General features: G+C 73.7%; 100 protein-coding genes and 1 tRNA gene (2 of these 101 only partly in view). 38 read left to right on the forward strand and 63 right to left on the reverse strand.

Annotated features, from left to right (window positions below; all coding sequences use genetic code 11):
• On the reverse strand, positions 1–1,082 hold the 5' portion of the coding sequence (locus tag ACFYOJ_RS08090) for a hypothetical protein (protein ID WP_356551363.1). It extends 202 nt beyond the left edge of the window; 1,082 of the gene's 1,284 nt are visible here — the first part of the coding sequence; its start codon is at positions 1,080–1,082; its stop codon lies off the left edge, out of view.
• 348 nt (positions 1,083–1,430) lie between these two features.
• Between ACFYOJ_RS08090 and ACFYOJ_RS08095 the strand changes: the two genes are divergently transcribed.
• The 6 genes from ACFYOJ_RS08095 (at position 1,431) to ACFYOJ_RS08120 (ending at position 9,783) form a co-directional block, all read left to right on the forward strand.
• The gene (locus ACFYOJ_RS08095; protein ID WP_356551365.1) at positions 1,431–4,010 is read left to right on the forward strand and encodes a SulP family inorganic anion transporter; all 2,580 of its coding nucleotides are present in this window, start codon (positions 1,431–1,433) and stop codon (positions 4,008–4,010) included.
• Positions 4,011–4,251: 241 nt separating this feature from the next.
• On the forward strand, positions 4,252–6,207 hold the full coding sequence (gene acs, locus ACFYOJ_RS08100) for an acetate--CoA ligase (RefSeq protein WP_356551367.1): 1,956 nt from the start codon (positions 4,252–4,254) through the stop codon (positions 6,205–6,207).
• Positions 6,208–6,510: 303 nt separating this feature from the next.
• The gene (nhaA, locus tag ACFYOJ_RS08105; RefSeq protein ID WP_356551369.1) at positions 6,511–7,935 is read left to right on the forward strand and encodes a Na+/H+ antiporter NhaA; all 1,425 of its coding nucleotides are present in this window, start codon (positions 6,511–6,513) and stop codon (positions 7,933–7,935) included.
• A gap of 102 nt (positions 7,936–8,037) precedes the next feature.
• Entirely contained in the window at positions 8,038–8,526 is a 489-nt protein-coding gene (locus ACFYOJ_RS08110; RefSeq protein ID WP_356551370.1) for a phage holin family protein, read from the forward strand.
• Positions 8,523–9,473 carry an alpha/beta hydrolase gene (locus ACFYOJ_RS08115; RefSeq protein ID WP_356551372.1) on the forward strand — a complete coding sequence of 317 codons (951 nt, stop codon included), beginning with the start codon at positions 8,523–8,525 and terminating at the stop codon, positions 9,471–9,473. Before ACFYOJ_RS08110 ends, ACFYOJ_RS08115 begins: the two co-directional genes overlap by 4 nt.
• Before the next feature lie 127 nt (positions 9,474–9,600).
• The gene (locus tag ACFYOJ_RS08120) at positions 9,601–9,783 is read left to right on the forward strand and encodes a hypothetical protein (protein ID WP_356551374.1); all 183 of its coding nucleotides are present in this window, start codon (positions 9,601–9,603) and stop codon (positions 9,781–9,783) included.
• 39 nt (positions 9,784–9,822) lie between these two features.
• Here the strand turns inward: ACFYOJ_RS08120 and ACFYOJ_RS08125 are convergent, their stop codons facing one another.
• Genes ACFYOJ_RS08125 through nth form a run of 3 tightly spaced genes read right to left on the reverse strand, consistent with a single transcriptional unit; the run spans position 9,823 to position 12,975 of the window.
• Positions 9,823–11,022, reverse strand: coding sequence for a MarP family serine protease (locus ACFYOJ_RS08125; protein WP_356551376.1), 1,200 nt, complete (start codon positions 11,020–11,022; stop codon positions 9,823–9,825).
• A 47-nt stretch (positions 11,023–11,069) separates the two neighbouring features.
• Positions 11,070–11,777 carry a CoA pyrophosphatase gene (locus tag ACFYOJ_RS08130; RefSeq protein WP_356551378.1) on the reverse strand — a complete coding sequence of 236 codons (708 nt, stop codon included), beginning with the start codon at positions 11,775–11,777 and terminating at the stop codon, positions 11,070–11,072.
• A 52-nt stretch (positions 11,778–11,829) separates the two neighbouring features.
• Positions 11,830–12,975 (reverse strand): endonuclease III, encoded by a 1,146-nt coding sequence (gene nth, locus ACFYOJ_RS08135; protein WP_356551379.1) that lies wholly within the window; start codon positions 12,973–12,975, stop codon positions 11,830–11,832.
• Positions 12,976–13,344: 369 nt separating this feature from the next.
• Between nth and ACFYOJ_RS08140 the strand changes: the two genes are divergently transcribed.
• A complete protein-coding gene (locus ACFYOJ_RS08140) occupies positions 13,345–14,019 on the forward strand; it encodes a Crp/Fnr family transcriptional regulator (protein ID WP_356551380.1) in 675 nt (224 codons plus the stop codon).
• A 12-nt stretch (positions 14,020–14,031) separates the two neighbouring features.
• Here ACFYOJ_RS08140 and ACFYOJ_RS08145 read toward each other — a convergent pair whose 3' ends face one another.
• The 4 genes from ACFYOJ_RS08145 to ACFYOJ_RS08160 all read right to left on the reverse strand — a co-directional run bounded on the left by ACFYOJ_RS08145 (position 14,032) and on the right by ACFYOJ_RS08160 (position 16,535).
• Positions 14,032–14,874 carry an MBL fold metallo-hydrolase gene (locus ACFYOJ_RS08145; protein WP_356551382.1) on the reverse strand — a complete coding sequence of 281 codons (843 nt, stop codon included), beginning with the start codon at positions 14,872–14,874 and terminating at the stop codon, positions 14,032–14,034.
• The gene (locus ACFYOJ_RS08150; protein WP_356551383.1) at positions 14,871–15,794 is read right to left on the reverse strand and encodes an NUDIX hydrolase; all 924 of its coding nucleotides are present in this window, start codon (positions 15,792–15,794) and stop codon (positions 14,871–14,873) included. Before ACFYOJ_RS08150 ends, ACFYOJ_RS08145 begins: the two co-directional genes overlap by 4 nt.
• 115 nt (positions 15,795–15,909) lie before the next feature.
• Positions 15,910–16,377, reverse strand: a complete 468-nt coding sequence (locus tag ACFYOJ_RS08155) for a RidA family protein (RefSeq protein ID WP_356551385.1) — start codon at positions 16,375–16,377, stop codon at positions 15,910–15,912.
• The gene (locus ACFYOJ_RS08160; protein ID WP_003975360.1) at positions 16,374–16,535 is read right to left on the reverse strand and encodes a DUF4177 domain-containing protein; all 162 of its coding nucleotides are present in this window, start codon (positions 16,533–16,535) and stop codon (positions 16,374–16,376) included. The genes ACFYOJ_RS08155 and ACFYOJ_RS08160 overlap by 4 nt, the downstream gene beginning before the upstream one ends.
• A gap of 105 nt (positions 16,536–16,640) precedes the next feature.
• Between ACFYOJ_RS08160 and ACFYOJ_RS08165 the strand changes: the two genes are divergently transcribed.
• The gene (locus ACFYOJ_RS08165) at positions 16,641–17,618 is read left to right on the forward strand and encodes an ArsA-related P-loop ATPase (RefSeq protein WP_356551387.1); all 978 of its coding nucleotides are present in this window, start codon (positions 16,641–16,643) and stop codon (positions 17,616–17,618) included.
• On the forward strand, positions 17,615–19,093 hold the full coding sequence (locus ACFYOJ_RS08170) for an ArsA family ATPase (protein WP_356551389.1): 1,479 nt from the start codon (positions 17,615–17,617) through the stop codon (positions 19,091–19,093). Before ACFYOJ_RS08165 ends, ACFYOJ_RS08170 begins: the two co-directional genes overlap by 4 nt.
• A 120-nt stretch (positions 19,094–19,213) precedes the next feature.
• Here ACFYOJ_RS08170 and wblA read toward each other — a convergent pair whose 3' ends face one another.
• The gene (gene wblA / locus ACFYOJ_RS08175; protein ID WP_356551390.1) at positions 19,214–19,552 is read right to left on the reverse strand and encodes a transcriptional regulator WblA; all 339 of its coding nucleotides are present in this window, start codon (positions 19,550–19,552) and stop codon (positions 19,214–19,216) included.
• A gap of 459 nt (positions 19,553–20,011) precedes the next feature.
• On the opposite strand from wblA, the gene ACFYOJ_RS08180 reads away from it, so the two are divergent.
• Complete coding sequence (locus ACFYOJ_RS08180; RefSeq protein ID WP_356551392.1) at positions 20,012–22,300, forward strand: transglycosylase domain-containing protein; 2,289 nt, start codon at positions 20,012–20,014, stop codon at positions 22,298–22,300.
• A 92-nt stretch (positions 22,301–22,392) separates the two neighbouring features.
• On the opposite strand, the gene ACFYOJ_RS08185 is transcribed toward ACFYOJ_RS08180, so the two are convergent.
• The gene (locus tag ACFYOJ_RS08185; RefSeq protein WP_356551394.1) at positions 22,393–22,857 is read right to left on the reverse strand and encodes a GatB/YqeY domain-containing protein; all 465 of its coding nucleotides are present in this window, start codon (positions 22,855–22,857) and stop codon (positions 22,393–22,395) included.
• 107 nt (positions 22,858–22,964) lie between these two features.
• On the opposite strand from ACFYOJ_RS08185, the gene ACFYOJ_RS08190 reads away from it, so the two are divergent.
• Together ACFYOJ_RS08190 and ACFYOJ_RS08195 are read left to right on the forward strand one after the other, a co-directional pair.
• Complete coding sequence (locus ACFYOJ_RS08190; protein WP_356551396.1) at positions 22,965–23,900, forward strand: metallophosphoesterase; 936 nt, start codon at positions 22,965–22,967, stop codon at positions 23,898–23,900.
• A gap of 236 nt (positions 23,901–24,136) precedes the next feature.
• Positions 24,137–24,210, forward strand: a tRNA-Pro gene (locus ACFYOJ_RS08195).
• A gap of 102 nt (positions 24,211–24,312) precedes the next feature.
• Here the strand turns inward: ACFYOJ_RS08195 and ACFYOJ_RS08200 are convergent.
• Positions 24,313–25,080, reverse strand: a complete 768-nt coding sequence (locus tag ACFYOJ_RS08200) for a hypothetical protein (RefSeq protein WP_356551398.1) — start codon at positions 25,078–25,080, stop codon at positions 24,313–24,315.
• A gap of 176 nt (positions 25,081–25,256) precedes the next feature.
• Here ACFYOJ_RS08200 and ACFYOJ_RS08205 point away from each other — a divergent pair, with 176 nt between their 5' ends.
• Both ACFYOJ_RS08205 and ACFYOJ_RS08210 read left to right on the forward strand, forming a co-directional pair.
• A complete protein-coding gene (locus tag ACFYOJ_RS08205) occupies positions 25,257–26,255 on the forward strand; it encodes an ATP-binding cassette domain-containing protein (protein ID WP_356551399.1) in 999 nt (332 codons plus the stop codon).
• The gene (locus ACFYOJ_RS08210; RefSeq protein WP_356551401.1) at positions 26,252–27,040 is read left to right on the forward strand and encodes an ABC transporter permease; all 789 of its coding nucleotides are present in this window, start codon (positions 26,252–26,254) and stop codon (positions 27,038–27,040) included. The genes ACFYOJ_RS08205 and ACFYOJ_RS08210 overlap by 4 nt, the downstream gene beginning before the upstream one ends.
• Here the strand turns inward: ACFYOJ_RS08210 and ACFYOJ_RS08215 are convergent.
• Complete coding sequence (locus ACFYOJ_RS08215) at positions 27,021–30,278, reverse strand: BTAD domain-containing putative transcriptional regulator (protein WP_356551403.1); 3,258 nt, start codon at positions 30,276–30,278, stop codon at positions 27,021–27,023. The two genes, ACFYOJ_RS08210 and ACFYOJ_RS08215, sit on opposite strands and share 20 nt — an antisense overlap.
• A 157-nt stretch (positions 30,279–30,435) precedes the next feature.
• On the opposite strand from ACFYOJ_RS08215, the gene argG reads away from it, so the two are divergent.
• The 4 genes from argG (at position 30,436) to ACFYOJ_RS08235 (ending at position 35,671) form a co-directional block, all read left to right on the forward strand.
• Entirely contained in the window at positions 30,436–31,881 is a 1,446-nt protein-coding gene (argG, locus tag ACFYOJ_RS08220; protein ID WP_356551405.1) for an argininosuccinate synthase, read from the forward strand.
• A 223-nt stretch (positions 31,882–32,104) separates the two neighbouring features.
• Positions 32,105–32,395: a zinc-ribbon domain-containing protein gene (locus ACFYOJ_RS08225; protein ID WP_356551407.1), complete on the forward strand. Its 291-nt coding sequence runs from the start codon at positions 32,105–32,107 to the stop codon at positions 32,393–32,395.
• 136 nt (positions 32,396–32,531) lie between these two features.
• On the forward strand, positions 32,532–33,593 hold the full coding sequence (locus ACFYOJ_RS08230; RefSeq protein WP_356551409.1) for a helix-turn-helix domain-containing protein: 1,062 nt from the start codon (positions 32,532–32,534) through the stop codon (positions 33,591–33,593).
• Positions 33,594–33,790: 197 nt separating this feature from the next.
• Positions 33,791–35,671, forward strand: coding sequence for an NAD-binding protein (locus ACFYOJ_RS08235; RefSeq protein ID WP_356551558.1), 1,881 nt, complete (start codon positions 33,791–33,793; stop codon positions 35,669–35,671).
• A 47-nt stretch (positions 35,672–35,718) separates the two neighbouring features.
• Here the strand turns inward: ACFYOJ_RS08235 and ACFYOJ_RS08240 are convergent, their stop codons facing one another.
• Positions 35,719–37,578 (reverse strand): prolyl oligopeptidase family serine peptidase, encoded by a 1,860-nt coding sequence (locus ACFYOJ_RS08240; protein WP_356551411.1) that lies wholly within the window; start codon positions 37,576–37,578, stop codon positions 35,719–35,721.
• A gap of 120 nt (positions 37,579–37,698) precedes the next feature.
• Here ACFYOJ_RS08240 and ACFYOJ_RS08245 point away from each other — a divergent pair, with 120 nt between their 5' ends.
• Entirely contained in the window at positions 37,699–38,568 is an 870-nt protein-coding gene (locus tag ACFYOJ_RS08245; protein ID WP_356551413.1) for an SURF1 family protein, read from the forward strand.
• A 134-nt stretch (positions 38,569–38,702) separates the two neighbouring features.
• Here ACFYOJ_RS08245 and ACFYOJ_RS08250 read toward each other — a convergent pair whose 3' ends face one another.
• From ACFYOJ_RS08250 to ACFYOJ_RS08280, 7 genes are all read right to left on the reverse strand, one after another.
• Positions 38,703–39,860, reverse strand: coding sequence for a hypothetical protein (locus ACFYOJ_RS08250; protein ID WP_356551414.1), 1,158 nt, complete (start codon positions 39,858–39,860; stop codon positions 38,703–38,705).
• Entirely contained in the window at positions 39,857–40,432 is a 576-nt protein-coding gene (locus ACFYOJ_RS08255) for a SigE family RNA polymerase sigma factor (protein ID WP_356551560.1), read from the reverse strand. Before ACFYOJ_RS08255 ends, ACFYOJ_RS08250 begins: the two co-directional genes overlap by 4 nt.
• 475 nt (positions 40,433–40,907) lie before the next feature.
• The gene (locus ACFYOJ_RS08260; protein ID WP_356551416.1) at positions 40,908–41,984 is read right to left on the reverse strand and encodes an aspartate-semialdehyde dehydrogenase; all 1,077 of its coding nucleotides are present in this window, start codon (positions 41,982–41,984) and stop codon (positions 40,908–40,910) included.
• Entirely contained in the window at positions 41,984–43,261 is a 1,278-nt protein-coding gene (locus ACFYOJ_RS08265) for an aspartate kinase (RefSeq protein ID WP_356551418.1), read from the reverse strand. The genes ACFYOJ_RS08260 and ACFYOJ_RS08265 overlap by 1 nt, the downstream gene beginning before the upstream one ends.
• Before the next feature lie 214 nt (positions 43,262–43,475).
• Complete coding sequence (locus tag ACFYOJ_RS08270) at positions 43,476–44,498, reverse strand: hypothetical protein (protein ID WP_388596438.1); 1,023 nt, start codon at positions 44,496–44,498, stop codon at positions 43,476–43,478.
• Between the two features lie 284 nt (positions 44,499–44,782).
• The gene (locus ACFYOJ_RS08275; RefSeq protein ID WP_356551421.1) at positions 44,783–44,977 is read right to left on the reverse strand and encodes a DUF397 domain-containing protein; all 195 of its coding nucleotides are present in this window, start codon (positions 44,975–44,977) and stop codon (positions 44,783–44,785) included.
• Entirely contained in the window at positions 44,961–45,776 is an 816-nt protein-coding gene (locus ACFYOJ_RS08280; protein WP_356551423.1) for a helix-turn-helix transcriptional regulator, read from the reverse strand. Before ACFYOJ_RS08280 ends, ACFYOJ_RS08275 begins: the two co-directional genes overlap by 17 nt.
• A gap of 84 nt (positions 45,777–45,860) precedes the next feature.
• Here ACFYOJ_RS08280 and ACFYOJ_RS08285 point away from each other — a divergent pair, with 84 nt between their 5' ends.
• On the forward strand, positions 45,861–46,268 hold the full coding sequence (locus ACFYOJ_RS08285; RefSeq protein WP_388596343.1) for a hypothetical protein: 408 nt from the start codon (positions 45,861–45,863) through the stop codon (positions 46,266–46,268).
• Between the two features lie 47 nt (positions 46,269–46,315).
• Here ACFYOJ_RS08285 and ACFYOJ_RS08290 read toward each other — a convergent pair whose 3' ends face one another.
• From ACFYOJ_RS08290 to ACFYOJ_RS08305, 4 genes are all read right to left on the reverse strand, one after another.
• Positions 46,316–47,080: a hypothetical protein gene (locus tag ACFYOJ_RS08290; protein ID WP_356551426.1), complete on the reverse strand. Its 765-nt coding sequence runs from the start codon at positions 47,078–47,080 to the stop codon at positions 46,316–46,318.
• 1,029 nt (positions 47,081–48,109) lie between these two features.
• Positions 48,110–48,769: a DUF5063 domain-containing protein gene (locus ACFYOJ_RS08295; protein ID WP_356551428.1), complete on the reverse strand. Its 660-nt coding sequence runs from the start codon at positions 48,767–48,769 to the stop codon at positions 48,110–48,112.
• On the reverse strand, positions 48,762–49,361 hold the full coding sequence (gene recR, locus ACFYOJ_RS08300) for a recombination mediator RecR (protein ID WP_356551430.1): 600 nt from the start codon (positions 49,359–49,361) through the stop codon (positions 48,762–48,764). Before recR ends, ACFYOJ_RS08295 begins: the two co-directional genes overlap by 8 nt.
• A 59-nt stretch (positions 49,362–49,420) precedes the next feature.
• Positions 49,421–49,765, reverse strand: a complete 345-nt coding sequence (locus ACFYOJ_RS08305) for a YbaB/EbfC family nucleoid-associated protein (RefSeq protein ID WP_356551432.1) — start codon at positions 49,763–49,765, stop codon at positions 49,421–49,423.
• Positions 49,766–50,044: 279 nt separating this feature from the next.
• Here ACFYOJ_RS08305 and ACFYOJ_RS08310 point away from each other — a divergent pair, with 279 nt between their 5' ends.
• A complete protein-coding gene (locus tag ACFYOJ_RS08310) occupies positions 50,045–50,869 on the forward strand; it encodes an SLATT domain-containing protein (protein ID WP_356551434.1) in 825 nt (274 codons plus the stop codon).
• 179 nt (positions 50,870–51,048) lie between these two features.
• Here the strand turns inward: ACFYOJ_RS08310 and ACFYOJ_RS08315 are convergent, their stop codons facing one another.
• The 3 genes from ACFYOJ_RS08315 to ACFYOJ_RS08325 all read right to left on the reverse strand — a co-directional run bounded on the left by ACFYOJ_RS08315 (position 51,049) and on the right by ACFYOJ_RS08325 (position 54,135).
• Positions 51,049–52,947 carry a serine/threonine-protein kinase gene (locus ACFYOJ_RS08315; RefSeq protein WP_356551561.1) on the reverse strand — a complete coding sequence of 633 codons (1,899 nt, stop codon included), beginning with the start codon at positions 52,945–52,947 and terminating at the stop codon, positions 51,049–51,051.
• A 76-nt stretch (positions 52,948–53,023) separates the two neighbouring features.
• Positions 53,024–53,515, reverse strand: coding sequence for a MarR family winged helix-turn-helix transcriptional regulator (locus tag ACFYOJ_RS08320; protein WP_356551436.1), 492 nt, complete (start codon positions 53,513–53,515; stop codon positions 53,024–53,026).
• Positions 53,512–54,135, reverse strand: coding sequence for a DJ-1/PfpI family protein (locus tag ACFYOJ_RS08325; protein WP_356551438.1), 624 nt, complete (start codon positions 54,133–54,135; stop codon positions 53,512–53,514). The genes ACFYOJ_RS08320 and ACFYOJ_RS08325 overlap by 4 nt, the downstream gene beginning before the upstream one ends.
• A 231-nt stretch (positions 54,136–54,366) precedes the next feature.
• Here ACFYOJ_RS08325 and ACFYOJ_RS08330 point away from each other — a divergent pair, with 231 nt between their 5' ends.
• The 3 genes from ACFYOJ_RS08330 (at position 54,367) to ACFYOJ_RS08340 (ending at position 57,342) form a co-directional block, all read left to right on the forward strand.
• Complete coding sequence (locus tag ACFYOJ_RS08330) at positions 54,367–55,722, forward strand: aspartate aminotransferase family protein (protein WP_356551440.1); 1,356 nt, start codon at positions 54,367–54,369, stop codon at positions 55,720–55,722.
• 105 nt (positions 55,723–55,827) lie between these two features.
• Positions 55,828–56,547 carry a GntR family transcriptional regulator gene (locus ACFYOJ_RS08335; protein WP_356551442.1) on the forward strand — a complete coding sequence of 240 codons (720 nt, stop codon included), beginning with the start codon at positions 55,828–55,830 and terminating at the stop codon, positions 56,545–56,547.
• 144 nt (positions 56,548–56,691) lie between these two features.
• Complete coding sequence (locus ACFYOJ_RS08340; protein ID WP_356551444.1) at positions 56,692–57,342, forward strand: hypothetical protein; 651 nt, start codon at positions 56,692–56,694, stop codon at positions 57,340–57,342.
• An 18-nt stretch (positions 57,343–57,360) separates the two neighbouring features.
• On the opposite strand, the gene ACFYOJ_RS08345 is transcribed toward ACFYOJ_RS08340, so the two are convergent.
• From ACFYOJ_RS08345 to ACFYOJ_RS08355, 3 genes are all read right to left on the reverse strand, one after another.
• Entirely contained in the window at positions 57,361–57,648 is a 288-nt protein-coding gene (locus ACFYOJ_RS08345; protein ID WP_356551446.1) for a hypothetical protein, read from the reverse strand.
• 112 nt (positions 57,649–57,760) lie between these two features.
• Entirely contained in the window at positions 57,761–57,970 is a 210-nt protein-coding gene (locus tag ACFYOJ_RS08350; protein ID WP_356551448.1) for a hypothetical protein, read from the reverse strand.
• Positions 57,971–58,063: 93 nt separating this feature from the next.
• Positions 58,064–59,347: an adenylosuccinate synthase gene (locus tag ACFYOJ_RS08355; protein ID WP_356551450.1), complete on the reverse strand. Its 1,284-nt coding sequence runs from the start codon at positions 59,345–59,347 to the stop codon at positions 58,064–58,066.
• Positions 59,348–59,533: 186 nt separating this feature from the next.
• On the opposite strand from ACFYOJ_RS08355, the gene ACFYOJ_RS08360 reads away from it, so the two are divergent.
• The gene (locus ACFYOJ_RS08360; RefSeq protein WP_356551451.1) at positions 59,534–60,430 is read left to right on the forward strand and encodes a diacylglycerol kinase family protein; all 897 of its coding nucleotides are present in this window, start codon (positions 59,534–59,536) and stop codon (positions 60,428–60,430) included.
• Between the two features lie 196 nt (positions 60,431–60,626).
• On the opposite strand, the gene ACFYOJ_RS08365 is transcribed toward ACFYOJ_RS08360, so the two are convergent.
• Complete coding sequence (locus ACFYOJ_RS08365; protein WP_356551453.1) at positions 60,627–61,208, reverse strand: XRE family transcriptional regulator; 582 nt, start codon at positions 61,206–61,208, stop codon at positions 60,627–60,629.
• Between the two features lie 266 nt (positions 61,209–61,474).
• Here ACFYOJ_RS08365 and ACFYOJ_RS08370 point away from each other — a divergent pair, with 266 nt between their 5' ends.
• Entirely contained in the window at positions 61,475–62,122 is a 648-nt protein-coding gene (locus ACFYOJ_RS08370; RefSeq protein ID WP_356551455.1) for an FMN-binding negative transcriptional regulator, read from the forward strand.
• Positions 62,123–62,200: 78 nt separating this feature from the next.
• Entirely contained in the window at positions 62,201–62,908 is a 708-nt protein-coding gene (locus ACFYOJ_RS08375; RefSeq protein WP_356551457.1) for a phenylalanine--tRNA ligase beta subunit-related protein, read from the forward strand.
• Positions 62,909–62,994: 86 nt separating this feature from the next.
• On the opposite strand, the gene ACFYOJ_RS08380 is transcribed toward ACFYOJ_RS08375, so the two are convergent.
• The 10 genes from ACFYOJ_RS08380 to ACFYOJ_RS08425 all read right to left on the reverse strand — a co-directional run bounded on the left by ACFYOJ_RS08380 (position 62,995) and on the right by ACFYOJ_RS08425 (position 73,154).
• The gene (locus ACFYOJ_RS08380; RefSeq protein WP_356551459.1) at positions 62,995–63,669 is read right to left on the reverse strand and encodes a response regulator transcription factor; all 675 of its coding nucleotides are present in this window, start codon (positions 63,667–63,669) and stop codon (positions 62,995–62,997) included.
• On the reverse strand, positions 63,666–65,009 hold the full coding sequence (locus ACFYOJ_RS08385; RefSeq protein WP_356551461.1) for a histidine kinase: 1,344 nt from the start codon (positions 65,007–65,009) through the stop codon (positions 63,666–63,668). Before ACFYOJ_RS08385 ends, ACFYOJ_RS08380 begins: the two co-directional genes overlap by 4 nt.
• A 92-nt stretch (positions 65,010–65,101) precedes the next feature.
• On the reverse strand, positions 65,102–65,797 hold the full coding sequence (locus ACFYOJ_RS08390) for a response regulator transcription factor (protein ID WP_356551462.1): 696 nt from the start codon (positions 65,795–65,797) through the stop codon (positions 65,102–65,104).
• The gene (locus tag ACFYOJ_RS08395; RefSeq protein ID WP_356551464.1) at positions 65,794–67,140 is read right to left on the reverse strand and encodes a sensor histidine kinase; all 1,347 of its coding nucleotides are present in this window, start codon (positions 67,138–67,140) and stop codon (positions 65,794–65,796) included. Before ACFYOJ_RS08395 ends, ACFYOJ_RS08390 begins: the two co-directional genes overlap by 4 nt.
• Positions 67,141–67,168: 28 nt before the next feature.
• The gene (locus ACFYOJ_RS08400; protein ID WP_388596441.1) at positions 67,169–68,356 is read right to left on the reverse strand and encodes an acyltransferase; all 1,188 of its coding nucleotides are present in this window, start codon (positions 68,354–68,356) and stop codon (positions 67,169–67,171) included.
• Between the two features lie 127 nt (positions 68,357–68,483).
• The gene (locus ACFYOJ_RS08405) at positions 68,484–69,473 is read right to left on the reverse strand and encodes an alpha/beta hydrolase (RefSeq protein WP_356551466.1); all 990 of its coding nucleotides are present in this window, start codon (positions 69,471–69,473) and stop codon (positions 68,484–68,486) included.
• A gap of 156 nt (positions 69,474–69,629) precedes the next feature.
• Positions 69,630–70,511: an alpha/beta hydrolase gene (locus ACFYOJ_RS08410; protein ID WP_356551468.1), complete on the reverse strand. Its 882-nt coding sequence runs from the start codon at positions 70,509–70,511 to the stop codon at positions 69,630–69,632.
• Positions 70,512–70,616: 105 nt separating this feature from the next.
• Positions 70,617–71,009 (reverse strand): hypothetical protein, encoded by a 393-nt coding sequence (locus ACFYOJ_RS08415; protein ID WP_356551470.1) that lies wholly within the window; start codon positions 71,007–71,009, stop codon positions 70,617–70,619.
• Between the two features lie 63 nt (positions 71,010–71,072).
• The gene (gene kynU, locus ACFYOJ_RS08420) at positions 71,073–72,308 is read right to left on the reverse strand and encodes a kynureninase (protein ID WP_356551471.1); all 1,236 of its coding nucleotides are present in this window, start codon (positions 72,306–72,308) and stop codon (positions 71,073–71,075) included.
• Between the two features lie 30 nt (positions 72,309–72,338).
• Entirely contained in the window at positions 72,339–73,154 is an 816-nt protein-coding gene (locus ACFYOJ_RS08425) for a tryptophan 2,3-dioxygenase family protein (protein ID WP_356551473.1), read from the reverse strand.
• A gap of 173 nt (positions 73,155–73,327) precedes the next feature.
• On the opposite strand from ACFYOJ_RS08425, the gene ACFYOJ_RS08430 reads away from it, so the two are divergent.
• Complete coding sequence (locus ACFYOJ_RS08430; protein WP_356551474.1) at positions 73,328–73,747, forward strand: DUF3151 domain-containing protein; 420 nt, start codon at positions 73,328–73,330, stop codon at positions 73,745–73,747.
• Positions 73,748–73,820: 73 nt separating this feature from the next.
• Here the strand turns inward: ACFYOJ_RS08430 and fbaA are convergent, their stop codons facing one another.
• The 9 genes from fbaA to ACFYOJ_RS08475 form a co-directional block, all read right to left on the reverse strand.
• Positions 73,821–74,852 carry a class II fructose-bisphosphate aldolase gene (gene fbaA, locus ACFYOJ_RS08435; RefSeq protein ID WP_356551475.1) on the reverse strand — a complete coding sequence of 344 codons (1,032 nt, stop codon included), beginning with the start codon at positions 74,850–74,852 and terminating at the stop codon, positions 73,821–73,823.
• Between the two features lie 144 nt (positions 74,853–74,996).
• On the reverse strand, positions 74,997–75,548 hold the full coding sequence (gene pyrE, locus ACFYOJ_RS08440; RefSeq protein ID WP_356551477.1) for an orotate phosphoribosyltransferase: 552 nt from the start codon (positions 75,546–75,548) through the stop codon (positions 74,997–74,999).
• Between the two features lie 10 nt (positions 75,549–75,558).
• Positions 75,559–76,347, reverse strand: coding sequence for an aldose 1-epimerase (locus ACFYOJ_RS08445; RefSeq protein ID WP_356551479.1), 789 nt, complete (start codon positions 76,345–76,347; stop codon positions 75,559–75,561).
• 58 nt (positions 76,348–76,405) lie between these two features.
• Positions 76,406–77,335: an SRPBCC domain-containing protein gene (locus ACFYOJ_RS08450; protein ID WP_356551481.1), complete on the reverse strand. Its 930-nt coding sequence runs from the start codon at positions 77,333–77,335 to the stop codon at positions 76,406–76,408.
• 52 nt (positions 77,336–77,387) lie between these two features.
• A complete protein-coding gene (locus tag ACFYOJ_RS08455; RefSeq protein ID WP_356551564.1) occupies positions 77,388–78,062 on the reverse strand; it encodes a response regulator transcription factor in 675 nt (224 codons plus the stop codon).
• A 107-nt stretch (positions 78,063–78,169) separates the two neighbouring features.
• Positions 78,170–79,342, reverse strand: coding sequence for a sensor histidine kinase (locus ACFYOJ_RS08460; RefSeq protein WP_356551483.1), 1,173 nt, complete (start codon positions 79,340–79,342; stop codon positions 78,170–78,172).
• Between the two features lie 311 nt (positions 79,343–79,653).
• Positions 79,654–81,423 carry a polyamine aminopropyltransferase gene (locus tag ACFYOJ_RS08465; RefSeq protein WP_388596359.1) on the reverse strand — a complete coding sequence of 590 codons (1,770 nt, stop codon included), beginning with the start codon at positions 81,421–81,423 and terminating at the stop codon, positions 79,654–79,656.
• Between the two features lie 87 nt (positions 81,424–81,510).
• Positions 81,511–82,047, reverse strand: a complete 537-nt coding sequence (locus tag ACFYOJ_RS08470; RefSeq protein ID WP_356551485.1) for a DUF2617 family protein — start codon at positions 82,045–82,047, stop codon at positions 81,511–81,513.
• A gap of 409 nt (positions 82,048–82,456) precedes the next feature.
• Positions 82,457–82,714 carry a hypothetical protein gene (locus ACFYOJ_RS08475; RefSeq protein ID WP_356551487.1) on the reverse strand — a complete coding sequence of 86 codons (258 nt, stop codon included), beginning with the start codon at positions 82,712–82,714 and terminating at the stop codon, positions 82,457–82,459.
• 166 nt (positions 82,715–82,880) lie between these two features.
• Here ACFYOJ_RS08475 and ACFYOJ_RS08480 point away from each other — a divergent pair, with 166 nt between their 5' ends.
• Positions 82,881–84,062: a pyridoxal phosphate-dependent aminotransferase gene (locus ACFYOJ_RS08480; protein WP_356551489.1), complete on the forward strand. Its 1,182-nt coding sequence runs from the start codon at positions 82,881–82,883 to the stop codon at positions 84,060–84,062.
• A gap of 168 nt (positions 84,063–84,230) precedes the next feature.
• Here ACFYOJ_RS08480 and ACFYOJ_RS08485 read toward each other — a convergent pair whose 3' ends face one another.
• On the reverse strand, positions 84,231–85,049 hold the full coding sequence (locus ACFYOJ_RS08485) for an AfsR/SARP family transcriptional regulator (RefSeq protein ID WP_356551490.1): 819 nt from the start codon (positions 85,047–85,049) through the stop codon (positions 84,231–84,233).
• Positions 85,050–85,245: 196 nt separating this feature from the next.
• On the opposite strand from ACFYOJ_RS08485, the gene ACFYOJ_RS08490 reads away from it, so the two are divergent.
• The 4 genes from ACFYOJ_RS08490 to ACFYOJ_RS08505 all read left to right on the forward strand — a co-directional run bounded on the left by ACFYOJ_RS08490 (position 85,246) and on the right by ACFYOJ_RS08505 (position 90,093).
• Entirely contained in the window at positions 85,246–85,425 is a 180-nt protein-coding gene (locus ACFYOJ_RS08490; RefSeq protein ID WP_356551492.1) for a hypothetical protein, read from the forward strand.
• 62 nt (positions 85,426–85,487) lie between these two features.
• Positions 85,488–87,893: a TOMM precursor leader peptide-binding protein gene (locus tag ACFYOJ_RS08495; protein WP_356551493.1), complete on the forward strand. Its 2,406-nt coding sequence runs from the start codon at positions 85,488–85,490 to the stop codon at positions 87,891–87,893.
• Positions 87,894–88,240: 347 nt separating this feature from the next.
• Entirely contained in the window at positions 88,241–89,449 is a 1,209-nt protein-coding gene (locus tag ACFYOJ_RS08500) for a histidine kinase (RefSeq protein ID WP_356551494.1), read from the forward strand.
• Positions 89,450–89,484: 35 nt separating this feature from the next.
• Positions 89,485–90,093 (forward strand): response regulator transcription factor, encoded by a 609-nt coding sequence (locus ACFYOJ_RS08505; RefSeq protein ID WP_356551496.1) that lies wholly within the window; start codon positions 89,485–89,487, stop codon positions 90,091–90,093.
• Positions 90,094–90,111: 18 nt separating this feature from the next.
• Here ACFYOJ_RS08505 and ACFYOJ_RS08510 read toward each other — a convergent pair whose 3' ends face one another.
• Entirely contained in the window at positions 90,112–90,744 is a 633-nt protein-coding gene (locus tag ACFYOJ_RS08510; protein ID WP_356551497.1) for an NADH oxidase, read from the reverse strand.
• A gap of 135 nt (positions 90,745–90,879) precedes the next feature.
• On the opposite strand from ACFYOJ_RS08510, the gene ACFYOJ_RS08515 reads away from it, so the two are divergent.
• Positions 90,880–92,799 carry an AarF/UbiB family protein gene (locus ACFYOJ_RS08515; RefSeq protein ID WP_356551499.1) on the forward strand — a complete coding sequence of 640 codons (1,920 nt, stop codon included), beginning with the start codon at positions 90,880–90,882 and terminating at the stop codon, positions 92,797–92,799.
• Positions 92,800–92,806: 7 nt separating this feature from the next.
• On the opposite strand, the gene ACFYOJ_RS08520 is transcribed toward ACFYOJ_RS08515, so the two are convergent.
• The 7 genes from ACFYOJ_RS08520 to asnB all read right to left on the reverse strand — a co-directional run bounded on the left by ACFYOJ_RS08520 (position 92,807) and on the right by asnB (position 103,031).
• Entirely contained in the window at positions 92,807–94,297 is a 1,491-nt protein-coding gene (locus ACFYOJ_RS08520) for a peptide MFS transporter (protein ID WP_356551500.1), read from the reverse strand.
• Between the two features lie 22 nt (positions 94,298–94,319).
• Complete coding sequence (cydC, locus tag ACFYOJ_RS08525) at positions 94,320–96,101, reverse strand: thiol reductant ABC exporter subunit CydC (protein WP_356551502.1); 1,782 nt, start codon at positions 96,099–96,101, stop codon at positions 94,320–94,322.
• Positions 96,098–97,774: a thiol reductant ABC exporter subunit CydD gene (gene cydD, locus ACFYOJ_RS08530; RefSeq protein ID WP_356551503.1), complete on the reverse strand. Its 1,677-nt coding sequence runs from the start codon at positions 97,772–97,774 to the stop codon at positions 96,098–96,100. The genes cydC and cydD overlap by 4 nt, the downstream gene beginning before the upstream one ends.
• A 50-nt stretch (positions 97,775–97,824) precedes the next feature.
• Positions 97,825–98,844, reverse strand: coding sequence for a cytochrome d ubiquinol oxidase subunit II (gene cydB / locus ACFYOJ_RS08535; RefSeq protein ID WP_356551505.1), 1,020 nt, complete (start codon positions 98,842–98,844; stop codon positions 97,825–97,827).
• A gap of 136 nt (positions 98,845–98,980) precedes the next feature.
• Entirely contained in the window at positions 98,981–100,279 is a 1,299-nt protein-coding gene (locus tag ACFYOJ_RS08540) for a cytochrome ubiquinol oxidase subunit I (RefSeq protein ID WP_356551507.1), read from the reverse strand.
• Positions 100,280–100,320: 41 nt separating this feature from the next.
• Complete coding sequence (locus ACFYOJ_RS08545; protein ID WP_356551509.1) at positions 100,321–101,187, reverse strand: DUF6410 domain-containing protein; 867 nt, start codon at positions 101,185–101,187, stop codon at positions 100,321–100,323.
• Positions 101,184–103,031 carry an asparagine synthase (glutamine-hydrolyzing) gene (gene asnB, locus ACFYOJ_RS08550; RefSeq protein ID WP_356551511.1) on the reverse strand — a complete coding sequence of 616 codons (1,848 nt, stop codon included), beginning with the start codon at positions 103,029–103,031 and terminating at the stop codon, positions 101,184–101,186. Before asnB ends, ACFYOJ_RS08545 begins: the two co-directional genes overlap by 4 nt.
• A 277-nt stretch (positions 103,032–103,308) precedes the next feature.
• Between asnB and ACFYOJ_RS08555 the strand changes: the two genes are divergently transcribed.
• Positions 103,309–104,880 carry an FAD-dependent oxidoreductase gene (locus ACFYOJ_RS08555; RefSeq protein ID WP_356551513.1) on the forward strand — a complete coding sequence of 524 codons (1,572 nt, stop codon included), beginning with the start codon at positions 103,309–103,311 and terminating at the stop codon, positions 104,878–104,880.
• Positions 104,877–106,331, forward strand: coding sequence for an MFS transporter (locus tag ACFYOJ_RS08560; RefSeq protein ID WP_356551515.1), 1,455 nt, complete (start codon positions 104,877–104,879; stop codon positions 106,329–106,331). Before ACFYOJ_RS08555 ends, ACFYOJ_RS08560 begins: the two co-directional genes overlap by 4 nt.
• 79 nt (positions 106,332–106,410) lie before the next feature.
• Here ACFYOJ_RS08560 and ACFYOJ_RS08565 read toward each other — a convergent pair whose 3' ends face one another.
• On the reverse strand, positions 106,411–107,970 hold the full coding sequence (locus ACFYOJ_RS08565) for a multicopper oxidase domain-containing protein (RefSeq protein WP_356551517.1): 1,560 nt from the start codon (positions 107,968–107,970) through the stop codon (positions 106,411–106,413).
• 96 nt (positions 107,971–108,066) lie between these two features.
• A complete protein-coding gene (locus tag ACFYOJ_RS08570) occupies positions 108,067–109,266 on the reverse strand; it encodes a nucleotide disphospho-sugar-binding domain-containing protein (RefSeq protein WP_356551518.1) in 1,200 nt (399 codons plus the stop codon).
• Positions 109,267–109,413: 147 nt separating this feature from the next.
• On the opposite strand from ACFYOJ_RS08570, the gene ACFYOJ_RS08575 reads away from it, so the two are divergent.
• Positions 109,414–110,295, forward strand: coding sequence for an LLM class flavin-dependent oxidoreductase (locus ACFYOJ_RS08575; RefSeq protein ID WP_356551519.1), 882 nt, complete (start codon positions 109,414–109,416; stop codon positions 110,293–110,295).
• Positions 110,295–110,999 carry an SDR family NAD(P)-dependent oxidoreductase gene (locus ACFYOJ_RS08580; protein ID WP_356551520.1) on the forward strand — a complete coding sequence of 235 codons (705 nt, stop codon included), beginning with the start codon at positions 110,295–110,297 and terminating at the stop codon, positions 110,997–110,999. The genes ACFYOJ_RS08575 and ACFYOJ_RS08580 overlap by 1 nt, the downstream gene beginning before the upstream one ends.
• Positions 111,000–111,070: 71 nt before the next feature.
• On the opposite strand, the gene ACFYOJ_RS08585 is transcribed toward ACFYOJ_RS08580, so the two are convergent.
• Both ACFYOJ_RS08585 and ACFYOJ_RS08590 read right to left on the reverse strand, forming a co-directional pair.
• Positions 111,071–111,385, reverse strand: coding sequence for an antibiotic biosynthesis monooxygenase family protein (locus ACFYOJ_RS08585; protein ID WP_356551521.1), 315 nt, complete (start codon positions 111,383–111,385; stop codon positions 111,071–111,073).
• On the reverse strand, positions 111,382–112,555 hold the 3' portion of the coding sequence (locus ACFYOJ_RS08590; protein ID WP_356551522.1) for an FAD-dependent oxidoreductase. Its footprint extends 515 nt past the window's final position; 1,174 of the gene's 1,689 nt are visible here — the last part of the coding sequence; its start codon lies off the right edge, out of view; it ends in the stop codon at positions 111,382–111,384. Before ACFYOJ_RS08590 ends, ACFYOJ_RS08585 begins: the two co-directional genes overlap by 4 nt.

Raw genomic sequence — 112,555 nt, forward strand, 5'->3', positions numbered from 1 at the left:
TTCTCGACGACCTCCTCTACGGCCCGCATGTAGGTGCCGCCGTTCCAGGACTCGAAGTGGTTGCCGATGATCAACGGCGCCCGGTTGCCCTCATAGGCGCGCTCGAAGCCCTGGAGCAGGCTGTCGCGCATCTGGTCGCCCCAGAACTCGTGTTTGGCGGGATCACCCTGGGTGGTGGTCCCCGACTGGTTGACCATGTAGTTGTAGTCCATCGTGAGCTGCTCGTAGGTGTGCCCGGGGAAGGGCACGAGCTGCATCGACAGGTCCCACAGACCGTGCTTCTTCTTCGGCCAGACCTGGTCGTTCACGCCGCTGCTGTCGTAGCGGAAGCCCATCTGGCTCGCCGCCCTCATGAAGTTCTCCTGGCCCTCCAGGCACGGGGTGCGGGCGCCGATCAGCTCCTTGTCGTAGTCGAAGGGCAGCGGCGCGGTGTTCTTCAGCCCGGTGTTGGTCTTCCAGGTCTTCACGAACTGCTTGGCCTGGCGGATCTCGCTCTTCCACTCCTCGACCGACCACTCGCCGACCCCGCCCCCGGCACCGCAGAAGTGCCCGTTGAAGTGGGTGCCGATCTCGTTGCCCTCCAGCCACGCCTGGCGGAGCTGCCTGACGGTGGCGGTGATGCCCTCCGCGTCATTGAAGCCGATGTCGGAGCGGCCCGGAGAGTGCTGCGGCGGCTGGTACAGGTCCGCCTTCTCCTTCGGCAGCATGTACACGCCGCTCAGGAAGTACGTCATGGTGGCGTTGTTCTCCTTGGCCACCCTGCGGAAGTGGGAGAACAGCTTCTGGCTGTCCTCCCCCGCCCCGTCCCAGGAGAACACCACGAACTGCGGGGGTTTCTGTCCCGGCTTCAGGCGCTCGGGCCGGGGCAGGTGCGGCTGCGCGCCGGTGTACGCCGTCGACCCGTCGCCGATCAGCCGTACCGCGTTCTTGGGCGCCGGCGCCGCTTTTCCCTTCTCCTTCTCCGGGCCCTGTGTCCCTTCGCCGGAAGGGCTGCCGCTGGTTCCCATCGCGCAGCCGGCGAGCGACGCGGCGCAGACGGCGGCGATGACGGTGCGCGTGGCGATCCTGTGGGTGGCGGCCATGTTCCGCCCACCTTCTTCCTTCTCTCGGGCCAACGCCGACGAGGGCGATGTCGGGGTGCTGTACCGGGTCGTGCCGTCAGCGCCGACAAAGTGGCACGGGACCGAGAAGGAATTAATACGACAAGCCGATGAAAAGACCGATTCACTCGCTTGAGCAGCGCACTACTCCATTTGCGCGATAAGTCTATGCCACCCCTTTACTGCGAATTACCATCTCTTTACTGAGCGCATTCATCGGGCGCCGAGCATCCCGCCGCTGTACGCCGTGGCCCACGGCCGCGCCCGCACCCCCGCCACGGGGGCCCATTCCCTGACCGTGACCGCGCAGCCCCGAAGGAGACGGGAAACATGTCAGCCTGCGTCCCCGCCCGCGCCGATTCGGCCCGGCCCGAGCACGTCCATCCGGCCCACAGCCCGCCACCCGGGCGCCCCCGGCGTTTCCGCGTCGCGGGCGCCGACGTCTCGGCGTCGATCGCGGTCTTCCTGATCGCCCTGCCCCTCTCCCTGGGCATCGCCCTCGCCACCGGTGCCCCGCTCCAGGCCGGTCTCGTCGCCGCCGCCGTGGGCGGGATCGTCACCGGGTGGCTCGGCGGGTGCCCCCTCCAGGTCAGCGGTCCCGCCGCCGGACTCACGGTGGTCACCGCCGACCTCATCCAGCGCTACGGATGGCGTACGACCTGCGCCATCACCGTTCTCGCCGGGCTCGCCCAACTGGGCCTGGGCTGCCTGCGCGTGGCGCGCAACGCCCTCGCCGTCAGCCCGGCCATCGTGCACGGCATGCTCGCCGGCATCGGTGTCACCATCGCCGTCGCCCAGCTGCACATCGTCCTCGGCGGCACCCCGCAGAGCTCGGTCCCCGACAACCTGCGGGCGCTGCCCGCCCAGTTGGCGAATCTGCGCCCCGCCGACCTGGCGGTGAGCGTGCTGACCCTGACCCTGCTGCTGCTCTGGCCCCGCATCCCGGGCCGGGGCGGGCAGTTGCTGGGCAAGCTCCCCGCCGCCCTGATCGCCGTCGCCGGTGCCACCGCGGTCGCGGCCCTCGCCGGGTTGCGGCTGCCCAAGGTGGACCTGCCGTCCTGGAGCAGCCACGCCCTGGCCGCGCTGCCCGACGGACCGGTGCTCGGCCTCGTCGCCGCCGTCCTCACCACCACGCTCGTGTGCAGCGTGCAGTCCCTGCTCGGCGCGGTGGCGGTGGACAAGCTCGTCGCCGCCCGGCCGGGACCGGCAGCCCGCGTGGGACGTTCCGACCTGGACCGCGAACTGCTCGGCCAGGGCGCGGCCAACGTCGTCTCCGGTGCGCTCGGCGGCCTGCCCGTCGCCGGTGTGGCCGTGCGCAGTACGGCGAACGTGCACGCGGGCGCCGTCAGCAGGAACTCCACCATGCTGCACGGCGTTCTCGTGGTGATCGCCACCCTGCTGATGGTCCCGGCGCTGGAGCTCATCCCGCTCGCCTCGCTCGCCGCCCTGGTCATGGCCGTCGGCCTCAAGATGGTGTCCCTGAACCACATCCGTACGGTGACCCGCCACCGTGAGGTCCTGGTCTACGCGGTCACCACCTGCGGCGTGGTGTGCTTCGGGGTGCTGGAGGGTGTCGGGCTCGGCATCGCCGTGGCCGTCGGGGTGGCCCTGCGCCGGCTCACCCGCACCCGTTTCACCCACGTCGAGAGAGACGGGGTCCATCACGTACAGGTGCGGGGCCAGTTGACGTTCCTCGCGGTGCCGCGGCTCAGCAGGGTCCTGCACCAGGTGCCGCACGGGGCCGACGCCGTCGTGGAGCTGGACGGGTCGTTCATGGACCACGCGGCGTACGAGGCGCTGCAGGACTGGCAGAAGACGCACACCGCGCACGGTGGTTCGGTCGACGTCACCGGCCGCGGGCCTGACCTGCGTCTCTCCGAGCCGGCCGAGACGGCCGGTTGCCGCTGCCGCCCCTGGACCCCCTGGCGCAACCACCAGTGCGCACGCCCGCAGAGCGCGCCCGCCCCCTCACCGGGTAGCCACCGGCAGCCCGGTGACGACCGGCAGCCCGGCGCCCCGGCGGGCACGGCCGGCGGAACGCAGGGAGCCGGCAAAGAGCGCGGAGCCGACGGAGAGCACGGAGCCGACGGGCTCCTCGGGCCGGACGGGACGGGCGGCCGTACCGGAGCGACGGCCCCGGGCGGGTGCCTCGATGACGACGGCCCCCATGAGCACGGCGGAGCCGGTGATCCCGGGGAGCACCGCGGGTCCGCCGGCCCCGGCGGTGCGGCCGGGGCCGGCACGCGGGAGCTGGTGCGCGGCATCAGCGCGTTCCAGCGCAACACCGCCCCGTTGGTGCGCGACGAGCTGGCCCGGCTGGCGCGCGAGGGGCAGCGGCCCTCACAGCTGTTCCTCACCTGCGCCGACTCCCGGCTGGTCACCTCGATGATCACGTCCAGTGGCCCCGGTGACCTCTTCGTCGTGCGCAACGTGGGCAACCTCGTGCCGCCGCCCGGCGAGGAGAGCGGCGACGACTCGGTGGCCGCCGCTGTCGAGTACGCGGTGGACGTGCTGAAGGTGCGCTCCGTCACGGTGTGCGGCCACTCCGGCTGCGGCGCCGTGCAGGCGCTGCTCGACGCCGGAGCCGGCGGCACGCGGACGCCGCTGGAGCGGTGGCTGCGGCACGGCCTGCCCAGCCTGCGGCGTCTGCCGGCGGACGAGGACGAGGACACGGAGGCCGGACCCCGGCTGGCCGGACGCCGTCCCGCCGACGCGGCCGAGCGGCTCTGCCTGACCAACGTGGTCCAGCAGCTGGAGCACCTGCGTGCCCACGGCTCGGTGTCGCGGGCACTGCGCAGCGGGGAGCTGGAGCTGCACGGCATGTATTTCCACGTCGGCGAGGCCCAGGCCTACCTGCTCACCGGTGACGGGCTGTTCGAGCCGGTGCGGGAGGTGGACCTGACCGCCTGATTCACGGGGCGCCGGCAGGCGCGGAGTGTGAGGGGCGTTACACGCGCTGAACCCCGCGCCGCCGGCGCCCGTGGGTACGAGTGACCACGGACCACGAAGACGGTGAAAGCCAGTGGCCGACGGACGACGGACGACCCCAACAGGTCTAAACCAATTGCCCGTCGACCCTTGTCATCGGCCCCTTGGGTCTGATGAGGTGTGGCCTGGGACACATCGGACAACCCTGAGAAAGGGAGATGTCGTGAGCAATGACAGCTTGGCCAATCTTCTGAAGGAAGAGCGACGCTTCACGCCGCCCGCCGACCTGGCCGCCCACGCCAACGTCACGGCAGAGGCGTACGAACAGGCCAAGGCTGACAGGCTCGGCTTCTGGGCCGAGCAGGCCCGCCGACTGACCTGGGCGCAGGAGCCGACCGAGACCCTCGACTGGTCGAACCCGCCGTTCGCCAAGTGGTTCAAGGACGGCAAGCTCAACGTCGCCTACAACTGCGTCGACCGGCACGTGGAGGCCGGCCACGGCGACCGCGTCGCCATCCACTTCGAGGGCGAGCCCGGCGACAGCCGCGCCCTCACCTACGCCCAGCTCAAGGACGAGGTCTCCAGGGCCGCCAACGCCCTGCTGGAGCTGGGTGTGCGCAAGGGCGACCGGGTCGCCGTCTACATGCCGATGATCCCGGAGACGGCGATCGCCATGCTGGCCTGCGCCCGGATCGGTGCCGCCCACTCGGTCGTCTTCGGCGGCTTCTCCTCCGACGCGCTCGCGACCCGCATCCAGGACGCCGACGCCCGCGTCGTCATCACCGCCGACGGCGGCTACCGGCGCGGCAAGCCCTCCGCCCTCAAGCCCGCCGTCGACGAGGCGGTCGCGCGCGCCGGCAACGTCGAGCACGTCCTCGTCGTCCGCCGCACCGGACAGGACGTCGCCTGGGACGACTCCCGCGACAAGTGGTGGCACGAGACCGTCGACCGGCAGTCCGCCGAGCACGCGCCGGAGGCGTTCGACGCCGAGAACCCGCTGTTCATCCTGTACACGTCCGGTACGACGGGCAAGCCCAAGGGCATCCTGCACACCTCCGGCGGCTACCTCACGCAGACGGCGTACACGCACTGGGCGGTCTTCGACCTGAAGCCGGAGACCGACGTCTACTGGTGCACCGCCGACGTCGGCTGGGTCACCGGCCACTCGTACATCGTCTACGGCCCGCTCGCCAACGGCGCGACGCAGGTCATGTACGAGGGCACCCCGGACACCCCGCACCAGGGCCGCTTCTGGGAGATCGTGCAGAAGTACGGCGTGACGATCCTCTACACCGCGCCCACCGCGATCCGGACGTTCATGAAGTGGGGCGACGACATCCCCGCGAAGTTCGACCTGTCCTCCCTGCGCATCCTCGGCTCGGTGGGCGAGCCGATCAACCCCGAGGCGTGGATCTGGTACCGGAAGACCATCGGCGCGGACGCCACCCCCGTCGTCGACACCTGGTGGCAGACCGAGACCGGCGCGATGATGATCTCGCCGCTGCCCGGCGTCACCGCCGCCAAGCCGGGCTCCGCCCAGCGCCCGCTGCCCGGCATCAGCGCCACCGTCGTCGACGACGAGGCGAACGAGGTGCCGAACGGCGGTGGCGGCTACCTGGTCCTCACCGAGCCGTGGCCGTCGATGCTGCGCACCGTCTGGGGCGACGACCAGCGGTTCATCGACACGTACTGGTCGCGGTTCGAGGGCAAGTACTTCGCCGGGGACGGCGCCAAGAAGGACGACGACGGCGACATCTGGCTGCTCGGCCGCGTGGACGACGTGATGCTCGTGTCCGGGCACAACATCTCCACCACCGAGGTCGAGTCGGCCCTCGTCTCCCACCCGTCGGTCGCCGAGGCGGCCGTGGTCGGCGCGGCCGACGAGACGACCGGCCAGGCGATCGCGGCGTTCGTGATCCTGCGCGGCACTGCCACCGAGACCGACGACCTGGTCGCCGAGCTGCGCAACCACGTCGGCGCCACCCTCGGGCCGATCGCCAAGCCCAAGCGGATCCTGCCGGTGGCTGAGCTGCCCAAGACCCGCTCCGGCAAGATCATGCGCCGCCTGCTCCGCGACGTCGCGGAGAACCGCCGGCTCGGTGACGTGACGACCCTGACCGACTCCACGGTCATGGACCTCATCCAGGCCAAGCTCCCGTCCTCGTCGAGCGAGGACTGAACCCCACAGGACTGAAACCCCACAGGACTGAAGCAGCCGTCCGGAGGGCACCCGGCGAGAGATCCGCCGGGTGCCCTCCGGCACGGGGCGGCCCGGGTGCGGGCACCAGCCCGCTCGCACCGGAGCCACCCGTTAGATATGCTAAATAACGCGTCAGGGTCACAGAGCTCTCAGGTGTCACGGAGCTCAGAGACCCACCGAGCGACAAGCGACAAGCGACAAGCGACAACAAGATCCTCATAGGTGCGCCGGGAAGTCTGGTCGGCATGTGTTCCGTGCTGCCCATCGACCGGAGGTCCTCCCGTGTCCACGCCCCGTCCCCCCCGTAAGCTCTTCGGCCGGCTGTCCCTCCCTGAGCGGACGTATGTCGCCGACGCGCTGCGCACCGAGACGGTCGGCGGCGTCCTGCTGCTTCTCGCCGCGGTCGCCGCGCTGGCCTGGGCGAACATCCCGGCACTGCGCGACAGCTACGAGAGCGTCAGCCACTTCCACCTCGGCCCCGGCTCCCTCGGCCTGAACCTGTCCGTCGCGCACTGGGCGGCGGACGGACTGCTGGCCGTCTTCTTCTTCGTCGCCGGCATCGAGCTCAAGCGGGAGCTGGTCGCTGGCGACCTCAAGGACCCGAAGGCGGCCGCGCTGCCGGTGGTGGCGGCCCTGTGCGGCATGGCCGTACCGGCACTCGTCTACACGCTCACCAACACCGCGGGCGGCGGCTCCCTGGCCGGCTGGGCCGTGCCCACCGCCACCGACATCGCCTTCGCGCTCGCCGTGCTCGCCGTCATCGGCACGTCCCTGCCCAGCGCCCTGCGCGCCTTCCTGCTGACGCTCGCCGTCGTCGACGACCTGTTCGCGATCCTGATCATCGCCGTCTTCTTCACCGACAGCCTGAACTTCGCCGCGCTCGGCGGCGCGGCCGCCGGCCTCGGCGTCTTCTGGCTGCTGCTGCGCAAGGGCGTACGCGGCTGGTACGTGTACGTCCCGCTCGCCCTGGTCGTCTGGGGCCTGATGTACAACAGCGGCGTCCACGCCACCATCGCGGGCGTCGCCATGGGCCTGATGCTGCGCTGCCACACCCGCGAGGGCGAGCGGCACTCCCCGGGCGAGCACATCGAGCACCTCGTGCGCCCGCTGTCGGCCGGCCTCGCCGTGCCGCTGTTCGCCCTGTTCAGCGCGGGCGTGTCGCTCTCGGGCGGTGCGCTGGCCGACGTGTTCACCAGGCCGGAGACGCTCGGCGTCGTGCTCGGTCTCGTCGTCGGCAAGACGCTCGGCATCTTCGGCGGCACCTGGCTCACCGCCCGCTTCACCAGGGCCTCGCTCAGTGACGACCTGGCCTGGGCCGACGTGTTCGCCGTGGCGTCCCTGGCGGGCATCGGGTTCACCGTCTCGCTGCTCATCGGCGAGCTGGCCTTCGAGGGCGACGCGGCGCTGACCGGCGAGATCAAGGCCGCCGTACTGTCCGGTTCGCTGATCGCGGCGGTCCTGGCGACGGTGCTGCTGAAGCTCCGCAACGCCAAGTACCGCCGCATGAACGAGGCCGAGGAGCGCGACGAGGACCTCAGCGGCGTGCCGGACATCTACGAGGAGGACGACCCGGAGTACCACCTGCGCATGGCGGCCATCCACGAGCGGAAGGCCGCCGAGCACCGGCGGATCGCCGAGGAGAAGCGGGCGGCCCGGCTTGCGGAAGTGCCGGGCGGGGCAGGCGATCAGGGCGACGGTCCGGCATGATCTGACGAGACGGTACAAAAGACGGGACCGTTCGCAGTCGGACAGAAGACGACGACCGCCGCGGACCGTACGCAGAAGAGCCAGCAGAAGAGGGAGACCGCGATGAGCGCACCCGACGGCAGCCCGGTCGGCGCCGAACGCAGCATCGGCCAGCTGTTCGCCTCGGCGACCACCGAATTGTCGGCGCTGGTGCACGACGAGATCGCGCTGGCCAAGGCGCAGCTGCGGCAGGACGTCAAGCGCGGGGCGACCAGCGGCGGCGCCTTCTCGCTGGCGGGCCTGCTCCTGGTGTTCTCGCTGCCGATGCTGAACTTCGCCCTGGCCTACGGCATCCGTACCTGGAGCGGCTGGAACCTCGCGGTCTGCTTCCTGCTGTCCTTCGCGGCCAACGTCCTGATCGCCGGCCTCCTCGCCCTGATCGGCGTCAGCTTCGCCAAGAAGGCCAAGAAGGGCCGCGGCCCGCAGAAGGTCGCCGCCTCGGTGAAGCAGTCGGCCGGCGTCCTGCAGAACGCCAAGCCGCACCCGCGCGCGGAACTGCCCGCCGACCGGTCTCCCGGGGCCATCGAGGCTGTGGCACGCTCGTCCTCATGACGGACCCCGCCACTCCATCGGCGCAACCCACCTCGGTCGTACGGCTCGGTATCCCCGGCGGACGCGAAGTGATCCACCGGGACGTCGCCGCCAACGGCGCCCGCTTCCACATCGCCGAGCTCGGCGACGGACCACTGGTGCTGCTGCTGCACGGCTTCCCGCAGTTCTGGTGGACCTGGCGGCATCAGCTGACGGCGCTGGCCGACGCCGGTTTCCGGGCCGTCGCGATGGACCTGCGCGGTGTCGGCGGCAGCGACCGCACCCCGCGCGGCTACGACCCCGCGGGCCTCGCCCTGGACGTCACCGGCGTGATCCGCTCGCTCGGCGAGCCGGACGCCGCGCTGGTAGGCCACGACCTGGGCGGTTATCTGGCCTGGACGGCCGCGGCGATGCGGCCCAAGCTCGTGCGGCGGCTCGCGGTCTCGTCGATGCCGCACCCGAGGCGCTGGCGCTCGGCCATGCTCGGGGACGTCCGGCAGACGCGGGCGGGCTCGTACATCTGGGGTTTCCAGCGTCCCTGGATCCCGGAGCGGCAGCTGACCGCGGACGGCGGAGCGCTGGTCGGCCGGCTGATCCGCGACTGGTCGGGACCGCGGCCCGCGGACGAGGAGGCGGTGGAGGCCTACCGCCGGGCGATGTGCATCCCGTCCACGGCGCACTGCTCCGTCGAGCCGTACCGCTGGCTGGTCCGCTCGCTGGCCCGTCCCGACGGCGTCCAGTTCTACCGCCGCATGAAGCGGCCGGTGCGGGTGCCGACGCTGCATCTGCACGGTTCGCTGGACCCGGTGATGCGGACGCGGAGCGCGGCGGGATCCGGTCAGTACGTCGAAGCGCCCTACCGCTGGCGGCTGTTCGACGGGCTCGGCCACTTCCCGCACGAAGAGGATCCGGCCACGTTCTCCACCGAACTGATCAACTGGCTGAAGGATCCCGAACCCGATCGGTGACCGAACGGACGCACTCCGCACCCGAACCGGAACGCTTGTCCTATGAACGGCCACTTGCCCGGCGCATAGGCCAATTGGGGGCCCCGGAAGCGGTTATCGACCTTGGCGCGGGGGCACACGTCCGGGTATGGGCTGGACGCACGACTACAGTGACGTAGCACGCGACGGCCGCTCCACGAGCGGCGCGAGCACCCACCGCCGAGGCGGCGCCCCGCAACTGGCGGGCGCGGACCTACGCGTGGGCATTCCGCACATTCTGCGCCGCCGGGCCCGCTGGGTCTCCGTACGCCTGCGCCATCCACGCGGCTGAGCCCCGTACCCCACGGGCTCCGACCGCGCCGCCGGGCTTCTAGAGAGCGCAGCTGTCGCTGTCCACCTGCTGGTTCGCGGCGCGGCCCTCGGCGATGTCCTCGCGGATCTCGTCCACGGTGAGGGCGTAGCCGGTGTCCGGGTCGTCGAGGGACTTGGCGAAGACCACGCCGTAGACCTCGCCCTCGGGCGTCAGCAGCGGGCCGCCGGAGTTGCCCTGACGGACCGTGGCGAAGAGCGAGTAGACGTCGCGGCGGACGGTGTCGCGGTGGTAGATGTCCGGGCCGCTGGCCGTGATGCGCCCGCGCACGCGCGCGGCGCGCACGTCGTACGCCCCGTTCTCCGGGAAGCCGGCGACGATCGCGCCGTCGTCCCGGCTCGCGTCCTCGTCCGCGAACCGCAGGGCAGGCGCCCTCAGTTCGGGGACGTCGAGGACGGCGATGTCGCGCCGCCAGTCGTAGAGGACGACCGTGGCGTCGTACCTGCGGCCCTCACCGCCTATCTGGACGGTGGGCTCGTCGACGCCCCCCACGACGTGGGCGTTGGTCATCACGCGGCGCTCGGCGAAGACGAAGCCGGTGCCCTCCAGGACCTTGCCGCAACCGGTCGCCGTGCCCACCACCTTGACGATGGAACGCTTGGCGCGGGTGGCGACGGGGCTGCCCGCGAGGGCCGGGTCGGGCGGCTGGACGTTCGTGATCGGCTCGTTGGAGAACGGGCTGAAGACCTGCGGGAAGCCGTTCTGCGCGAGGACGGAGGAGAAGTCCGCGAACCAGTTGTCGGCCTGCACGGGCAGTGCCCGGGAGACGCCGAGCAGCACCTTGGAGCTGCGGACCTCCTTGCCGAGCGTCGGCAGTGTGGTGCCGGCGAGGGCCGAACCGATCAGCCAGGCGACCAGGAGCATGGCGACGACGTTGACCAGCGCGCCGCCGGTGGCGTCCAGGGCACGCGCCGGCGACCAGGTGATGTACCGGCGCAGCCTGTTGCCCAGGTGGGTGGTCAGGGCCTGGCCGACGGAGGCGCAGACGATGACGACGACGACCGCGACGACGGCGGCGGTCGTACTCACCTCCGCGTTGTCCGTCAGGGCGTCCCAGACGACCGGGAGCAGATAGACGGCGGCGAGGCCGCCGCCGAGGAAGCCGATCACGGACAGGATGCCGACCACGAAGCCCTGGCGGTAGCCGACGACCGCGAACCAGACGGCGGCGAGCAGCAGCAGGATGTCCAGCACGTTCACTGATTCAGGCCTCGCCTCGTCGTCCTACGCTCACACCGGTCACCCTGTCATGACCGCCAGTCCAGGGGGACCTGCTTCTCCCCGTCCCAGGGCCGCTCCCAGCCCGCGAAGTGCAGCAGCCGGTCGATGAGGCCGGCGGTGAAACCCCACACGAGGGTCGATCCGACCAGGAACGCCGGCCCCCGGTGACCGCGGGGGTGGACGGCGGTGACCCGGTTCGCCGGGTCCGCGAGGTCGGCCACGGGGACGGTGAAGACCCTCGCCGTCTCGTTCGGGTCGACGACGCCGACCGGGCTCGGTTCGCGCCACCAGCCCAGCACCGGCGTGACGACGAAGCCGCTGACCGGGATGTAGAGCTTGGGCAGGGTGCCGAAGAGCCGCACCCCGGCCGGGTCGAGCCCGGTCTCCTCCTCGGCCTCCCGCAGCGCGGCCCGCAGCGGCCCGTCGCCCTGCGGATCACCGTCCTCCGGGTCCAGGGCGCCGCCCGGGAAGGACGGCTGGCCGGCGTGGGACCGCAGGGAGCCGGCCCGCTCCATGAGCAGCAGCTCCGGCCCGCGGCCGCCCTCGCTCTCGGGTGTGCCCTCGCCGAAGAGGACCAGTACGGCGGACTGCCGCCCGGTGCCGTCCTCCGGCGGCAGGAAGCGGCTGAGCTGACCGGGCCGCACCGTCCGGACGGCCCGCGCCACCGGCTCGAGCCAGCCGGGCAGGCCCACGTCGCTGAGCACCACACCCTCGTCGTTGCCCGTGCGCGTCATCGCCACCCCCGTTCCGCCCTGTCCAACGCCCGGCGCCCCCGCGATCGTTCCGTCACCCGGCCCCCAGCGGCGGTGCCGGCCTGCCGCCCGCGTCCAGATAGGCCTGCGGTGGCTTGAGCCGCTGGCCGGGCAGCCCGCCCTTCTCGTACTTCAGCAGCTTCTTCGCCTTCTCCGGGTCCGTCTCGCCCTCGCCGTACGCCGGGCAGAGCGGGGCGATGGGGCAGGCCCCGCAGGCGGGCCTGCGGGCGTGGCAGATACGGCGGCCGTGCCAGATGACGTGGTGGGACAGGTCCGTCCAGGCGCTCTTCGGGAAGAGCGCTCCGACGGCGGCCTCGATCTTGTCCGGGTCGGTCTCCTCGGTCCACCGCCAGCGGCGCACCAGACGCTGGAAGTGCGTGTCCACGGTGATGCCGGGACGTCCGTAGGCGTTGCCGAGCACGACGAAGGCGGTCTTGCGGCCGACGCCGGGCAGCTTGACGAGGTCCTCGAGGCGCCCCGGAACCTCGCCGCCGAATTCCTCGGTGAGGACCTTGGACAGCCCGATGACCGATCTGGTCTTGGCCCGGAAGAAGCCGGTCGGGCGGAGGATCGCCTCGACCTTCTCGGGGTCGGCGGCGGCCAGGTCCTCGGGGGTGGGGTAGGCGGCGAAGAGGGCGGGCGTGGTCTGGTTGACGCGCAGGTCGGTGGTCTGGGCGGAGAGCACCGTGGCCACCAGGAGCTGGAACGGGTTCTCGAAGTCCAGCTCGGGGTGGGCGTAGGGATAGACCTCGGCGAGCTCGCGGTCGATGCGGCGGGCGCGGCGGACCAGCGCGGTGCGGGACTCGCCGCGCGGCGGCTTCGGGGCGACCGTCCTCTCCGGGCCCGCGGCCCCGGCCGCCGCGGTGGCCTTCTCGGGGACGACGGGGGGCTTCCTGGCGGGCGCCTGCCGCTCGACCGCGGCCTTCCCGGCGGCGGGCGCGGTCTTCTTGCCGGATGCCGCCTTCTTGCCGGGCGTCCGCTTCTCGGCGGGCGTCCGCTTCTCGGCGGGTGCCGTCTTCCTCGCGGTCGCCGCCTTCTTCTTCCCGTTCTCCCCGGGCTTCTTCTTCCCGTTCTCCCCGGGCGCGGTCTTCTCCGCGGCCCTGGCGTCCCCGGCGGCCGCCGTCTTCGCGGGCGCCGTCTCCCCGGCCGGGGCCGGACTCTTCTCGGACTTCTTCCGCACGGCACTCTCCTCCGCGGTCACCCGCTCGGCGGGCGCCGCCTTCTTCGCCGCTCCCGCCGTTCCCCTACCGCCATCGGGAGCCTGTTCGCCCACAGCGGAATCGCGACGTACAACCACCCGCGCAGCTCCCCAGGCCTGTGCTCTCACCGGCGATTTGGACACCCGGCCAGCCTACGGCCCGGCACCGACATCCGCCCCGGACCCCGAGGACCGGCGTCCGATTGGACCCCTGCCGCGTACCCCGGGACACCAGTACGGCATCCTTGTGACAGATCACACTGTTTGGATGGTCCGGCAAAATGGGCACCACGGACCCCTGGTACACCGGGGGAACAAGGTCCTCTGAGCCGGTCGACAAGGAGAGAACTCGTGGACGACGTTCTGCGGCGCAACCCGCTCTTCGCGGCGCTCGACGACGAGCAATCCGCGGAGCTCCGCGCCTCCATGAGTGAGGTGACCCTCGCCCGCGGCGACTCGCTCTTCCACGAGGGCGACCCCGGAGACCGCCTCTACGTGGTCACGGAGGGGAAGGTCAAGCTCCACCGCACCTCCCCCGACGGCCGCGAGAACATGCTGGCCGTGGTCGGGCCCAGCGAGCTGATCGGTGAGCTGTCGCTCTTCGACCCGGGCCCGCGCACGGCGACCGCCACCGCGCTGACCGAGGTCAAGCTGCTGGCCCTCGGCCACGGCGACCTCCAGCCCTGGCTGAACGTCCGCCCCGAGGTGGCCACCGCGCTGCTGCGCGCCGTCGCGCGCCGCCTGCGCAAGACCAACGACGCCATGTCGGACCTGGTCTTCTCGGACGTCCCCGGCCGCGTCGCCCGCGCCCTGCTGGACCTCTCCCGCCGCTTCGGCGTGCAGTCCGACGAGGGCATCCACGTCGTGCACGACCTGACGCAGGAGGAGCTGGCCCAGCTGGTCGGCGCGTCCCGCGAGACGGTCAACAAGGCCCTCGCCGACTTCGCCCAGCGCGGCTGGCTCCGCCTGGAGGCCCGCGCGGTGATCCTGCTGGACGTGGAGCGGCTGGCCAAGCGCTCCCGCTGAGCGCCCGGCCCCCTATTCGGGCAGCGGGATGAGCCCGTGCTCGCCCAGGTACTCCAGCTGCGCCCGCACCGACAGTTCCGCCGCCGGCCACAGGGAGCGGTCGACGTCCGCGTACACGTGGGCGACGACCTCCGCCGGCGTCCGGTAGCCGTCCTCCACCGCCGTCTCGACCTGGGCGAGGCGGTGGGCGCGGTGGGCGAGGTAGTACTCGACGGCGCCCTGGGCGTCGTCCAGGACGGGCCCGTGTCCCGGCAGGACCGTGTGCACGCCGTCGTCGGCCGTGAGCGACCTGAGCCTGCGCAGGGAGTCCAGGTAGTCGCCGAGACGGCCGTCGGGGTGGGCCACCATCGTCGTGCCGCGGCCCAGGATCGTGTCGCCCGTCAGGACCGCCCGGTCGGCGGGCAGATGGAAGCACAGGGAGTCCGCGGTGTGCCCCGGGGTCGGTACGACCCGCAGCTCCAGGCCGCCGACCGTGATCACATCGCCGGCGGCGAGCCCCTCGTCACCGAGCCGCAGCGCCGGGTCCAGGGCCCGTACGTTCGTACGCGTCAGCTCGGCGAAGCGCGCGGCGCCCTCGGCGTGGTCCGGGTGGCCGTGCGTCAGCAGGGTCAGGGCGACGCGTCTGCCCGCCCGCTCGGCCGTCTCGACGACGTTCCGCAGATGGGCGTCGTCCAGCGGACCCGGGTCGACGACGACGGCCAGGTCGGAGCCGGGCTCGGCGAGGATCCAGGTGTTGGTGCCGTCCAGGGTCATCGCGGAGGCGTTGGGCGCGAGGACGTTCACCGCGCGGGTGGTGGCGGGCCCCGTGAGGACCCCGCCGCGCGGCTGGCCGGGCAGTGCGGCTGCGTCCGTCATGACGGTGCTCCCCCGGTCGGGTCGGAAGGTGTCGCCGGTGCGGCGCCCGGCACGTGCTGGGTGAACTCCTCGTGCCCCGGCCAGGAGAGCACGACGCCGCCCTCGGCCAGCCGGGCCTCGGCCAGCACGGGCGTCATGTCGCGGCCCGCCGACGCCGCGAGCGCCTCGGCCGCCGTACGGTACCGCGCGAGCCCGCGCAGGGTGGCGACGGTCGGCGGCATCATCAGCAGCTCGCCCCTGTCGTACTCGGCCGTCGCCCGCGCCGGGGTGATCCACACCGTGCGGTCGGCCTCCGTGGAGGCGTTGCGGGTGCGCTGGCCCTCGGGCAGGGCGGCCACGAAGAACCACGTGTCGTAGCGCCGGGGCTCGAACTCCGGGGTGATCCAGCGGGCCCAGGCGCCCAGCAGGTCGGAGCGCAGGACGAGCCCTCTGCGGTCCAGGAACTCCGCGAAGGACAGCTCACGGGCGACCAGTGCGGCGCGGTCCGCCTCCCAGTCGTCCCCCGTGGTGTCGCCGACCACGGAATCGGGGTCCGGCCCGGCGAGCAGGACGCCCGCCTCCTCGTAGGTCTCCCGTACGGCCGCGCAGACGACGGCCTGGGCGCCCGCCTCGTCGACGCCGAGCCGGTCCGCCCACCACGCGCGCCCGGGGCCCGCCCAGCCGACGGCACGGTCGTCGTCGCGCGGGTCGACCCCGCCGCCCGGATAGGCGTACGCGCCCCCGGCGAAGGCCATGGAGGTACGGCGGCGCAGCATGTGGACGGCGGTGCCGGCGGCGGTGTCCCTGAGGAGCATCACGGTGGCCGCGCGTCTCGGGACGACCGGGGTGAGCGTCCCGGCCGCCAGCGCGCGGATCCGGTCCGGCCACTCCGGGGGGTACCACCGGCCGTTCGTCCGAGCCTTCGCCTGACCGTTCGCCATGGCCGGAGGCTATCCGGTGACGGGCGGATGTTCGAGTGGTCCCCGGGGCGGACGGTCCGGGCATGCTTCCTCGCCGTCCGCCGGGCGGTGTCCGCCGCGTACCGGCGGTGCCGGGTCAGTCCTGGACGAGCTCCACCTGGATCTCGACCTCCACCGGCGCGTCCAGCGGCAGCACCGCCACGCCGACCGCGCTGCGGGCGTGCACGCCCTTGTCGCCGAGGACCGCGCCGAGGAGCTCGCTGGCGCCGTTGATCACACCGGGCTGGCCGGTGAAGTCGGCCGCGGAGGCGACGAAGCCGACGACCTTCACGACGCGCGCGACGCGGTCGAGGTCACCGGCGACGGACTTGACCGCGGCCAGGGCGTTCAGCGCGCAGACGCGGGCCAGGTCCTTGGCCTCCTCCGGCGTGACCTCGCCGCCCACCTTGCCGGTGACGGCGAGCTTGCCGTCCACCATCGGCAGCTGGCCGGAGGTGTGGACGTACGGACCGGACTGCACGGCCGGCTGGTAGGCGGCCAGCGGCGGGACGACCTCGGGCAGGGTCAGACCGAGTTCGGCCAGCTTCTCCTCGACGGCGCTCACGCCTGCTTCTCCCGCTTCAGGTAGGCCACGAGCTGCTCGGGGTTGTTCGGCCCGGGCACGACCTGGACGAGCTCCCAGCCGTCCTCGCCCCAGGTGTCCAGGATCTGCTTCGTGGCGTGGACGAGCAGCGGCACGGTTGCGTATTCCCACTTGGTCATGCGGCCGACTCTAGCCGCTGGCCGGAGCCCTCCGGACGGCGACCGCGACCACGTTGTCCACAGCCTCGGGCGTACTCGGCGGCCGGACTGGTTACGCTCGAATACGTGAGCAGGCTCCAGGTCGTCAGTGGCAAGGGCGGAACCGGCAAGACCACGGTGGCCGCGGCCCTCGCGCTGGCCCTGGCCACCGAGGGGAAGCGCGCGCTTCTCGTCGAGGTCGAGGGCCGCCAGGGCATCGCGCAGCTCTTCGAGACGGAGGCGCTGCCTTATGAGGAGCGGAAGATCGCCGTCGCTCCCGGGGGCGGGGAGGTGTACGCCCTCGCCATCGACCCAGAACTGGCCCTTCTGGACTACCTCCAGATGTTCTACAAGCTGGGCGGCGCCGGACGGGCCCTGAAGAAGCTCGGCGCGATCGACTTCGCGACCACCATCGCGCCGGGGGTCAGGGACGTCCTGCTGACCGGCAAGGCCTGCGAGGCCGTCCGCCGCAAGGACAGGGACGGCCGGTTCGTCTACGACCACGTGGTCATGGACGCGCCCCCGACCGGGCGCATCACCCGCTTCCTCAACGTCAACGACGAGGTCGCCGGGCTCGCGAAGGTCGGCCCGATACACAATCAGGCGCAGGCCGTGATGCGGGTGCTGAAGTCGCGGGAGACGGCCGTGCACCTGGTGACGCTGCTGGAGGAGATGCCGGTCCAGGAGACCGCGGACGGCATCGCCGAGCTGCGGGCGGCCCGGCTCCCGGTGGGCCGGGTCGTCGTCAACATGGTCCGGCCCGCGCTGCTGGACGCGGCCGACCTGGAACTCGTACGGAGCACACCGCGTACGGCGCTCGCCCGCGCCCTGTCCGGGGCGGGGCTCGGCGGGGCGCGGCGGGGCGGGCTCGCCGAGCGGCTGGTGGACCCGCTGCTCGCGCAGGCCGAGGAGTACGCGGAGCGGTACGCGCTGGAGCAGGAGCAGCGGGCCGCCCTCGGCGCTCTGGACCTGCCGCTGCACGAACTCCCGCTGCTGGCCGAGGGGATGGACCTGGCGGGCCTGTACGAACTGGCCACCGAGCTGCGGAAGCAGGGGATCGCATGAGCCCGGATCCGGACCGGCACAAGGACGGCGGCGGGCGCCGGCTGTCCGCCGCACGCGTGCTGGAGGTCGATCCGCTGCTGGAGGACCCGGGGACGCGCATCGTGGTGTGCTGCGGCTCGGGCGGTGTCGGCAAGACGACCACCGCGGCGGCCCTGGGGCTGCGCGCGGCCGAGCGGGGCCGCAAGGTGGTCGTCCTGACCATCGACCCGGCGCGGCGGCTGGCCCAGTCCATGGGCATCGACTCGCTGGACAACACCCCGCGCCGGGTGAAGGGTGTGGACGACTCGGCGGGCGGTGAGCTGCACGCCATGATGCTCGACATGAAGCGCACCTTCGACGAGATCGTCGAGGCGCACGCGGATCCCGACCGGGCGGCGGCGATCCTGGGCAACCCCTTCTACCAGTCGCTCTCGGCGGGCTTCGCGGGCACGCAGGAGTACATGGCGATGGAGAAGCTGGGGCAGCTGCGGGCGCGGGACGAGTGGGACCTCATCGTCGTCGACACGCCGCCGTCCCGTTCGGCGCTGGACTTCCTGGACGCGCCCAAGCGCCTCGGGTCCTTCCTGGACGGCAGGCTGATCCGCGTCCTGCTGGCGCCGGCGAAGGTCGGCGGCCGGGCCGGCATGAAGTTCCTGAACGTCGGCATGTCGATGATGACGGGCGTTCTCGGGAAGGTGCTGGGCGGGCAGTTCCTGAAGGACGTGCAGACGTTCGTGGCCGCGATGGACTCGATGTTCGGCGGGTTCCGCACCCGCGCGGACGCCACGTACAAGCTGCTCCAGGCGCCGGGGACGGCGTTTTTGGTGGTCGCGGTCCCGGAGCGGGACGCGCTGCGCGAGGCCGCGTACTTCGTGGAGCGGCTGGCCGCCGAGGACATGCCGCTGGCCGGTCTGGTGCTCAACCGCGTCCACGGCAGCGGCGCCGACGGGCTGTCGGCCGAGCGGGCGCTCGCCGCCGCGGAAAATCTTGAGGATCCCCGCATTGTGGATCAGGACGGCGGGAATGGAGTCCCTACCGCGCCCGACAACTCCCCCGGCGCACACGGAAGTTCAGACTCTCCCGACATCGAGCCCCCTGCCGGAGCCGACACCGGCACCCGTACCGATGCTGATCCCTCTGTCGAGACCGATACCGAGACCGAGCCTGACGCCGAGACCGGGCTTGAAACCGAGACCGGGGCCGAGCCCGGTCCGTCGGCCGGTGCGGTGTCCTCCGGGAAGGCGGCCGGGGCTCCGGACACGCCGGAGCGCTCCGCCGACCGGCTCGCCGCGGGCCTGCTGAGGCTGCACGCGGAGCGGATGCATCTGCTCGCCCGCGAGCAGCGCACGCGTGACCGCTTCACCGCGCGTCATCCCGAGGTGGCGGTCACCGAAGTGGCCGCGCTGCCCGGCGACGTGCACGACCTCGCGGGACTGCGGGACATCGGGGACCGTCTCGCGACGGGCCGCTCCGAGCTGCCCGAGCCCGGTGCGTGACCGGCCCCTGGTCCGACCGGAAGGCGCGACCCGGCCAGGGTTCCGTCCGCCCGGGGTGTCTGATCCGCCGGGGTGCCGGTTCCGGCCGGGCGGCCGCGTCCGGGGGTGTCCCCGGATGCGTCAGCCCACGGCCGCGTAGTTCTCGTAGACCTCGTCGTCGTCGAGCGGCATGATGCCCGCTCCTCGCTCGTACTCCGTCCGCGCCGTCTCCAGCAGCCGGCGCCAGGAGGTCACGGTGGGCCGCCGGCGCAGCAGTGCGCGGCGTTCCCGTTCCGTCATGCCTCCCCACACGCCGAACTCGACACGGTTGTCGAGCGCGTCGGCCAGGCACTCGGTCCGCACCGGGCATCCGGTGCACACCGCCTTGGCCCTGTTCTGCGCTGCTCCCTGCACGAACAGTTCGTCCGGATCAGTGGTGCGACAGGCGGCCTGCGCACTCCAGTCGGTTACCCAGCCCATACCGGCGCCGTCCTCTCCCGAATCGAGGCTCCCCCACGGCGGCAGCGGCATATTCACCGCCGCCAGTTGAGGACGTTACGGAAGGTGGGCACAGCGCAACACCCCCGACGGGCCCAATCTTGAATGGCCCGAACGGACTATGGGTAAGCGGCAGATCACCCGGGGGAGTGAGCCGGTGACATATGCGGCGGCCCTGGCATTCGGGTCAACTCCGGCGTTCCACAACGGGCAACACGTGACACACGAGGCGGATCCGGACACGCATTCCCCGCGCCGCGGCACGCGCCCGTACGCGCCGACGCGCCCCGGGAGGGACCTCTCGGAAGAACATCGAGCGGGTCAGGAACGATTCGGGAGCGCCGGACGTATGCACAAGTGGTCCCGCTGCCGTGACAGTCGAGTGCAGCTTAGGCCAAGGCATATACGTGTGTCCGGCGAATGAGAACGTAGGCTGCCTCCATGCCAAAGAAGCGCTCGGGCGGTGGTCTGTCGCCAACGCAGCAGGCCGCCAAGTTCCTCGGTGTCAGTGTGCTCTCGGGAGCCGTCCTGGCCGGTATCGCCCTGCCGGCCGTGGGTGCGCTGGGGCTGGCCGCCAAGGGGTCGGTGGAGAGTTTCGACGCCCTCCCGGCCAACCTGAAGACCCCTCCGCTGAGCCAGCGCACCACCATCCTCGACTCCGAGGGCGGCCTCATCGCGACGGTCTACTCGCGCGACCGCACGGTGGTCGGGCTGAAGGACATCTCGCCGTACATGCAGAAGGCGATCGTCGCGATCGAGGACTCGCGCTTCTACGAGCACGGCGCGATCGACCTGAAGGGCGTCCTGCGCGCGGTCAACAAGAACGCGCGCAGCGGCGGGGTCTCCGAGGGCGCGTCCACGCTCACACAGCAGTACGTCAAGAACGTCTTCGTCGAGGAGGCGGGCGACGACCCGACGAAGGTCGCCCAGGCCACCCAGCAGACCCTCGGCCGCAAGATCCGTGAGCTGAAGCTCGCGATCCAGGTCGAGGAGGAGCTGGGCAAGAAGAAGATCCTGGAGAACTACCTCAACATCACCTTCTTCGGCCAGCAGGCCTACGGCGTCGAGGCGGCCTCCCAGCGGTACTTCTCCAAGCACGCCAAGGACCTCAACCTGCAGGAGGCCGCCCTGCTGGCCGGCCTCGTCCAGTCGCCCACCCGCTACGACCCGGTCAACGACGAGGCCGAGGCCCTCAAGCGGCGCAACATCGTGCTGGCGCGCATGGCCGAGGTCGGCGACATCTCGCGGGCCGAGGCGGACAAGGCCCAGAAGGCGCCGCTCGGCCTGAAGGTGAGCCGCCCGAAGAACGGCTGCATCACGGCGGTGAAGGGCGCGGGCTTCTTCTGCGACTACGTGCGCGCCGTCTTCCTGAACGACCCGGTCTTCGGCAGGACCAAGGAGGAGCGGGCGAAGGTCTGGAACCAGGGCGGTCTGACCGTCCGCACGACCCTCGACCCGCAGGCCCAGGAATCGGTGCAGGAGTCGCTCAAGAACCACGTCTACCAGTCGGACTCGGTCGCCGCGGCGAGCACGCTGGTCGAGCCCGGCACGGGCCGGATCGTCGCGATGGGCCAGTCGAAGCCGTACGGCTACGGCAAGAACGAGACCGAGATCAACTACTCGGTCGACCACGGCATGGGCGGCTCCAACTTCGGCTTCCCGACCGGTTCGACGTTCAAGCCCTTCGTCGCGGCGGCCGCGCTCGAACAGGGGCGGCCGCCCACGCAGGAGTACTCGTCGCCGTACGAGATGCCCTACCCCGAGCCCGTGCAGACGTGCAGCGGCAAGCCGTGGGTGAACGAGAGCGGCGAGACCGTCCCCAACGAGAACGAGTCGGAGGTCGGCCCGTACCGGCTGCAGGAGGCGATGGCCCTCTCGGTCAACACCTACTTCGTGCAGATGGTCGCCGACATCGGCCTGTGCCCGGTGATGAAGATGACCGAGGGCCTGCACATCGTGCAGGGCAACGGCAAGAAGCTGCCGGAGGTGCCCGCCATCTCCCTCGGCTCCGAGGGCGTCTCCCCGCTGAGGATGGCGAGCGCGTACGCCGCCTTCGCCTCCCGCGGCATGTACTGCACGCCGGTCGCGATCGAGTCGATCACCCAGAAGGTCGGCAGCAGGCAGAACACCCTCGAGGTGCCGAAGTCGACGTGCTCGCGCGCGATGAGCGAGAAGACCGCGGACACGGTGAGCACCCTGCTGCAGGGCGTGATCGACTCCGGTACCGGCAAGGCGGCCGGCCTCAGCGACCGTGCCAACGCCGGCAAGACGGGTACGACGGACGAACGCAAGAACGCCTGGTTCGTCGGCTACACGCCGAACATGTCGGGCGCCGTCTGGGTGGGCAGCGCCACGCAGCAGGTCCAGATGAAGGGCATCACGATCGGCGGGCGGTACCACGAGCTCGTCTTCGGCGGCGCGGTCCCGGGTCCCATCTGGAAGGACGCCATGACCGGCGCGCTGGCGGGCAAGGAGGCCCCGTCCTTCAACCTCGTCGACATCCCGAAGGACGAGAAGGACGAGGACAAGGACAAGGGCCACGACGGAAACCCGGGCGGCGACCCGGGGAACAACGGCGACGACGGGAACAACGGGGACGGCGACGGCCCGGGGGACAACGGCGGACCAGGGGACAACGGCGACGGCGGGGACGGCGGCTTCCCCGGCGGGGACTGGGGAGACCTCTTCCGGGGCCAGGGCAACGGCGGCCCCGGCGGCCGGCGCGACTGAGGCCCGGCACCCGCGCCCCACATGCAGGCCGGCCCCCTCCCGGTGCGGGAGGGGGCCGGCCTGTGTCCGTCCTGTTTCCGCCCGTGACGCGGTCAGCCCGCCAGCAGCTTCTTGACCGCGGCGGCGACCCGGCCGCCCTCGGCCTGCCCGGCCACCTTCGGGTTCACGATCTTCATGACGGCGCCCATGGCCCGCGGCCCCTCGGCACCGGCCGCCTTCGCCTCCTCGACGGCCTGGGCGACGATCGCGTCCAGCTCCTCGTCGGACAGCTGCTTGGGCAGGTAAGCGGCGAGCACCTCACCCTCCGCCTTCTCCCGCTCGGCCTGCTCGGGGCGGCCGCCCTGGGCGAAGGCCTCGGCGGCCTCGCGGCGCTTCTTCGCCTCGCGGGTGATCACCTTCTGCACCTCGTCGTCGGAGAGCTCCCGCTTCTCCTTGCCCGCGACCTCCTCCTTGGTGATCGCGGCGAGCGTCAGCCGGAGCGTCGAGGAGCGCAGCTCGTCACGCTCCTTGATCGCGGAGTTGAGGTCGTCGTGCAGCTTCGACTTGAGCGTGGTCATGGGGACGATTGTCGCAGGTGCGCGAGGAAGAACGCCCGCCGATTTACGGGCCTGGCGAGCCCTGCCCGCGCCGTCGGCCCCGTCACCGCTTCTGACACGATGGGCGTATGCGCGCGCGATACGGAGTACCCCTGGGAATCACGGCGGTCGGCGCCGCCGGTCTGGCCTACGCGGCGGGCTTCGAGGCCCGTTCCTTCCGTCTGCGACGGGTGACGGTCCCCGTCCTGCCCTCCGGCATGCGCCCGCTGCGCGTGCTCCAGGTGTCCGACATCCACATGGTCGGCGGGCAGCGCAAGAAGCAGCGCTGGCTGCGCTCGCTGGCCGGACTGCGCCCCGACTTCGTGATCAACACCGGCGACAACCTGTCCGACCCGGAGGGCGTCCCCGAGACGCTGGACGCCCTGGGGCCCCTGATGGAGTTCCCGGGTGCCTACGTCTTCGGCTCCAACGACTACTACGGGCCCAGGCTCCGCAACCCCGCCCGGTACCTGGTCGAGAAGGTCCAGGGACGCCACGGTCTCAACGGCAACGAGCCCGCCGTCGGTGCCGTCCACAACCCGTGGGAGGGCCTGCGGGACGGTTTCGACGCCGCGGGCTGGCAGAACCTCACGAACACGCGGGGCACGCTGAAGGTCGAGGGGGTCTCCGTCGAGCTCACCGGCCTCGACGACCCGCACATCAAGAGGGACCGGTACGCGGAGGTGGCGGGCGGCCCGTCCGGCTCGGCGGACTTCTCGATGGGCGTGGTGCACGCGCCGTACCTGCGCGTCCTGGACGCCTTCACGGCGGACGGCTACCCGCTCGTCCTCGCCGGGCACACCCACGGCGGGCAGCTGTGCATCCCCTTCTACGGCGCCCTGGTCACCAACTGCGACCTGGACACGGACCGCGTCAAGGGCCTGTCCACGCACACGGCGGAGGGCCGTACCTCCTACCTCCACGTCTCGGCCGGCTGCGGCACCAACCGCTACACCCCGGTCCGCTTCGCCTGCCCGCCGGAGGCGACGCTGCTGACGCTGGTGGGGCGGGAACAGCGGGTCTGACGGGGGCGTACCGGCCCCCGCCGGGCTGTACCTGCGTCACGCCGCCGTGCGGCTCCCGCACCGCTTCCCGGACATGGACCGGCACGGCCGGCTACGAGGGCGTCCTCGGTGACGCCCTCCCCGTCGCCCCCGACCGCGTCCGCCCGGACCCGCTCCGCCGCCGCTGGTAAACCGGATTTCGTCTCCGGCCCGCGGTGGGCTAGAGTTATCGACGTCGCCGCGAGAGCGACGACACTCGGGGTGTGGCGCAGCTTGGTAGCGCGCTTCGTTCGGGACGAAGAGGTCGTGGGTTCAAATCCCGCCACCCCGACAGAGAAGTACCAGGTCAGGCACCTACTGAATTCAGTAGGTGCCTGACCTGTTTCGTGGTCGGCCGCCGCCTCCGGCGGTCGTGCAGGGCGGCAGGGCGGGCTCAGTGGCGGTGGTCCGGCCAGTGGGGGTCCGTCCAGCGGAGCTCGGTGGGGAGGGCGAGCAGGCGCAGGCGGTGCCGGAGGCCCGTCGGTGCGTCGGCGGCCCGGAGGCGGGGGGCGGCGTGGTCGAGGAGCCAGGCGGCCAGGTCGGTGTGCATCTCGTCCGCGTCGTTGTCGTACCAGCTGATGCTCCAGGGCAGGTTGTCGCCCAGGAGTTCGTACTCCCACTCCGCCGCCGCCTCGATGAGGTGACGGTCGCTCAGGGGGCCGGTGTGCCGTTCCCACGCAGTGAGCCAGGGCGTGACCGTCCCTGACGCCTCGGCGCACACGACGAAGACCTCGTGCGCCGGCAGCGCGGCCTCCGGGTCGGTGAGGCTCTGCGCCCACCAGGCGTGCAGGAACTCGCGCAGCGGGCCGGCGTGGTCGTCGGGCCACTGCTGCCAGCGGCCGCGGGCCAGGGAGGCGCCGGCCGCCGCCGGGCCGGGGACGAGGTCCGCGTCGCCGTTGGCCAGGGCCGTGGCGAACTGGGGCAGGATGCGGCGCAGTACGGCCGCGTGATCGGTCCAGTCGGTGGCCTGCCAGGCCCGGTGCAGCAGGTCCGGGTCCAGTTCCGCGTCCGCTGTCTTCAGCAGGGCGAGCTCCTCCGCACTGCCCCAGTGGCAGACGCAGTTGGTCTCGTCCGGACGCGCGGTCATGCCGCGGAAGGTGACGGCGAGGCCGTCCAGGGCGGCGTCGAGGCGGCGGCGTGCGGGGTGGTCGGCGAGGTGCATGGCGGGCCCGGACCTTCGAGGACTCCGTGCGGTCTGCGCCGGACGAAGAGCGCAACCCTACCGGGTGCCGGGAAGGCCCGGGAGCGAGAGCGTCCGCGCTGGTGTTTCAGGGTGCGGGCGGGGGGTGAGAGCGGGCTGAAACGGTGGTGAATGCGGTGCCCCGCAGTCTGTGCGGCATGACGACGACATCGACAGGGCTCGCCATCGCGGCCCAGGGGCTGCGCAAGGTGTACGGGGACCGGACCGTGCTCGACGGGATCGACATCCGGGTGCCGGCCGGCACCGTGTTCTCCCTGCTGGGGCCGAACGGCGCCGGCAAGACCACCACCGTGAAGATCCTCTCCACTCTCGTCCCGTCCGGCACCGGCTCCGGTGAGATCCGCGTCGGCGGGCACGACCTCGCCACCGAGGCGCAGGCCGCGCGCGCCGCGATCGGGGTCACCGGGCAGTTCTCCGCCGTGGACGGTCTGCTCACCGGCGAGGAGAACATGCTCCTCATGGCCGACCTGCAGCACCTGTCCAGGCGGGAGGGCCGGCGGGCGGCGGCCGAGCTGCTGGAGCGGTTCGACCTGGTGGAGGCCGCGAAGAAGCCCGCCTCCACCTACTCCGGCGGCATGAAGCGCCGTCTCGACATCGCCATGACGCTGGTCGGCGGGCCGCGGATCATCTTCCTCGACGAGCCGACCACCGGTCTCGACCCGCGTTCCCGGCACACCATGTGGGGGATCGTCCGGGAGCTGGTGGCGGACGGCACCACGGTCTTCCTCACCACCCAGTACCTGGAGGAGGCCGACCAGCTCGCCGACCGCATCGCGGTGCTCCACGACGGGCGGATCGCCGCCGAGGGCACCGCCGAGGAGCTGAAGCGGATCGTCCCCGGCGGGCATGTGCGGCTGCGGTTCACGGACCCGGCCGCGTACCGGTCGGCCGCCGCCGCGCTGCGCGAGGCCACCGGGGACGACGAGGCGCTGGCCCTGCAGATCCCCAGCGACGGCAGTCAGCGCGAGCTGCGCGCCGTCCTGGACCGGCTGGACGCCGCCGGGGTCGAGGCGGACGAGCTGACCGTGCACACGCCCGACCTCGACGACGTGTTCTTCGCCCTGACCGACTCCGCCGCGCCCGCCGGCACCGACACCACCACCGCCCCCGCCCAGGCCAAGGAGGCCGTCCGATGAGCTCCCTCTCCCTCGCCCTGCGCGACTCGTCCACGATGGTGCGCCGCAACCTGCTGCACGCCCGGCGCTACCCGTCGATGACGCTGAACCTGCTGCTCACGCCGATCATGCTGCTGCTGCTGTTCGTGTACGTCTTCGGCGACACGATGAGCGCGGGCATCGGCGGCAGCCCGGACCGTTCCGCGTACGTGGCGTTCGTCGTCCCGGGTCTGCTGCTGATGACGATCGGGTCCACCGTGGTCGGGACCGCGGTGTCCGTCTGCAACGACATGACCGAGGGCATCATCGCCCGCTTCCGCACCATGGCCATCCACCGTCCGTCGGTGCTCGTCGGGCACGTCGTCGGCAGTGTCCTGCAGTCGGTCGCCAGTGTGGTCGTCGTGGGTCTCGTCGGTGCGGCCATCGGTTTCCGGACCTCCGGCACCACCGCCCTGGAGTGGCTGGCGGCCTTCGCGCTGCTGGTGTTCTTCTCCCTGGCGCTGACCTGGATCGCGGTCGGCATGGGCCTGGTCAGCCCGAACGCCGAGGCCGCCAGCAACAACGCGACGCCGCTGATCCTGCTGCCGCTGCTGTCCAGCGCCTTCGTCCCCCTGGACGCGCTGCCGGGCTGGTTCCGGCCGGTCGCCGAGTACCAGCCCTTCACGCCCGCCATCGAGACCCTGCGCGGTCTGCTGCTGGGCGGCGAGATCGGCCACAACGGGTGGCTCGCCGCGGCCTGGTGCCTCGGTCTGACCGTCCTCGGCTACTTCTGGGCCACCTCGAAGTTCAACGGTGACCCGCGGTAGCGGCGAGGGCGGTGCGGACCGCCTCCCGCACCTCGTCCCGCCCCAGGGCGGCGTACTCCGACACCGCGTCGGCGTACGCCGCCCCGTCGGCGTCCTCGGCGGCCCGCCGGCACCGCTCTGCGGAGAGGGTGGGGAACTGCCGTACGGGATGGAGGCGTTCGGCGAGCGCGAGCAGCCGTACGGCCGAGGTGTCGCCCTCCGCGAGGCCGGCGAGGCCGAGGGCCAGCAGCACGGCGCCCTGGACGGGGAGCTGGCCGGGCGCGGCCACCGGCAGGCGCAGCAGTTCGCCGAGGCGCTCGCGCAGGTGGGCGGTGTGCCGGGCGACCGCCTCGGGGCGGCCCGCCTGGGCGTGGGCGGCCACCGCCACGGACCGCAGTTCCAGCTCCCAGGCGTTCACCAGGGGGTCTCCCTCGTACCCGGGTGCGGCCGCCGGTCCCTGGTCCACCGCCCGGCGCCACAGCCGCAGGCCGGCCTCGGTCAGTCCGCGGGCGAGGGCGATCTCCGCGCGGGCGGGCAGCGCGCCGCCGAAGCCGTCCTCCGGGTCCGGCGACTGTTCCTGCTCCGCCTGCCGCAGCCACCGTTCGGCCTCGTCGGTCTCGCCGCGCTGCAGGCAGGCCAGGACCAGGCCCCAGCGGATGCCGCCGGAGTCGGTCCGCGCCCCCATCGACTCGCAGGCGGCGAGCGCGGCCTTGAGGTGGTCGTACGCGGCGCCGCTGCGCTCCATGCGCAGGCACAGGTCGCTCAGCCGGGAGTGGCCGACGAGTTCCGCGGTCGGGTTGCGGACGCCGGACAGCGCGTCGATCATCCCGTGGGCGCTGGCCAGGGCGCGTTCCATGTCGTTCTCGTACTCCCACAGGTAGCCGGCGACGCACTGGGCGACGAAGGCCAGCATGGGGTGGCGCCGGCCGGCGGCGCCGGGGGCCGGGACCGCGCCGGGGGCCGGGGCGGGGGCTCTGCCGTCGCACAGCGGCCGCAGAGCCTCGTACTCGGGCGGGCTGATCTCCGGCAGGGCGCACAGGACCACGGACAGGGCGCGCGGCAGGGTGTCCGGTGTGCCGGGCGGCAGGCGGCGCAGGGTGGCGAGCTGGCGTACCGCGTGCGGGCCGTAGCCCATGTAGGCGGTGGTGGTGCTCACCGCCGACACGGTGCGGACGGTCTCGACGTCCTCGGGGCCGGGGCGGAAGTGCGACAGGGGCGGGCCGGTGTCGGCGGCGAGGGCGGCCAGGCGGGCGTAGTTGTTGCCGGTGGCCCACAGGCAGGAGAGCACGGCGGCGACCGCGGCGGTGGCGGGGGCGTCACCGCGGGCGAGGGCGAGGCGCAGGGCGAGGACGAGGTTGTCCTGCTCGGCCCTGATCCGGCTCCAGGCGGACGTCTGGTCGGGGCCGAACAGCACGTCGTGGTGGGCGCGGCCGAAGTCGCGGGCCCAGGCGAGGAACCGGCCGGTGACGGTCTCGTCCTCGCCGGCCTCCGCGCGCCGGGCCGCGCAGAACTCCCGTACGGTCTCCAGCATGTGGAAGCGGACCGCGCCGGCGGCCGTGTCCGCGGCCTTGACCAGTGACTGGTCCGTCAGCTGTTCGAGGAGCCACAGCGCGTCGGCGCCGAGGACGTGTTCGGCGGCCTCGCCGGTGAATCCGCCGGGGAAGACGGACAGGGTGCGCAGGGCCTGCCGGGCCTCGGGGTCGAGGAGGTTCCAGCTCCATTCGACGACCGCGTGCAGGGTGCGGTGCCGGGCGGGCGCGTCGCGGGCGGTGCCGCGCAGCAGGGCGAAGCGGTCGCCGAGCCGCCGGGCCAGTTCCGGCACGGACAGGACGCGGACGCGGGCGGCGGCGAGTTCGACGGCCAGCGGCAGTCCGTCGAGCTGCCGGCACAGTTCCGCCACGGTCTCCTCGGGCAGTTCCACGCCGGGGCGGGCCGCCCGCGCCCGCTGGCGGAACAGTTCGACGGCCACGTCCTGGCCGAGTTCGGGCAGCGGGTACACCGTCTCCGAGGTCAGGCCCAGCGGTGAGCGGCTGGTCGTCAGGACGCGCAGGTCCTTGGAGGAGGAGACGAGGGACCGGACGAGGGCGGCGGCGCCGCCGACGACCTGCTCGCAGTTGTCGAGCACGAGCAGCGCCGGGCCGGGGCCGAGGGCGCGCAGGATGCCGGGGACCGGGTCCGCGGCCGCCGGGTTCCCGACGGCACCGGCATGGCCGTCGCCGGCGCCGAGCGCGGAGGCGACCTCGCCGGCGACGTCGGCGTCCGCGGTGACGCCCGCGAGCGGCACGACGTGCACCACGCCCTGCTCGCCGCCCGGCTCCACGGGTCCGGTGGGGTCTCCTGCGGCCGGACCGTCCCCGGCCGGTGGGGCGGGCCGCCACCGCCGGCCGACGGCGTGCGCGAGGCGGGTCTTGCCGAGGCCGCCCGGTCCGGTGACGGTCACGACGCGGGTGGTGCGCAGCAGTTCGGTCACCGCCGCGACGTCCTCGTCGCGGCCCAGCAGCGGGTTCGGTTCGTGCCGTACGCCGCGGCGCACGACGGACACCGTGCCGTCGAGCAACTCCCGCTGTACGGCGCGCAGTCCGGGTCCCGGGTCGGTGCCCAGGGCGTCGCGCAGTTCCCGCCGGTACGTCTCGTACCGGGCCAGTGCCGCCGAGGGGCCGAGGACCGCCGCCTCGCAGCGCAGCAGTTCGGCCAGCAGCTCCTCGTCCCGCCGGTGGGTCCGGACGGCCTCGGTCAGCGGTCCGACGGCCTCCGTGTGCCGCTCCAACCGGGCGAGCGCGAGGGCGCGGGCGCGGACGAGGGCCTCGCGGGCGGGCAGACGCCGGGCGCGCAGTCCGGCGACGGGGTCGTCCGGCCCGCCGTCCGCGCCGTCGCCCTCCCACAGCGCGAGGCCCGCCTCGGCCTCGGCCAGCGAGCCGGCGTGGTCCCCCGCCCCGGCCCGGTCGGCGCTCGCGGCGGCGTGCAGCAGCAGGGCGCCGGAGTCGACCTGCTGCTCCGTCAGGGCCAGCCGGTAGCCGGTCGCGGTGCCGGCGATCACGTCCGCGCCCAGCTGGGCGCGCGCCCGCGAGACGAGCACCTGCACCGCCCTGCCGGGCCGCTCCGGCAGCTCGTCCCGCCACAGCCCCTCCACCAGCCGGCCGACGCTGCAGCCGGTCCGCAGGTCCTCCGCGAGCAGCGCGAGCAGGCCGCGCAGCCGCGGTGCGGTGATCTCCTTCCCGCGGAACGACACGCGGGGCAGCAGGCACAACTCGACGGTCACCCGTGCAGCGTAGTCAGAAGGCGGCGCCTTGACGCCGGTCCGTTGCCGGACGGTGACCGCCCCTGCCGCGCCCCGGGTGCTCCCGGCCGCACGCAGGCCGCACCCCGGCCCACACAGGCCGCTTGCATGACCATGCGAAGTCATGCATACTTTTTCCATGTCCAAAGTCCTCACCTCCCTGCCCACCGGTGAGCGCGTCGGTATCGCCTTCTCCGGCGGCCTCGACACCTCCGTCGCGGTCGCGTGGATGCGCGACAAGGGCGCCGTACCGTGCACCTACACCGCCGACATCGGCCAGTACGACGAGCCCGACATCGCGTCGGTGCCCGGCCGCGCCAAGACCTACGGTGCCGAGATCGCGCGCCTGGTGGACTGCCGTGCGGCGCTGGTCGAGGAGGGGCTGGCCGCGCTGACCTGCGGCGCGTTCCACATCCGTTCGGGCGGGCGGGCGTACTTCAACACCACGCCGCTCGGCCGCGCCGTCACCGGCACGCTGCTGGTGCGGGCCATGCTCGAGGACGACGTCCAGATCTGGGGCGACGGCTCCACGTTCAAGGGCAACGACATCGAGCGGTTCTACCGCTACGGCCTGCTCGCCAACCCGCACCTGCGGATCTACAAGCCCTGGCTGGACGCGGACTTCGTGACCGAGCTGGGCGGCCGCAAGGAGATGTCGGAGTGGCTGCTCGCCCACGGCCTCCCCTACCGGGACTCGACGGAGAAGGCGTACTCCACCGACGCCAACATCTGGGGCGCCACCCACGAGGCGAAGACCCTGGAGCACCTCGACACCGGCGTGGAGACCGTGGAGCCCATCATGGGCGTGCGGTTCTGGGACCCGTCGGTGGAGATCGCCACCGAGGACGTGACCATCGGCTTCGACCAGGGCCGGCCGGTGACGGTCAACGGCAAGGAGTTCGCCTCCCCCGTCGACCTGGTGATGGAGGCCAACGCCATCGGCGGCCGCCACGGCATGGGCATGTCCGACCAGATCGAGAACCGGATCATCGAGGCCAAGAGCCGCGGCATCTACGAGGCGCCCGGCATGGCCCTGCTGCACGCGGCGTACGAGCGCCTGGTCAACGCGATCCACAACGAGGACACCCTCGCCCAGTACCACACCGAGGGCCGGCGGCTGGGCCGGCTGATGTACGAGGGTCGCTGGCTGGACCCGCAGGCGCTGATGATCCGCGAGTCGCTGCAGCGCTGGGTCGGCTCGGCCGTCACCGGCGAGGTCACGCTGCGGCTGCGGCGCGGCGAGGACTACTCGATCCTCGACACCACCGGCCCGGCGTTCAGCTACCACCCGGACAAGCTGTCCATGGAGCGCACCGAGGACTCCGCGTTCGGCCCGGTCGACCGGATCGGCCAGCTCACCATGCGCAACCTCGACATCGCCGACTCGCGCGCCAAGCTGGAGCAGTACGCCGGTCTCGGCCTGATCGGCACCGGCGGCCCCGCCATCGGTGCCGCCCAGGCGGCGGCGACCGGGCTGATCGGCGCCATGCCCGAGGGCGGCGCGGAGGCCATCGCCTCGCGCGGCGAGGTCTCCGGCGAGGACGAGCTGCTGGACCGCGCCGCGATGGAGTCCGGCACGGACTGACGCGGACTGGTACGGACTGATACGGGCTGCCGCGGGCCGGAACCGACCGGTCCGCGGCCGAGGGGCCGGTGCGCCGCCGACGAGGCGTCGCGCCGGCCCCTCGCCGTCGGCGCACGCGCACCACCGCGTACGAACCGGTGCGGGCGGAAACCGGGGCCGTGCGGGTGCAGTCTGGGAGAGGATCCACTCGTCCGCAGGCAGCACCCACCGGAAGGACCCGCTCGTGATCATCTTCGGTACCAAGGGCTACCTCTACCAGCTCGCGATACTCACGCTGGTGTGCCGCTCCTGCGGCAACCCCTCCGCGCACACGCTCCGCAAGCGGGTCACGAAGTTCACCCTGTTCTTCGTGCCGCTGTTCCCCTTCTCCACCAAGTACCTGGTCCAGTGCACCTTCTGCGGTCTCGAGCAGCAGGTCACCAAGGAGCAGGCCGATCAGCTCCAGGCCCAGGCGGCGACCGGCCAGAGCGGCCCGGCGCACGACCGTCCGCAGCAGCAGCCCCACCAGTTCTGACCGCCCGCCCCCTTCCGCCCGGCCCCTTCCGGCCGGTCCCGACGCCCGTTGCCGGGCCCCGGCAGCCTTGACTACCCTTTCGTTGCCGGACCCACGCACTCGCGCACCGGGGCGCCGGCGGCAAGGGGGCAGGAAAGTGGGGGAAGCACCGGACGCGTATCTGGCCGGGTACGCCGAGATCCTCGCGCAGGTCGCCGGCACGGGACGCCGGCTGAACCGCGACGAACGGGAAGAACGGCGACGGCTCGGCGAGCAGGCCGCGGAACAGGGCCACAGCCTGCGCGCCCTGGTGCGCGCGCACCTGGACGCCACCCGCGCCGGCTGGCCCGGCGAGGCCGCGGCCGCGGGCACCACCGACAGCGTGCTCGCCGCGGTCGGCCAGGCCGTCGACGCCTTCGCCGAGGGCTACGAACGCGCCCAGCGCCTGGCCGTACGGCAGGAGGAGGCCGCGCGGCGGGAGTTCATCGACGACCTGCTGTACGGGCGCAGCGACCTGGGGCGGCTCGCGGAGCGCGCCGAGCGCTTCGGCCTGGTGCTCTCCCGGGCCCACGCCGTCGCGGTGGCGCAGGGCCCCGAGGGCTACGACGACACCGCCCCCGTCACCCGGCTCGTGGAGACCTCGCTCTTCTCCCGCTTCGGCGACCGGCGCATCCTGATCACCACCAAGAACGGCCTGCTCATCTGCATCGCCCCCGGCGACCAGGACGAGGTCCTCGCCTTCTTCGCCAAGCAGGCGTACGCCGCCACGGACGGCGGCCGCGTCGCGATCGGGCGTCCCCGGGCCGGCGTGGGCGGCGTGGTGCACAGCTACGAGGAGGCGCTGAGCACCCTGGAACTCGCCGAGCGGCTGGAGCTCGACGAGCCCGTGGTGCGCGCCGCCGACCTGCTGGTCTACCCGGTGCTCACCCGCGACCGGCAGGCCATGGCCGACCTCGTGCTGAGCGTGCTGGGACCGCTGCGCGGCGCCCGGGGCGGCGCCGAGCCGCTGCTGCGGACCCTGGAGGTGTACTTCGAGGCCGGGTGCACCGCGGCCGAGGCAGCCCGGCGTCTCGCGCTCAGCGTGCGGGCCCTCACCTACCGGCTGGACCGCATCCACCAGCTGACCGGCGCCGACCCGGCCGACCCCATGCACCGCTACACCCTGCAGACCGCCGTCATCGGGGCCCGGCTGCTGGGCTGGCCCGCCCAGGAGATCTGAGCGGACGGACCCCCACGCCCCCCCACGCCTCCCCCCACGCCCCCGACGGCCCGGTCCCGGACGCAGCCCTCCGGCGCTCTTCCGGCTCTTCCCGCCCTCCCGGAACCGCACCGCCCACCGGTACTGTCCTCACTCAAATGGGGACTCATACGGGGAGCGTTCCGCAGCAGGTTCCGCAGACCGACGCGTACGCGCACATGGTGGTGTGCGGCGACGACGGGCTGGCGCACAGGCTGGCCGCCGAACTGCGCGGTGTCTACCGCGAACAGGTGACACTCGTCGTCCCGCCCTCCGGGCGTCAGGTGCAGCAGCCCGTGGTCGGGCGTGCCCGCGCGGCCTCCGCGGTGCTGCGCGGCATGGTCAACGCGGCCGTCAACCGCTCGACGGTCGGCGAACCAGCCGACACGGCGAGGCAGTTGGAGGCCGTCGAGCCCACCGAGGAGGTGCTGGCAGAAGCGGGCGTGGACCGGGCCGCCGCACTGGCCCTCGTCTACGACGACGACGAGACCAACATCCGCGCCGCCCTCACCGCCCGCCGGCTCAACCCGCGGCTGCGCCTGGTCCTGCGCCTGTACAACCGCCGCCTCGGCCGGCACATCGAGGAACTCCTCGACCAGAGCGCCGCCCTGGCGGCCGGGGACGTCCACGACAGGGGGCTCGACGGCGCCGGGACCTCCACCACCGTGCTGTCCGACGCGGACACGGCCGCGCCCGCCCTCGCGGCGACGGCCCTCGTCGGCACCAGCAAGGTCGTCGAGACGGACGGGCTGCTGCTGCGCGCGGTGGAACGGCAGCCGCCCCGCCCCGGCGAGGTGGCCGACCCGGGGCTGTGCACCCTCGCGCTGCTGTCCACCACGAGCAACGACCCGGCCGGCGCGGACGGTTCGGAGGGAAGCGGCGAGCAGGGCCCGCAACTGCTGCCCGACGCGGCGGCGGTGGAGGCGGCCACGGGGCGCGGCACCGTCGTCCTGGAACAGGTGGCGTACACCGGTCCTCCGCTGCCCGCCGCACGGGCCTCCGTGCCACCCTTCGCGTCCCTGTTCTCGCGGCGGCTGCGGTGGTCGCTGGCGGGCCTGGCGGCGTGCGTGGTCGCACTCGCCGTCGCGCTGATGGTGGTCACCGGCGACCATCCGCTGCACGCCACGTACGTGACGCTGCTCGATTTGTTCTCCATCAACGAGCCCGCCCACAACAAGGACACCGGCCGCCAGGTCCTCCAGCTCCTGTCCGGCTTCGTCGGACTGCTGCTGCTGCCGGTGCTGCTGGCGGCCGTGCTGGAGGCCCTCGGCACGTTCCGCAGCGCGTCGGCGCTGCGGAGGCCGCCGCGCGGACTCGGCGGGCACGTCGTCCTGCTCGGTCTGGGCAAGATCGGCACCCGGGTGCTGACCCGGCTGCGGGAGATGGACATCCCCGTGGTGTGCGTCGAGGCCGACCCGGAGGCGCGCGGCATGGCCACCGCGCGCCGGCTGCGGGTGCCGGTGGTGCTCGGGGACGTCACCCAGGAGGGCGTCCTGGAGGCCGCCAAGATCCACCGCGCGCACTCGCTGCTCGCCCTGACCAGCGTGGACACGACCAACCTGGAGGCGGTGCTGTACGCCCGGTCCGTACGGTCGCGGCTGCGCGTGGTGCTGCGCCTGTACGACGACGACTTCGCGACGGCCGTCTACCGCACCCTGCGCGCCGCCCACCCCGGCGCGCTCACCCGCAGCCGCAGCGTGACGCATCTGGCCGCGCCCTCGTTCGCGGCGGCGATGATGGGCCGCCAGGTGCTGGGGGCGATCCCCGTGGAGCGGCGGGTGCTGCTGTTCGCGGCGGTGGAGGTGGCGGGGCATCCGCAGCTGGAGGGGAGGACGGTCGGGGAGGCGTTCCGGGCCGGGGCGTGGCGGGTGCTGGCGCTCGAGGTCTCCGGCGGGCGGGCGGAGAACGGCGCGCAGGGGGCGGCGCGGGTCTCCCGGTTCGTGTGGGAGCTGCCCGACACGTACGTCCTGCGGGGCGAGGACCGGGTGGTGCTGGCGGCGACCCGGCGGGGGCTGGCCGAGCTGCTGGGGCGGCGGACGCGGCAGCGGGCGGAGCTGTAGGGGCGGCGGGGTGGTGGGGACCTCGCCCCCACCACCCCGCCGGAGGGCTACGCCGGCGGCAGGTGCCTCGCCGCGAAGTCGAGTTCCAGACGGACCTGCTTGATCCGCTCGTCGACCACCAGGGAGCCGTGCCCCGCGTCGTAGCGGTACACCTCGTGGACGGCGCCCCTCGCCTCCAGGCGCTCGACGTAGTTCTCGATCTGGCGGATCGGGCAGCGCGGGTCGTTGACCCCCGCCGAGATGTACACCGGGGCCTTGACCCGGTCGACGTAGGTCAGCGGCGAGGACGCCTCGAAGCGGTCGGGGACCTCCTCGGGGGTGCCGCCGAGCAGCGTGCGGTCCAGGGCCTTCAGCGCCTCCATCTCGTCGTGGTACGCGGTGACGTAGTCGGCGACCGGGACGGCGGCGATGCCCAGGGCCCATGCCTCGGGCTGGGTGCCGAGGCCGAGGAGGGTGAGGTAGCCGCCCCAGGAGCCGCCGGTGAGGATCAGCCGGGCGGGGTCGGCGAGCCCGGAGGCGACCGCCCACTCGCGCACCGCCGCGATGTCCTCCAGCTCGATGAGGCCGACCCGGTGCTTGAGGGCGTCGGTCCAGGCACGGCCGTATCCGGTGGAGCCGCGGTAGTTGACGCGGACCACCGCGTACCCGTGGTCGACCCAGGCGGCCGGTCCGGCGGCGAAGGAGTCGCTGTCGTGCCAGGTCGGCCCGCCGTGGATGTCGAAGACGGTCGGGAGCGGACCGGTGGCACCCGCCGGCTTCTGGACCAGGGCGTGGATGCGGCCCCCGGGGCCCTCCACCCACACGTCCTCCACCGGCACCGAGCCGGGCGACCTCATGCCGGGCGGGTCGAGCACCACCCGGCCGGCCGTGGAGCGCACCGCGGACGGCTCGGCGGCCGAGGACCACAGGTACTCCACGCTGCCGTCGGGCCGGGCCGTCGCCCCGGAGACCGTGCCGGCCGGGGTGGGGATCTCCACCAGCTCGCGTGCGGCGAAGTCGTAGCGGAACAGCTCGCTGCGGGCCTCGAAGCCGTGGACGACCAGCAGGCCGCTGCCGTCCGGGTACCACTCGGCGCTGACGTCACCGGGCAGCTCCAGCGCGAGGTCGGTCTGCTCGCCCGTCGCCACGTCCCACACCAGGGGCTCCCAGCGGCCCCGGCGCTGGTGGCCGATGAGCAGGCGGGTGTCGCCGTCGACGGGGGCGAAGCCGAGCACCTCCAGGCCCAGCTCCTTCTCGCCGCCCTCGGTGTCGTCCAGCTCGGCGACCGTCGTGCCGTCGGGGCGCAGCACGCGCAGCGCCGAGTGCATGGCGTCGCCGTGCTCGGTGTGCTCGATCGCGATCAGCGTGCCGTCGTGCGAGAGGTCGCCGACGCCCGCCGACTCGCGGTGACGGTAGATCTCCACCGGGGCTCCGCCCTCCCGCACGAGGTGGACCGTCGTGCCGTCCTCGTCCGTCGAGCGGCCGATCACCGCGGTCCGGCCGTCCCGGCCGAGGGCGATACCCGCCGGGTAGGAGGGGTCGAGACCGGGCACCGCGAGCTCGTCCTCACCGCCCTCGAAGGGCTGGCGGCGCCAGACGCCGAACTCGTCGCCGTCCTTGTCGTCGAACCACCAGATCCACGCGCCGTCCGGGGAGAGCACTCCGTCCGTCGTGCCGTTGGGCCGGTCCGTGACCTGCCGCTGCTCGCCGGTCGCCCGGTCCCACGCGTACAGCTCGTACGTCCCCGTCGCGTTCGACACGAACAGGGAGCGGTCCGGGGCGTCCTGCGCCCAGTCGGGCAGCGACACCCGCGGCGCCCGGAACCGCTTCTCCCAGTCCGGCATCGCCTCGCCCTGTCCCCGCATGCCGTCCCCCGTGTGCCGCGCGTCCTGCTGATCCGGTGAGACGGACCCGTTGCTCTCAGTCATGGCCCCATACTGCCCCGCCGCGCCGACAACCCGCAGGCCCGGTCCCCGGCCTGTGGAAAACCCCGCTCGTCCACAGCCCCGCGGGCGGGTCACCGGCGCGTGCCCCGTACCGTGGAGGGCGTGTACCGGTTTCTGCTGACCCCCCGCTGGTGGGGAATCAACGTCTTCGTCGTGCTCGCCATCCCCTTCTGCATCTTCATGGGGTCCTGGCAGCTGGGCCGGTTCGAGGACCGGGTGGAGGACCACACCGCCGCCACCACCCAGGCGGAGGCGGCCCGCCACGAGGCCGCCCGCCCGCTGGCCGAGCTGCTGCCGGTGGACAAGGCGACGGTCGGCAAGCAGGCCACCGCGCGCGGCCGGTACGGCGAGCAGCTGCTGGTCCCGGAGCGGAAGCTGGACGACCGCGACGGCTACTACGTCCTCTCGCTGCTGCACACCGACGGCGGCCGGGTGCTGCCCGTCGTACGGGGCTGGCTGCCCGGCGCCCCCGACCCGGCGAAGGCCCCGGCCCCGCCCTCCGGCGAGGTCACCGTCACCGGCGCGCTCCAGGCGTCCGAGACGCCCGGCGACAACGGCGTCACCGCCCGCTCCGGGTGGCCCGAGGGCCAGACCGGCGCGATCGGCGCGGCCACCCTGGTGAACCTCGTGCCCCACGACGTGTACGACGCGTGGATCACGCTCAACGAGGGCGACTCCGGGATGCGGGCGGTGCCGGTGAGCGCGCCGCAGAACACCGGACTGGACCTGAAGGCCTTCCAGAACCTCGGCTACACCGCCGAGTGGTTCGCCTTCGTGGGCTTCGTCGTCTTCATGTGGTTCCGGCTGCTGCGCCGGGAGGTGGAGCTCGCCCGGGACGCGGAGCTCGGCCTGGTCACGGACGAGGAGGCCGGGGACGGAGCGGCGGCCGGAACGGAGGCCGGGGGCGGGACGGAGGCCGGGGACGGGGCCGCCGCCGGGCGGGAGCCCAGCACCAGCACGTCCGGCGTCTGAGCACGTCCGGCGTCTGAGCACGTCCGGCGTCTGAACACGTCCCGCACCTGAGCGGACCCGGCGCCCGGACAGGCCGGGCAGCCGCACACGCCCAGCGCCCGAGCACGTCCGGGGACGTGCTCGGGCCGCCCGGGTCACATCGCCGCCAGCACTCCCGTCCAGTACACGGTCCCCGCGCACGCGTTGGGCACCGTGACCGCCGCCGGTCCGGCGCCGGTGGCCGGGGTGTACGTCACCGTCACGCTTCCGTCGGCCGGCTCCCCCGCGGTGACCAGCTGGGTCGTGGTGCCGGTGTCCTCGCCGGTGGCCGGTCCGGCGGTGTCGTCCGGGGCCGCCGTGGGCGACGGGTCGGGCGTCGGTTCGCCGGTGCCGCCTCCCGTGGTGCCGCCGGTGGCGGGACAGGTCTCCGAGGGCACCCAGGCGAACTTCACCTCGTACGCGGCGCCCGGCGCAAGTGTCAGCGCGGCGGCCTCCAGCGACGGGTCGGGCAGGGCGGCCGCGGCGTCGCCGGCCGTGTGCCGTGCCGTGCCGATCCTGGCGGCGTCGGCGGCGCCCTGCGGGGTGGCCGTCACGCTGCCGGGGCCGGTGACGGTACAGCTGCCCGAGGAGACGTTGGTGACGCGGAAGGTGCCGTAGACGGCGCCCGCCGAGTCGGGGTCGGCGCTGCCGGCGACGGCCGGGCCGAGCTGCTGCGCCGTGCACCGGGGGATGTCCGCGGGGCTGCTGGCGGAGGGTCCCGCGCCGGCGGACGCGCCCGGTCCGGTGCCGGCCGTCTCGTCCGCGGGCGTCTTCTGCGGGTCGGACCGCTCCTCGTCCTTCTCCGTGCCCGAGGAGCCGGTGACGCCGCTCTGCCCGCCGGCCGGGTCCTTGCCCCGGGTGGCGCCGTCCTGCGCCTGCGAGGCGTGGCCGGCCACGGCCGGGTCGGCGCCGGGGCCGGTGGCCTTCGTGACGTGGACGAGGGCGGGCACCGCCGTGCCGAGGAGGAGGGCGGCCGCGGCCGCGCCGACGACGGCCTGGCGTTTGCGTGCCCGCCGGGCCGGTACCGCCCGGCGCAGGTGTTCCAGGGTGCCGTCGCCCGGTTCCAGGTCCCGGACGGCGCTGTGCAGCATCCTGCGCAGTGCCAGTTCGTCGGGGGCGAGCCCGGGATCCCCCTGCGTGTCGGGGCCCTTGTCTGCGGGGCCGTGGTTCACAGTTCCGTTCCCAGCGTGCGTGTGCTTCGGCTCTCGCCCGGTCGGTCCGGCCGGCTCCTCGTCCTCGGAGGCGGTGCGCCGCCCCGTGCCGCCGTCGCTCATGCCGGCTCCTTCATGGCCACCCTGAGCGCCGCTATGCCCCGCGAACCGTACGCCTTGACCGAGCCCACCGACACGCCGAGCGTCTCGGCGACCTGGGCCTCGGTCATGTCGGCGAAGTAGCGCAGGACCAGGACCTCGCGCTGACGGCGCTGAAGTCCCTTCATCGCCTTGATCAGGGAGTCCCGCTCCAGCTGGTCGTAGGCGCCCTCCTCCGCGCTCGCCATGTCCGGCATCGGCTTGGCCAGGATCTTGAGGCCGAGGATGCGGCGGCGCAGGGTCGAGCGGGAGAGGTTGACGACGGTCTGCCGCAGGTAGGCGAGCGTCTTCTCGGGGTCGCGGACGCGTTTGCGCGCCGAGTGGACGCGGATGAACGCCTCCTGGACGACGTCCTCGCAGGAGGCGGTGTCGTCGAGGAGGAGGGCGGCGAGGCCGAGCAGCGACCGGTAGTGGGCGCGGTAGGTCTCGGTGAGGTGGTCGACGGTGGTGCCCGACGCGACGACGTCCTCGGCGTCGTCGCGCTGGTTCGGTATGCGGGCCGGCCGCGCTGCGGGCATCGGCGCGATCACCGGCATGCCACCGGCGACACCGGCGCCACGGGGGCGGACGGCCCGGCCGGGCGTCCGCAGGGAGGGGCCGCGTGTCGACGCGGTGAATTCGAGTACCTCTGCCACGCCAGTTGGACACGCGCACCCCCGTGAGGGTTGTACGTGCCGGGCGTCACGTTCCCGTGTCTGCCCGGCGGCCTCCCGGCCGACGGTGCGTCATAGGCGCTCATGCGTCCCGCTCTTCCCCTGTCCGTACGACCGGCCGGGCATCCCCGCGCCGGACTCGCGGTGCCCCGCACCGCCACACGCGCCCCGCACCCTGGACGGGTGACCGCAAAGACGCTCCCGCCCTGCGCACGGTTGCGGAGGCCGGAAAGCAAATCCTCCGATGCCGCGGGTGCCGGGTACAAGTGATCCGGACCCACTTACGGATCACATCCCGCTCGCAGTCCCCGCACAGGGCCCTCACCACGGGCGGGCGTTCCGTCCGCCCGCTCCCGTTTCAGCCCAGTTCGGCCGCGACCAGCTCCGCGATCTGAGCGGTGTTCAGGGCGGCGCCCTTGCGCAGGTTGTCCCCGCACACGAAGAGTTCGAGCGCCGTCGGGTCGTCCAGCGCCCGCCGTACCCGGCCGACCCAGGTCGGGTCGGTGCCGACCACGTCGGCGGGGGTGGGGAACTCGCCCGCGGCCGGGTTGTCGAAGAGGACGACGCCGGGCGCGGTGGCCAGGATCTCCCGCGCCCTGTCGACGGTGACCTCGTTCTCGAAGCGGGCGTGCACGGTCAGGGAGTGCACGGTGACCACGGGGACCCGTACGCAGGTCACCGCCACCGGCAGCCGCGGCAGTCCGAGGATCTTGCGGGACTCGTCCCGCACCTTCATCTCCTCCGAGGACCAGCCGTCCTCGCGCAGCGAACCGGCCCACGGCACGACGTTCAGCGCGACCGGCTCCGGGAAGGGACCGGTGTCGTCGCCGACGACCCGCCGCACGTCACCGGGGTGCGTGCCCAGCTCGGTGCCGGCCACCAGCGAGAGCTGTCGGCGCAGCGTGTCCACGCCGTCCCGCCCGGCCCCGCTCACCGCCTGGTACGAGGAGACGACCAGCTCGCGCAGCCCGAACTCGGCGTGCAGCGCGCCCAGCGCCACGATCATGGAGAGCGTCGTGCAGTTGGGGCTGGCGACGATGCCGCGCGGCCGGATCCGCGCCGCGTGCGGATTGACCTCGGGCACGACGAGCGGCACGTCCGGGTCCATCCGGAACGCGCCCGAGTTGTCGACCACCACCACGCCCTTGGCGGCGGCGACCGGCGCCCACTGCGCGGAGACCTCGTCGGGCACGTCGAACATGGCGACGTCGACCCCGTCGAAGGCCTCCTCGGTGAGCGCGGCCACCTCGACCTCCTCGCCGCGCACGGTCAGCTTGCGGCCGGCCGAGCGGGGCGAGGCGATCAGACGGATGTCGCCCCAGATGTCCGCGTGCTGGGACAGGATCTGGAGCATCACGGAGCCGACGGCGCCGGTCGCCCCGACGACGGCCAGAGTCGGCCGTCCGGTGCGCCCGGCGCCCTGAGTGCCGGACATCAGCGTCCGGTGCCCCCGTAGACGACGGCCTCGTCGCTGTCGGAGTCCAGGCCGAAGGCGGTGTGCACGGCGCGCACGGCCTCGTTCACGTCGTCCTTGCGGGTGACGACCGAGATGCGGATCTCGGAGGTCGAGATCAGCTCGATGTTCACGCCCGCGTCGGACAGCGCGGTGAAGAAGTCGGCGGTGACGCCCGGGTTCGTCTTCATACCGGCGCCGACCAGCGAGATCTTGCCGATCTGGTCGTCGTAGCGCAGCGATTCGAAGCCGATGCCGGAGCGGTTCTTCTCCAGCGCGTCGATGGCCTTGCGGCCCTCGGACTTCGGCAGGGTGAAGGAGATGTCCGTCAGGCCCGTGGAGGCGGCGGACACGTTCTGCACGACCATGTCGATGTTGACCTGGGCGTCGGCGATCGTCCGGAAGATCGCGGCGGCCTCGCCCGGCTTGTCCGGCACGCCGACGACCGTGATCTTGGCCTCCGAGGTGTCGTGCGCGACTCCGGAGATGAGGGCCTGCTCCACCTGCTTTTCCCCTTGCTTGATCGGCTCGCTGCTGACCCACGTGCCCTGCAGTCCGCTGAAGCTGGACCGCACGTGGATCGGGATGTCGTACCGGCGGGCGTACTCCACACAGCGGTGGAGGAGCACCTTGGAGCCGGAGGCGGCGAGCTCCAGCATGTCCTCGAAGGAGATCCAGTCGATCTTCTTCGCCTTGCTCACCACACGCGGGTCGGCGGTGAAGACGCCGTCGACGTCGGTGTAGATCTCGCAGACGTCCGCGTCGAGCGCGGCGGCGAGGGCGACGGCCGTGGTGTCGGAACCGCCGCGGCCCAGTGTGGTGATGTCCTTGCTGTCCTGGCTGACGCCCTGGAAGCCGGCCACGATGGCGATGTTGCCCTCGTCCACCGAGGTCCGGATGCGACCCGGCGTGACATCGATGATCCGGGCCTTGTTGTGGACCGAGTCGGTGATGACGCCTGCCTGGCTGCCGGTGAACGACTGCGCCTCGTGGCCCAGGTTTTTGATCGCCATGGCCAGCAGGGCCATGGAGATACGCTCTCCGGCGGTCAGCAGCATGTCGAGCTCGCGCCCGGCAGGCATCGGGGAAACCTGCTCGGCGAGATCGATCAGCTCGTCCGTCGTGTCGCCCATCGCGGAAACCACGGCAACCACCTGGTTGCCGTTCTGCTTCGCTTCCACGATCCGCTTGGCGACGCGCTTGATGCCCTCGGCATCGGCTACGGAGGAGCCTCCGTACTTCTGCACGACAAGGCCCACGTGCGCTCCTCGCTCAATCCGTCTCTTTCCGCACGTACGTACATGTACTGCGGTCGGCACATTCTATCGAGCGACCGAAATTCCCCCCTGCGGTATCGCATGGTGAGACTCCCGGGGCCCGTCCAGGCAGGCTCATGCCCAGGTGGGCGCGGGTCACTCGGGAAAGTGCGGCGCGTCACACGTTCACAAGCGGTGCCCTTCCTCCAGGGGCGCTCTACGGCTTCCAGCGCCGGGGCGGGAGGCCGTTCGCGATGCGGTCGCGGTTGTCGCGGTAGTGGTAGAAGACGCGGTCCTCGATGGGCACCGGGCGGAACGTGTCCGGTACGGGACCGCCCGTGGCGCGCTCCAGCTTCTTCCTCAGGAAGTACGCGGACGCGGTGCCCAGGTGGGCGATCTCCTCGAAGCCCTTGACGATGTCCTCGTCGGACACCGGATTCGCCTCGTTCTCCCTGCGGCAGTCCTCGCAGATGCCGCGGTCGATCTTCACCGTGCGTTCGTCCTGGTCACAGGTGGCGCAGGCCATGATCGCGCGGGTCACTCTCGCGCGCGGTACGCGCTGCTGCGGGGGCATCTTCGTCTCCAGTCGTCGGCGGGCGAGTCCGCCCGGGTTGCTGACGGTGGGCGGGAGCCCTTCGGTCAGGGCCCGGGTGATGTCGTCGGGTGTGGCGCCCCGGGACAGCCACTCCTCGGCGAGGGGCGCGAGGGAACGGCAGTCGCCCTCGGTGAGCGGCATGCGGGCGTCGGTGGTGCGGAGGGTGGCGAGCGCGCGGTAGGCGGCGCCGACCGGCTCAGGGTCAGGGGCGGGCTCGGGGGCGTCCGGTACGGCGTCGGCGGCCACCGGCTCCTCGATCCGGGCCAGGCCCGGCTGGTGGTCCCGGGTCACGTCCTTGCCGTGGCGCTCCCGCGTGAACTCCGCCCACCACTCCGCCGACCTGCGGGTACGCGACCAGTACGTGCGCGTGACCCACCGCATCGTGTGGTCCTCGACGGTGATGTGCTCCTTGATCCAGCGCAGGTGGCCGGCCTCGGTGATGCGGGTGAGGGAGCTGCGCATCGCCTGCTGGCCGTAGCGCGGGTGCTCCGCCGCGAGCGTCTTGTGGCCCATCGCGTGGCCGTCGTCGAGGTGGTCGATGAAGACGGCGATCTCGGCGTCGCGCGGGAGCAGGTGTGCGAAGTCCGGGTCGGCGTGCGGGTCTTCGTCGCCCGCGAGGCGTTTGCCGTACCCCGGATTGGCCATGGGGTGGGACGGGGCGGGCAGGGCGGGACTAGGGTTGGCGTAAGCCACCATCGAAATTGTCCTTCGATGCGTTGGTCAGGCCCCGGAGTTGGTGTTGCCAGCACCGCCGGGGCCGACTCATGTCTGGTCGTTGCCGCGAACCTAGAGCGGCTTCACGCAGCGACGCAACCCGATCACGGAACGTCACCCTTACGAGGTACGTCGCCTCAAATCACGTTCAGGCTTGGTTGGTTGGGTATTTCAACCAGACCGGAAAACCAAGGGAAGAGCTCGGGTCCCGGGGCTCAAGCTCCGGGCTGAACTGCGGCGATGAACGCCGACCAGGCGGACGCGGAGACGCGGAGTTCGGGGCCGGCGGGCGCCGTCTTGGAGTCGCGGACGTGGACGGTGGGGGCGAGGGCGACTTCGACGCAGTTGGCGCCTTCGGGGTCGCTGTAGCTGGACTTGAACCACTTCGGCTGGTCAACCACGGTGATCATTAGCCATCCGCTCGATGAAGTGGGCCGACTCAGCAGGACTGAGGGCCTGGGCGCGAATCAGGGTAAGTCGCTCGGTCACACGCCGGACAATGGCTGAGTCAGCCGTCAGATCACTGATGAACACGCACTCGGTGTAGGCGGATCGCTCGTGGTCACTGGTCTCCAGCAGCACCATGGGTCCCATGAGCGCGCTAGGAATGGACCGTTCAAAGGGCAGCACCTGCAAGACGACGTTGCGCAGCTCCGACGCCTTCACCAGATGTCGAAGCTGTTCGCCGTCCACCAGCGGAGAACGCAGAGCCGCTTCGTAGACGACGAAGGCGAAAGCCACTGGAACCTTGCGGTCCGTGAGCATGGATTGCCGCTCCAGCCTGCCCGTGATCCGGTGCTCCAGCGTCTGTTCGTCCAAGGGCGGCACATAGCCCTCGATCAGGGCGCGAGCATAGGCCTCGGTCTGCAACAGCCCGGGAATCAACGCGACCTCATAGGACCAGTAGCTGATCGCCTCTCGCTCCCGCTCCATGAAGTTCTGTGCCCGCTTGGGGAACTTCTCCCGCTGCAAGTAGTCCTTCGCCGCGCTCAGCAATCCCTCCGCCCCGCACAACTCATCCGCCACGTCCAGGACTCGGGGCGTCGGCATGCGGACGCCCTGCTCCATGGACTTGATGGTGTCCGGCGAGTAGTTCGCGGCCTCGGCGAGCTGTTCCCTGCTCACGTTGGCCTTGGTGCGCCAGCGCTTGAGCTGGTTGCCGCTGTAGCGCCAGGCGACCGGCGGCTGGGAGTTGTCCTGGACCGACACGGCACGCACCTCCGACGGATACACCCCTGCGTGTATCACCTCAGTCGCTACCGAGCGTATCCCTGTTGACGTCAGCGTGTGACCATGACGAACACCATTCACCGCCCCGACTGGGTCCCGGCCGCCGGGCACCGACTGCACGTGGCGGGCGTGCACTTCGACGCCGTGCGGGTCGACGGCATCCGCGGGGAGCTGGTCGCCGACTGGCTCGTCGAGGCGACGGACGACGACGCGGGGCCGATCGTGTGCGAGGCGGGCGGCGGGCGTTGGGTGTACTTCCTGCTGGCGCCCGGTGAGGCCGCGGCCGGCGACTGGCCGCTCGGCGTGCAGCGGCTGGGCGGCGGTCGGGGGACGCGGACCGTCACCTACGTCGGCGTCCCGGCGCTGGAGGGCAACACCTGGCCCCTGCGCTGGTACAGCGAGCCGACGCCGACCGCGCCGTACGTGTGCGGGAGGAGACTGCGTACGGCACTGGGGCGCGGTGCCGCGTGACCCTCCTCCCCGCCCGTCCGGCGTACACGCGCGCACGGGCGGTACCGCTACAGAGTCCAGACGTGGAGGGCGTGGTCGAGGTCGGACACGGTGTACCAGGTTCCGTCTCCGAGGGCCTTGGGCGTGCCCGGCACTTCGAAGGGGTAGTCGATCCGGCCGATCAGCCGCATGCCGGCCGTGTCGACGAGCCAGTGCCGGCCCGTGCCGAACTCCTCGTCGCTCTCGACGGTCCCGACGACGAGGGTGCTCTCGTCGAGGAAACCTCCCTCGTAGTCGAAGAACGCCTGCGCCTCGTCTGCTTCGTCTTCGTCTTCGTCTTCGATCGCGTGATGCGCGGGGATCGCGTCCGCGTCCAGCACGGCCGCCACCGAGCCGTCGGTGACCCGGTGGACGGCAAGCGTGTCCTGGTCATGGGTCACGGTGAGCAGGTGGTCTCCGCCGGGGCTCACCGCCACCAGGACACGGTCCTCGCCGCCGAAGTCGTCGACGACGAGGGTGCGGCCGTCCCACCGTCCCCACCGCAGAGGGGAGCCGTTCTGGCCCTCGCCGATGGTCAGCCCCATCTGGCCGGGGTCCGGGTGCGGCACGTGGACGGAACCCGCCGCTGCCGTGTCCGTCCCCGCGCATGCCAGCAGGGTGCCGTCCGCGGCGTCGACGACCAGCCACTTCTCCCCGTCCCCGTCGTCCGGGGTCTCGTGCGCCAGGGGTCCGCGGACATGCGCCCACACGGTTTTCCCGTCCGCCGAGAAACCGGCCGAGCCGCTGTCGGCGTACCGGTGGTCCCGGTCGTCCGCGTATTCGGCGCAGTCCATGTGCCCCGCGCACCCTGCCCAGCAGCGGTGCCGCAGCTCCCACCGCGTCCTTCCCGACCGGTCGACGGCCCGCAGCGCGTGCGGTCCCGCGAAGACAGCCAGGTCGACGGCAGGCGAGACCGCACACGAGCCGAACCGGCGCGGCCACGGTGCCGGAAAACGAACGGCCGGGGCCGTGGCCGTCGGCCTGAGGTCCTGCACGATCAGCTCCGTGTCCCCTCGCTGTACGAGGAGACGCGACGTGGGCCATGACTCCAGACGGGGGGCGTCGTCGGCTCCGGAGAAGGACAGGGGAGCCGCGAGCGTGGTCAGGAGGCGAGCGAGGTGCGGCACGGGGATCTCCGAGAGGACCGGGAACTTTCACCCGGACCTTACGACGAGCCGCTGCAGCCCTCGGTACGGAGGTGCCCCCGCACCGCACCGCCCGTCGAGGCCGCCGTGGGCTCACCCGCCCTCCCCTCCCGGATCCGGCGTTCTGTACGGCCCCAGGCATCTCCTGTCCCCGCAGGGAGGGGGGTCCGGCAGGCAGGCCACCGATGACACCTCACCGGAAAAACGTGAGCAGTTCCCCTCCGACCGTCATCACGACACTCATGTGAGCGCCCAAATGACACTCGGCCGTCATCTGCTCACGTTTTTCGGCAAGGCACCCATCCCCAGCCCAACGGAACGGGCCGCGTCCCGTGACCGGTCGCGGGCCCGGTGTCAGCAGCCGTCCGCCCGACGCGCCACGGTCCTCCCGCGGGTGCGGCTGCCCGCCGGCGGCCCGGGTGAGCGCCTGGCCCTCGCTCCACTCCGCACCACGACGATCGAACCGTCCTGGAGGCTGAACGACCTCGCCCCGCTCACCTGCGCGGCGGGGTACGGGAGCACGGACACCGTCGCGGCGTTCCCGACGCCGGGGTGTCCATGGGAGCCCAGGAACGGACACGGCATGCGGCTGTACGGAGCGGCAGGCGGGAGGGGACGAGGGGGAACGGCCCCGCTACGAGCGGATCGCGCAGGCTCTGCGGGCCGCCGGTGCCGCCGTCACTTGACCTGGCGCAGGCCCAGGGGACCGGCGATCTCCTCGACCATGACGCGGCCCGCCTCGCGTTCCAGGGCGTCGTCGCCGAGGTCCTGGTCGGTGTCGAGGCCGTCCAGCTCCTCCAGGGGCTGGTTGAGGCGGACGTGGGCGACGACCGACTGGAGGGCGCGCAGGGCCGCGGAGGCGGTGGAGCCCCAGTTGGAGAAGTAGGAGAACTGCCACCACCACAGGGCCTCCGTGGTACGGCCCGCCTTGTAGTGGGCCATGCCGTGGCGGAGGTCGGTGATGACGTCGGTGAGGTCGTCGGAGATACGGGCCGGGACCGGGGCCTTGCGCGGCTCGTAGGGGTCGAAGACCTCGGAGTAGACGTCGATCGGTTCGAGGAGGCGGGCGAGGTTCTCGCGGAGTTCGTCCACGTCGGGTTCCGGGCCCGGGTCGGGCTCGTAGCGGTCGTCGGGGACGATGTCCTCGTGGGCGCCCAGGCGGCCGCCGGCCAGCATGAGCTGGGAGACCTCCAGGAGGAGGAAGGGGACCGCCGAGTCCGGCTCGTCGCCCTTGGCGACCTCGGTGACGGCGACCAGGAAGCTCTCGATCTGGTCGGCGATCTGGACCGCGAAGTCGTCGGGGTTCTGATGGGTCGCGTGCAGCGTGGCGTCAGACATCTAGGAGTCGTCTCCCCTCGAAGGCGCGTCCGAGGGTCACCTCGTCCGCGTATTCCAGGTCGCCGCCCACCGGGAGGCCGCTGGCCAGGCGGGTGACCTTGAGGCCCATGGGCTTGATCATGCGGGCGAGGTACGTCGCCGTGGCCTCGCCCTCCAGATTCGGGTCCGTGGCCAGGATGAGCTCCGTGACCGTGCCGTCGGCGAGACGGGCGAGCAGTTCACGGATGCGGAGGTCGTCGGGGCCGACCCCGTCGATCGGGCTGATCGCGCCGCCGAGCACGTGGTACCGCCCGCGGAACTCACGGGTGCGCTCGATGGCGACGACGTCCTTCGGCTCCTCCACCACGCAGATGACGGACGGGTCGCGCCGGGGGTCGCGGCAGATGTTGCACTGCTCCTCCTGCGCGACGTTCCCGCAGGTCGCGCAGAAGCGGACCTTGGCCTTCACTTCCATGAGCGCCTGGGCGAGACGCCGTACGTCGGCCGGTTCCGCCTGGAGGATGTGGAAGGCGATCCGCTGCGCGCTCTTGGGACCGACGCCGGGCAGTCGCCCCAGCTCGTCGATGAGGTCCTGGACCACGCCTTCGTACAACGGACTGCCGTCCTTCCTGAGGTTCCTGCACTACGTACGGTAGAGGGCTTCGGCCCGTCTTAGAAAGGCAGACCGGGGATGCCGCTGCCGCCGCCCAGGCCCTGGGCGAGCGGGCCGAGCTTCTGCTGCTGGAGGGTCTGCGCGTTCTCGTTGGCCGCCTGGACCGCGGCGACGACCAGGTCGGCGAGGGTCTCGGTGTCCTCGGGGTCCACCGCCTTCGGGTCGATGACGAGGCCGCGCAGCTCGCCGGAACCGGTGACGGTGGCTTTCACCAGACCGCCGCCGGCCTGGCCGTCGACCTCCGTCCGCGCCAGCTCCTCCTGGGCCCTGGCAAGGTCCTGCTGCATCTTCTGGGCCTGCTGGAGCAGCTGCTGCATGTTGGGCTGGCCACCACCGGGGATCACGTTCAGCTCCTTGTCGCCACTGTCACCGCGCTGCCGCGGCGGATTTTTTGCCGTTCGGCACGAGCCTACGTGGTCCGGGCGGCCCTCGCCCCAGCACTCTTTCGAGTGAGTGGAGGGTGGGCCCTATACCTGATCAAGGCCCTCTTCCGGGCGGAAAAGAGGCCGAACCCGGGTCTTCGCCACCCATTGGGCGGTAGGAAGGGTCCGGCCGCGTCAGTCTCGGGTGACACACGAGCGTCACGAGGTCTTCACGGACGGTGATCAGTAGGGAGTGCCGGGGTGGGTCAGCCGGAGAAGCAGCCCGAGGGGCCGCCGCAGGACGGGCCGCACGGTGACGGGACGCACGGTGACGGGACGCATGGTGGCGGGGCGCACGGTGGCGGGGGTGACGGGGCGGTGACCGGTGGCGGAACGGCCGGGGCGCGTCCGGGGGATCTGGGCGGGCGGGCGTTTCCGCTCGGTGACTGGGCCCTGCCCGCGGAGCGGCTGGACGAGCTGTACCGGTGGGTGGAGCGGGGCGCGCTGGAGACGGCGGCCTGGTATCTGCGGGACCGGGTGGGCAAACGGCGGACGGCGCGGCTGCTGCGGGGCGGGACGGCGGGCGGGGTGCTCGCCGGGGCGGTGCTGCCGCTGCTGGACATGACGCGGGTCGTGGAAGGGGCCGCCCCCTGGGGATATCTCGCGCTGCTGCTCGGGGCGGCCTGCGTGGCCGGGGACCGGTACTTCGGGGTGACGGCCGGGTGGATGAGGGACGTGGCGACGGCCCAGGCGGTGGAGCGGCGGCTGCAGGCGTTGCAGTTCGACTGGGCGGTGGAGAGTGTCCGGGAGGTGCTGGGGCCGGCGGACGGGACGGCGAGCGAGGCGGCCGAGCGGTGCCTGCTGGTGCTGCGGCGGTTCTCGGAGGACGTGACGGAGCTGGTGCGGGCGGAGACGGCGGACTGGATGGTGGGGTTCCGGGCGGGGGCGGCGCCGCTGGGGCTGCAGGCGGCGGGGAGCGGTGGGGGGCGGTCCGAGGCGGGGGTGGGGGCGGTGGGGAGGTATTCGGTGCCGGCGAACGGGGCTCGGCCGAACATGCCTCGGCAGCGGCCGCCGGAGCCGCGGTGATGCGGGAGCGGTGGTCCGGCGTTTGCGGGTGACCGGCGTGGGTGCGGGGCGGGGGTGGGTCCCGCGGCCCGGCGCTGCGGGGTGCCTTCCCCGGAGGGGGTACCCCAGCGCCCACCCGTGCCGCCCCTGGGGTCCCCCCTCTGGGGAGGCACGACTGCCCGCAGCTGGGGGGCAGAGGCTTACTGGCGGGTGTAGGTGAGGGTTTCGCCGGTGGTGGTGTTGGTACGGCTCAGGGTGCCGTCGGGGAGGAGGGTGACCTCGGTGGGTTCTCCCGGGGTGCAGGAGGCGGACGGGCCCGTCGTCACCGTGGAGGGGCCGAGGCGCAGAGGGCCGTCGGTGCCCGGGTCGGCGGTCAGGTCGGCCTCGAAGACGCAGTGGTAGGTGCCGTTGCCGGCGGGGCCGTCGGCGACCAGGGACAGGACCGTGTCGCCGACCTCGCCCTGCCGGAGGGTGAGCCGGCGGGTGTGCACGCCGGAGGCGTTGTCGATGGTCGTGGCCCAGGTGCCCAGGTACGCGGACGGGATCGTGCCTTCCGGAGTGCTCGCGCCGGTCGTCGGGCTCTGGCCGGCCGTTTCGGGGCTCGGGGCCTTCGACGCGCCGGCGGTCGGGGTGGGCGTGGGATCGCCGCCGGCCCCGGTCCTCTTGCCGTCCGTGCCGCCGCTCATCAGGGCGTAGACCGTGCCGCCGGCCGCGAGCGCCACGACCAGGGCGACGACGATCAGCAGCGCCGTGGTGCCCCTCCTGCGGGACGGCTCCTGCGGGGGGCCGTAGTACGGGGGCGGAGGGCCGTACGGCGGTGTCGAGCCGGGTCCGCCGTACGGGTGGTACTGCGGCGGTGTCCCCTGGGACCCGGGCGACAGGCCCCAGGCGTCCGGGGCCGGGGCGTAGCCGTGCGCGGGCGGCCGAGAGGGCTGGGGCGGCGGTGAGGGCTCCGGGGTGACGGCGCCGCCCGCGACCGCGGTGGGGAGGTGGTTCAGCGGGGCGCCGCTGCCCGGGCGGCGTGGGGGCGGGGGGCCCGCTTCGGCGGCGGCGGTGGACGGTCCAGGGCCGTCGTGCGCGCCCGGACCGCCGGACGGATCCGGACCGGGGGACGGGCTCGGGGCGGTCGCCGGGAGCATGGGAGGGGTGCCGGGACCCGGGACCGGGGTGGCCGGGGGTTCCGGGTTCTCCGTGTCGAGGAGGCGTACCGCGTGGCGGCCGAGCTGGGCGACCAGGGCGCTCGGCAGCCAGGGGTCCCGGGAACGGCCGTGCGCGACGGTGTCCTGGGCGCCCGTGCGTTCCAGGACCTCGGCGAGGGAGGGCCGGGCCGACGGGGTCTTCTTCAGGCAGTCGCGGACCAGGTCGGCGATGCCCTCGGGCACGCCCTCCAGATCGGGTTCCTCCTGCGCGATGCGGAACATCAGCGCGTGCACACCGCTGCCGGCGGTGCCGAAGGGCAGGTTGCCGGTGGCGGCGTAGGCGAGGACCGAGCCGAGGCAGAAGACGTCGCAGGCGGGCGTGACGCGGTCGCCGCGGACCTGCTCGGGCGCCATGAAGCCGGGCGAGCCGACGAGCGCGCCGGTGCGGGTGAGACCGCCGTCGGTCACCGTCTCCAGGGCCCGCGCGATGCCGAAGTCGATGACGCGGGGGCCGTCGATGGTGACGAGGACGTTGGACGGCTTGAGGTCGCGGTGGATGATCCCGGCGGCGTGGATGTCCTGGAGGGCGTGGGCGAGGCCGGCCGCCAGGGTCCGCACCGAGCGCTCCGGGAGGGGCCCGTGGTCGTGCCCGACGACCTGCTGGAGGCTGGGGCCCGCGACGTACCCGGTGGCGACCCACGGCACGGCGGCCTCGGTGTCGGCGTCCAGCACGGGCGCCGTCCAGTACCCGCCGACCCGGCGCGCGGACTCGACCTCCTGGCGGAACCGCTGCCGGAACTCCTCCTGCGCGGCCAGTTCCTCGCGCACCAGCTTGACGGCGACGGTGCGCCCCCGGTCCGACCGGGCGAGATAGACCTGCCCCATGCCGCCGGCGCCGAGCCGCCCCAGCAGCCGGTACGCGCCGATGTGCCGTGGGTCCCCGCCGCCCAGCCCGTGCATGTTGCGCCGCCTTCCCCCGAACGTGAGCAACGTTTTGAGGATAGTGCGGGACGGGCCCGCGGTGCCCCGGCCTCGTCTACGGTTCCGTAACAGACGGGATCTTGGGCGGGCCCCCGGCAGGCCGGTCCTCCAGCTCGCCCAGCGCCTTCGACAGGCGTTCGAGGGCCTCGACCGCCGCCGCGAGTCCGTCCTCTCCCCCGTACGCCTCGGCCAGCCGCTCGGCGAAGGCCGCGTGCCCCGGGTCGATGCGGGAGACGGCCGCGCGGCCCGCGTCGGTGGGCGCGAGGAGCTTGGCGCGGCGGTGGGCCGGGTTGGGCCGGTACTCGGCGAGACCCTGCTCCACCAGCAGGTCGGCGATGCGCTGCACGCTCTGCCGGGTGATGCCCATGGCCCGCGCGACGCCGGAGACGGGCAGCGGCTCGCGCAGCACCGCGCCGAGCACCTGCCACCGGGCGGCGGTGAGCCCGGAGGGACGGGCCAGTTCCTCGGCGACGGCGAGGAACTGGCCGTTGAGCCGGAAGACGCCGATGGCACTGCGGCTGAACAGGTCCTGGCTCCGCCGGCTCACGCGGCGTCCGCCTTCTCCAGCACGGCGTACGCGGACGGGTCGGAGTCGTGGAACAGCCGGTACCAGGCATCGAGGACCTCGCCCTCGTACACGCCGAGCAGGCCGAGGACCTCGCGGGCGAAGGCGACCGGATCGGTGGGACCGGCGGTGGTCAGGCCGCGGTCGGTGACGGCGTCGGCCTCCACGTACCGCTCGCCGCCCGCGTAGCCGGTGGCCGCCAGGTAGAAGGAGACGGCGCCGGTGTGCGCGCGGTCGTCGAGCAGGCCCTCGCGGGCGAGTCCGGCGGTGGCGCCGCAGATGGCGGCGACGGGGACGCCGGCGTCCAGGAAGGCGCGGGCGGTGCGGGCGAAGGGGGCGAGGTCGTCGCTGGTGTCCCAGAGGTCGGCGCCGGGGAGGACCAGCAGGGAGCTGTCCTCGGGGCGCAGGTCGGCGAGGGCCAGATCGGGCAGGACGCGCAGGCCGCCGATGCTGGTGACGGGCTCGGTGGAGGGGCCGACGGTGCGGACGGTGTACCCGCCGCGGGCCAGGAACGCCGTGGTGTGGCCGGTCTCCCAGTCGGCGAAGGTGTCGTACACGGCGAGGTGGACGGGCTTGCGGGTGCCGTTCGCGGTGCCGGTCATGGGACTCCTCCTCGGAGCACGGGGCTTATGGCAGTAGGCTGTCATATCGACAGAATGCTGTCAATGATTCGGCCGGCTCCTCGGCTCCCCGGTTGCCCGGCTCCTCGGTCCCCCGGCTCCTCGGGCCCCGGCTCCCCGGGCCGCCGCGTCGACAACCTGTCGCGGAAAGGTCCCGGCCGCGTACAGGCCGCCCATTCCGCCTCCGCGCCGCGGACACCTACGCTCGGCCGCATGACCCCTCAGCCCAACCCCCAGGCCGGCGCCGCCGTGAAGGCCGCGGACCGCGCGCACGTCTTCCACTCCTGGTCCGCGCAGGAGCTCATCGACCCGCTCGCCGTCGCGGGCGCCGAAGGGTCGTACTTCTGGGACTACGAAGGCAGGCGCTACCTCGACCTCACCAGCGGACTCGTCTTCACCAACATCGGCTACCAGCACCCGAAGGTCGTCGCCGCGATCCAGGAGCAGGCCGCGAGGATGACGACCTTCGCGCCCGCGTTCGCCGTCGAGGCGCGCTCGGAGGCGGCGCGGCTGATCGCCGAGCGGACGCCCGGCGACCTGGACAGGATCTTCTTCACCAACGCCGGCGCCGACGCGGTCGAGCACGCCGTGCGCATGGCGCGGCTGCACACCGGACGCCCGAAGGTGCTGTCGGCGTACCGCTCGTACCACGGCGGCACCCAGCAGGCCGTCAACATCACCGGCGACCCGCGCCGTTGGGCCTCCGACAGCGGCACGGCCGGGGTCGTGCACTTCTGGACGCCCTTCCTGTACCGCTCGCGCTTCTACGCCGAGACCGAGGAGCAGGAGTGCGCGCGGGCGCTGGAGCACCTGGAGACGACGATCGCCTTCGAGGGGCCGGGGACGGTCGCCGCGGTCGTCCTGGAGACGGTCCCGGGCACGGCGGGAATCATGCCGCCGCCGCCCGGTTACCTGGCCGGGGTCCGCGAGATCTGCGACAAGTACGGGATCGTGTTCGTCCTGGACGAGGTCATGGCCGGTTTCGGGCGGACCGGCACCTGGTTCGCGGCCGACCTGTACGACGTGGTGCCCGACCTGATGACCTTCGCCAAGGGCGTGAACTCGGGGTACGTGCCGCTGGGCGGCGTCGCGATCTCCGGCGAGATCGCCGCGACGTTCGCCGAGCGGCCCTACCCGGGCGGGCTGACGTACTCCGGGCACCCGCTGGCCTGCGCCGCCGCCGTCGCCACCATCGGCGTGATGGAGGAGGAGGGCGTCGTCCAGCACGCCGCACGGCTCGGCGCCGAGGTCGTCGGACCCGCGCTGCGGGAGCTGGCCGAGCGTCACCCGAGCGTCGGCGAGGTGCGCGGCGTCGGCATGTTCTGGGCGCTGGAGCTGGTGCGGAACCGGGAGACCCGGGAACCGCTGGTGCCGTACAACGCGACCGGGCGGGACAACACCCCGATGGCCGCGTTCGCCGCCTCCGCCAAGGCCCACGGCGTGTGGCCGTTCGTCAACATGAACCGGACCCACGTGGTGCCGCCGTGCAACATCTCCGAGGCCGAGCTGAAGGAGGGGCTGGCGGCCCTGGACACGGCACTGTCCGTGGCGGACGAGTACACCGAGTAGGCCCCGCCGGACGGCCGGACCCGGGCGCGTAAGGTGACGTGCTCGTACGCCTCTCACCCAGGTGTGCGAGCACGCCCCGCCCCCGCGACGAGGAGACGCCCGACCATGCCCGGCCCCAGCGGCGCCGTGACGCGCAGCACCCTGCGACGCCAGATCGCGGACGCGCTCCGCGACGAGGTGCTGGCCGGACGGCTCCGGCCCGGGCAGGAGTTCACCGTCAAGGAGATCGCCGAGCAGTACGGGGTGTCCGCGACGCCCGTGCGCGAGGCGCTGGTCGACCTGTCCGCGCAGGGGCTCCTCGACAGCGACCACCACCGCGGCTTCCGCGTGCACGAGTACTCCGTCGACGACTTCCGCGGCATGATCGAGGCCCGCGGCCTCGTCACCGACGGGATGTTCCTCGCCCTCGCCGACGACCGCAGGGCCAGACAGCTCTTCGACGACCCGCGGCTCGTCGCCGCCCTCTCGGCGGTGCGGCGGCGCGGCGAGGAGGCCCAGCGCGCCATCGCGGCCGGCGAGCTGACCGTCCTCGTCGGCTACGACCTGCGCTACTGGCGGGAGTTGGCCGACCTGTACGGCAACCCCCACCTCGCCGGCTTCCTGCACCGGCTGCGCGTGCAGAGCTGGGTGTGCACGGTGCAGCATCTGCCCCGGATCGGCGACCTGCGCGGCGCCCTGTGGTCCGGGCACACCGAACTGGTCGACGCGCTCGCCCGCCGCGACGTCCCGGGCGCCCGCGCGCTGGTCGACGCCTACAACGCCCACTCCCTCGCCCTCGTCGAGCGGCTCGCCGAAGACCCGCCGGAGGGGACGGGCGACGGGTGACCGGCGGACGACCGACGTCCGGCATGTCGTGCCCCGGGCCCAGATGGGTAGGGGACCTGCACGCACCGCGCACCGCGCACCGCGCACCGCGCACCGCGCACCGACTACGCTTCCCGACCACCGTGCTGTGTGAGGAGCCCTCTTTTGGCCTGTGACCTGTGGCTGGTACCGCTCGTCGACATCCTGTGCCACACCCCGGACAACCCGTTCGCCGAGGAACTCGCGCAGTACGACAAGGTGCTGGCCGAGGCCGGCCTGCCGCCGGTGCCGGTGCACCAGTACATGCCGGGCCTGTCGGGCGAGGTCGCCCCGGTGGCCGGCTTCGACTACGACGCGCTGCACTTCCTGCGCCGGGCCTACCTGCTCCAGGTGTGCGGGCTGCCGGTGACGCCGGTGGACGAACTGGGCGGCGACTACGAGCAGTTGCTGGAGATGTTCGAGACGACGGCCCAGCAGTCGCACCTGGTCTGGCACTACGACCACGCGGGCGCCTACGTCCCCGTCGACTTCCCGCACCCGCTGTCCGACGACGAACTCCTCGAGGGAGGCGGCCCGTTGGGCTCCTCCCAGGCGCTGCTGCGGGAACTGCAGACCGTCGCCCCGGCCCTGGGCATCGACCCGGCGAACCCGCCGGCGGCACCGCAGCCCCCGCCCGGCCCGACGGAACTCGAGGAACCCGCCCTTCCCGCCCCGTACGACCCCAGCCCCTTCGCCCGCGAACGGCACGTGTGGCTGGGACTGCACGCGGCGGCGACGCGGAGCCTGGCACAGGGGTCGATGATCGTCTTCAGCTGATCCGGCGGCCGGCCGCCGTCAGAGCCGGGAGAGCCCCTTCGCCAGGTCGTCGGAGTTCATGACCGGGCAGATCTCGACCTCGGCGTTCATCTCCATGAGGAACGGCTCACCGATCGGAGGCAACTGCGAGCTGTCCTGCATGTCGAAGAAGAACAGGGCCGTGCGGCGCCCGCCGAGGGTGCCGAAGTAGGCGGCCTCCGGCTCGACCCGGTCGACGGCCTCCCTGATCAGGTCCGGCATCCTGCCGCTGCGGATCAGCTCGTTCGTCTTCTCCGTGTCCAGCGTCGCCTTGAGCATCACGCGCATCGCACTCACCTTCTCCTGCCGACGCGACGTGTACAGACCCAGCCTATGCCGCTATAGGGGCTCATGCCCTTTTCGGGTGATGCGGCGAGGCAGGGGGCCGCGGGCAGGGGGCTCAGCGGATCAGGCGGATCTCCGGGGGCCACAGCACCCGGCCGGCCAGCAGCAGCGACGGGCCCAGGTGCACGGGGCACACCCGCAGCGGCGTGCGGCGGTGCCGGGCCACCTCGAAGCGGGCGGGGTCGCCGCAGTCGCCGTCCCCGGGGGCGCCCTCGCCGCCGTACGGGCCCCGGCAGGAGGCGGCAGCACGGTCACGGTCGGTCATGCCACCGATCCCACACCGTGCCGCGGGCCGCCGCTCGGCCGGGAAGGCCGAACGGCGGCCAGGACGGCCCTACAGGCCTACAGGCCTACAGGCCTACAGGAACGAGTTGATCTCGATCGTCTCGTCGCGGCCCGGGCCCACGCCGATCGCGGAGATCGGGGCGCCGGACATCTCCTCCAGCGCCCTGACGTACGCCTGGGCGTTCTTCGGCAGGTCGGAGAAGGACTTCGCCTTGCTGATGTCCTCGTTCCAGCCCGGCAGCATCTCGTAGACCGGCTTCGCGTGGTGGAAGTCGGACTGCGAGTAGGGCAGCTCCTCGACGCGCTCGCCGTCGATCTCGTAGGCCACGCAGACCGGGATCTGCTCCCAGCCGGTGAGGACGTCGAGCTTGGTGAGGAAGAAGTCGGTGAGGCCGTTGACGCGGGTGGCGTAGCGGGCGATCACCGCGTCGAACCAGCCGCAGCGCCGGTCGCGGCCGGTGGTGACGCCGCGCTCGCCGCCGATGCGGCGCAGGGCCTCGCCGTCCTCGTCGAACAGCTCGGTCGGGAACGGTCCGGCGCCGACGCGGGTCGTGTACGCCTTGAGGATGCCGATCACTCGGCTGATCTTCGTCGGGCCCACGCCGGCGCCGGTGCAGGCGCCGCCCGCGGTCGGGTTCGACGAGGTGACGAAGGGGTACGTGCCGTGGTCGATGTCGAGCAGCGTGCCCTGGCCGCCCTCGAAGAGGACCACCTTGTCGTCGTCGAGGGCCTGGTTGAGGACCAGGACGGTGTCGGCGACGTAGGGACGGAGCTTCTCCGCGTAGCCCAGCAGCTCCTCGACGACCTGGCCGGTGGCGATGGCGCGGCGGTTGTAGAGCTTGGTGAGGATCTGGTTCTTGACGTCGAGCGCCGCCTCGACCTTCTGGGTGAGGATCGACTCGTCGTAGAGGTCCTGGACGCGGATGCCCACGCGGTTGATCTTGTCGGCGTAGGTCGGGCCGATGCCGCGGCCGGTGGTGCCGATCTTGCGCTTGCCGAGGAAGCGTTCCGTCACCTTGTCGACGGTCACGTTGTACGGCGTGATGATGTGCGCGTTCCCGCTGATCAGGAGCTTGGACGTGTCGACGCCTCGCTCGTTCAGCCCATTCAGCTCGGAGAACAGGACCGACGGGTCGACGACGACGCCGTTACCGATGACCGGCGTGCAGCCGGGGGACAGGATTCCGGAAGGGAGCAGGTGGAGGGCGTACTTCTGGTCGCCCACGACCACCGTGTGGCCGGCGTTGTTACCACCCTGGTAACGGACCACGTAGTCGACGGAACCACCGAGCAGGTCCGTCGCCTTTCCCTTGCCTTCGTCACCCCACTGAGCACCGAGCAGCACAAGTGCGGGCACGCGCGTACACCCCTTCCGGGCGGGGCATGTCCAAGGTCGAGGGCGTACGCGGAGTATCGGACGCCGCGTGCCCCGCGACCGTCGTTGGCCGCCAACCGTCGGACCGGATGCCCCGGTATAGACGAAGCCCCTGGCGCAATAGCGCAAGGGGCTCTTGCACAAAGATGCTACCCGAGGAAGCGAGGCATGGCCGAGGTGGCGACTTCCGCGAACTCCTCCGCACGGTCCTCCGCGCGGCCCGATCAGCTTCTGGTGGTCGTCGACCCGGCCGCCCGCGCGGCGGACGGGGAGTCCGTCCGGATCGCGAGGGACGTGCTCCGCGCGGGTGCGGCGCACGCGAAGGTGTGCCTGCCGGAGGATGCCGAGGAGTTCGCGCGGGCGCTGCGCAGGCGGGGGTCGCGGCGTCCCGTCGTGATCGGCGACGACCGGGCGCTGCTGCGGGCCGTCGCGCTGCTGCACCGGCAGCGGGAGCTGGCGGGGTGCGCGCTGGCGGTCGTCCCGGTGGGACCGGTGCTGGACCTCGCCCGGTCGCTCGGGCTGCCCACGGGCGCGGTGGCGGCGGCGCGCGCGGTGCTGGACGGGGCGGTACGGCGGCTGGACCTGCTCGTCGACGACAGCGACGGGGTGGTGCTCGGCGAGGTGGGCATCCCGCCGGTCGCCTCGCGCGACGGCGCGGACCTCCGGGACCGGAACGGGGCGCACACGGCGGCCCGGCCCTGGCTGCGGACCGCGCGGTCCCTGGTCCGGACGCTGGCCCCGGCGCGGCCGGCCCACGCCGCGGCGGGCCCGGGGGCGGCCGGTCCGGCCCGGCTGCGGGTGGAGGTCGACGGGGTGACGCTGGTGGACCTGGACCGGCCGGTCGAGGCGGTCTCCCTCGTGCCGGGCGCCGGCGGGCTGGCCGAGGTGGAGGTGCGGCCGGTGCGGACGGGCGCCCCGGCGCCGCCGCTGCGGGCGAGCGGGCGGACGGTGACCGTGTCGGGGGCGCACTTCCGGTACCGGGCCGACGCGGTGGTGTCGGGTCCGGTGCTGACGCGGACGTGGGCGGTGCGGGAGGGGGCGTGGGGGCTGACGCTGCCGGGGTGACCTCCCGGCCGCGCGCCGCGGGTGCTCGTGCCGGGCGCCGCAGGCCGGGCGGTGCGTGCCGGGCGGTGCGCGGCCCCGTACCGGATGCCGCGCGGCGGGCGTCCGCCGGCGGTGTACGGCCCGTCACCGATACACGGCCGGTCACCGGCGTACGGCGCGGGCAGGCCGGTCAGGCCGGTCAGGCCGGTCAGGCCGGTCAGGCCGTGGCGGACGGGCCCGGGAGGTGGACCGTCATGATCAGGTGGCAGGTGCCGGTGCCGGCGCCCCGGTAGGTGTGGGGGACGTCGCCGTCGAAGGCCGCGGTCTGGCCCGCCTCGACGGGGTGCTCGGTGCCGTCGACGACGAGGACCATCCGGCCTGCCGTGACACTGACGGTCTCGACGACCCCGGCCTGGTGCGGGTGGCTGGGGTACTCCTCGTCCGGTTCGAGCCGCCAGCGCCAGACCTCCACCGGGGCGGCGCCCGCGGTGGTCAGCATGAGCCGGGCCTCCCCGCCCCGCTCCCCCGCCCACAGCGGCATCACGGCGTCGGCGGACACCACGCGGACCCGGCCCTCGGCGGGCCCCTCCAGCAGCGCGGAGACCGAGACGCCGAGGGTGTCGGCCAGCCGGACCAGGGTGGAGAAGTTCGGGTTTCCCTGGGCCCGCTCCAGCGCCACCAGGGCGCCCTTGCTGACCTGCGCGCGCCGGCCCAGCTCGTCCAGGGACAGGCCGGCACGGGTGCGGGCCGCCCTGACGTTGTACGCGAGCGTCCGCAGGGCTGCCTCGGTCTCGGCCATCCGGTCCCTCCTCCACGGTGGGTCACCGCACTGGACCGCGTGGTCGTTCGGTTGACACCCGGCGGTCGTTCCGTTGTACGGTTCAGTCGTTCCATTGATAGTAAGGGATGCACCGTGACCGCTCTGCTGCCGTGGCCGGTGCCCGGCGCCGCCTCCGGTCCGGGTGCCCTCGCCCGGGGCGCGGCCTCCGGCGTCGCCTGACGCCCGCTCCGCCGCCTGACGCCCGCTGCCGCCCCTTTCTCCGCCGCCCGCGCAAGGAGAACCGCATGTTCATCCACCCCTGGGACGCCGCCCTGGACGACGACGAGTGGCGGGCCTGGATCGCCGACGGTCACGACTTCGGCCAGCTCGCCGTCAACGGCACGCCCGGCATGCCGCCCGCCGTCGTCCCCACCCACTTCACCGTCGACGGCGACCGGCTGCTGATCCACCTGGCCCGGCCCAACCCGGTGTGGGAGGCGATCGAGCACGACCCGTGCGTCACCTTCACCGTCATCGGCGACTACGCCTTCGTCCCCGGCCCCTGGCGCGCGGCTCCCGGCACCCCGCCCGCCGACGGGGTGCCCACCAGCTACTACGCGGCCGTCCGGTTCACCTGCCGCGCCACGATCGTCGACGACCCCGAGGCCAAGGCCGAGCTGCTGCGCCGGCAGATGGCCCACTTCCAGCCCGACGGCGACCACGCCGACATCGCCGTCGGCCGGCCGCCCTACGGCCGGATGCTGTCCGGCATCCGCGGCCTGCGGCTGGACGTCACCGAGGTGCGGGCCAAGTTCAAGTACGACGACCACAAGCCCGTCGAGCACCGCGCGTCCGTCGCCGACCACCTCGTCCGGCGCGGCGAGAGGCTGGACGTGCCCACCGCACGTCAGCAGCGGCGCCGTCTGGACCGCATCGGCCCCTGGAAGCCCTGACGACCGCCGACGCCCCGCCGGCCGGCCCGCACCGACCCGACACCCACCGCCGCACCGCAGGAACGGGAGAACCCCGCCATGACCGCCTTCCGCATCGCCCCCGCCGTCGCCGACGCCTTCCCCGGCACCCTCATCGCCCTGGTCACCGCCACCGGCCTGCGCGGCCACGACACCTGGCCGGACACCACCGCCGCCCTGGAGGAACTGGAGCGGGAGCTCGCGGACGGCACCTGGCGGCCCGCCGACGAGACCGACCCCCGCATCGAGGCATGGCACACCGCCTACCGCTCCTTCGGCACCAACCCGCGCCGCCTGCGCCCCAGCGTCGACGCGCTCGGCCGCCGCATGGCCAAGAAGGGCACCCTGCCCCGCATCAACCCGGCCGTCGACTCCTACAACGCCGTCTCCGTCCGCCACGCGCTGCCCGCCGGCGCCTTCGACCTGGACACCGTCTCCGGCGACGTCGACATCCGGCACGCGGACGGCACCGAGGAGTTCACCCCGCTCGGCGAACCCGGCACCGTCGAGAACCCCAAGCCGGGCGAGGTCGTCTACGCCGACGCCGCCGGGATCCTCACCCGCCACTGGAACCACCGCGACGCCCACCGCACCCGCGTCACCGAGGACTCCACGCACGTCGCCTTCGTCCTCGAGACCCTGCACGCCGAACGCGACGGCGAGAGCCTCACCCGGGCGGCGGAACAGCTCCGGGACCTGCTCGCCCCGCACGCCGGGCGGACCGCCGTGCAGTACCTCGACCCCGCCCGGCCCGAGGCCGCCGTCTGACCCGCGGCAGGACGCCCGGGGACGCAGCCCGGCCGGTAGGGCCGACGGGGCGCCGACACCGCGGGGGACGCCGGCGCGGCCGCCCGTCAGCCCGGCGTCACCAGCCGCGCCTCGTACGCGAAGACCGCCGCCTGGGTGCGGTCCCTCAGGCCCAGCTTCACCAGGACCCGGCTGACGTGCGTCTTGACCGTCGACTCGGCGACCACCAGGCGTTCGGCGATCTCCCCGTTCGACAGACCCTGCGCGATCAGCACCAGCACCTCCGTCTCCCGCTCGGTCAGGTCGCCGTACGGTGCCTGCCCCGCCGACAGCGGGCGCGGGCCGTCGGACAGCTTCGAGAACTCGGTGATCAGCCGCTTGGTGACGGAGGGGGCGAGAAGGGCCTCCCCGGCGGCCACGATCCTCACCCCGTCGGCGAGTTGACGCGCGGAGGCGTCCTTGAGGAGGAAGCCGGAGGCGCCCGCGCGCAGCGCCTGGTAGACGTACTCGTCCAGGTCGAAGGTGGTGAGGACGAGGACCTTCGCCGTGCCGTCGGCGGCGACGATCCGCCGGGTCGCCTCGATGCCGTTGAGCTCCGGCATGCGGATGTCCATCAGGACGACGTCCGGGGCGAGTTCGCGGACCTTCTCCACCGCGTCCAGGCCGTCGACCGCCTCGCCGGCGACCTCGATGTCCGGCATCGCGTTCAGCAGGACGGAGAAGCCCTCGCGCACCATCATCTGGTCGTCGGCGATCAGGACGCGGATCGTGCGGCCGGTCATGCGTCCCCCTCGCCCGCGGAGGCGACCGGCAGGAACACCGCCACCTCGTAGCCCCCGTCGCCGGTCGGGCCGGCCGTCATCTCGCCGTTCAGCATCGACACCCGTTCCCGCATGCCGGTGACGCCGTGCCCCGCGCCGGGCGAGGGCTTGACCAGGCCCGGTGCCGGCACCGGGCCGTTGACGACCCGCAGGCCGAGACCGCCCAGGACGTAGGAGACCTCGACGCGGGCGCTCGCGCCGGGCGCGTGCCGCAGGGTGTTGCTGAGCGCCTCCTGCACGATCCGGTACGCCGACAGCTCCACGCCGGGCGGCAGTTCGCGCACCGCGCCGGTCACCGCCTTGTCCACGGCGAGACCCGTGCCGCGGACGTTGGCGAGCAGCGCGTCCAGGTCGGCGAGGGTGGGCTGCGGGGCGTCCGGCGCCTCGTGGTCCTCGGCACGGACGACTCCGAGGACGCGGCGCAGCTCGGTCAGCGCCGCCACCGCGTTCTCCCGGATGGTGGCGAAGGCCCGCTCCAGCTCCTCGGGCGGGTTCTCCACCCGGTAGGGCGCGGCCTCGGCCTGGATGGCGACCACCGACATGTGGTGGGCGACCACGTCGTGCAGCTCGCGGGCGATCGTGGTGCGCTCCTCCAGCAGGGTGCGCCGGGACCGCTCGTGCGCGGTGACCGTCCGCTGGGCGGTCACCTCCCGCCGGGCCTCGCGGCGGACGTGCCCGACCGCGACCATCAGCAGGGCCAGGGCGGACAACAGCAGCATCGGCGCGGAGGTGTGGTACTCGCCGTCACCGAAGACGGTCTCCACGGACAGGCCGTAGGCGGCGGTGAGCAGCCACATCCACGCGGACGTGCGGGGCCGGGTCCGCACCGCCACGATCACCAGCACCGCCAGATGGCAGAAGAACGTGCCGGGCAGCCACGGCCAGTCGCCCAGGCTGCCCTCGAGCAGCGCGGCCACCAGGGTCGCCGCCATCGACAGCCAGAAGGCGCCGACCGGCCGGACCAGCGTGGCCAGCACCGGCGCCGCGCACAGCAGCCCGCCCAGCAGGGGCACCGGCCCGCCCCCGCTCCCGATGCTCATGGCCCCGCCGAACATCGCGATCAGGGCGACGGCCGCCACCACCGCGTGCGGCAGGTGTGCGGCGTACGTCCGCTGCCTGGCGGGGAGCCGGCGGATCAGCGGGCCGTCCGTGGCCATCGGCGGCAGCGGGCGGTAGGCGAAGGCGTCGTGGAACAGGTCCTGGCGCAGCCCGCTCAGGGCGTCCACGGCCAGCCGGTACTCGGGGCTGCGCGCGCCGCCGCTGCCCGAGGGGGCGGTCCGCGTCTGGGTCGTCTCGGTCACGTCCGCAACGGTAGGCGCAGCCGGGGACGCGGTCGTCACCGGTGAGAAGGGTCCTGGCGGGTCCGTCTCAAGTACTACGGGGCCCGTCCCGCTCAGTACCCGGAGGGCCGCACCAGCCCCGACTCGTACGCGAACACCGCCGCCTGCGTCCGGTCCCTCAGGCCCAGCTTCACCAGTATCCGGCCCACGTGCGTCTTCACCGTCTGCTCGGCGACGACCAGCCGTACGGCGATCTCCGCGTTGGACAGGCCCTGCGCGATCAGGGCGAGCACCTCCGTCTCCCGTTCGGTCAGGCCGCCGATCCGTTCCTTCAGCGGGGCCCTGGGCCGGTCGTCCAGCCGGGAGAACTCGGTGAGCAGCCGCCGGGTGATGCCCGGCGCGAGCAGCGCGTCCCCGGCCGCCACCACCCGTACCGCCTCGGCGAGCTGGTCGGCGGAGGCGTCCTTCAGCAGGAACCCGGACGCGCCGGCCCGCAGCGCCTCGTACACGTACTCGTCCAGGTCGAAGGTGGTCAGCACGAGCACCTTGACCTGCGGGGCCGCCCCGGTGATCCGGCGGGTGGCCTCGATGCCGTCCAGCTCGGGCATACGGATGTCCATCAGGACGACGTCCGGGGCGAGTTCGGCGGCCCTGGCGACGGCGTCCAGGCCGTCGACGGCCTGTCCGACCACCTCGATGCCGGGCTGGATGCCGAGCAGCACGGTGAAGCCCTGCCGGACCATCTGCTGGTCGTCGGCGATCAGTACGCGGATCACGCGGCCGTCGCCGCCGTCGTTGCCGGTCGTCATGGGGTGTCGTCCTCGGTGGAGTGGCGGGCGGAGTCGTGGGCGGGGTCGTGGGCGGGGTCGTGGCCGTCGGCCGGCAGGAACGCCGTCACCCGGTAGCCGCCGTCCGGCAGCCGCCGCGCCGTCAGGGTGCCGTCGAGCATCGCCACCCGCTCCCGCATGCCGAGCAGTCCGTGCCCCGCCCCCTGCGACGGCGCCGGGGACCGCGTGGGCCGGGTGTTGGCGACGTCGACGCGCAGCCCGTCCGCGAGGTGCGTGAGGTGGACCCGCGCGCTCGCGCCGGGCGCGTGCCGCAGGACGTTGCTGAGCGCCTCCTGCACGATCCGGTACGCCGACAGCTCCACGCCGGGCGGCAGCGGCCTGCGCCGGCCGCTGCGCTCGACGGTCACGGTGAGCCCGGCGGCCCTGGTGTTCTCCACCAGCGCGTCGAGCCGGTCGAGGGTGGGCTGCGGGGCGTGCGGGGCGGTACCGCTCCGGCCGGGCGCCGCCCCGGGGGCGCCCGGGTCCTCGGAGCGCAGCACGCCGAGGACGCGGCGCAGTTCGGTCAGCGCCTCCAGGGCGTTCTGCCGGATGCCCGCGAGGTTCTCCTTCAGCTCGTCCGGCGGATTCTCGACGAGGTGGGGGGCGACCTGGGCCTGGATGGAGATGACGGACATGTGGTGGGCGACGACGTCGTGCAGCTCGCGCGCGATGCGGCCGCGCTCCTCCAGGAGGGTGCGCCGGGCGCGTTCCTCGGCGGTGAGCGAGGTCTGCTCCGCGAGCTGCGTACGGGCCTCGCGGCGGCCGCGCAGGGCGATGCCGAGCACCGCGACGACCGCGAAGAGGACGACGGCGAGCCGGCCGGTCGGCCGGTAGTTCACCGCCCCCACCGCGCCCTGCACGACGTAGGTGGCCAGCGCGCTCAGGGCCAGGGTCTCCACGGTCACCCGCGTGCGGACCCGCAGGGCGAGCAGCAGCAGGACGAACAGGTGCCCGATGATCCCGGCGGCCGTCCAGGGCCAGGTGAACTTCTCGCCGCTCGCGGTCATCCCGGCCCGCACCGCGAAGGCTCCCGCCAGCATGGCGGCCATGGACAGCCACCATGCCGGGACCGGCCGCCACAGGGCGAGGACCATCGCGCCGCTCTGGCCGAGGGCGACCAGGAAGGCGGTCCCACCGCCGAGTCCGCCGCCGTCGCCGAGCTGGGCCGTGTCGCCGAGCAGCACCCCGAACGCGGCCAGGCAGACCAGCCCGTGCGGGAACCAGAGCAGCCACACCGAGGGCGGCAGCGGATCCACCCGCGCGGTCCACAGGTCGTCGCGCAGTGTCCCCAGCCACCGCGCGACCGGACCCCCGCTCGTACGCATGCTCCCCCCTGGCATCACGCGGCCCAGCCTAGACATGACGGACTCCTTCCGTCCCCTTCGTCGTCGCCCGGTCCCGTGGAAGGTGCGTGCGGACGACCCGTGTCCGTGGCCGGCGCCGGCCGCCGCCGCGTTCGCAGGTGCGGAACGCCGCCCAGCAGACCGCCAGGGCCGGCGTGAACACCGGGAGCCACACCAGCCGGGCCGCGACCCAGTGCGGTCCGTCGGGGAGCGTGTGCAGCCCGGGCAGGCGGCCGGCGAGGAGGCCGGTGGCGGTGACCGTCATCATGGCCGTCTGGTGCCACAGGAACACCGTCATCGCGAAGAGGTTGACCAGCGCCACCGCCGCCCAGGCCACCGGCCGCCGCAGGGCCCGGCGCAGCCGCTCGCGCAGCAGCAGGGCGAGTCCGCACTGGGCCAGGCCGAAGGTGACGGCGGCCAGCGTCGGCGGGTCGAGGTTGGACACGGCGGCACCCGGCACGCCGACCATCGACGCCGGGTAGCCGGCCCAGGCGACCAGCGCCGCGGTCGCCGCCGTACCGCCGGCGAGCAGGGTCCAGCCGGCCCGGCGGTGCTTCAGTTCGCCGCGGGCCCAGGCGGCGCCGAGGGTCCAGGGCACCGCCCAGCCCGCGGCGAGGTTGATCCACCCCGGCCAGGCGGGCCCGCCGAGCCCGAAGCGCAGCAGGTCGACGTGGAGGACGACGGCCAGCGGCCACAGCGGGTGCAGCCGGGCCAGCAGCGGCGTCGCCGCGGTCAGCGCGGCGAAGACGAGGAGGAACCACAGCGGGGACAGGGCCAGCTTCACCAGGGTGTGGACGGTCATGAGCTCCGCGCCCGTCAGGAGCAGCAGTCCCGCCGTCACCGCCCACAGGGCGAGGAGGGCGAGGACCGGCCGGAACAGCCGGCCCAGCCGGACGGCCAGCCACCTCCGGTACGGCGTCCCCCGCTCGCGGGCCGCGGCCCGGCCCCGGGTGGCCACGTACCCGCCGACCAGGAAGAACACGGCGAGGGTCTGGAAGGCCCAGGACACCGGGGCCAGCCAGGGCATGTGCCGCAGCGGGCTCTCCGCGCGCAGGGTGCCGCCGCCGTCGGAGACCAGGGCCGTCACCAGCCAGTGGCCGAGGACCACCCCGAGGACGGCGAGGGCGCGCAGCGCGTCGACGGCGCGGTCCCTGGACGCGGGTGTCGCCGCGTCGATGCGGGCGGCGCCGTGCCGCAGGGCGTGCCGGACACCGCGCCCGGCCGGTCGCCCCACACCGGCCGTGGCGGCCTTCCCGGTCGTGCCGGCCTTCCCAGTCACGCAGGCCGGATCGGTCACGTGGGTCGGGTCGGTCACGTGGGTCGGGTCAGTCACGGGTCACCTCCGTGGTCGCGCCCAGGGCGATCCGGGCCAGGTTCGTCAGGGAGAGGGAGCCGGCGTCGAAGTAGTCGCTGTGGCCGCCGGCGCCGGCGTCGAAGACCCGGGCGCCGAAGGCCGGGGAGACCGGGTCGGTGCCGAAGCCGACGGTCGTGCCGAACAGTCCGGCGCTGACGTGCGGGACGTCCTCCACCCAGTCGCCGTCGCCCCGCGCCGCCCAGATCCGGGCGCGTGCGCGCAGGCCCGCGGCGGTGTCGGCGCCGGTGCCGGGGCTGCCGACCAGGGCGATGTCGTCGACGTCCAGGCCGGCGGCGGCACGGGCGCAGACGACCGAGCCGTAGGAGTGGCACAGGAGGGCGATCCGCGCACGGGGGCGGAGGACGCCGCGCAGGGTGCCGACCAGACCGCGCAGCTCCGGGGCGGCCTCGTCGGCGCGGCCGGTCGTGGCGACCGCGGTGCTGACGGTGCCGGGCGTCTCGTAGCCGAGCCAGGCCACGACCGCCGTGCGGGTGCCCTCGGGGGCCCGGGCGGTGAGCTGCCGGTGCAGGGCGAGGGCGGCGGCGCGGAACCGGCCGTAGGTGTCGAGGCTCGTGTCGGAGCCGGGGACCAGGACGGCGACGCGGTCGGCGCGGGCCAGGTCGCCGAACACCTCCGTGACCAGGCCGGCGCCCCGGCCGTCGAAGGCGAGCAGTTGCCGGGCCGGGCCGGCCAGCGAGCGGTCCGCCTCCGCGCGGTGCCGGTCGCCGTGGGCGCCGGCCGCCTCGGCCGCCTCGGCGGCGTTGGCCCGGTTGGCGGCGTACACGTCCGTCAGCGTGTGCGCCGTCGGCGCGGCGAGCGCGGCGGGAGGCGGGGCGGGAGTCTCGGGCCGTGCGGCACCGGAGAGCGGGAACGCCACGGCGCCGGCGACGAGTGCGGCCGTCGCCGCCCTGCGCACCGCGCCGAAACGCCGCCGACGACGTACCGCCCTGCCGTGCCCCATGTCCGCTCCCCTCCCGCTCGCCCGCTCACCGGGCTCGCCTGGAAGGGAAGTTAGGGTCCGGGGCCGGTGACCGGCGTCCCGCCGAAGAGCTCACCCTCGCCGTGGCTCTCAGGTATTACGAGGGTGACGGGGCCGCCCCCGGGGGGTGTCCGCCGCTCACCACGCCAGCTGGGCGATCTCCTCCGCCACCACCGCGCAGGCGTCCGCCGCCGGGTCGATCGGCGGGAAGTGGCCGACGTCCTCCAGCAGCGTCACGCCCACCAGTTCACCGGCCCGCGCCGCCGCGTCGGCGTACGCCTCGGCGAGGACCTGCGGGACGTCCGCGTCGGCACGCCCCTGGACGAGGGTGGTCGCGATGCCGGTGGGCAGCAGCAGGGCCGGGTCGGCGTACGGCCGTCGCGCTTCGAAGTGCTCTTCCCCGCCGAGGAGTTGGCGGGCGGCGTCGCCGCACACGCCCAGTTCGGCCGCGGACTCGAAGTCGGCGATCGACGCGAGGGCGACCACCCCGCGCAGGGGCGGCGGGGCGGCCAGGCGCCACGGCGCGTCGGCGGGCAGGACGTGCCGGGCGGCGGCCCACAGGGCGAGGTGACCGCCCGCCGAGTGGCCGGTGAGCACCGTGCGTTCCGCGTCGGCCCCCGGCAGGTGCCGCGAGGCCAGCGCGGGCAGCGCGTCCAGCGCGGCGGCCACGTCGTCGAAGGTGTCGGGCCAGCGCCCGGCGACCGAGGGGTCCGCCGTCCCCCGCCGGTACTCCACACTGGCCACCGCGAAGCCCCGGCGGGCCAGGAAGGCCGCGAACGGGCTGACGTGGCGCCGGTCGTACGGCGCCCGCCACGCGCCCCCGTGCAGGACCGCCACGACGGGTGCGGCGCCGCCCGGGCCCGCCGTGCCGCGCGGGACGTAGAAGTCGATCACCTGGTCCGGGTGGTCGCCGTACGCGGCGGTGCTGTCGGGGGCGACCGGCGGGCGGGAGAGGGCCGCGGCCTCCTCGGCGGCGTTCCGCGCGGCGACGGTGCCCGGTTCTGCGGGGGCGTCCGGCATGCTCCAACCTCTCAGCGACGACACGGCGTTGGCGGGCCGGGGGATGGGGAAATCGGCCGTCGGCGGGACGGTATCAGGCCGGTGACGTGCACCGACACGGGGATGTCACGCAGGGTGAGGGACAGACGGCCCGGCGGACGCCCCGTACGCGGAGGGGGCCTGCCCCGTGAACCCGTCCCGTTCGTACGGCGTCCACCAGGCGGTCAGTCCCCACACCGCCAGCCCGAGCGCGGCCACGGCCACCAGCGCCGCCGCCCACGCCCGGCCGCCCAGCAGACGCAGGCCCAGCGTCCACGCCACGACCGGCACCAGCGCACCGCCGAGCGCGACCAGCGGCAGGTCGACGTAGAGCACGCTCAGGTCGCGGTGCTGGTGCTCGAAGCCGCCGGTGACGCTGACGCGGGCGAGCGGCGCCCAGGCGACCAGCGCGGTCGAGGCGCCGGCCAGGGCGGCCAGGCATCCGACGCAGCCCCGGGCCCGGTGATCCTTGTCGTCCATGCCCGCGTCCACGCGCCGGAGCCCGGCCGCGGTTCCCCGGCCCGGCACGGCCGGCACCTGTGCCTACGCCTCCGCGAGCACCTCCGCCAGTACCCGCGCCGCCCGCTCCACGTCCGCGAAACCGACGTACAGCGGGGTGAAGCCGAAGCGCAGGATGTCGGGCGCCCGGAAGTCGCCGACCACGCCGCGCCCGATCAGCCGCTTCATGACATCGGCCGCGATGGGGGTCCCTCCCGCTCGAGCGGAGCCGAGAGCGGGGGAACAGCGCAGCGCGACCTGGCTCCCCCGCTCGGCGTGCGCGGCCGGGGTGACGGACTCGACCCGCCCCTCGGGGACGTACTCCCCGACGCAGCGCAGGAAGAAGTCGGTCAGCGCGAGGGACTTGGCGCGCACCGCCTCGATCGTCACCCCGTCCCACACGTCCAGCGCCGCCTCCAGGGCGAGCAGGGACAGGATGTCCGGCGTGCCGACCCGGCCGCGCGGCGCACCGGGCGCCGGCTCGTACTCCGGCCGCATGCCGAAGGGCTCGGCGTGCGAGTTCCAGCCGGGCAGCGGGGAGTCGAAGCGTTCCTGGAGGCCGCGGCGCACGTACAGGTAGGCGGGAGAGCCGGGGCCGCCGTTGAGGTACTTGTAGGTGCAGCCGGCCGCGAGGTCCACGCCGTGCTCGTCGAGCCCGACCGGCAGGGCGCCCGCGCTGTGGCACAGGTCCCACACGGCGTACGCCCCCGCCGCGTGCACGGCGGCCGTGAGCCCGGGCAGGTCGTGCAGCCGGCCGGTGCGGTAGTCGACGTGGTTGAGGAGGACGGCCGCGGTGCGCCCGCCCAGCGCCGAGGGCACCTCGGCCGGGGCGACGGCCCGCAGCGTGCACCCCGTCATGCGGGCCGCGGACCCGGCGATGTACCCGTCGGTGGGGAAGGTGGTGGCGTCGACGAGGATCTCGTCCCGTCCCGGACCGTCCTGCGCCGCCATCCGCACCGCCGCCACCAGGGCCTTGAAGACGTTCACGCTCGTGGAGTCGCCCACGACGATCTGCCCGGCCGCCGCGCCGACCAGCGGGGCGATGCGGTCGCCGACCCGCTCGGGCGCGGTCCACCAGCCGCTCTCCTCCCAGGACCGGATGCGCAGCTCGCCCCACTGGCGCCGGACGACGTCCGCCACGCGCCCGGGGACGTGCGCCGGGAGGGCGCCCAGCGAGTTGCCGTCCAGGTAGGTCACGTCGTCGAGGACGAACCGCTCGCGCACCGCGGCCAGCCCGTCGGCGGCGTCCAGCTCCTTCGCCTCGCTCATCAGCTCAGACATGGCACCTCGGCTCAGACATGGGACCTCGGCTCAGACATGGGACCTCGCCGTCCACAGCTCGGGGAACACGGTGCCGCGGGCCCGCTTCTCCAGCCAGGCCACCCCGGCGGAGCCGCCGGTGCCGGCCTTGGCGCCCATCGCGCGGCGGGTGGCGACCAGGTGGTCGTTGCGCCAGCGCCACACCAGCTCGGCGACGTCGGTGAGGGCCTCGCCGAGACGGACCAGCTCGCCGTTCTGGTCGCCGGAGTAGACGGCCGCCCAGGCGGCCTCCACCTCGGGCGCCGGTTCGTACTTCCGGGTGACGTCGCGCCGCAGCACGGCGTCGGGGATGCCGTACCCGCGCCGGGCGAGCAGCCGGACCACCTCGTCGTACAGGCTCGGCTCGTGCAGCGCCTTCTCCAGCTCGGCGTGGACGCGCGGGGTGCCGCGGTGCGGGACGAGCATGGACGCGGACTTCTCGCCGAGCAGGAACTCCAGCCGCCGGTACATCGCCGACTGGAAGCCGGAGCCCTCGCCGAGGGCGCCCCGGTAGGAGTTGAACTGGGCGGGCGTCAGGCCCGCCAGCGGCGTCCAGGAGGCGTTCAGGGCCTCCAGCTCCCGCACCGAGCGCTTCAGCGCGTCGACGGCCGGCCGGACGCGGTCCTCGCGCAGGGCGCGGGCCGCGGTCTCCCACTCGTGGACGATGACGGTGAACCACAGCTCCATGACCTGGGTCGTGACCAGGAAGACCATCTCTCCGGGATCGTCGGAGAGGGTGTGCTGGAGATGGGTGAGCACGTCCGCCTTGACGTAGTCCTCGTACGGCGTGCTGCCCTCGAAGTCGAGATTCGGGGCTTCGTGGGACATCGCTGTCTCCTGAGGTGCACTTCGGGTAGCGGTCCGCCCTGCCGTTACCGGCACGGGGCCCCGGTCCCCGACGGCATCCTCCGCAATGCTCCCAGGAATCCGCAAGCCCCGCCCGTCACGCCCCTCCCGGCCGGCCCCGCCGGGCGGCGGCGCGCAGGTGGCAGACTGCGTGCATGACGACGCACAAGAATCTGCTGGGCGGCCCGGACCCGACGTACCTGCCGGAGAACGAGGAGGCGTACCGCCTGCTGGACGAGGAGTCCCGGCCACCGGCCGAGGTCGCGGCGGAGCACCCCACGTTCTCGCTCGCCTGGGCCGTGCTCGCCGAGGAGGCGTTCGCGGCCGGGCGGGTGATCGAGTCGTACGCGTACGCGCGCACCGGCTACCACCGCGGCCTGGACGCCCTGCGCCGGGCCGGCTGGAAGGGGCACGGCCCCGTCCCCTGGGAGCACCGCGCCAACCGCGGCTTCCTGCGCTGCCTCGCCGCCCTCGCCCGCGCCGCCGGCGAGATCGGCGAGAAGGACGAGGCGGAGCGCTGCCGCCAGTTCCTCAAGGACAGCAGCGAAGAGGCGTACGCCGAGCTGAAGCCGTAACGGTCACCGCAGACGCGCAACGGGCCCGGCACCCCCTTATGGGGGTGCCGGGCCCGTCGCGCGTGCGCGGCCGTTACTTGATCCTCTGGCCCGCCGAGCGCAGGTGGCCGCAGGCCTCGACGACGCGCGCGGCCATGCCGGCCTCGGCCAGCTTGCCCCAGGTGCGCGGGTCGTAGGTCTTCTTGTTGCCGACCTCGCCGTCGACCTTCAGGACGCCGTCGTAGTTGCGGAACATGTGGTCGGCGACCGGACGCGTGAAGGCGTACTGGGTGTCCGTGTCGATGTTCATCTTGACCACGCCGTTCTCCAGGGCGGTCGCGATCTCCTCGGCGGAGGAGCCGGAGCCGCCGTGGAAGACGAAGTCGAACGGCTTGGAGCCGGCCGGCCGGCCGTACTTGGCGGCGACGCCCTCGTTCAGCTCCTTGAGCAGCTCGGGGCGGAGCACCACGTTGCCCGGCTTGTAGACGCCGTGCACGTTGCCGAAGGAGGCGGCGAGCAGGTAGCGGCCCTTCTCGCCCAGGCCCAGGGCCTCGGCGGTGCGGATCGCGTCGTCGACGGTGGTGTAGAGGGAGTCGTTGATCTCGTGGGAGACGCCGTCCTCCTCGCCGCCGGTCGGGGTGATCTCGACCTCGAGGACGATCTTCGCGGCGCGGGCGCGCTCCAGCAGCTCGGTGGCGATGGAGAGGTTGTCGGCCAGCGTCTCGGCGGAACCGTCCCACATGTGGGACTGGAACAGCGGGTTGCGGCCGGCCTTGACGCGCTCCTCGGAGACCGCGAGCAGCGGACGCACGTACCCGTCGAGCTTGTCCTTCGGGCAGTGGTCGGTGTGCAGCGCGACGGTGACGTCGTACTTCTCGGCGACGATGTGCGCGAACTCGGCGAGGGCGACGGCGCCGGTCACCATGTCCTTGTTGTGCTGGCCGCCCAGGAACTCGGCGCCGCCGGTGGAGATCTGGATGATGCCGTCGCTCTCCGCCTCGGCGAAACCGCGCAGGGCCGCGTGCAGCGTCTGGGAGGACGTCACGTTGATGGCCGGGTAGGCGAACCCGCCTGCCTTCGCCCGGTCCAGCATCTCGTTGTAGACCTCGGGAGTTGCGATGGGCATCTGTCCGCTCCTTGTATGTGCGGGTGGGCGTGGTACGTGCTTACGGCCCTGACCTAGACCATGGGGGCGACGTCATCGTCGGCCCCATCCTTCCAGAAGGAGCGGGATAGTCCGAGTGCGCCCCGGTCCCGCCCCGGCGGGGCCTCAGTCCAGGCCCAGCTCGTCCTTGCCGAACGCGTACCGGTACGGCACCCCGGCGCCCTCCTGGATCTTCTCGGCGGCGCCCGTCGCCCGGTCGACGATCGTCGCCACGGCCACGACCTCGGCGCCGGCCTCGCGCACGGCCTCGACGGCGGTGAGCGGGGAGCCGCCGGTGGTGGAGGTGTCCTCGACGACCAGGACGCGGCGGCCCGCGATGTCCGGGCCCTCGACGCGGCGCTGCAGCCCGTGCGCCTTGGCGGCCTTGCGGACGACGAACGCGTCCAGGCGCCTGCCGCGGGCGGCGGCGGCGTGCAGCATGCTCGCGGCGACCGGGTCGGCGCCCATGGTCAGGCCGCCCACCGCGTCGAAGTCGAGGTCGGCGGTCAGGTCGAGCAGCACCTGTCCGACCAGCGGCGCGGCCTCGCCGTCGAGCGTGATGCGGCGCAGGTCGACGTAGTAGTCGGCCTCGAGACCCGAGGAGAGGGTCACCTTGCCGTGCACCACGGCCTTGTCCTTGATCTGCTGCAGCAGCGCCGCGCGTACGTCCGTCGTCATGTACGCCAGCTTAAAGCCGTCGCCAGCTCCAGGTCGTGGTGGCCTCCAGCGGCTCCAGCGGCGTGACCAGGCGCGGGAGGGTGTTCAGCCCGTCGGGCGGCCCGGTCTGCGGCTCGACGCAGACGGCGGTCTCCTGCTCGTCGTAGATGACGGCCCACTGCTCCGGGCTGGTCACCCTCAGCTCCAGCCGGCCGGGCCAGGTGAGGGTGACGTCGACGCCGTCGGGCATGCCGAAGCAGTCGTCCCAGGGGCCCGGCTTCGGGTCGGTGCGGTTGCCGGTGGGCAGGTGGTCCTCGCCGCGCTCCTCCTGCCAGGCGGCGTCGAAGGCGATCTCCACGGACGCCCCGTCGAGGGTCCGCTGGAACCACGGGTGCCAGCCGAGCTGCGCCGGGAAGGAGGACTCGTACGTCTCCACGGACATGGTCAGCGTCAGGGAGTCCTCGGCGAGCGCGATCACCTGCGTGACCCGGCCGGGGTAGGGCCAGGGGTCGGTGAGGTCGTAGGTGAGGACGGCCTCGCCGGCGGTGGCGCGGGCGGTGCGCCAGGCGGCGTCGCGGGCGGTGCCGTGGATGGCGTGCGGCGGGGAGTTGAGCGGCATCTGATGGACGGCGGCGCCGTCCCGGAAGCGGCCCTCGCGGATCCGTCCGCACCAGGGGACCATCGGGAAGCAGCCGTAGCGCTCGCCCTGGCGGAGCAGTTCCGTGCCGCCGATGCGCAGCCCGCCGATCCGGCCGCCGTTGCCCGGCAGCACGGTCGCCTCCGCGTCACCCGCGGTCAGCGTGATGGGTTCGTTGCTCACGTCACGACCCTACTGGGGCGGCGACGGGGGCGGGCGCCCGCCGTGGGGCCCTCGTGGCTCAGCGGCGCCTGCGCAGGGCGCGGCCGGCCAGGATCGCCGAGGCCACGACCAGAGCCGCCGCCGGGGCGGCCCAGCGCAGGGAGGAACCGGACACGCCCGTCTGGGGCGGGGGGACGGGCGCGTACCGGCCGCGCGGCGGGGCGTGGTCCACCTCCTCGGCGCTGCGGCCGATCATCGTGCGGCGCGCGTGCGCCGCCTCGGCGGGAGGCCCGGGGGCGTCCGGGGGCCCGGGGGCTTTCGGGGTCTCAGGGGCTTTCGGGGTCTCGGCGGTGGGGCGGAGGGTTTCCGTGGAGTGCTTCCCGTCGTCGTCCTCGTGGCCCTTCGTCTTCTCCCGGTCCGCTTCCTGCCCCGTCTCCTCCTGACCGTCGTCCTCGTCGTCGGCGGAGGGGTCGAGGGAGGAGGGCGGGACCTCGGTGTCGAAGACGGAGGGGCGGGGGGCGGGCGCCGCGGGCTCCTCCGAGGGTCCCTCCTGCGAGGGCCCGTCCGGGACCTGCGGCCCGTCCTCGGCCGCCGCCGCGCCCAGGTTCTCCGCGAACCGGGTGAGCAGCCGGACCATGGCCGAGGCCACCGCGTCCGAGGGCAGCTCCTTGACGCGTCCGTCCGCCTCGGCCGTACCGGTGAAGGCGAGGGTGGAGCCGCCGCCGTCCTCCCGCACGCGCAGCGTGAGGGCGAGCACGACCGTGCCCGCGCCGCGCGACTCGGCGGCGTCGCCCTCGACGGCGTACGTCCCGTCGTCGCGCGCGGACAGGCGCAGTGAGCCGCGGTACGTGATGGAGTTGCCGCCGACGCGCACCCTCAGCCGTCCCGCGACGGGCTCGGCGCCGGCGTCCCGCTGGAGCCCCGGGACCGCCTGCGCGACCCGGACGGGGTCGGACAGCGCCTCCCTGAGCCGCTCGGCCGGAACCGGAACGAACACCTCATGCTCCATGTCAGCGCAGCCTACCCAGCGGGCGCCCCGGGCACCCCCCGTCGGTCCGAAGTCATCCGCCGCCCGGCGTCACCAGTCCCGTCTCGTACGCCAGCACCACCGCCTGGGCCCTGCTGGTCAGGCCCAGCTTGGCCATGGTGCGGTTGAGGTGGGTCTTCACCGTGGCCTCGCTGATGAACAGGCGTTCGGCGGCCTCCGCGTTGCTCAGGCCGCGGGCCACCAGCCCGAGGACCTCGGCCTCCCGGGTGGTCAGCGCCGCCAGCGCGGGCGGCGGCCCGGTCTCCGCAGGCCCCGGGGACGAAGGGCCCGGCATCCGGGTGTACGCCTCCACCAGGCGCCGGGTGACCGCGGGGGCGAACAGCGCGTCCCCGCCGTGCACCGCGGTGATCGCGGCCAGCAGCCGTTCCGGGCCGGCGTCCTTCAGCAGGAATCCGGAGGCGCCGGCGCGCAGGGCGCCGTACACGTACTCGTCGAGGTCGAAGGTGGTCAGGACGAGGACGCGGGGCGCGGGGTCCACGGCCTCGGCGAGGATCCGCTCGGTGGCCTCGATGCCGGTCATGCCGGGCATGCGGATGTCCATCAGGACGACGTCCGGCCTGGTCGCGGCGGCCAGCGCCACCGCCTGGGCCCCGTCGGACGCCTCGCCGACGACCTCCATGCCGGGGGCGGCGCGCAGCAGCGTGGCCAGTCCGGTGCGGACGAGGAACTGGTCGTCGACGACGAGCAGCCTGACGGGAGGGCCGGCCGGGCCGTGGGGCGAGGGGCCGGGCGGGGAGCCGGGCGTCGGTCCGGCCGGGTGGGAGGACGGGTGGCGGGGCGGGTGGTCTGCGTCGGTCATTCCCGGACAGGGTCTCCCCGGCGTGCGGTCTGTACCGGCGTCGGCAGGGTCAGGCGCACGCCGAATCCCCCCTCCCTGCGCGGGCCGACGACGATCGTCCCGCCGTAGAGCTTGGCGCGCTCGCGCATGCCGATCAAGCCGTGGCCGCCGCGCGGGGGGACTGTGTCCGGATCGGTCCCCTCGTGCCGTGCGCCACCGGGTCCGTCGTCGGTGACCGTCACCGTCACCTCGCCCGCGCGGTAGGCGAGTTCGACGGCGGCGTGCGCGCCCGGCGCGTGTTTGATGACGTTGGTCAGGGCCTCCTGGACCACCCGGTACAGGCACAGCTGCACCCCGGGCGGCAGCGGGCGCGGCTCGCCGGTGACCCGCAGGCCGACGGCGAGGCCGCCGGCGCGCACCCGGGTCACCATGTCGCCGAGCTGGTCGAGTCCCGGCGCCGGGGCGCCGTCCGCGCCCTGCACCCCGTCCGCGCGCAGCAGGCCCAGCATCCTGCGCAGTTCGGCGAGGGCCTCGCCGCTGGCGCCCTCGATGGCGTCGAGGGCGTCGCGCGCGGTGGGGGCGTCGGAGTGGAAGACGAACCGGGCGAGGCCGGCCTGGACGTTGATGACGGCGATGTGGTGGGCGACCACGTCGTGCAGCTCGCGGGCGATCCGCACCCGTTCCTCGGCCACCTCGCGCCGGGCCCGTTCCTCCTGTTCGGCGCGGAGCTGCCGGGTGAGGTCGCCGGTCCTGCGGGCGACGTACCCGAACCGCCACAGGACGAGCGGGAAGCCCACGGCCTGGCCGACGACGGAGGCCATGGCGTCGGCGCCGCTGACGATCCCGGCGCCGGTCCAGACACCGGCGAGCAGGGCGGCCGAGGCGGCGGCGAGACGGGTGGGGCGCAGGGAGGCCACGGTGTAGACGGCGAGCATGGGGCCGAAGGAGCCGACCACGGGCCAGTACCCGAGGGCGATGTAGAGGGCCCAGCAGCCGTGCGAGACGAGGCAGACGGCGACGGGGGCGCGGGTGCGCAGGGCGAGCGGCAGGTTCACCAGGGCGGCGAGCGTCCAGCCGAGCGGGTCGAGCGCGGGCCACCCCTGGGCGACGGCCTCGGTGCCGAGCAGGACGGCGACGGTCGTCAGCGCCGCGGCGATCAGGCCGTCGGCCGCCAGGGGGTGCAGGCGCATTGCCGCAGGGTAAGGCCGCCCGCCGGGCATCGGCGTCATCCTTCTGCCGTACCGCGGAAGTTGCAGACCCGCGGTGTCTACCGCGGTGGGTGTGGATCCGGATCAACCCTTCGCGGGATACCGGGGCGGGCGGGACGGCCATAGGTTCTCGGTGCGAACGATCCGCAGGGGGAGCGGCGGTCCGTCCCGGCCTGGGGGAGGGGCGGGCCACCGCGCGGGATCGCACCCCGGGGGGGGTGACGCCGACGGCCCCGCCCCACGCCGACGGTGGGGCGGGGCACCGGGGCCGGGGCCGGCATCGCGCCGGTGCGCTACCGCGGATGCACCAGCGTCGAGGGCGGCAGGCCGGGCACGTGGGTGCGGGCGGTGGAGCGGGCGCTCTGCGTCAGGGAACGCTGGGTGAGGGCGCGGGGACGGGGGCCCGCCGGATCGAGGCGCAGGGCGGGGGGCGTGCGGGCGGCGAGGAGGAAGCCCCAGTCCCGGGCCGCACGGGAGACACCGGCCGCGCGACCGGGTCCCGCGGTGGAGCCGGTGTCATGGTGGCCGGCGTCTCGGCCGGTGTCACGGCCGGTGGCGCGGTAGGCGACGGTCCGCAGGCCGGCCGCGCGCAGTGTGGCGTCGACGGTCCAGAAGTCCCGGGGCCGGGCGGTGACCGGACCGGCGTGCACGGCCAGCCGCCCGCCGGGGGCGAGCACCCGCCGCAGCAGGCCGTAGAACTCCTGGGAGTACAGCTTCGGGCCGGCGGTGTCGTCCGGACCGGGCAGGTCCGCGATCACCACGTCGTAGGTGCCGGCGGGCGTCGAGCGCAGCCGGCGGAAGGCGTCCCCCGTGGTGACGTCGAGGCGCGGGTCGCCGTAGGCGTGCTCGTTCAGCGCGGACAGGCCGGGATCGTGCCGGGCCAGCCGGACCAGCCCCGGGTCGGGGGCGACGACGTCGAGGCGGCGTACGCCCGGGTGGCGCAGCACCTCGCGCGCGGCGAGGCCGTCACCGCCGCCGAGGATCAGCACGCGCGCGTGCGGCCCGGTCATGGCCGGATGCACCAGGGCCTCGTGGTACCGGCGTCCGTCGCCGCCGCCGGCCCGCAGCCGGCCGTCCAGGAAGAGGCGCAGCGACCGGCCGTCGGTGCCGCCGGTGAGGACCACCTCCTGCACGCCGGTCCGTACGGCCACGCGGACGTCCCGGCCGTAGATCGCGTGGCGGGCGGCGCGTTCGAAGTCGTCGGCGAGGACGGTCGCCGAGGCGAGGAGGGCCAGCACGACGGCGTTGGCGGCCAGCAGCAGCCGGCGGGCCCGGCGGGTCATGTCCCGCCGGAACAGGCCGAGCACCAGGGCGGCGCCGACGGCCGCGTTGACGGTGCCGGTGAGCAGCGCGCCGGTCAGCTGGCCGAGGAAGGGCAGCAGGACGAAGGGGAAGGCCAGGCCGCCGACGAGGGCGCCGACGTAGTCCGCGGCGAACAGGTCGGCGACGGCGCCGCCCGCGTCCTGCCGGCGGATGCGCTGGATCAGCTCCATCAGCAGCGGCACCTCGGCGCCGATCAGCAGGCCGATGACGAGCGAGAAGACGACCAGGAGGACGCGCGGCCCGTCGGACCACATGCCGCCCCAGCCGCCGGTCCAGGCGAAGACCGCGTACAGCGCCATGGCGCTGGAGCCGCCGACGAGGGCGAGGGCGGCCTCGACCGCGCCGAAGCCGGCCGCGGCGAACCGGCGCAGCCGCTTGGCGGCGAGCGAGCCGATGCCCATGGCGAAGACCATGACGGACAGGACGACGGACGTCTGGGTGACGGAGTCACCGATCAGGTACGAGGCGAGGGCGACGAGTTCCAGCTCGTAGACGAGCCCGCAGGCCGCGCAGACGAAGACACCCGCGAGGACCAGGAGACGTCCGGTGCCGGGCCGGACGGGCAGCCGGACCGCCGCACCGGGTCCGCCCCGGCCGTCCGCTCCGCCGGAACCGTCCGCTCCGCCGAAGCCGCCCGCTCCGCCCGGGCCGGCGGTGCCGTCCGCCCCGTCGGGTCCGCCCGGGTCGCGCTCCCGGGACGGCGGTGTGCCGGGCGGGGCGGGGGCGTGCGGTTCGATCACGCAGTGACGTTACGTCACTCGTCCCTCGCGCTTCGTCACCCACATGTGTGAACTTTCGTCACGAGGGCCGTCGTGGGTTTATCCGCGTCACACCCCGGACGGGCTCAGCTGCGGCACCGGCACCCGGACGCCGACCCGGGACCGCGTCGCGACGAGCCGGCCCTCCTGCGGATAGGCGTGCCAGGTCCGCCACTGCACCTGGCCCTCGTGCCACCGGGCGAGCAGCGCGGTGAAGGCGTTCGGGCTGCCGGGGAAGACACCGGCCAGCCCGTGCGGATGGTCGGCGACCAGGGCCAGCAGCTCCTGGGCCCGGCCCGCGAAGGAGCCCGGGGTGAGCAGCTCCACGCGGGCGGCGAACTCGTACTCCCAGTCCCCCACCCGCTTGGCCACGCCCAGAGGGAGGGGGGTGCTGCTGCCCGGGATGCACGCGACCGTCTCCGAGCAGACGCCCCGCTCCTCCTCCAGCAGGACTTGGTGGGAGGCGCCGAGCAGCCGCAACTGCAGTTTCACTCCCGAGAGTTCGAGGTCGAGGCTGGCCAGCGCGGGCAGCGGTTCGCGCCCCAGGGCCCAGGCCAGGTCGGCGGCGCGCGTGTCGGTGTAGGCGGTGTTCAGGGTCGTGAGCATGGATCGGCTCCGCAAGCACACATGGAGAGGAAGGGGAGGGCGTGCACGCCCCGGTCACTGCCGGGGATGCGGCCCGGTCAGCCCTTCCGGCCGGTCAGGAGGGGGGTCAACAGGCCGCCCGGGGAGCTGCGTCGATGAGGAAGAGCGAATCATGAACAGGGGTTCCGCCACAGCTTTTTTACCCAACTTCATACCGTTTCCATCCCTTGGGGGACTCAACAGCTCACCTGTTCAACCACAACGCGCGCCCCGCCCCCTGGACACGCGCCGGACACGCGCCGGCACGCGGGAGCGCCCACCGGGCGTGTCTCCCGGTGGGCGCTCTCGGCGGGGGCCGGGGCCCGGACCCGTGTACGGGCCCCGGCCCAGGGGATGCGGTTCCCCCTGTCAGGAGCTCAGCCGCCCCGTGTCAGCTGCCTCCACCGCATCCGCCCCCGCCGCAGGACGACCCGCCGCCGGACGAGCCGCCGTCACAGGACGAGCCGCCGTCTCCCCCGCCGGCCCACCAGCTGCTGTTGCTGCCGCCGCTGTCGTGGTTCCCGCCCGACGATCCAAAGCCGCCGCTTCGCGCGCGCGTCCGGCCCGTGCGCGCTGTGCTCCGCCTGCCCAGGGCGAGCCCCCCGGCGGCCAGGACGACGATCACGATCAGGATGATGCCGAGAAGCATGGCGTCACCCTCCTTCCGATTCCCCCGGGCCCGCGCCCGGAAGTTCCCCCGAAGCAACCCCCCGTCGGGCGCCCCGCTTTCCGTGAAGCTCGTTGCGTGAACGGGGGATGCCCCCGCCCGCCGCGCCCCAAAGCAGAGTTGAGGAACTCCAGAGCTTCGGAGCAGGATGGCCGCCATGACCTCCAGCGCACGCCCCCTCCTCAACCGACGGCTCGCGGAGTTCGGGACGACGGTCTTCGCCGAGATGTCGGCGCTCGCGGTGCGGACCGGGGCGATCAACCTCGGACAGGGCTTCCCGGACACCGACGGCCCCGAGGAGATCCGGGAGGCGGCCGTACGGGCCCTGCGCGACGGCCGCGGCAACCAGTACCCGCCGGGCCCCGGCGTGCCCGAACTCCGCGCCGCCGTCGCCGAGCACCAGCAGCGCTTCTACGGCCTGGCCTTCGACCCCGACACCGAGGTCCTGGTCACCGCCGGAGCCACCGAGGCCATCGCGGCCACGATGCTCGCCCTCCTCGAACCCGGCGACGAGGTCATCGCCTTCGAGCCGTACTACGACTCCTACGCCGCGACCATCGCCATGGCCGGCGCCCGCCGCGTCCCGCTCACCCTGCACGCTCCCGACTTCCGCCCCGACCTCGACGTCCTGCGCGACGCGATCACCGACCGCACCCGCCTGCTGCTCCTCAACTCCCCGCACAACCCGACCGGCATGGTCCTCACCCGCGACGAGCTCGCCGCCATCGCGGAGCTGGCGGTCGAGCGGGACCTGCTCGTGGTCACGGACGAGGTCTACGAGCACCTGGTCTTCGACGGCGAGCACATCCCGCTCATCTCCCTGCCCGGCATGCGCGAACGCACGATCTCCCTCTCCTCCTGCGGGAAGACCTTCTCGTTCACCGGGTGGAAGGTCGGCTGGATCACCGCCGCCGCCCCCCTCGTCGCAGCGGTCCGCACGGCCAAGCAGTTCCTGACCTACGTCTCCGCGGGCCCGTTCCAGTACGCGATCGCCGAGGCCCTGCGCCTGCCCGACAGCTACTTCACCGGCTTCCGCGCCGGTCTGGCCGCCAAGCGCGAGATCCTCTCCGAGGGCCTGACCGCGGCGGGCTTCGAGGTCTACCGTCCTCAGGGCACGTACTTCATCACGACCGACGTGGCCGGGCTCGGCGAACAGGACGCCCTCGCGTTCTGCCGTTCGCTCCCGGCGCGGTGCGGCGTGGTGGCTGTTCCCAACTCCGTCTTCTACGACGGCAAGGAGACGGGCCGCAGCCAGGTCCGGTTCGCCTTCTGCAAGCAGGACGACGTTCTGCACGAGGCGGCCGGCCGACTGCAGCGCCTGCGGTCCTGAGCCCGCTCCCTCTTCGCCCCGCCTGATGTACGGGGGTGGTCGTGGGCGGCGTTCTGATCGCACAGTGCCGCTACCACTACGAAAGCTGACAGGACTCCCGGCCGGACCCGCGGCCCCTCCTGCCACGGGGTGCTTCGCGGCGGGTGCTTCCCCGCCAGCGGCCGGTGGTCAGCGGCCGGCCGGGGCGGGCTGCGGGACGGGGACGGCGCTCGTGCCCTGGAGGACCGGGTCGCCGCCGAGGACGGCCTGGTGCAGGCGGCGCAGGCGCGGGGAGGGCTCGATGCCCAGTTCGCCGATGAGGTTGGTGCGCAGCCTGCGGTAGACGTCGAGGGCCGAGGAGGGGCGGCCGGCCCGGTAGTACGCCACCATCGACAGGGCGTGCAGTCCCTCGTGGAGGGGGTGGTGCGCCGTCAGGGTGCTGAGCTCGGCCAGCAGTTCGGCGTGCCGGCCCAGGCGCAGCTCGGCGTCGATGCACTGCTCCAGGAGGCCGAGGCGGCTCTCCTCCATGTGCATCGTCTCCACGGACAGCAGCGGGCCGCAGCGTACGTCGGACAGGGCCGGTCCGCGCCACAGGCCGAGCGCGGCGCGGAAGCTGCGGGCGGCCAGGGCGTCATCGCCCTCCTCCATGGCCTGGCGGCCCTGGGCGCGCAGCCGTTCGTACTCGTGGAGGTCGACGCTGCCCGGGTCCACGCGCAGCAGGTAGCCGCCGTGCCGGGTGAGCAGCAGGTCCTTGGCGCCCACGGGGGAGCCGGGGCCGAGCGCGGCGTCGATGCAGCGGCGGATCTGCAGGATGTACGTCTGCAGGGTGGTGAGCGCGCTGCGCGGCGGCTCGGCCATCCAGATCTCCTCCATGAGGGCGGAGACCGGGAGGACCTGCTCGCTGTGCAGCACGAGGAGCGCGAGGATCTGGCGCGGCTTGCCTGCCGTGGGAAGCACCGAGGAGCCGTTCAGTTCGGCCTCGAACGAGCCCAGGACACGGATGCGCATGCTGTGCCTCCTGTCTTTCCGTGAAGTCCCGAGCGTCGCAGCGCGGCGCGCGCGGGGCCAGTGGCCGTGTCCCGGCCGGGACTGTGAATCCGTCATCGTCCGGACGTGAAACCAGCACTGTGGCGGGGCGGCGGGGCGGGGCAAGAATGCGGGGCGTCAAAAGGACCGCCGGTACGGACCGAGAAAGGCATTCGCCGTGAACCACATGACCGAGATCACCGTCACCGCTGTGCACGAGGTTCCTGCCGCCCGCTCCGGGCTGGTCGTCGAGCGGCTCGACGGATCGGACGAGCACGCGGCCCTGTTCACCGTCTGCTACGCGAACCTGAAGGCCGTCGCCGGTGCGCCGCTGAGCGGCGGGATACACCAGGCGTGAGCGCCGTGGGGGGACGGGGACACGGGGGAAGCGGGGGACGTGAGGGGCTCCGGAGCCAGGGGGTGCGCCTTTCGGAGGGCGCGGAACCGGCCGGCCCGGGCGGACCCGACGGCCGCCGCGGCACCGGGCACCCCGGCGACGGTGCGGGGTTCGTCGGATTCAAGAGTCATCTGTGGCCCGCCGTGCTGCCGGGCGAGGGGGCCTGCCTGGTGTCGCACCATGGCGTGACGGCCCTGCGCGGGGCGTCGGCCGAGGTGCTGGTGCCGCTGCTCGACGGGACGTTGACGCCACGCGACGTGGCACAGGCCGCGGCGTCCTCGCTCAGCGCGGAGGAGGTCGGTGACGCGCTGGCGGTGCTGGCCGATGCGGGCCTGCTGCGCATCAGGCCCGCCGCCGAGGCCCGGGTGTCCCCCGCGCGGCGCGCCGCCGAGGCGTACTGGGAGCTGGCCGGGCTCGACGGGGTGCGGGCCTCGGACCGGGTGGCGCGGGCCGTCGTGCGGGTGCTGGCGCCCGACGGCGCCCCGCGCGCCGGGGCCGGGCTGCGGGAGGCCTGCCGGGCGGCGGGCCTGCGGGTCGGCCCCGCCGAGGGGCCGGCCGAGATCTCCCTGGTGCTGTGCGACGACTACCTCAGCCCCGCGCTGCGCGAGGTGGACGCCCGGCACCGCCGCGAGGGCGTCCCCTGGCTCCCGGTACGGGTGGACGGGCCCGAGCTGTGGATCGGGCCGGTCTTCCGCCGGCCCGGGTCCGGCGGACCGCCGGGCGGGGCGTCCGGTGACGGGGACGAGGCGGCGGGCGGGGCCTGCTGGAGCTGTCTGGCCGAGCGGGTGCGCGGGCACCGGCGGGCCGAGTCGGCGGTGCAGCGGGCGCTGCGGCTCGACCGCCCCGTGCCCCGGCCGGGGGCCGGTCTTGCGGCCGGGCGGGCCATCGGGCTGCACCTGGCGGCGCTGACGGCCGCGAAGTGGCTGGCGGGGCTGCGTCTGCCGGAGCAGGACGCGGTGGTCACCGTCGACACGGTGTCGACACGCACCGCGGTCCACCCGGTGCGCCGCCGGCCGCAGTGCCCGGACTGCGGTGACCCCTCGCTGGTCACCGTGCGCGGCTGGCAGCCCGTCGTGCTGCGCAGCCGGCGCCGGACCACAAAGGACGCGGGCGGCGGGCACCGCGCCCTGTCCCCCGCCCGGATGCTGGAGCGGTACGGGCATCTGGTGGGGCCGGTCACCGGGATCGTCAAGGAGATCCGGCGCAGCCGCGGGGCGCCCGGGTTCACCCAGTCCTACGTGTCCGGTGCCAATCTCGCGATGGCGTCGGAGACGCTGGCCGGGCTGAGCGCCGGACTGCGGGCGCTCAGCGGCGGCAAGGGGCTGACCGCCGAGGAGGCCCGGGTCGGGGCGCTGTGCGAGGCGGTGGAGCGGCACAGCGCGAGCCGGCAGGGCGACGAGCCCGTGGTGCGCGACTCCTACCGGGCGCTGGGCGGGGTCGCGCTGCATCCGAACGACTGCCAGCTCTTCCACGACCGGCAGTTCGCCGAGCGGGAGCGGTGGAACGCGCGCCGCTCGCCGTTCTCCCTGGTGCCGGAGCGGTTCGACGAGAACGCGGTGGTCGACTGGAGCCCGGTGTGGCCGCTGACCGGCGGCGGGCACCGGCTGCTGCCGACGAGCATGCTCTACTACACCTCGGCCACGACCGCCCCGCACGAGCCGGTCGCCGACTCGAACGGGAACGCGGCGGGGGCGAGCCTGGAGGACGCCGTGCTCCAGGGGCTGTACGAGCTGATCGAGCGGGACGCCGTGGCGCTGTGGTGGTACAACCGCACCAGCCAGCCCGGGATCCGGCTCGACGCGTTCGACGAGCCGTACATCGAGCGGCTGCGGCAGGGGCACCGGAGCATCGGGCGCGAGGTGTGGGCGCTGGACCTCACCTCCGACCTGGGGATCCCGGTGGTGGCGGCGCTCTCGGCCCGTACCGACAAGCCCGAGCAGGACATCGTGTTCGGCTTCGGCGCGCATTCCGATCCGCGGATCGCGCTGCGGCGCGCGCTCACGGAGCTGGGCCAGCTGCTGCCGGCCGTGGCGGACGTGGGCCGGAGCGGCGGGGGCTACCGGGTGCACGATCCGGAAGCCCTGGCCTGGTGGACGAAGGCGACCGTGGAGAACCAGCCGTATCTGCGCGCCGACCCGTGCCTGGCGCGGCGCACCCCCTCGTCCTGGCCGTACACGCCCCGTGCCGGCCTGCTCGACGAAGTGCGCGCGGTGACGGACGCGTTGGCGGGGGCGGGGCTGGAGGCCTTCGTCCTCGACCAGACCCGGCCGGACATCGGGGTGCCGGTCGTCAAGGTCGTCGTTCCCGGGCTGCGTCACTTCTGGGCGCGTTTCGCGCCCGGCCGGCTCTACGACGTGCCGGTGGCGCTGGGACGCAGGGCGGAACCGGTGCCGTACACGGAGCTCAACCCGGTTCCGTTGTTCGTGTGACCGCCCACCGGGCCGGCATTCCGCGTCGGCGGTTCCCCGGACCGGCGTGCCGGCCCCTTCCACCGGTGCGGTACCGCGGCCCCGTGGTCCCGGTACCGCGCCGACGCCCCGGGTCGCCGTCACGGCGGGACCCGGAGGCCGCACGGGGCTTTTCCGCCTCACGGCATACCGTTACTTTACTGTGCCTTTGCCGCTTAAAATGGCCGCTCCCCTCCCACCCGCAGCGGAGAAGGAGCTCCCACCGGATGTCGCACAGCTCCCCGCACGAAGACGAGGCGCGTACGTCCGGCCGTTCGGCAGCCGGGTTCCCCGTACCGCGGTTACCGAAGGCCATCTTCCTTGCGACATTGGCCAGTTACACCGGAATCAACATCATCAACCTGATCGGCCAGGACCCCTCGCCCCTGGTGACCGCGCTGAGCTGCGCCACCATCCTGCTGGCGGGCGCACTGCAGTGGTACCACTCGGGGCGGCGCGCGCCGCTCACCCCGTGGTGGGCGCGCGCCCTCTCGCTCACGGTGCAGGCCCTGGTCACCTACCTGCCGCTGCTCTTCTTCGGCGTCCTGTGGGGCTCGATGGCCGGTTTCCTGGCCGGCTCCATGCTGTTGCTGGTGCCTGGCCGGTGGGGCTGGGCGCTGTACGGGGCCGTGGGCCTGTCCATGGTGATCCCGGTGGCCGCCGAGGGGCTGCCCGCCGTCGAGATGTTCTACATCTGCCAGAGCACGCTGCTGGCCGGGCTCGTGCTGTACGGCGTCTCCCGGCTGTCGTCGCTCGTCGACGAGGTGCACGCCGCGCGGGCGGAGACGGCGCGCGCGGCGGTGATGCTGGAGCGGACGCGGCTCTCCCGGGACCTGCACGACCTGCTGGGCTTCAGCCTGTCCGCGGTCGTCCTGAAGGCCGAGCTGATCCACCGGCTCATCCCCCTGCACAGCGAGCGGGCGAGCCGTGAGGTCGAGGAGGTGCTGTCGATCTCGCGGCAGGCGCTCTCCGACGTACGGCGGGTGGCACGCGGCTACCGCGACATGTCCCTCAAGGCCGAGCTGTCCTCGGCCCGTTCGGTGCTCACGGCGGCGGGGATCGACGTGACGCTCGATCTCGCGCCGGAGGCGGAGCAGGTCTCCCAGGAGACCGACACGGTCCTCGCGACGGTGCTGCGCGAGAGCATCACGAACCTGCTGCGGCACAGCAAGGCGTCCCGGTGCACGGTGCGCGCGTCCGTGGAAGGCGCCGACGGCGGCACCGTACGGCTCGTGGTCCGCAACGACGGGGTGATACGCGATCATTCCGACCGGGCCGGTGACAGCGGCAGCGGCCTCGGGAACCTGCGGCGGCGGCTGGACGCGATCGGCGGGCGGCTGACGGTGGACGGGCCGCGCGGCGAGGACGGCGAACGGGAGTTCCGGGTCACGGCGACGGCGCCCCGGTGGCCCTCGGGGGCGCGGCGGGAGGAGGACGGCGCGAAGTTCCCGGTGGTCCTCCCCCGGGGCGCTTCGAAAGGCAACCCCCTTGATTGCGCGGCTGATTGTATCGTCTCTGCCAGGGCAGGGAGGGACTGACGAGGGGACAGCGCCCTGCCGCAGAGGGGGTAGGCGTGATCCGTCTGTTGCTGGCCGAAGACATGCACATGGTGAGAGGTGCGCTGATAGCGCTGCTCAGCCTGGAGCACGACATGGAGGTCGTCGCGAGTGTGGAGCGCGGCGACGAGATCCTGGCGGCGGCGCGTGAGCACAAGCCGGACGTGGCGGTCATCGACATCGACCTGCCGGTCCTGGACGGTCTGTCCGCGGCGGCGCTGCTGCACGAGCGGATGCCGTCCTGCAAGACGCTGATCCTGACCAGCCTGGACCGGCCGGGAACGCTGCGCCGGGCGATGGCCGCGCAGGTGTCGGGCTACCTCCTGAAGGACGCCCCGCCGAGCGAACTCGCGCAGGGCATCCGGAAGGTGGCCGCGAACCAGCGGGTGATCGACTCGGAGCTGGCACTCGCGGCCTGGGGCGGCGCGGACAGCCCGCTGACCCAACGGGAGACCGAGGTGCTGCAGTTGGCCGCGCAGGGCAACGAGGCGGCGGAGATCGCCGACCAGTTGCACCTGTCGGTGGGCACGGTGCGCAACTACCTGAGCACCTCGGTGGCCAAACTCCAGGGCCGCAACCGCGTCGACGCCATCCGCATCGCCCGCGAGGCGGGCTGGCTGCTGTGAACGGGGCGCCGCGGTGCCTCAGTCGGGCACCGCGGCGACGAACTCGGCTGCCTGCAGGTAGGCCAGGATGCCGCGGGTGACCTCGGCGGGCAGCGCCACCGACGCGCACAGGGTGTCGGCCGTGGTCGGCCAGGCCAGCAGACCCACCACCCACATCACCTCGGGGCGGTGGATCTCCACGCGGTAGTTCGCCCAGTCGGCCTCCAGCAGGACCGAGGAGCGGCGGAAGACCAGGACGAGGCCGAGCGCCATCCGCAAGCGCCCCTCGGCGGGCGGCACCGTGGCGGACAGGACGACGTCACCGACCGGTGTCACCGACAGCAGCGGGCCGCCCAGGTCGTCCAGGCCCAGAGTACGCACCACCAGCGTGGCGCAGCGGCGCAGCGCGGGCAGCACCCGGGCGAGGACGTCGGCCTCGCCGGCGGGGCCGCCGTTCGCCGGGCCGTGCGCGTTGGCGAGCAGGACCGGGCCCAGCTCCATGCGGCGCACGGTCTCCACGACGATCGGCTCGGGGTGGTCGAGGCGGACGGTCACGCCGTCGGCGGTCAGGGTCAGTTCTCCGGGGGCGACGTGGACCGCCACGTCCTCACGCAGCGACCACAGATGCAACGGCCGTACGGGCCGCTCCACCGCGCCGGCAGAGGTTGTCATGCGTACTTCCCTCAGGCGTACCGGGGATGCGGACGCTCCACCTTGCCGTCCTGGACCCGTCCGGGAAAACCCCCGGGGCCGGGCCGGGGCCGTGACCCAGGCGATAATCAAGCGCGGCCCGAGAGAATGCCCCGCATGTGGCTCATGGGTGTACTGGCCGGTGTCGTCGTCCTCGCCCTTCCCGCCGTGATCGGCAGACGGCTCCTCGGGGTGCAGGCCGGCCCGTTGCGGACGGTGTTCGCGGGGTGCCTCGGGATCGCGGTGGCGGGCGGACTGATCGGGCCGCGGCTGCAGAACGAGGACGGACAGCCGGTCCTGCTGCCGGTGATGGCGGGGGTCTCGCTGCTGACGGCGATGCTGGTGCTGGTGGTCGTGGACCGGCTGGCGCCCGACGGCGGACTGCGCCCCCTGGACCTGCTGACGTCGCTGCGCGCCCGCTACCACCGCATGCGGCGCTACTCGGAGGTGGCGCGCATCCTGGGCCGGCACGGCCTGGGCCCGTACCTGCGCGGCCGCAAGGACCCGCAGCGCGCCTCCGCCACAGTGCTCGCCGTCGAGCTGCGCCAGGCGCTCCAGGCGGGCGGCACCACCTTCGTCAAGCTCGGCCAGGTGCTGTCGACCCGGCGTGATCTGCTCACCGAGCCGTACGTCGAGGAGCTGAGCCGGCTCCAGGACCGGGTGCCGCCCGCGCCCTGGTCCGAGGTCGAGGAGCAGGTGCGCGAGGGGATCGGACGGCCGATGGACGAGGTGTTCGCCTCCTTCGACCGGGAACCGCTCGCCGCGGCGTCCATCGCGCAGGCGCACGCGGCGGTCCTCAAGGACGGCACCGAGGTCGTGGTGAAGGTGCGCAGGCCCGGGATCACCGAGGTCGTGGAGCGGGACCTGGACATCGTGGGGCGGATGGCGGTGTCGCTGTCCCGGCGGACCGGCTGGGGCCGTTCGCTCGGCCTGGTCGAGCTGGCCGAGGGGTTCTCGACGGCGCTGCGCGAGGAGCTGGACTTCCGGGTGGAGGCGCGCAACCTCGCGGCGGTGCGCCGGGCGAGCGCGGCACGCGGCGACGACAGCGTGGCGCTGCCCAGGCTGTACGAGGAGTGGAGCAGCGCCACCGTCCTCGTGATGAGCCGGCTGCCGGGCGTCCCGCTCGGCAAGGAGCGCCCCGGGGACGCGGGACAGGGCGACAAGCTCGCCGACACGCTGCTGACGGCGCTGCTCAACCAGATCATGCTGGACGGGATCTTCCACGCCGATCCGCATCCGGGCAACATCCTGCTGCAGCCCGACGGGCGTCCCGCGCTGCTGGACTTCGGTTCCGTGGGGCGTCTGGACGCGGGGCTGCGGGACGCGCTGGCCGGACTGTTCCTCGCCGTGGAACAGGGGGATCCGGCGGCGCTGTGCGATGCGCTCCTGGAGATCACGGAGCGGCCCGAGGACGTCGACGAGCAGCGGCTGCAGCGGGCGCTCGGGCAGTTCAGCGCGCGGCATCTGGGACACGGCGGGGCACCGGACGTCACGATGTTCACCGAACTGTTCCGGCTGGTGGCCGGGTTCCGGCTGGCGGTGCCGCCGGAGATCGCGGCGGTGTTCCGGGCGCTGGCCACGCTGGAGGGGACACTGGTGCGGATCGCGCCGGGCTTCGACATCCTGCGCGCCTCGCGTGCGTACGCCTCCGCGCGGCTCGCCGATCAGCTGCGGCTGGGCGGCGCGGGTGAGCAGGTACGGGCCGAGCTGATCGCCGCGCTGCCGGTGCTGCGGCGGCTGCCGCGCCGGATCGACCGGATCGGCGGGGCGCTGGAGGAGGGCCGCCTCGGGGTGAACGTGCGGCTGTTCGCCGACGCGCGGGACCGCCGGGTCGTCACCGAGCTGGTCGGCCGCTTCCTGCTGACCGTGGTGGGCGTCTTCTTCGGTCTGACGGGTGTGCTGCTGCTGGGAACGGACGGAGGCCCCCGCGTCGACGAGGGCCTCACGCTCTACGGACTGATCGGGTACAGCCTGCTGGGGCTGTCGGGAGTGGTGATGCTGCGGGTGCTGTACGTGCTGACGCGTCCCGTGTCGTGACGCGGGGTCAGACGCCGAGGCGGCGGGTCAGCGGACGGCGGGCCAGGACGAGCGCCGCGCAGACGGCGAGGGCTGTGCCCCCCAGGGCGAGGAAGTAGCCGGGGCCCGCGCTGTCGCCGCCGGCGGCCTTGAGCGCGTTGCCGCCGAGGCCGCCGCCGAGCGCTCCGGCCAGCCAGAACAGAGCGACCATCTGGCTGACGAAGGTGGCCGGGGCGATCGCGGTGGTGGCGCTCATGCCGACCGGGGCGAAGGAGACCTCGCCGGCGGCGAGCAGCAGGAAGGCGAGGACCAGCCACAGCGGGGAGACGAGCCCGTCGCCGGCGGTGCCCGCGCCGAGCGCGGCCAGGGTCATGACGAGGTAGGCGGCGCCGGTGCAGCCCATGCCGATGGCGTACTTGACGGCCGTGTCGAACCTGTCCCCCGCCCACTGCCACAGGCGCGCGAAGAAGGGCGCGGTGAGCAGCACGAACAGCGGGATCGCCGCCTGGAACCAGCTGGCCGGGACGGTGAAGCCGAGGACGTCGCGGTCGGTGTCGTCCTTCGCGAACAGCGCGAAGACCGAACCGCCCTGGAGGAACAGCGCCCAGAAGACCGCCGATACGGCGAACAGCCAGATGTACGTCTTCACCCGCAGCCGCTCGGCCGCGGTGATGCCCGGGGCGCGGATCAGCCGCCAGAAGCTGAGCACGGGCGAGACCACGCACAGCAGGCCGATCAGCGCCATGACGTGCTGCAGCCGGAAGGCGCCGAGCATGACGTCGACGCCGTAGACGAGGGCGGTCACGGCCGCGGCGGCGAGGGTCAGGCGGGCGACGCGGCGGCGCTGGGCGGGGGTGGCGGCGCGCTCCGGGGCGCGGCCCACGTCGCCGAAGTACCGTGTGCCGCGCACGTACTGGACGAGGCCGAAGGCCATGCCGGCGGCGGCGAGCGCGAAGCCGAGGTGCCAGTCGACGCCCTCGCCCGCCGTGCCGACCGCCAGCGGTGCGATCAGGGCGCTGACCTGGACGCTCATGTAGAAGATGGCGAAACCGGCGTCACGGCCCACCCGGTCCTCGGGGGCGTAGAACGCGCTCAGCAGGTTGGCCATGTTGGGCTTGAGCAGTCCGGTGCCGAGGGCGATGAGCAGCAGCCCCGGGAAGAACAGCACCGGGCCGGGCACGGCCAGGCACAGGTGTCCGACGCCGATGGTGACGCCGCCGTACAGCACGGCCCGGTGCGCGCCGAGGACGCGGTCACCGAGCCAGCCGCCGGGGACGGAGGCGAGGAAGACGGCGGCCATGTACATCCCGTACAGCAGGGCCGCGTCGTCGTCGCCCATGCCGAGACCGCCGGCGGCCTCCGGTTCCGTCGCGTACAGGACGAGGATCGCGGACATGCCGTAGAAGCTGAACCGCTCCCACACGTCCGTGCCGAACAAGGTGATGAACCAGCGCGGCCGCCCGAACAGACCGGTGGCGCCGGTCTGCCGGGTGGTGCCGGTCCGGGTGGACACGGCCATCTCTCGGTCTCCTCCAGGGTGGCTACGGGGATACCGGGGCAGCCTGTTCCAGGGGCGTCGGGACCGGGTCGAGCACGGGTCGAGGAGTGCCGAGGATCTCGGCGGGGGTGCCGCGGCGCACGATGCTCCCGCCGGCCATCACGAGGATCTCGTCCATGGCCTCCAGGCCGGTGCGGCGGTGGGTGACGAGGACCAGGGAACGGCCTTCGGTGGCGTGCAGCACGGCCGCCAGGACGGCGTCGGCGGTGGCCGCGTCGAGGTTCTCGGTGGGCTCGTCCAGCAGCAGCAGCGGGGGCGCGGCGAGCAGGGCGCGGGCCAGCAGCAGGCGGCGGCGCTGGCCGCCGGAGAGGGTGTCGCCGTCGGGGCCGACAAGGGTGTCGAGCCCGTCGGGCAGGGCGTCGGCCCAGTCGCCGAGGCCGGCCGCGCGCAGCGCGTCGTACAGGGCGGCGTCGTCGCTGCCGGGCCGGGCGAGGAGGAGGTTGTTGCGCAGGCTGGTGCGGAAGACGTGCGCGTCCTGGAGGACGCCGCTGATCCGCCGGCGCAGCACGCTCTCGGGGAGCGTGGCCAGCGCGTCGCCGTCCAGGGTGATCTCCCCCTCGTCGGCGGGGACGAGACGGGCGATGGCGGACAGCAGCGTGGACTTCCCCGCGCCGCTGGCGCCGAGCACGGCGATCCGCCTGCCGGGCGGCAGATCGAGGTCGACGCCGCGCAGCGCGAAGGGCGCCCCGGGACCGTGGCGGACGCCGACGCCGCGCAGGGTCAGACGGACAGCGGCCGGTACGGGCAGGGGCGTCACGGGATCGGGGGCGGCTTCGCGGGCGGCGGGGTCGGAAGGTGTGCGCAGCAGGGCGTGGACGCGGTGGGCGGACACGGTGAGCGCGGGCACGAGCTGGGCCGCGGCGGGCAGCGGGGCGAGTGCCTCGAACACGGCGAGGGCGAGCAGCGGAAGGGTCACCGCCCAGACCGCGGGCACGCCGGCGCGGGCGCAGACCAGGGCGACGGCGAGGGTGGTGGCGCCCTGCACGGCGGTCAGCACCGCGGCGGCGAGGGTCGCGTGGGCGACGGCGCCGCGGTCCTGCTCGCGCAGCCGGCGGGCGGTGCCGGCCGCGGCCGCGCTCTCCCGGGCCGCCGCCCCGTACACCTGGAGGTCGGCGGCGCCCTCCGCCAGGTCGACCGCGCGGGCGGCCAGTTCGGCGTGGGTACGGGCGGTGCGGCGGTCGGCGCGCACGGTGGCGAGCGCCGTCAGCGCGGGCAGCAGGACGCCGCCGGCCAGCAGGCCCGCGGCGAGAGCGAGGGCGGCGGCCGGGGAGACCGCGGCGGTGACGCCGACGGCGAGCAGCGCGGCGAGCAGCGCGCTCGCCGCGGGCAGCACCACCCGCAGCAGCGCGTCCTGCACGACGTCCACGTCGGAGACCGCCCGGGAGACGGCGTCGCCTCCCGAGGGCCCGCCGTGCAGCGGACCGCGGGCAAGGGCACCGAACACCCGGCGGCGCAGCCGGGCCACGGCGCGCAGGGCCGCGTCGTGGCCGACGAGCCGTTCCCCGTACCGGAAGACGCCCTTGGTCACGGCGAGCGCGCGGACGGCGACGATGGCCAGGGACAGCGCGCCCATCGGCGGCTGCTGCGCGGCCCGGGCGATCAGCCAGGCGGCGAACGCGGCGAGTCCGGTGCCGGCCAGTTCGGCGGCGGCCGCGAGGACGGCGGCGGCCAGCAGCCGCGCGTGTCCGCCGGCTTCGGCGAGCACGGCCCACAGGCTCCGCGCGGGTCCGCCCCCGGTGCCGGTGCCGGAGCGTCGGGTCGTCATGGGGCGAGGTTCCTTTCCCGTACCGTGCCCGCGCCTACCTCCAGGTGGCGGTCGACGCCCCGCAGGAGGGCGGGGCGGTGGGCCACCAGGAGGACGGTGCGGTCCCTCATCAGGCGGGCGCTCGCGGCCAGGAGGGCCGATTCGCTGCCGGCGTCCAGTCCGGAGGTCGGTTCGTCGAGCAGCAGGACGGGAGCGTCGCGCAGGAACGCCCGGGCCAGGGCGATGCGCTGGCGCTGGCCGGTGGAGAGTCCCGCGCCGCGCGCGCCGAGCCGGGTGGCGTAGCCGTGGGGCAGGGAGGTGATGAAGTCGTGGGCCGCGGCGGCGCGGGCGGCGCGGGCCACGTCCGCGTCGCAGGCGTCGGGCCGGCCGAGGCGGATGTTGTCGGCGACGGTGCGGTCGAACAGGTGGGGGCGCTGCGGCACCCAGGCCAGGTGACGGCGCCAGGCGTCGGCGTCGAGTCCGGCGAGGTCGCGGCCGTCGATCAGGACGCGGCCCGAGGTGGGCGCGAGCAGGCCGAGCAGCAGCGCGAGGAGGGTGGACTTGCCGGCGCCGCTGGGACCGGTGAGGGCGACGCGTTCGCCGGCGTGCAGCGTGAGGCTGACGTCGCGCAGGACCGGCTCGGTCCGGCCGGGCAGCGTCACGGTGACGTGGTCGAGGCTGATGCGGCGCGGGGCGGGGACGTCGGTGACGGCGGCGCTGCCCGTCGGCGCGGGGGCCGTGGTCAGGACGCCGTGGGCGGAGCGGGCCGCGGCCATGCCTTCCGCGCCCGCGTGGAAGCGGCTGCCGAGCACCCGCAGCGGCAGGAACGCCTCGGGGACGAGGAGGAGGACGACGAGCGCGGTGTGCAGGTCGAGCGAGCCGCCGAGCAGCCGCAGGCCGACCGGTACGGCGATCAGGGCGACGGAGAGCGTCGCGGCCGTGTCCAGGACCAGGGTGGACAGGAACGCGATGCGCAGGGTGCGCAGGGTGGCCCGGCGGTGGCGGTCGGCGGCCTGTCCGACGACCTCCTCCTGGACGGTGGCGCGGCCGAAGACGCGCAGGGTGCCCAGGCCCCGCAGCGCGTCGAGGAAGTGCCCGCCGAGCCGGGCGAGCACGTCCCACTGGTGTGCGGTGGCGTCGCGGGTGTGCAGTCCGACGAGCGCGCCGAACACGGGGATCAGCGGCAGCGTCACCAGCAGCACGACGCCGCTGAGCGGGTCGTGGACGAGGACCGCGACGACGACGGCGGGCGGCACGAGCGCGGCGACCGCGACCTGTGGCAGATAGCCGGCGAGGTAGGGGTCGAGGGCGTCGAGACCGCGGGTGAGCAGGGTCGCCGTCTCCCCGGCGGCGCGCCGCGGGGCGTAGGGGCCGGTGCGGGCGGTCGCGTCGAGCAGTTCGGTGCGCAGCCTCAGCTTGGCCTCCGCGGCGGCGCGTTGGGCCGCGCGGGAGCGGACGAGCCCGGTGAGGGCGCGGACCGCGACGGCCACGGCGCACCACAGCGCGGCGGCCGTCGGGTCGGTGCCCCGGAAGGCGTGGGTGAGGGCGGCGGCGAGGGCGAGGCCCTGGCCGACGACGGCCGCCGCGCCCAGGGCGGTGGCGGCGCCCGTCCGCACGGCGGCGCGGCGGACGCCCGGAACGGCCGCGAGCAGCCAGGCGCGGACGGCGCGGTCGGTGGGCTCTCCCGGGGGCACGGGGGACGAAGCCCCCTGGGAGAGCCCGGTCTCTGTACCGGCGGCGGCGGTCACAGGTACGCCGGCGTCCGGTCGTCGGCCGGGGCGCGGTGGGCCCACCACTGCATGGCCTGGAAGGCGAGCAGCACGGGCAGCACCAGCAGCACGACCGGGCCGACCACGCTGAGGGTGGACGGGTCGGCGGCGGCGTCCTTGACGGCCACGTCCTGCCCGGCGTGGGTGGAGACGACGGCCTGGGGCCAGTGGGCGGCGCCGATCACGACGACCGGCAGCAGAGCGGCGAGGGCGCTGACGGCCGGGGCGCCGAGCCCGCCGCGGCCGGCCGCCGAGGCGGCCAGGCGCGGGGCGAGCAGCGCGGCGCCGATCGCGGCGAGGGCGAGCAGGGCGGCGGGCAGCACGTTGAGCACACCGTCCTTGGCGCGGGGGTCGAGCGCCGCGCCGGCCAGGGTGAGCCCACCGAGCACGGCGGCGACCGGACCCAGGCGGCCGGCGAGGCGAACGGCGCGCCCGGCGACGTCGCCCTTGGTGCGCACGGCGAGGAACACGGCGCCGTGCAGCGCGAACACGGCGACGGCGGTGAGCGCCGAGAGCACCGGCACGGGGCGCAGCAGCACATCCGCCGACACGTGGAACTCGCCGCCGCGCACCGGCAGCGCCCCGAGCACGGCGCCGGCCAGGGTTCCCCACATCACGGCCAGGACGAGGCAGGAGCCCTGCACAAGGCCGTCCCAGCGGTGCAGCCAGCGCTCCGACGCCACGCGCCGCCGGAACTGGGTGGCCGCCTCACGGACCAGCAGGGCGGCGACGGCGAGCACGATCACCGGGTAGAAGCCGGTGATGACGGTGGACTCCAGGCCGGGGAAGCCGCCGAGGGTGATGCCGGCGGCGGCGACCAGCCAGACCTCGTTGCCGAGGAAGAAGGGGCCGGTCGCGGCGGCCACGGTGCGCCGGTCGTCATCGGTGCGCGCCACGAGGCGGCCGATGATGCCGGTGCCGAGGGTGATGCCGTCGAGCGCCAGGTACCCGGCGAGCAGCACCCCCAGCAGGCCGTACCAGATGATCTCCCACACGGTGAACGTCTCCTCGTTCGTCGGTTCGGGGCCGACCGGGCGTCGGCATGGGACCGGAACCGGCCGGTCCCGGGGTCCTCCGTCCGGACCGGGCCAAAAGCCACGAGCCCGGCCCGGTCCGGTCCGGACAGAGGCCCTAGAAGAGCGGTGCCGAGTCGCGCTCGGCCTCGGTCTCGCGGGTGCGCTGGGCGGGCAGCCGGCCGGCGTCGGACTCGCCGGGCAGCCGGCCGAGCTGGGCACCCTCGGGGCCGCGCCGGGCGAAGCGGACGAGCAGGCCCCAGTCGACGAGGGTCAGGCCGATGACGAGCACGGAGAAGACGATCAGCGAGAACATGACGGTGCCCGGGGTGAGTCCGGGGCTGACGGCGTCCTCGGTGCGCAGCACCCCGTACACGGCCCAGGGCTGCCGGCCGACCTCGCGGAAGATCCATCCGGAGACGTTGGACACGTAGGGCAGCACCACGGCGGCGGTGAGCAGCCACAGGACGATCCTGCCGCGCAGCAGCCGGCGCTTGATCATCATCAGGGCACCGACGAGGGTGACGAGCATCATGAACGCCGCGGGGACGATCATCACGAACTCGAAGGTGCGGGCGAAGGAGGGCGGGTAGTAGTTGCCCGGCCCGAACTGCTCCTGGAACTCACGGGCCTTGGCGACCGCGCCCTCGAACCCGGAGCCGTACTTGGTGGGTGTCTGGTCGGAGGAGTAACCGATCTGGACGCCGCCGAGGGTGGCGGTCAGCAGGACCAGCACGGGCGCCGCGGGCAGCACCAGCTTCAGGGACGACCAGTAGAACTCGGTGTGCCCGGTGCCCCGGCGCAGGTGCCAGGCGCTGACGGCGACGATGAAGAAGGCGCCGGTGACCAGCGAGGCGCTGAGCACGTGGGCGGCCGCGGCCAGGGCGTTGCTGTTGGTGAGCAGGTCGGTGAAGCTCTCGAGGTAGATCCTGCCGTTCTCGGTGCGCTTGCCGACCGGGTGCTGGAGGAAGCCGTTGGCGGCCAGCACGAAGAAGACGGAGGCGTACGCGGTCAGGGCGACGAGCCAGATCATCAGCGTGTGCAGCCGGTGGCCCATCCGGTTCCAGCCGAAGATCCACAGGCCGAGCAGTGTCGACTCGGCGAAGAACGCGACCAGGGTCTCCACGGCGAGCGGCGCGCCGAAGACGTTGCCGACGAAGTGGGTCAGTCCGCTCCAGGCGAGTCCGAACTGGAACTCCATGACGAGTCCGGTGCCGATGCCGAGGACGTAGTTGATGACGTAGAGCTGCCCCCAGAACCGGGTCTGCCTGCGGTGCTCCTCCTTCTTGGTCATCGCCCAGCGGGTCTGCATCACGACGACGAAGGTGACCAGACCCAAGGTGAGCGAGACGAACATGTAGTGCGCGATCGCGGTGATCGCGAATTGCAGCCGGGCGAGCGTGGTCACGTCGTCCACGGTGGGGCACCCCTTGGTCAGAACCCAGGTCCATGTCGGACTTACGAATGCACTTCAGCGGACAGCGCTCGAACCGTCCTGGAGTCTCGCCTGAGCGAGCGGCGCAGGGCCGCGGCGCCGGCCACCAGGCCGCCGAGGATCACGGCGGCCCACAGACCGTCGGGCAGCGCGCCGACCGCGCCCGCGCCGCCCAGCAGGAGCAGGGCGAGGGCCGGCAGGAAGCGGGCGCGCGGACCGCCGGGACCGCTGCCGAGCAGGGCCACGGCCAGGCCCGCGGCGGCGATGGCGAGCGCCGCGACGGGACCGAGGTTCCCGGCGGGCGCGAAGAACTCGCCGACGCCGCCGCGCACGTCGGCGAGGGTCGGCACGGCCCAGTACCAGGCGAGCGCCGCGAGCACGAGGCCGCGGACCACCGGGGTGAGGCCCCTGGCGCGCAGCGGGGCCCGCTCGGCGAGGTCCACCAGGTTGACCGGGCCGTACAGACGCGGCCGGAACCCCCAGACCAGGGCGGGCAGCGCCGCCGACTCCACGCCCCCGTACCCGGTGATCCCGGCCAGCAGCAGCGAGCCCTCGACGTACAGGGCGATGCCGAGGCCGACGGTCTCGGGGACCAGGCCCATCGGGTAGGCCAGCAGCGGCACGACGAACAGGGCGCCGCCGGGCCAGCCGGCGAGGGCGTCGCCGCGGGTGCCGTCCAGCCAGGGGCGCAGGACCCGGGCGAGGGCGGTGAACAGCGCGGCGACGGCGGCGGCGGAGCCGAGGGCGACGGCGATCTCGCCGCCGTCGCGCCCGCCGAAGCGGGCCGCGACGTGGACGAGCGCGACGAGCGCCATGACGATGCGGAAGCCGCGGCCGAACGGGGTGACCTCCCGGCCGATGACCGGCCCCGGCAGAGCGGTGGTTCTCACAGCTCGACCCGGACGCCGTAGGCGCGCAGCCAGCTGTTGAGCCCGAGCAGCATCTCGACGTTGGCGCGGGCCACCCAGGCGCGCATGCCGCTGTCGAGAACGGACGGGTCGTCGATGAGGGCCCGCACACCCGTGGCGTCGGCCAGGTCGCGGGCCGGGGCCGCCGGGTCGGCGAGCAGCGCGGACAGGCCGCTGGTCAGCGCGTGGCCGTAGGCCGGGTCCTGGGTGACCGGGTAGGGGCTCTTGGCGCGGTTGACCACGTCGTCGGGGAGCAGGTCGGCGACGGCGGCACGCAGCAGCGACTTCTCCCGGCCGTCGAAGCTCTTCAGGTCCCACGGCACGTTGTAGGCGTAGTTGACCAGGCGCCAGTCGCAGAACGGCATCCGGGTCTGCAGGCCGTTGGCGGAGCCCAGCGACTCGTCGTGGCTGAGCAGCGTCTCCAGCCAGCGGGTCAGGTGGAAGTAGGTGATCTCGCGCATCCGCAGGGTCCGGCCGCTCTCCCCGTCCAGGCGCGGTACCTGGGCCATGCTGTCGGCGTAGGCGTCGGCGACGTAGCCGTTGAGGTCGAGCTCGGCGAGCAGGCCGGGGGCGAGCAGGTCGCCGCCGAGGCCGTGCCTGCCGCCGCCGAAGTGGCCCATGGCGACCCAGGGCAGGGTGGGGGCCTGCACCAGCTTCTCGTTGTGCACCCAGGCGAAGCCGCCGAAGACGGCGTCGGCGATCTCGCCGAGCAGCACGGAGCCGACGTGCTCGCGCACGGCGCGGCACAGCAGGTACAGCGAGGTGTTCATGTTGCCGAGCGGGCTGGGCACGTCCTTGGCGCGCAGCACGGCCGCGCGGATCGCCGGGTCGACGATGTCGGCCGTGTCGAGCACGAGGTCGGTGTGCTCGGTGCCCAGGTGCTTGACGACGGACTGCACGAACGGGGCGTCGGGGCTGCCCCAGATCTCGTCCTCCTTGAACTCCTCGGCCCTGCCGTAGGAGACGGTGAAGGTGCGCACGGTGCCGCCGCCGCGCTCGGCGAGCGCCTTGTGGGCGAGGGCGGTGACGGCGCTGGAGTCGATGCCGCCGGAGAGCATGATGCCCGGCACGTCGCCGGTGCCCAGGGTGCGGCGCACGCTGTCGCCGAGCAGCTCGCGGACCCGGGCGACGGTGGTGTCCCGGTCGTCGGTGTGCTCCTCGGCGGTCAGCTGCCAGTAGCGGTACGACCGTTCGCCGTCCGCGGAGAAGCGGACGACGTGGCCGGGGCGGACCTGCCAGAAGCCCTTGAGGATGCCGTGGCCGGCGGTGCCGGCGTAGCCGAACAGCTCGCGCAGGCCGTCCGCGTCGATGACCGCCTCGGCGGCCGGGTGGGCGAGGATCGCCTTGCGCTCGGAGCCGAAGAGGACGCCGGTGGGCAGCGGGTAGTAGTAGAGCGGCTGGTTGCCGAGGCGGTCGCGGGCGAGGACGAGTTCGCGGGTGCGTTCGTCCCACAGGGCGACGGCGAAGGCCCCGTCGAGGTGCTCGGCGAACCGCTCGCCCCAGCGCAGGTAGGCCCGTCCGGCCAGTTCGCCCTGGGTGGCGCCGGCGGGCAGCCCCAGCTCGGCGGCGAGCTGCGCGGTGTCGTACAGGGAGCCGGTGACGAGGGCGGTGAGCACGGTGCGGCCCGCCTCGTGCAGCGTCCACGGGACCTGCGCGCCGCGGCCGTCGGGGTTCGAGCCGCGCATGCCGAAGGCGGCCCGGCCGGACAGCCACACCCGCTCCGCCTCGGGCCCGCGCGGCGCCAGCGTCCCGGTCATCGCGAGCAGCGTGGCGCGCTCGCACTCCAGGTCCCTCGTGTGATCGATCCAGCCGGTGATCCCGGACATGGGCCCTCTCCTTCGGTCCTCGACGTCGCTCCCCATGCGGTTGCGGCGCCGATCCTGGGGCGGCGGGCTCGAAAGCGTCTCGACGCGGACTCGACACCGTCCCGGTCCGGGGGGCGTCCGCGGGGTCCCGGGACGTGCCGGCGGGGCCCCGCCCGTCCCGCGGGCACGTCCCGGTGTCCCCAGCGGCCCTCGACCCGCCTTGTAGGCGGGCGTCCCAGCATCGGGGCTCCGGTCGCGGCCGGTACACAGGCTCCGAGGGACAGAAGGGATCGTTCCCGTGAACGAAGGCCAGACAGAGCAGACCGAGGTTCTCGTGGTCGGCGGGGGTGTCACCGGGCTGAGCGCCGCGCTGTTCCTGCGCACGCACGGCGTCCGGGTCGTCGTCGCCGAGCGCCACCGGGGCACCTCCATCCACCCGCGGGCCTGGGGCTGGTACTCGCGCACCCTGGAGCAGTTGCGCTGGGCGGGTGTCGCGGACGCGGTGCTGGCGGAGGCACAGGGCTACTCCGGGCACCGCCTCCAGGCGAAGGTCGAGTCGCTGGCGGGCCGGGAGATCAGCTCGACCATGCTGCCCGCGCCCGAGGACATCTCCGACCTGACGCCGGCACCGCAGATCTCGCTCGGCCAGAACCGTATCGAGGCGAAGATCCGCGAGGGCGCCGAGGCGAAGGGCGCCGACCTGCGCTTCCACACCGAGGTCGTCTCCGTCGAGCAGGACGCGCACGGGGTCACGGCGCTGCTGCGGCACCGCGGGACCGGCGAGGAGCGCACCGTGCGCGCCCGTTACGCCATCGCCGCCGACGGGCCGCGCAGCCCGGTGCGTGAGGCGCTGGGCATCGGGCGCACCGGCAGCGGCACGCTCCGCCACCAGCTGAGCATCCTCTTCCAGGCGGACATGACGGGCCCGCTGGCGGGCCGCAGGTTCTCGCTGTGCCAGGTCGAGAACGACCTGGTCTCCGGTGTCCTCGGAATCAACGAGACCGGCCAGAAGGGCACGCTGATCACCACGTACCACCCGGAGCAGGGCGACAGCGCGGAGTCCTACGACAAGGAGCGCGCCCGCGAGCTGGTCCGCTCGGCCATCGGCGCCGACACGGACATCCTCGTCGCCGACGTGCTGCCCTGGGAGATGGCCGCGCTGGTCGCCGAACGGCTGCGCTCGGGACGGATCTTCCTCGCGGGCGACGCCGCCCACGTCGTGCCGCCCGTCGGCGGGTTCGGCGCCAACACCGGCATCCACGACGTGCACAACCTCGCCTGGAAGCTGGCGGCGGTGCTGCGCGGCGAGGCCGGTGAGGAGCTCCTGGACACCTACGAGGCGGAGCGGCTGCCGGTCGCCCGGCGCACCGTCGAGCAGGCCCGGCTGCGCCTGGCGTTCCGCGCCGGCTACGCGGACGACGACCAGAAGGCGCGGCTGTGCGACCCGCTCGCGGTGACGCTCGGCCACACCTACGGCGACGGGCTGCCGGAGTTCATCGAGCCGCAGGACCTGGCGGCCGAGCCGGGCAGCCGCGCCCCGCACCTGCCGGTCCTGGTGGACGGCGAGGAGAAGTCGCTGCTCGACCTGTACGGCGACGCGTTCGTGCTGCTGACCGGCGCGGAGCCGGCCGGGTGGCCGGAGGCGGCGGCCGCGGCGGCGCGCACGCTGGGCGTGCGGGTGGACGCCTACCGCATCGGCATCGACGTCAAGGAGACGACGGCCGCCTGGAGCGCCGTCTACAACACGCCGGAGAACGGCGCCGTCCTGGTGCGCCCCGACGGCTTCGTCGCCTGGCGTTCGGCCGGGGCCGCGCCTGGCACCCACGCGGCCGGACTGACCGCGGCCCTGCGAGGAGCGCTGGCCCGGTGACCGACTCCGCGCTCTCCTCCGCCGGCCCCGGCACCAGGGCCGGGCGGACCGCCACGGCGGACCGGTCGCGCGCGGCGTGGCCGGCCCTCTCCGCGGTGCTCCTGACGAGCTTTCTGCACCTGTTCGACATGACCGTGGTCAGCGTCGCCGCACCGGCCGTCCGCACGGGCCTCGGCGCGGGCGAGACGGCCGTGCAGTGGGTGCTGGTCGGCTACACGATGTCGTTCGCGCTGTTCCTGGTGACGGCCGGCCGGCTCGGCGACGCCTACGGCCGGCGCCCCCTGGTGCTGGCCGGCATCGTCGGCTTCACGCTGGCGTCGGTGGCGTGCGCGGCGGCCCCGGACGCGGGGGTGCTGATCGCCGCCCGCGTGGCGCAGGGGCTGTCGGCGGCCCTGCTGGCGCCCCAGGTGGCTCCGGTCATCACGCTGCTGTTCCCCGAGGGGAAGCGGGGCGCCGCGTTCGGGGCGCAGGCCGCGGTCGTCGCGGTGGCCACGACGAGCGGCCCGCTGCTGGGCGGCCTGCTGGTCAACGCCGATGTGGCGGGCCTGGGCTGGCGCTCGGTGTTCCTGGTGAACCTGCCCGTCGGTGTCCTCGCCCTGGTGCTGGCGCTGCGCTGGCTGCCGAAGGAGGAGCCGAGCGGGGCGGCCCGCATCGACCCGGCGGGGATCGCCGTGGCCTCCGCCGCGCTGCTGATGCTGCTGCTGCCGCTGGTGCAGGGCCGCGAGTGGGGCTGGCCGTGGTGGCTGGTGGCGCTCGCGGTGGCCGCGCCCGCGGTGGGCTGGCTGCTGGTCCCGCTGCACCGCCGGGCCGAGGCGGCAGGACGTACGCCGCTGATCGCGGCCGAGCTGTTCCGCGGCCGGGGCTTCCCGGCGGGCGCGAGCGTCAACTTCCTGGTGATGGGGGGTGTCGCCGCGTTCTTCATGGTGTTCGTGGTGCATCTGCAGACGGCGCTGGACTTCTCCCCGAAGGACACGGGGATCGCCCTGATGCCGTTCGCGCTGGCCGCCGCCGCGGCGTCGGGCGCCTCGGTGCCGCTCACCGGGCGGTTCGGCCGGCCGATGCTGGAGGCCGGTGCGTTCCTGATGGCACTCGGCACCGGGCTGCTGCTCTGGTTCGGGCACACCGCGGGCACGGACCTGTCGACCGGGCAGATCGCGATCGGCCTGGTCCCGGCGGGCCTGGGCATGGGCCTGGTCAGCCCCCCGCTGTACAACATCACGCTGAGCGCGATGCCGCGCCGCGACATCGGCTCGGCGAGCGGGGTGTTCGCGACGTTCGGCCAGATCGGCTCGTCGTTCGGGGTGGCGCTGGTGGGCACGGTGTACTACGCGTCGTCCGCCGGGCTGTCCTCGGACACCGCGGCCCTGGACCGGGCGCTCGGCTGTCTGCTGCTGATGTACGTGACGGCGCTGGCCCTGCTGCGGTTCGTGATGCCGCGCTCCCGGAGCTGATCCGCGTACCGGCGACGGAGGAGGGGCGCCCCCGGCCGGGGGCGCCCCTCCTCCGTCGTGTCCCGGCCGGCGGGCGGTGTCAGTGGTGGCCGCCGTGTTCCGCGGCGCTGCTCTTGAGGGTGCGCGGCACCTCGTCCTCGCTGCCGGGCTCGACCACGAGGAACTGCCCCATCATGCCGTCGTCCTCGTGGCGCAGCACATGGCAGTGGTACATGTACGGCTTCTCGGTGTCGGTCAGCGTGTCGAAGGCGACGGCGAGCCTGACGGTGCCGGTCTCCGGCAGGTAGACGGTGTCCTTCGGCCCGCGCATCTCCACGGGCGGCTCCCCGCCCAGCACGTCGATGACGTTGAAGGTCGCGCCGTGCAGGTGGAAGGCGTGCACGCGGCCGTCGCCGCGCTCGATCTCCCAGATCTCCCGGGCGCCCGCGGGCACCACCTCGTCGATCCGGTTCATGTCCATCGCCCTGCCGTTGATGCGCGTGCCGACGAACTCGAACCTGCGTTTCCTCGCGTCCTGCGGCACCTCGATGGGCACCGGCGCGCCGGCGATCGTGGCGGGCAGCTCGGGCGACGGCGCGAGCGTGCCGGCCGCGCGGAACTGCAGCAGGTCGAAGGTGTCGTCACCGCCGGTGAACCGGCGCGTCGGGAAGCCCACCCCGAGGTCCGGCTCGAAGCTGCGCAGCACCGCCTTCTCGCCCGGCTCGAACGCCACGACGACCTCGGCCCGCTCCCCCGGCGCGAGCCGCAGCCGGGTCAGCCCCTGGGGGCGGCGCAGCAGTCCGTTGTCGGTGGCGACGAGGTGGAAGGTGCGGTCGTCGGGGAAGCCGAGCTGGTAGACGCGGGCGTTGGACCCGTTGAGCAGGCGCAGCCGGACCCGTTCGGTCGTGACCTCGTGGTACGGGTCGTAGGTGCCGTTGACGAGGATGGTGTCGCCGAGGACGCCCACGTTGTCGACGGCGGCGATGTCGTCGCTGAGGGTGGTCTCGGTGAAGTCGAGGGAGCCGTCGTCGTGGAAGTTCTTGTCCTGGATGACGACCGGCACGTCGTCGACGCCGTAGCGGCTCGGCAGTCCGGCCGCCGCCGCGTGCTCGTCGTCGATGATGATCATCCCGGCGATGCCCCGGTAGACGTGCGAGCCGGTGGCGCCGTGCGGGTGCGGGTGGTACCAGAGGGTCGCCGCGGGCTGGTGCACCGTCCAGTGCGGGCGCCAGGTGTCCCCCGCGGCGATCATCTGGTGCGGTCCGCCGTCCATCGCGGGCGGCAGATGCATGCCGTGCCAGTGCAGGGTGGTGGCGTCGGGCAGCTTGTTGCGCACCGTCAGGGCGACCTCGTCGCCGTTGCGGGCGCGCAGCGTCGGGGCGAGGTAGGGGCCGTTGGCGCCCCAGGTCGCGGTCTTCTTCCCGGGGAGGAACTCGCTCTCGCCCGGCGCCAGTTCGAGCTCGTACCTCTTGACGCCGTCGGGCCCGGGCCGCGGGTCGAGGAGGTCCGGGATGCGCAGCCGGTTGCGGAAGCCGAGCGATCCCACGTTGCTTCGCTCGTGTCTGCTGTAGGCGGTGAGCCAGTTGGCGCCCCACCCGGCGCCGCCCACGACGGCCGCGCCGCCGATTCCGAGTAAGAGCCGCCGTCGGACACCAGCCATGTCTTCCCCACGGGTCGTCGGTCAGTACGGTACAAAGATATGTTCAGCCATGATCCGGAACCGTACTGGAGCCCCGCTCGAGCGACGTGGGGCGGCTCAGCGGCCGCCGGCCAACTCCCCCAGGACACCGACCACTTCGGCCGGGGTGGGCCGGGCGAGGAGATCGGCGCGGCACTCCTCGGCGGCCTTGCGGTGCCCCGGTTCCTCCAGTACGGCGAGCACGGTCTCCCGGATCCGCCCGGGGCTCGCCTCCTCGCGCGGCAGCAGGAGACCCGCGCCGGAGGCCGCCAGCCGGCCCGCGTTGAAGCGGTGGTCGGGCAGCAGGGGCAGGGCGGCCTGCGGCAGCCCGTTGAGCAGCCCGGCGAGGACGGTGCCCGCGCCGCCGTGACCGACGACGGCGTCGACGTGCGGGAACACCTGGTGCAGCGGGACCTGTTCGAGGACGGTCACCTCGTGCGCGATCGGCCCGAGCGCCGCCCGGCCGCCCTGCGGCACGGCGGCGACCAGGTCGAGGCCGGTGCCGGCGAGGGCGCGCAGCACCTCGGCGGTGAGCACCCTGGCCGGGTCGATGCGGCCGACGGTCGTGCCCCAGGTGACACAGACGCGGGGGCGGGTGCGGGGGCCGGCGAGGTGGCCGGGCAGCGGGTTCCCGGGCCCGTTGTAGGGCACGTAGCGCAGCGGGCTCGTGGCGTGGGTGGTGCCGTCGATCTGCATCGGGGCCGGGCAGGCGTCGAGGGTGAGGGTGCCGAGGGTGTCGGCGCCGCCGGGGACGCCGAGCGACGCGGCGAGCGGGGCGAGCGCCTCCCGCTCGGCCTCCAGCGCGCCCTCCGCCTGGTGCACGGACGCCATGATGTCGGCGCCCCACGGCACGCGCACGGCGGGAACGCCCAGCGCGGCGGCGACCAGCGGGCCGGCCCACGCGGACGGTTCGAACATCACGAGGTCGGGCCCGAACGACCGTCCCACCGAAAGGAGTTCGTCCGCCATCGACTCGGCGATGGCGGTGAACATCGGAGTGGAGCGGGGCCCCTTGGCGGCGGTCGGCGCGGCAGGGGCGCCGCCCGCCGCCGGAGCCGGCTTCCCGGCCCGCCCGTCGACGATGGAGCGGATCATCCCGACCACGTCCAGGTCGCGCCCCGTCGGCACGAACGGCATGCCGGTGCCCGCCACGGCCGGGCCGAGCGAGGGCGGCGCGGCGACGAGGACCTCGTGGCCCGCCGCGCGAAGGGCCCAGGCAAGCGGCGCCATCGGGTAGTAGTGCGTCGGCCAGGCCCAGCTGGTCACCAGTACACGCATACGAGTCAGCCCTTCTCGAGAGCACCCCGGACGGCGCGGGGCGACATGGTCGCCCCCCTTTGTGCCAAGGAGCGCTCGGCGCGTACTCGAGCACCGCCCGAGCCGTCGCCCCCACCCTCCTTGCGACACGTTCGTGAGAGGAGCCTCATGCGCACCATGGAGATAGGCATCGGGCTGCCCGCCACCCATCCGGGCACCCCTGCCCGGCAGTTGACCGAATGGGCGCGGCGGGCGGACGGCCACGGTTTCAGCACGCTGGGCATCCTGGACCGCCTGGTGTACGACAACTACGAGCCGCTCACCACGCTCGCCGCGGCGGCCGCGGTCACCGAGCGGATCCGGCTCGCCACCAGCATCCTCATCGCGCCCTACCGTGCCGACGTGGCGGTCCTGGCCAAGCAGGCCGCGACCGTGCAGCGGCTCTCCGAGGGGCGGCTGGTGCTCGGCATGGCGGCCGGGTTCCGCGAGGACGACTACGGATCCAACGGCACCTCGGCCCGGGGCCGCGGCGCCCGCCTCGACGCGATGGTCGAGCGGATGCGCCGTATCTGGGCGGGGACGCCGGAGGAGGGCTTCGAGCACCCGATCGGACCGCTGCCCGAGCACGGGCCGCCGCGGCTGATGTTCGGCGGCCACTCGGAGGCCGCGCTGCGCCGGGCCGGCCGGCACGGCTGGGCGTGGATCGCCGGCGGCAGCACCGGCAAGGACTACCGCGCCAACCTGGCGAAGGCGCGCGGCGTGTGGTCGGCCGACGGCATCGCCGAGGACGCCGAGCCCCGCAGGACCGCCCTGCTGTACACGGCGCTCGGCCCGGACGCCGAGCACCACGCCGAGGAGTACCTGGGCCGCTACTACGCCTTCCTGGGGCCGCGGTTCGCGGGCCGGGTGGTGGCGGGCGCGCTGACCGACGCGGCGGCGCTGCGCGACACCGTCGCCGAGTACCGCGAGTCGGGCTGCGACGAGCTGCTGCTGTTCCCCTGCGCCGCCGACCCCGGCCAGGTCGACCTGTTCGCGAAGGCGGTGCTGTGATGAGCACCGGCACGAGCGCGGACGCCCGCCGCGGCGCCCTGGTGACGGGCGCGGGCGGCGCGCTGGGCCGGGAGCTGTGCCGGGGCCTCGCCGCGGCCGGGTTCCGGGTGGTCGCGGCGGCCCGCAAGGCGGAGGACGCCGACGAGGTCGCGCGGGAACTCGGCGACGGAGCGGGGGCGGTGGCGCTGGACGTCACCGATCCGGCGAGTGTGCGCGCGGCCGTCGAGAGGTTCCCGGACACCGACGTCCTGATCAACAACGCGGGTGTGCTGCTGACCGCCGGTTCGACGCCGGCCGCGGTCGATCTGGCCGCCGTGGAGCAGGAGTTCGCGGTGAACGCGCTCGGCGCGTGGCGGGTGGCGCAGGCGGTGCTGCCCGGGATGACGGAGCGCGGCTGGGGCCGGATCGTCAACATCTCCAGCGGCACCGCGTCGTTCACCCACGGCCTGATCGCGCACACCCCCGGCTACACGGTCTCCAAGGCCGCGCTGAACGCGCTCACGGTGCTGCTCGCCGAGCAGACCCGGGGCACCGGGGTGCTGGTCAACGCCGTCAACCCGGGCCAGCTGCGCACCCGGCTGCGGCCGCAGGCGCCGCGGCTGCCGAAGGAGGCGGTGGACGACATCGTGCGCCTGGTGACGCTGCCGGACGACGGGCCGACCGGCGGGTTCTTCAAGGCGGGCGGCGCCACGATGGGCTGGTGACCCCCTGCGGCGGACGGAGAGGGCGGGCCCGCGCGGGCCCGCCCTCCCGGTGTGTGCCGTGCGACGGCAGATCAGGTGACCGCCGCCACGGGCTCCAGGTGGTGCACCACGCGGCTGACGGTCATGTCGCCGCCGGTGCGGAACGGTGCGAGCCGGCGCCGGTTCTCCACGTGCTCCTCGCTCAGCTCGAACGCGCGGAACTCCGCCTCGCCCGCCCAGTCGGTCAGCACGTGGTACACATGCGGCTCGACGATGTCGCGGACCAGCGTCTGGCCCCGGTTGGCGGGGTGGCGGGCGATGGTGCGGGCCACCTCCAGCCAGGTGCGCTCGAACTCCGCCGCCAGCTCCGGGCGGATCTCCATGCGCAGGATCACTCGATGGGTCATCGCCGTCCGTCCTCTCCTCGGCCCGCGCCCGTCTCCTCCCGGTGCGCCAGCAGTCTCTCGAGCACCCCTCGCAGCACCCGCTCCGGATAGACCGGGGTGTCCCCGCAGCGCCAGGCGACCACTCCGTCGGGGCGCACCAGCGCGGCGCCCTGCGCGGTCACCCCGTACAGCAGCGGGAAGCGGTCGTCGAGGTCGGTGACCTCCGTGCCGATCCCGTACACCGCGAGCGGGACGCCCACCTCGTGGGCGGCGGCCCGGGCGGCCTCCCGCCAGCCGCCCGCGTCGGGCCCGGTGAGCAGGACCGGTGCCGGGCCGAACAGGTCGAGCGAGGAGATCTCGGCGCCGCCGTACCGCAGCCGCAGGTGCGGGGCGCGGCTGCCGGGCCGGCCGTCGTTCTCCGCCGCCCACACCCCGTACGCGGCGAGGGTGCTCTCGTCCCAGTCGGTGACCGCCCCGGAGCGGTAGCGCCAGGCGAGCCAGACCAGGGTGTCCTCGACGAGGCCCGGGTCGGCGTCCCGCTGCTCACCGCCCCGGCCGGGCAGCCGCAGCCGGTCCCGGGAGCGCAGCACGGCCTGCTCCACGGTGGCGGCGGCGACGGGCCTGCGCTCCTGGTCGTAGCTGTCCAGGAGCCCCGGTCCGGCCCAGCCGTCGAGGACGGCGGCCAGCTTCCAGGCGAGGTTGTGGCCGTCCTGGATGCCGGTGCTGGAGCCGAAGCCGCCGCTGGGCGGCATGACGTGGGCGGCGTCCCCGACGAGGAAGACCCGTCCGTCGGAGAACCGCCCCGCGGTGCGCGCCTCGCCGCTCCAGGGCGTCACGGACAGGATCCGCGGCTCCAGGCCGGGCACGCCGGTGGCCGCGCGGACCAGGTCGGCACAGCCTTCCTCGTCGAAGGCCCCGCTGTCCTCGCCCTCCGGGTCGTACTCGACGTGCAGCAGCCACTCGGTCGCGTTGTCCAGCGGCATCAGCGCGCCCCGCACCGCGTCGTTGACCGTGTAGCACATCAGGAAGCGGCGCTCGCCCAGCTCGCGGGTGAGGTCGGCGCGGAAGTGGATGTTGACGTAGTGGCCGAGGGCCTCCCCCTCGAAGCCGATGCCGAGGGCGGCCCGGATCCCGCTGCGCGCGCCGTCGGCGGCGACGAGGTAGCGGGCCTCGATCTCCTGCTCCCGGCCG

Source organism: Streptomyces sp. NPDC006384 (assembly GCF_042870695.1).
In the GTDB taxonomy this organism is placed as follows: domain Bacteria; phylum Actinomycetota; class Actinomycetes; order Streptomycetales; family Streptomycetaceae; genus Streptomyces.

Bases quoted from the DNA above. Each gene is read 5' to 3' on its own strand.
- ACFYOJ_RS08470 (WP_356551485.1), bottom strand. From the start codon at position 82,047: ATGCTCACGACCCTGAACACCGCCTACACCGACACGCGCGCCGCCGAC.
- ACFYOJ_RS08115 (WP_356551372.1), top strand. From the start codon at position 8,523: ATGACGGACCCCGCCACTCCATCGGCGCAACCCACCTCGGTCGTACGG.
- ACFYOJ_RS08205 (WP_356551399.1), top strand. From the start codon at position 25,257: ATGACGACGACATCGACAGGGCTCGCCATCGCGGCCCAGGGGCTGCGC.
- ACFYOJ_RS08240 (WP_356551411.1), bottom strand. From the start codon at position 37,578: ATGACTGAGAGCAACGGGTCCGTCTCACCGGATCAGCAGGACGCGCGG.
- kynU (WP_356551471.1), bottom strand. From the start codon at position 72,308: ATGTCTGAGCTGATGAGCGAGGCGAAGGAGCTGGACGCCGCCGACGGG.
- ACFYOJ_RS08200 (WP_356551398.1), bottom strand. From the start codon at position 25,080: ATGCACCTCGCCGACCACCCCGCACGCCGCCGCCTCGACGCCGCCCTG.
- ACFYOJ_RS08415 (WP_356551470.1), bottom strand. From the start codon at position 71,009: ATGGACGACAAGGATCACCGGGCCCGGGGCTGCGTCGGATGCCTGGCC.
- ACFYOJ_RS08295 (WP_356551428.1), bottom strand. From the start codon at position 48,769: ATGTCTGACGCCACGCTGCACGCGACCCATCAGAACCCCGACGACTTC.
- ACFYOJ_RS08285 (WP_388596343.1), top strand. From the start codon at position 45,861: ATGACGAACACCATTCACCGCCCCGACTGGGTCCCGGCCGCCGGGCAC.
- ACFYOJ_RS08360 (WP_356551451.1), top strand. From the start codon at position 59,534: ATGGCCGAGGTGGCGACTTCCGCGAACTCCTCCGCACGGTCCTCCGCG.
- ACFYOJ_RS08270 (WP_388596438.1), bottom strand. From the start codon at position 44,498: ATGGCCAATCCGGGGTACGGCAAACGCCTCGCGGGCGACGAAGACCCG.
- ACFYOJ_RS08180 (WP_356551392.1), top strand. From the start codon at position 20,012: ATGCCAAAGAAGCGCTCGGGCGGTGGTCTGTCGCCAACGCAGCAGGCC.
- ACFYOJ_RS08585 (WP_356551521.1), bottom strand. From the start codon at position 111,385: ATGACCCATCGAGTGATCCTGCGCATGGAGATCCGCCCGGAGCTGGCG.
- ACFYOJ_RS08190 (WP_356551396.1), top strand. From the start codon at position 22,965: ATGCGCGCGCGATACGGAGTACCCCTGGGAATCACGGCGGTCGGCGCC.
- ACFYOJ_RS08515 (WP_356551499.1), top strand. From the start codon at position 90,880: ATGTGGCTCATGGGTGTACTGGCCGGTGTCGTCGTCCTCGCCCTTCCC.
- ACFYOJ_RS08370 (WP_356551455.1), top strand. From the start codon at position 61,475: ATGTTCATCCACCCCTGGGACGCCGCCCTGGACGACGACGAGTGGCGG.
- ACFYOJ_RS08095 (WP_356551365.1), top strand. From the start codon at position 1,431: ATGTCAGCCTGCGTCCCCGCCCGCGCCGATTCGGCCCGGCCCGAGCAC.
- asnB (WP_356551511.1), bottom strand. From the start codon at position 103,031: ATGTCCGGGATCACCGGCTGGATCGATCACACGAGGGACCTGGAGTGC.
- ACFYOJ_RS08110 (WP_356551370.1), top strand. From the start codon at position 8,038: ATGAGCGCACCCGACGGCAGCCCGGTCGGCGCCGAACGCAGCATCGGC.
- ACFYOJ_RS08315 (WP_356551561.1), bottom strand. From the start codon at position 52,947: ATGCACGGGCTGGGCGGCGGGGACCCACGGCACATCGGCGCGTACCGG.
- ACFYOJ_RS08405 (WP_356551466.1), bottom strand. From the start codon at position 69,473: ATGGGGCACGGCAGGGCGGTACGTCGTCGGCGGCGTTTCGGCGCGGTG.
- ACFYOJ_RS08480 (WP_356551489.1), top strand. From the start codon at position 82,881: ATGGCCGCCATGACCTCCAGCGCACGCCCCCTCCTCAACCGACGGCTC.
- ACFYOJ_RS08570 (WP_356551518.1), bottom strand. From the start codon at position 109,266: ATGCGTGTACTGGTGACCAGCTGGGCCTGGCCGACGCACTACTACCCG.
- ACFYOJ_RS08380 (WP_356551459.1), bottom strand. From the start codon at position 63,669: ATGACCGGCCGCACGATCCGCGTCCTGATCGCCGACGACCAGATGATG.
- ACFYOJ_RS08430 (WP_356551474.1), top strand. From the start codon at position 73,328: ATGACGACGCACAAGAATCTGCTGGGCGGCCCGGACCCGACGTACCTG.
- wblA (WP_356551390.1), bottom strand. From the start codon at position 19,552: ATGGGCTGGGTAACCGACTGGAGTGCGCAGGCCGCCTGTCGCACCACT.
- ACFYOJ_RS08335 (WP_356551442.1), top strand. From the start codon at position 55,828: ATGCCCGGCCCCAGCGGCGCCGTGACGCGCAGCACCCTGCGACGCCAG.
- ACFYOJ_RS08395 (WP_356551464.1), bottom strand. From the start codon at position 67,140: ATGCGTACGAGCGGGGGTCCGGTCGCGCGGTGGCTGGGGACACTGCGC.
- ACFYOJ_RS08130 (WP_356551378.1), bottom strand. From the start codon at position 11,777: ATGACGCGCACGGGCAACGACGAGGGTGTGGTGCTCAGCGACGTGGGC.
- ACFYOJ_RS08260 (WP_356551416.1), bottom strand. From the start codon at position 41,984: ATGTCCGGCACTCAGGGCGCCGGGCGCACCGGACGGCCGACTCTGGCC.
- ACFYOJ_RS08170 (WP_356551389.1), top strand. From the start codon at position 17,615: ATGAGCCCGGATCCGGACCGGCACAAGGACGGCGGCGGGCGCCGGCTG.
- ACFYOJ_RS08250 (WP_356551414.1), bottom strand. From the start codon at position 39,860: ATGAGCGACGGCGGCACGGGGCGGCGCACCGCCTCCGAGGACGAGGAG.
- ACFYOJ_RS08485 (WP_356551490.1), bottom strand. From the start codon at position 85,049: ATGCGCATCCGTGTCCTGGGCTCGTTCGAGGCCGAACTGAACGGCTCC.
- cydC (WP_356551502.1), bottom strand. From the start codon at position 96,101: ATGACGACCCGACGCTCCGGCACCGGCACCGGGGGCGGACCCGCGCGG.
- ACFYOJ_RS08275 (WP_356551421.1), bottom strand. From the start codon at position 44,977: ATGATCACCGTGGTTGACCAGCCGAAGTGGTTCAAGTCCAGCTACAGC.
- fbaA (WP_356551475.1), bottom strand. From the start codon at position 74,852: ATGCCCATCGCAACTCCCGAGGTCTACAACGAGATGCTGGACCGGGCG.
- ACFYOJ_RS08235 (WP_356551558.1), top strand. From the start codon at position 33,791: ATGGTGGTGTGCGGCGACGACGGGCTGGCGCACAGGCTGGCCGCCGAA.
- ACFYOJ_RS08160 (WP_003975360.1), bottom strand. From the start codon at position 16,535: ATGACCAAGTGGGAATACGCAACCGTGCCGCTGCTCGTCCACGCCACG.
- ACFYOJ_RS08510 (WP_356551497.1), bottom strand. From the start codon at position 90,744: ATGACAACCTCTGCCGGCGCGGTGGAGCGGCCCGTACGGCCGTTGCAT.
- ACFYOJ_RS08210 (WP_356551401.1), top strand. From the start codon at position 26,252: ATGAGCTCCCTCTCCCTCGCCCTGCGCGACTCGTCCACGATGGTGCGC.
- ACFYOJ_RS08120 (WP_356551374.1), top strand. From the start codon at position 9,601: ATGGGCTGGACGCACGACTACAGTGACGTAGCACGCGACGGCCGCTCC.
- ACFYOJ_RS08375 (WP_356551457.1), top strand. From the start codon at position 62,201: ATGACCGCCTTCCGCATCGCCCCCGCCGTCGCCGACGCCTTCCCCGGC.
- ACFYOJ_RS08255 (WP_356551560.1), bottom strand. From the start codon at position 40,432: ATGCCGGTGATCGCGCCGATGCCCGCAGCGCGGCCGGCCCGCATACCG.
- ACFYOJ_RS08350 (WP_356551448.1), bottom strand. From the start codon at position 57,970: ATGACCGACCGTGACCGTGCTGCCGCCTCCTGCCGGGGCCCGTACGGC.
- ACFYOJ_RS08575 (WP_356551519.1), top strand. From the start codon at position 109,414: ATGCGCACCATGGAGATAGGCATCGGGCTGCCCGCCACCCATCCGGGC.
- ACFYOJ_RS08565 (WP_356551517.1), bottom strand. From the start codon at position 107,970: ATGGCTGGTGTCCGACGGCGGCTCTTACTCGGAATCGGCGGCGCGGCC.
- argG (WP_356551405.1), top strand. From the start codon at position 30,436: ATGTCCAAAGTCCTCACCTCCCTGCCCACCGGTGAGCGCGTCGGTATC.
- pyrE (WP_356551477.1), bottom strand. From the start codon at position 75,548: ATGACGACGGACGTACGCGCGGCGCTGCTGCAGCAGATCAAGGACAAG.
- ACFYOJ_RS08580 (WP_356551520.1), top strand. From the start codon at position 110,295: ATGAGCACCGGCACGAGCGCGGACGCCCGCCGCGGCGCCCTGGTGACG.
- ACFYOJ_RS08330 (WP_356551440.1), top strand. From the start codon at position 54,367: ATGACCCCTCAGCCCAACCCCCAGGCCGGCGCCGCCGTGAAGGCCGCG.
- ACFYOJ_RS08325 (WP_356551438.1), bottom strand. From the start codon at position 54,135: ATGACCGGCACCGCGAACGGCACCCGCAAGCCCGTCCACCTCGCCGTG.
- ACFYOJ_RS08185 (WP_356551394.1), bottom strand. From the start codon at position 22,857: ATGACCACGCTCAAGTCGAAGCTGCACGACGACCTCAACTCCGCGATC.
- ACFYOJ_RS08475 (WP_356551487.1), bottom strand. From the start codon at position 82,714: ATGCTTCTCGGCATCATCCTGATCGTGATCGTCGTCCTGGCCGCCGGG.
- ACFYOJ_RS08450 (WP_356551481.1), bottom strand. From the start codon at position 77,335: ATGGAGCATGAGGTGTTCGTTCCGGTTCCGGCCGAGCGGCTCAGGGAG.
- ACFYOJ_RS08145 (WP_356551382.1), bottom strand. From the start codon at position 14,874: ATGACGGACGCAGCCGCACTGCCCGGCCAGCCGCGCGGCGGGGTCCTC.
- ACFYOJ_RS08410 (WP_356551468.1), bottom strand. From the start codon at position 70,511: ATGCCGGACGCCCCCGCAGAACCGGGCACCGTCGCCGCGCGGAACGCC.
- ACFYOJ_RS08520 (WP_356551500.1), bottom strand. From the start codon at position 94,297: ATGGCCGTGTCCACCCGGACCGGCACCACCCGGCAGACCGGCGCCACC.
- ACFYOJ_RS08365 (WP_356551453.1), bottom strand. From the start codon at position 61,208: ATGGCCGAGACCGAGGCAGCCCTGCGGACGCTCGCGTACAACGTCAGG.
- ACFYOJ_RS08150 (WP_356551383.1), bottom strand. From the start codon at position 15,794: ATGGCGAACGGTCAGGCGAAGGCTCGGACGAACGGCCGGTGGTACCCC.
- ACFYOJ_RS08460 (WP_356551483.1), bottom strand. From the start codon at position 79,342: ATGCGCCTGCACCCCCTGGCGGCCGACGGCCTGATCGCCGCGGCGCTG.
- ACFYOJ_RS08345 (WP_356551446.1), bottom strand. From the start codon at position 57,648: ATGCGCGTGATGCTCAAGGCGACGCTGGACACGGAGAAGACGAACGAG.
- ACFYOJ_RS08390 (WP_356551462.1), bottom strand. From the start codon at position 65,797: ATGACGACCGGCAACGACGGCGGCGACGGCCGCGTGATCCGCGTACTG.
- ACFYOJ_RS08290 (WP_356551426.1), bottom strand. From the start codon at position 47,080: ATGGACTGCGCCGAATACGCGGACGACCGGGACCACCGGTACGCCGAC.
- ACFYOJ_RS08425 (WP_356551473.1), bottom strand. From the start codon at position 73,154: ATGTCCCACGAAGCCCCGAATCTCGACTTCGAGGGCAGCACGCCGTAC.